Annotated in this window: 102 protein-coding genes and 1 pseudogene (1 of these 103 running past the window's edge); 38 read left to right on the forward strand and 65 right to left on the reverse strand. The window is 63.7% G+C overall.

The features are described 5' to 3' along the window. Positions 1-151 precede the first annotated feature (151 nt). The 8 genes from fabF to AC1DSJ_RS13650 all read right to left on the reverse strand — a co-directional run bounded on the left by fabF (position 152) and on the right by AC1DSJ_RS13650 (position 6,748). Positions 152-1,381, reverse strand: coding sequence for a beta-ketoacyl-ACP synthase II (gene fabF / locus AC1DSJ_RS13615; RefSeq protein ID WP_175169606.1), 1,230 nt, complete (start codon positions 1,379-1,381; stop codon positions 152-154). 185 nt (positions 1,382-1,566) lie between these two features. Then, on the reverse strand, positions 1,567-1,806 hold the full coding sequence (gene acpP, locus AC1DSJ_RS13620; protein ID WP_003813816.1) for an acyl carrier protein: 240 nt from the start codon (positions 1,804-1,806) through the stop codon (positions 1,567-1,569). A gap of 214 nt (positions 1,807-2,020) precedes the next feature. Next, positions 2,021-2,770 (reverse strand): 3-oxoacyl-ACP reductase FabG, encoded by a 750-nt coding sequence (fabG, locus tag AC1DSJ_RS13625; RefSeq protein ID WP_054424028.1) that lies wholly within the window; start codon positions 2,768-2,770, stop codon positions 2,021-2,023. A 4-nt stretch (positions 2,771-2,774) separates the two neighbouring features. Beyond that, positions 2,775-3,710 carry an ACP S-malonyltransferase gene (gene fabD, locus AC1DSJ_RS13630; RefSeq protein WP_054424031.1) on the reverse strand — a complete coding sequence of 312 codons (936 nt, stop codon included), beginning with the start codon at positions 3,708-3,710 and terminating at the stop codon, positions 2,775-2,777. A 93-nt stretch (positions 3,711-3,803) separates the two neighbouring features. After that, the gene (locus AC1DSJ_RS13635; RefSeq protein ID WP_054424033.1) at positions 3,804-4,790 is read right to left on the reverse strand and encodes a beta-ketoacyl-ACP synthase III; all 987 of its coding nucleotides are present in this window, start codon (positions 4,788-4,790) and stop codon (positions 3,804-3,806) included. Then, complete coding sequence (plsX, locus tag AC1DSJ_RS13640) at positions 4,790-5,857, reverse strand: phosphate acyltransferase PlsX (RefSeq protein ID WP_054424035.1); 1,068 nt, start codon at positions 5,855-5,857, stop codon at positions 4,790-4,792. Before plsX ends, AC1DSJ_RS13635 begins: the two co-directional genes overlap by 1 nt. 59 nt (positions 5,858-5,916) lie before the next feature. Next, complete coding sequence (gene rpmF, locus AC1DSJ_RS13645; RefSeq protein ID WP_006218037.1) at positions 5,917-6,099, reverse strand: 50S ribosomal protein L32; 183 nt, start codon at positions 6,097-6,099, stop codon at positions 5,917-5,919. 52 nt (positions 6,100-6,151) lie between these two features. Then, a complete protein-coding gene (locus AC1DSJ_RS13650) occupies positions 6,152-6,748 on the reverse strand; it encodes a YceD family protein (RefSeq protein ID WP_054424694.1) in 597 nt (198 codons plus the stop codon). 119 nt (positions 6,749-6,867) lie between these two features. Between AC1DSJ_RS13650 and AC1DSJ_RS13655 the strand changes: the two genes are divergently transcribed. Genes AC1DSJ_RS13655 through AC1DSJ_RS13665 form a run of 3 tightly spaced genes read left to right on the forward strand, consistent with a single transcriptional unit; the run spans position 6,868 to position 8,965 of the window. After that, entirely contained in the window at positions 6,868-7,470 is a 603-nt protein-coding gene (locus AC1DSJ_RS13655) for a Maf family nucleotide pyrophosphatase (RefSeq protein WP_427949052.1), read from the forward strand. After that, positions 7,467-8,177 (forward strand): SAM-dependent methyltransferase, encoded by a 711-nt coding sequence (locus AC1DSJ_RS13660; protein WP_346552279.1) that lies wholly within the window; start codon positions 7,467-7,469, stop codon positions 8,175-8,177. Before AC1DSJ_RS13655 ends, AC1DSJ_RS13660 begins: the two co-directional genes overlap by 4 nt. A gap of 2 nt (positions 8,178-8,179) precedes the next feature. Then, positions 8,180-8,965: a peptidoglycan recognition protein family protein gene (locus tag AC1DSJ_RS13665; protein ID WP_476760326.1), complete on the forward strand. Its 786-nt coding sequence runs from the start codon at positions 8,180-8,182 to the stop codon at positions 8,963-8,965. 26 nt (positions 8,966-8,991) lie between these two features. Here AC1DSJ_RS13665 and msrQ read toward each other — a convergent pair whose 3' ends face one another. The 4 genes from msrQ to AC1DSJ_RS13685 all read right to left on the reverse strand — a co-directional run bounded on the left by msrQ (position 8,992) and on the right by AC1DSJ_RS13685 (position 12,412). Further along, the gene (gene msrQ, locus AC1DSJ_RS13670; protein ID WP_342067120.1) at positions 8,992-9,639 is read right to left on the reverse strand and encodes a protein-methionine-sulfoxide reductase heme-binding subunit MsrQ; all 648 of its coding nucleotides are present in this window, start codon (positions 9,637-9,639) and stop codon (positions 8,992-8,994) included. A gap of 8 nt (positions 9,640-9,647) precedes the next feature. After that, positions 9,648-10,610, reverse strand: a complete 963-nt coding sequence (gene msrP / locus AC1DSJ_RS13675; RefSeq protein ID WP_054424696.1) for a protein-methionine-sulfoxide reductase catalytic subunit MsrP — start codon at positions 10,608-10,610, stop codon at positions 9,648-9,650. A gap of 171 nt (positions 10,611-10,781) precedes the next feature. Next, positions 10,782-11,447, reverse strand: coding sequence for an HAD family hydrolase (locus AC1DSJ_RS13680; protein ID WP_054424046.1), 666 nt, complete (start codon positions 11,445-11,447; stop codon positions 10,782-10,784). 2 nt (positions 11,448-11,449) lie between these two features. After that, on the reverse strand, positions 11,450-12,412 hold the full coding sequence (locus AC1DSJ_RS13685; RefSeq protein ID WP_175169603.1) for an RluA family pseudouridine synthase: 963 nt from the start codon (positions 12,410-12,412) through the stop codon (positions 11,450-11,452). Positions 12,413-12,936: 524 nt separating this feature from the next. On the opposite strand from AC1DSJ_RS13685, the gene AC1DSJ_RS13690 reads away from it, so the two are divergent. After that, a complete protein-coding gene (locus AC1DSJ_RS13690) occupies positions 12,937-16,062 on the forward strand; it encodes an Rne/Rng family ribonuclease (RefSeq protein WP_476760327.1) in 3,126 nt (1,041 codons plus the stop codon). 131 nt (positions 16,063-16,193) lie between these two features. Here AC1DSJ_RS13690 and AC1DSJ_RS13695 read toward each other — a convergent pair whose 3' ends face one another. The 5 genes and pseudogenes from AC1DSJ_RS13695 to argE all read right to left on the reverse strand — a co-directional run. Next, positions 16,194-16,742 carry an acyloxyacyl hydrolase gene (locus tag AC1DSJ_RS13695; RefSeq protein WP_054424052.1) on the reverse strand — a complete coding sequence of 183 codons (549 nt, stop codon included), beginning with the start codon at positions 16,740-16,742 and terminating at the stop codon, positions 16,194-16,196. Positions 16,743-16,981: 239 nt separating this feature from the next. Then, positions 16,982-17,857, reverse strand: a complete 876-nt coding sequence (gene accD, locus AC1DSJ_RS13700) for an acetyl-CoA carboxylase, carboxyltransferase subunit beta (RefSeq protein ID WP_054424054.1) — start codon at positions 17,855-17,857, stop codon at positions 16,982-16,984. Positions 17,858-17,893: 36 nt separating this feature from the next. Next, entirely contained in the window at positions 17,894-18,757 is an 864-nt protein-coding gene (trpA, locus tag AC1DSJ_RS13705; RefSeq protein ID WP_441370634.1) for a tryptophan synthase subunit alpha, read from the reverse strand. Between the two features lie 4 nt (positions 18,758-18,761). Beyond that, a complete protein-coding gene (gene trpB, locus AC1DSJ_RS13710) occupies positions 18,762-19,961 on the reverse strand; it encodes a tryptophan synthase subunit beta (protein WP_054424698.1) in 1,200 nt (399 codons plus the stop codon). Between the two features lie 114 nt (positions 19,962-20,075). Further along, positions 20,076-21,110, reverse strand: a pseudogene (gene argE, locus AC1DSJ_RS13715) (acetylornithine deacetylase); the annotation flags it as partial. A 94-nt stretch (positions 21,111-21,204) separates the two neighbouring features. Between argE and AC1DSJ_RS13720 the strand changes: the two are divergent. Continuing rightward, positions 21,205-22,518: an MFS transporter gene (locus tag AC1DSJ_RS13720; protein ID WP_054424057.1), complete on the forward strand. Its 1,314-nt coding sequence runs from the start codon at positions 21,205-21,207 to the stop codon at positions 22,516-22,518. Positions 22,519-22,560: 42 nt separating this feature from the next. Here the strand turns inward: AC1DSJ_RS13720 and AC1DSJ_RS13725 are convergent, their stop codons facing one another. Then, positions 22,561-24,903 carry a RelA/SpoT family protein gene (locus tag AC1DSJ_RS13725; RefSeq protein WP_441370633.1) on the reverse strand — a complete coding sequence of 781 codons (2,343 nt, stop codon included), beginning with the start codon at positions 24,901-24,903 and terminating at the stop codon, positions 22,561-22,563. Between the two features lie 105 nt (positions 24,904-25,008). On the opposite strand from AC1DSJ_RS13725, the gene AC1DSJ_RS13730 reads away from it, so the two are divergent. Beyond that, entirely contained in the window at positions 25,009-25,842 is an 834-nt protein-coding gene (locus AC1DSJ_RS13730; RefSeq protein WP_346552971.1) for a M90 family metallopeptidase, read from the forward strand. Then, positions 25,839-26,348, forward strand: coding sequence for an NAD(P)H-dependent oxidoreductase (locus AC1DSJ_RS13735; protein WP_054424063.1), 510 nt, complete (start codon positions 25,839-25,841; stop codon positions 26,346-26,348). Before AC1DSJ_RS13730 ends, AC1DSJ_RS13735 begins: the two co-directional genes overlap by 4 nt. A 91-nt stretch (positions 26,349-26,439) precedes the next feature. On the opposite strand, the gene AC1DSJ_RS13740 is transcribed toward AC1DSJ_RS13735, so the two are convergent. Next, positions 26,440-26,790: a RidA family protein gene (locus tag AC1DSJ_RS13740; protein ID WP_006218017.1), complete on the reverse strand. Its 351-nt coding sequence runs from the start codon at positions 26,788-26,790 to the stop codon at positions 26,440-26,442. Between the two features lie 66 nt (positions 26,791-26,856). Then, positions 26,857-28,032 (reverse strand): nicotinate phosphoribosyltransferase, encoded by a 1,176-nt coding sequence (pncB, locus tag AC1DSJ_RS13745; protein ID WP_054424065.1) that lies wholly within the window; start codon positions 28,030-28,032, stop codon positions 26,857-26,859. 157 nt (positions 28,033-28,189) lie between these two features. Between pncB and fdxA the strand changes: the two genes are divergently transcribed. The 14 genes from fdxA (at position 28,190) to AC1DSJ_RS13815 (ending at position 42,084) form a co-directional block, all read left to right on the forward strand. Then, complete coding sequence (gene fdxA / locus AC1DSJ_RS13750; RefSeq protein WP_054424067.1) at positions 28,190-28,513, forward strand: ferredoxin FdxA; 324 nt, start codon at positions 28,190-28,192, stop codon at positions 28,511-28,513. A gap of 49 nt (positions 28,514-28,562) precedes the next feature. Beyond that, positions 28,563-29,363: a ferredoxin--NADP reductase gene (locus AC1DSJ_RS13755; RefSeq protein ID WP_441370632.1), complete on the forward strand. Its 801-nt coding sequence runs from the start codon at positions 28,563-28,565 to the stop codon at positions 29,361-29,363. A gap of 212 nt (positions 29,364-29,575) precedes the next feature. Beyond that, positions 29,576-30,802, forward strand: a complete 1,227-nt coding sequence (locus AC1DSJ_RS13760; protein WP_054424072.1) for a polyhydroxyalkanoate depolymerase — start codon at positions 29,576-29,578, stop codon at positions 30,800-30,802. A gap of 111 nt (positions 30,803-30,913) precedes the next feature. Then, a complete protein-coding gene (gene rsxB / locus AC1DSJ_RS13765; RefSeq protein ID WP_175169597.1) occupies positions 30,914-31,558 on the forward strand; it encodes an electron transport complex subunit RsxB in 645 nt (214 codons plus the stop codon). Further along, on the forward strand, positions 31,555-32,190 hold the full coding sequence (nth, locus tag AC1DSJ_RS13770) for an endonuclease III (RefSeq protein WP_054424076.1): 636 nt from the start codon (positions 31,555-31,557) through the stop codon (positions 32,188-32,190). The genes rsxB and nth overlap by 4 nt, the downstream gene beginning before the upstream one ends. Positions 32,191-32,543: 353 nt before the next feature. Next, positions 32,544-33,317, forward strand: a complete 774-nt coding sequence (locus tag AC1DSJ_RS13775) for an ABC transporter ATP-binding protein (RefSeq protein ID WP_054424078.1) — start codon at positions 32,544-32,546, stop codon at positions 33,315-33,317. Next, positions 33,314-34,024, forward strand: coding sequence for an ABC transporter ATP-binding protein (locus tag AC1DSJ_RS13780; protein ID WP_054424080.1), 711 nt, complete (start codon positions 33,314-33,316; stop codon positions 34,022-34,024). The genes AC1DSJ_RS13775 and AC1DSJ_RS13780 overlap by 4 nt, the downstream gene beginning before the upstream one ends. A gap of 61 nt (positions 34,025-34,085) precedes the next feature. Continuing rightward, positions 34,086-35,300: an ABC transporter substrate-binding protein gene (locus AC1DSJ_RS13785; protein WP_054424082.1), complete on the forward strand. Its 1,215-nt coding sequence runs from the start codon at positions 34,086-34,088 to the stop codon at positions 35,298-35,300. A gap of 97 nt (positions 35,301-35,397) precedes the next feature. Continuing rightward, on the forward strand, positions 35,398-36,285 hold the full coding sequence (locus AC1DSJ_RS13790; RefSeq protein ID WP_476760328.1) for a branched-chain amino acid ABC transporter permease: 888 nt from the start codon (positions 35,398-35,400) through the stop codon (positions 36,283-36,285). After that, a complete protein-coding gene (locus AC1DSJ_RS13795) occupies positions 36,282-37,265 on the forward strand; it encodes a branched-chain amino acid ABC transporter permease (RefSeq protein WP_342066169.1) in 984 nt (327 codons plus the stop codon). The genes AC1DSJ_RS13790 and AC1DSJ_RS13795 overlap by 4 nt, the downstream gene beginning before the upstream one ends. Before the next feature lie 121 nt (positions 37,266-37,386). Continuing rightward, on the forward strand, positions 37,387-38,430 hold the full coding sequence (locus tag AC1DSJ_RS13800) for an ABC transporter substrate-binding protein (protein ID WP_175169595.1): 1,044 nt from the start codon (positions 37,387-37,389) through the stop codon (positions 38,428-38,430). 142 nt (positions 38,431-38,572) lie between these two features. Beyond that, positions 38,573-39,418: a branched-chain amino acid aminotransferase gene (locus tag AC1DSJ_RS13805; protein ID WP_427216248.1), complete on the forward strand. Its 846-nt coding sequence runs from the start codon at positions 38,573-38,575 to the stop codon at positions 39,416-39,418. 75 nt (positions 39,419-39,493) lie between these two features. Further along, entirely contained in the window at positions 39,494-41,689 is a 2,196-nt protein-coding gene (locus tag AC1DSJ_RS13810; protein ID WP_441370631.1) for a phosphocholine-specific phospholipase C, read from the forward strand. Continuing rightward, positions 41,686-42,084: an ASCH domain-containing protein gene (locus tag AC1DSJ_RS13815; protein ID WP_054424702.1), complete on the forward strand. Its 399-nt coding sequence runs from the start codon at positions 41,686-41,688 to the stop codon at positions 42,082-42,084. Before AC1DSJ_RS13810 ends, AC1DSJ_RS13815 begins: the two co-directional genes overlap by 4 nt. A 95-nt stretch (positions 42,085-42,179) precedes the next feature. Here AC1DSJ_RS13815 and AC1DSJ_RS13820 read toward each other — a convergent pair whose 3' ends face one another. The 7 genes from AC1DSJ_RS13820 to AC1DSJ_RS13850 all read right to left on the reverse strand — a co-directional run bounded on the left by AC1DSJ_RS13820 (position 42,180) and on the right by AC1DSJ_RS13850 (position 49,414). Next, entirely contained in the window at positions 42,180-42,941 is a 762-nt protein-coding gene (locus tag AC1DSJ_RS13820) for an ABC transporter ATP-binding protein (protein WP_054424094.1), read from the reverse strand. Then, on the reverse strand, positions 42,938-44,776 hold the full coding sequence (locus tag AC1DSJ_RS13825; RefSeq protein WP_054424096.1) for a branched-chain amino acid ABC transporter ATP-binding protein/permease: 1,839 nt from the start codon (positions 44,774-44,776) through the stop codon (positions 42,938-42,940). The genes AC1DSJ_RS13820 and AC1DSJ_RS13825 overlap by 4 nt, the downstream gene beginning before the upstream one ends. Before the next feature lie 5 nt (positions 44,777-44,781). After that, entirely contained in the window at positions 44,782-45,819 is a 1,038-nt protein-coding gene (locus tag AC1DSJ_RS13830; protein WP_054424099.1) for a branched-chain amino acid ABC transporter permease, read from the reverse strand. A 165-nt stretch (positions 45,820-45,984) separates the two neighbouring features. After that, a complete protein-coding gene (locus AC1DSJ_RS13835) occupies positions 45,985-47,148 on the reverse strand; it encodes an ABC transporter substrate-binding protein (protein WP_054424101.1) in 1,164 nt (387 codons plus the stop codon). A 398-nt stretch (positions 47,149-47,546) separates the two neighbouring features. Next, positions 47,547-48,104 carry a biotin transporter BioY gene (locus AC1DSJ_RS13840; RefSeq protein WP_054424102.1) on the reverse strand — a complete coding sequence of 186 codons (558 nt, stop codon included), beginning with the start codon at positions 48,102-48,104 and terminating at the stop codon, positions 47,547-47,549. A gap of 39 nt (positions 48,105-48,143) precedes the next feature. Continuing rightward, on the reverse strand, positions 48,144-48,740 hold the full coding sequence (locus tag AC1DSJ_RS13845; protein ID WP_054424104.1) for an energy-coupling factor transporter transmembrane component T family protein: 597 nt from the start codon (positions 48,738-48,740) through the stop codon (positions 48,144-48,146). Then, on the reverse strand, positions 48,737-49,414 hold the full coding sequence (locus tag AC1DSJ_RS13850; protein WP_054424106.1) for an energy-coupling factor ABC transporter ATP-binding protein: 678 nt from the start codon (positions 49,412-49,414) through the stop codon (positions 48,737-48,739). The genes AC1DSJ_RS13845 and AC1DSJ_RS13850 overlap by 4 nt, the downstream gene beginning before the upstream one ends. Positions 49,415-49,466: 52 nt before the next feature. On the opposite strand from AC1DSJ_RS13850, the gene msrB reads away from it, so the two are divergent. The 4 genes from msrB (at position 49,467) to AC1DSJ_RS13870 (ending at position 51,581) form a co-directional block, all read left to right on the forward strand. Then, the gene (msrB, locus tag AC1DSJ_RS13855) at positions 49,467-49,865 is read left to right on the forward strand and encodes a peptide-methionine (R)-S-oxide reductase MsrB (RefSeq protein ID WP_054424108.1); all 399 of its coding nucleotides are present in this window, start codon (positions 49,467-49,469) and stop codon (positions 49,863-49,865) included. Further along, the gene (locus AC1DSJ_RS13860) at positions 49,866-50,441 is read left to right on the forward strand and encodes a septation protein A (protein WP_054424109.1); all 576 of its coding nucleotides are present in this window, start codon (positions 49,866-49,868) and stop codon (positions 50,439-50,441) included. Positions 50,442-50,517: 76 nt separating this feature from the next. Beyond that, the gene (locus AC1DSJ_RS13865; protein WP_054424111.1) at positions 50,518-50,787 is read left to right on the forward strand and encodes a BolA family protein; all 270 of its coding nucleotides are present in this window, start codon (positions 50,518-50,520) and stop codon (positions 50,785-50,787) included. Between the two features lie 17 nt (positions 50,788-50,804). Continuing rightward, the gene (locus AC1DSJ_RS13870; protein WP_054424114.1) at positions 50,805-51,581 is read left to right on the forward strand and encodes a peptidylprolyl isomerase; all 777 of its coding nucleotides are present in this window, start codon (positions 50,805-50,807) and stop codon (positions 51,579-51,581) included. Positions 51,582-51,825: 244 nt separating this feature from the next. Here AC1DSJ_RS13870 and ligA read toward each other — a convergent pair whose 3' ends face one another. Genes ligA through smc form a run of 3 tightly spaced genes read right to left on the reverse strand, consistent with a single transcriptional unit; the run spans position 51,826 to position 58,590 of the window. Next, on the reverse strand, positions 51,826-53,928 hold the full coding sequence (gene ligA, locus AC1DSJ_RS13875) for an NAD-dependent DNA ligase LigA (RefSeq protein ID WP_441370630.1): 2,103 nt from the start codon (positions 53,926-53,928) through the stop codon (positions 51,826-51,828). After that, positions 53,928-55,010 (reverse strand): cell division protein ZipA C-terminal FtsZ-binding domain-containing protein, encoded by a 1,083-nt coding sequence (locus tag AC1DSJ_RS13880; protein WP_054424117.1) that lies wholly within the window; start codon positions 55,008-55,010, stop codon positions 53,928-53,930. The genes ligA and AC1DSJ_RS13880 overlap by 1 nt, the downstream gene beginning before the upstream one ends. 46 nt (positions 55,011-55,056) lie before the next feature. Beyond that, positions 55,057-58,590, reverse strand: a complete 3,534-nt coding sequence (gene smc / locus AC1DSJ_RS13885) for a chromosome segregation protein SMC (protein WP_054424118.1) — start codon at positions 58,588-58,590, stop codon at positions 55,057-55,059. 264 nt (positions 58,591-58,854) lie between these two features. Between smc and lplT the strand changes: the two genes are divergently transcribed. Further along, complete coding sequence (gene lplT / locus AC1DSJ_RS13890) at positions 58,855-60,168, forward strand: lysophospholipid transporter LplT (RefSeq protein WP_054424120.1); 1,314 nt, start codon at positions 58,855-58,857, stop codon at positions 60,166-60,168. 109 nt (positions 60,169-60,277) lie between these two features. Here the strand turns inward: lplT and AC1DSJ_RS13895 are convergent, their stop codons facing one another. Continuing rightward, positions 60,278-61,084, reverse strand: coding sequence for a uracil-DNA glycosylase (locus AC1DSJ_RS13895; RefSeq protein WP_441370725.1), 807 nt, complete (start codon positions 61,082-61,084; stop codon positions 60,278-60,280). A gap of 302 nt (positions 61,085-61,386) precedes the next feature. After that, positions 61,387-62,655: a tRNA (adenosine(37)-N6)-threonylcarbamoyltransferase complex dimerization subunit type 1 TsaB gene (gene tsaB, locus AC1DSJ_RS13900; RefSeq protein ID WP_441370629.1), complete on the reverse strand. Its 1,269-nt coding sequence runs from the start codon at positions 62,653-62,655 to the stop codon at positions 61,387-61,389. Positions 62,656-62,786: 131 nt separating this feature from the next. On the opposite strand from tsaB, the gene risA reads away from it, so the two are divergent. The 4 genes from risA (at position 62,787) to AC1DSJ_RS13920 (ending at position 66,151) form a co-directional block, all read left to right on the forward strand. Further along, entirely contained in the window at positions 62,787-63,521 is a 735-nt protein-coding gene (gene risA, locus AC1DSJ_RS13905) for a response regulator transcription factor RisA (protein ID WP_003813882.1), read from the forward strand. Between the two features lie 34 nt (positions 63,522-63,555). Further along, positions 63,556-64,950 carry a sensor histidine kinase RisS gene (risS, locus tag AC1DSJ_RS13910; protein ID WP_054424126.1) on the forward strand — a complete coding sequence of 465 codons (1,395 nt, stop codon included), beginning with the start codon at positions 63,556-63,558 and terminating at the stop codon, positions 64,948-64,950. Positions 64,951-65,009: 59 nt separating this feature from the next. Then, positions 65,010-65,558, forward strand: coding sequence for a peroxiredoxin (locus tag AC1DSJ_RS13915; RefSeq protein ID WP_006217982.1), 549 nt, complete (start codon positions 65,010-65,012; stop codon positions 65,556-65,558). Positions 65,559-65,632: 74 nt separating this feature from the next. Continuing rightward, positions 65,633-66,151 carry a carboxymuconolactone decarboxylase family protein gene (locus AC1DSJ_RS13920; RefSeq protein ID WP_441370628.1) on the forward strand — a complete coding sequence of 173 codons (519 nt, stop codon included), beginning with the start codon at positions 65,633-65,635 and terminating at the stop codon, positions 66,149-66,151. Positions 66,152-66,257: 106 nt separating this feature from the next. Here the strand turns inward: AC1DSJ_RS13920 and AC1DSJ_RS13925 are convergent, their stop codons facing one another. The 3 genes from AC1DSJ_RS13925 to ispD form a co-directional block, all read right to left on the reverse strand. Next, positions 66,258-68,414, reverse strand: a complete 2,157-nt coding sequence (locus tag AC1DSJ_RS13925; RefSeq protein ID WP_054424132.1) for a DUF4344 domain-containing metallopeptidase — start codon at positions 68,412-68,414, stop codon at positions 66,258-66,260. Positions 68,415-68,552: 138 nt separating this feature from the next. After that, positions 68,553-69,038, reverse strand: coding sequence for a 2-C-methyl-D-erythritol 2,4-cyclodiphosphate synthase (gene ispF, locus AC1DSJ_RS13930; protein WP_342066161.1), 486 nt, complete (start codon positions 69,036-69,038; stop codon positions 68,553-68,555). Then, complete coding sequence (gene ispD / locus AC1DSJ_RS13935; protein ID WP_054424136.1) at positions 69,035-69,718, reverse strand: 2-C-methyl-D-erythritol 4-phosphate cytidylyltransferase; 684 nt, start codon at positions 69,716-69,718, stop codon at positions 69,035-69,037. The genes ispF and ispD overlap by 4 nt, the downstream gene beginning before the upstream one ends. Before the next feature lie 29 nt (positions 69,719-69,747). Here ispD and mfd point away from each other — a divergent pair, with 29 nt between their 5' ends. After that, entirely contained in the window at positions 69,748-73,230 is a 3,483-nt protein-coding gene (gene mfd, locus AC1DSJ_RS13940) for a transcription-repair coupling factor (protein ID WP_441370627.1), read from the forward strand. Between the two features lie 23 nt (positions 73,231-73,253). Further along, positions 73,254-74,111: a phosphoserine phosphatase SerB gene (serB, locus tag AC1DSJ_RS13945; RefSeq protein ID WP_441370626.1), complete on the forward strand. Its 858-nt coding sequence runs from the start codon at positions 73,254-73,256 to the stop codon at positions 74,109-74,111. A 72-nt stretch (positions 74,112-74,183) separates the two neighbouring features. On the opposite strand, the gene AC1DSJ_RS13950 is transcribed toward serB, so the two are convergent. The 18 genes from AC1DSJ_RS13950 to AC1DSJ_RS14035 form a co-directional block, all read right to left on the reverse strand. Next, a complete protein-coding gene (locus AC1DSJ_RS13950) occupies positions 74,184-76,460 on the reverse strand; it encodes a TonB-dependent receptor (protein WP_175169588.1) in 2,277 nt (758 codons plus the stop codon). A 42-nt stretch (positions 76,461-76,502) separates the two neighbouring features. Beyond that, a complete protein-coding gene (locus AC1DSJ_RS13955; protein ID WP_441370625.1) occupies positions 76,503-76,796 on the reverse strand; it encodes a hypothetical protein in 294 nt (97 codons plus the stop codon). Between the two features lie 10 nt (positions 76,797-76,806). Continuing rightward, positions 76,807-77,136, reverse strand: a complete 330-nt coding sequence (locus AC1DSJ_RS13960; protein ID WP_054424143.1) for a DUF2818 family protein — start codon at positions 77,134-77,136, stop codon at positions 76,807-76,809. A 13-nt stretch (positions 77,137-77,149) separates the two neighbouring features. Beyond that, a complete protein-coding gene (gene nuoN / locus AC1DSJ_RS13965) occupies positions 77,150-78,634 on the reverse strand; it encodes an NADH-quinone oxidoreductase subunit NuoN (RefSeq protein WP_476760329.1) in 1,485 nt (494 codons plus the stop codon). Between the two features lie 9 nt (positions 78,635-78,643). Beyond that, positions 78,644-80,146: an NADH-quinone oxidoreductase subunit M gene (locus tag AC1DSJ_RS13970; RefSeq protein ID WP_476760330.1), complete on the reverse strand. Its 1,503-nt coding sequence runs from the start codon at positions 80,144-80,146 to the stop codon at positions 78,644-78,646. Further along, on the reverse strand, positions 80,143-82,179 hold the full coding sequence (nuoL, locus tag AC1DSJ_RS13975; RefSeq protein WP_054424149.1) for an NADH-quinone oxidoreductase subunit L: 2,037 nt from the start codon (positions 82,177-82,179) through the stop codon (positions 80,143-80,145). Before nuoL ends, AC1DSJ_RS13970 begins: the two co-directional genes overlap by 4 nt. Before the next feature lie 17 nt (positions 82,180-82,196). Continuing rightward, entirely contained in the window at positions 82,197-82,505 is a 309-nt protein-coding gene (gene nuoK, locus AC1DSJ_RS13980) for an NADH-quinone oxidoreductase subunit NuoK (RefSeq protein ID WP_006217969.1), read from the reverse strand. Further along, the gene (locus AC1DSJ_RS13985; RefSeq protein WP_100857380.1) at positions 82,502-83,158 is read right to left on the reverse strand and encodes an NADH-quinone oxidoreductase subunit J; all 657 of its coding nucleotides are present in this window, start codon (positions 83,156-83,158) and stop codon (positions 82,502-82,504) included. The genes nuoK and AC1DSJ_RS13985 overlap by 4 nt, the downstream gene beginning before the upstream one ends. Positions 83,159-83,175: 17 nt before the next feature. Beyond that, the gene (gene nuoI / locus AC1DSJ_RS13990; protein ID WP_006217967.1) at positions 83,176-83,664 is read right to left on the reverse strand and encodes an NADH-quinone oxidoreductase subunit NuoI; all 489 of its coding nucleotides are present in this window, start codon (positions 83,662-83,664) and stop codon (positions 83,176-83,178) included. Positions 83,665-83,685: 21 nt separating this feature from the next. Next, positions 83,686-84,759 carry an NADH-quinone oxidoreductase subunit NuoH gene (gene nuoH, locus AC1DSJ_RS13995; RefSeq protein ID WP_054424153.1) on the reverse strand — a complete coding sequence of 358 codons (1,074 nt, stop codon included), beginning with the start codon at positions 84,757-84,759 and terminating at the stop codon, positions 83,686-83,688. Then, positions 84,759-87,086 carry an NADH-quinone oxidoreductase subunit NuoG gene (gene nuoG / locus AC1DSJ_RS14000; protein WP_054424155.1) on the reverse strand — a complete coding sequence of 776 codons (2,328 nt, stop codon included), beginning with the start codon at positions 87,084-87,086 and terminating at the stop codon, positions 84,759-84,761. The genes nuoH and nuoG overlap by 1 nt, the downstream gene beginning before the upstream one ends. A 15-nt stretch (positions 87,087-87,101) precedes the next feature. After that, complete coding sequence (gene nuoF / locus AC1DSJ_RS14005; RefSeq protein WP_054424156.1) at positions 87,102-88,469, reverse strand: NADH-quinone oxidoreductase subunit NuoF; 1,368 nt, start codon at positions 88,467-88,469, stop codon at positions 87,102-87,104. Continuing rightward, entirely contained in the window at positions 88,466-88,960 is a 495-nt protein-coding gene (nuoE, locus tag AC1DSJ_RS14010; RefSeq protein WP_006217963.1) for an NADH-quinone oxidoreductase subunit NuoE, read from the reverse strand. Before nuoE ends, nuoF begins: the two co-directional genes overlap by 4 nt. A 47-nt stretch (positions 88,961-89,007) precedes the next feature. Beyond that, a complete protein-coding gene (locus tag AC1DSJ_RS14015) occupies positions 89,008-90,264 on the reverse strand; it encodes an NADH-quinone oxidoreductase subunit D (protein ID WP_006217962.1) in 1,257 nt (418 codons plus the stop codon). Between the two features lie 3 nt (positions 90,265-90,267). Next, positions 90,268-90,894 carry an NADH-quinone oxidoreductase subunit C gene (locus tag AC1DSJ_RS14020; protein WP_054424158.1) on the reverse strand — a complete coding sequence of 209 codons (627 nt, stop codon included), beginning with the start codon at positions 90,892-90,894 and terminating at the stop codon, positions 90,268-90,270. 75 nt (positions 90,895-90,969) lie between these two features. Beyond that, entirely contained in the window at positions 90,970-91,446 is a 477-nt protein-coding gene (locus AC1DSJ_RS14025) for a NuoB/complex I 20 kDa subunit family protein (protein WP_006217960.1), read from the reverse strand. A 42-nt stretch (positions 91,447-91,488) separates the two neighbouring features. Further along, positions 91,489-91,848, reverse strand: a complete 360-nt coding sequence (locus AC1DSJ_RS14030; protein ID WP_006217959.1) for an NADH-quinone oxidoreductase subunit A — start codon at positions 91,846-91,848, stop codon at positions 91,489-91,491. A gap of 298 nt (positions 91,849-92,146) precedes the next feature. After that, positions 92,147-93,262 carry a porin gene (locus AC1DSJ_RS14035; protein ID WP_054424160.1) on the reverse strand — a complete coding sequence of 372 codons (1,116 nt, stop codon included), beginning with the start codon at positions 93,260-93,262 and terminating at the stop codon, positions 92,147-92,149. 459 nt (positions 93,263-93,721) lie between these two features. Between AC1DSJ_RS14035 and AC1DSJ_RS14040 the strand changes: the two genes are divergently transcribed. From AC1DSJ_RS14040 to AC1DSJ_RS14050, 3 genes are read left to right on the forward strand one after another with little or no spacing between them, the layout of a single operon-like run. Then, a complete protein-coding gene (locus AC1DSJ_RS14040; RefSeq protein ID WP_342066156.1) occupies positions 93,722-94,339 on the forward strand; it encodes a TetR/AcrR family transcriptional regulator in 618 nt (205 codons plus the stop codon). Further along, on the forward strand, positions 94,336-94,779 hold the full coding sequence (locus tag AC1DSJ_RS14045; protein WP_054424163.1) for a PaaI family thioesterase: 444 nt from the start codon (positions 94,336-94,338) through the stop codon (positions 94,777-94,779). Before AC1DSJ_RS14040 ends, AC1DSJ_RS14045 begins: the two co-directional genes overlap by 4 nt. Then, complete coding sequence (locus AC1DSJ_RS14050) at positions 94,776-95,213, forward strand: NAD(P)-binding domain-containing protein (protein WP_054424165.1); 438 nt, start codon at positions 94,776-94,778, stop codon at positions 95,211-95,213. Before AC1DSJ_RS14045 ends, AC1DSJ_RS14050 begins: the two co-directional genes overlap by 4 nt. On the opposite strand, the gene AC1DSJ_RS14055 is transcribed toward AC1DSJ_RS14050, so the two are convergent. The 11 genes from AC1DSJ_RS14055 to AC1DSJ_RS14105 all read right to left on the reverse strand — a co-directional run bounded on the left by AC1DSJ_RS14055 (position 95,184) and on the right by AC1DSJ_RS14105 (position 111,130). Further along, the gene (locus tag AC1DSJ_RS14055) at positions 95,184-95,951 is read right to left on the reverse strand and encodes a phosphatase PAP2 family protein (RefSeq protein WP_175169586.1); all 768 of its coding nucleotides are present in this window, start codon (positions 95,949-95,951) and stop codon (positions 95,184-95,186) included. The two genes, AC1DSJ_RS14050 and AC1DSJ_RS14055, sit on opposite strands and share 30 nt — an antisense overlap. Beyond that, positions 95,948-96,742, reverse strand: coding sequence for a metallophosphoesterase family protein (locus AC1DSJ_RS14060; protein ID WP_441370624.1), 795 nt, complete (start codon positions 96,740-96,742; stop codon positions 95,948-95,950). Before AC1DSJ_RS14060 ends, AC1DSJ_RS14055 begins: the two co-directional genes overlap by 4 nt. Next, complete coding sequence (locus AC1DSJ_RS14065; RefSeq protein ID WP_441370623.1) at positions 96,739-97,731, reverse strand: diacylglycerol/lipid kinase family protein; 993 nt, start codon at positions 97,729-97,731, stop codon at positions 96,739-96,741. Before AC1DSJ_RS14065 ends, AC1DSJ_RS14060 begins: the two co-directional genes overlap by 4 nt. A gap of 93 nt (positions 97,732-97,824) precedes the next feature. Then, the gene (locus AC1DSJ_RS14070) at positions 97,825-99,624 is read right to left on the reverse strand and encodes a gamma-glutamyltransferase family protein (protein ID WP_054424171.1); all 1,800 of its coding nucleotides are present in this window, start codon (positions 99,622-99,624) and stop codon (positions 97,825-97,827) included. Between the two features lie 162 nt (positions 99,625-99,786). Continuing rightward, positions 99,787-101,289, reverse strand: coding sequence for an ABC transporter substrate-binding protein (locus tag AC1DSJ_RS14075; protein ID WP_346552924.1), 1,503 nt, complete (start codon positions 101,287-101,289; stop codon positions 99,787-99,789). A gap of 205 nt (positions 101,290-101,494) precedes the next feature. Further along, a complete protein-coding gene (locus AC1DSJ_RS14080; protein ID WP_441370622.1) occupies positions 101,495-102,391 on the reverse strand; it encodes a LysR family transcriptional regulator in 897 nt (298 codons plus the stop codon). Beyond that, the gene (locus AC1DSJ_RS14085) at positions 102,388-103,053 is read right to left on the reverse strand and encodes a helix-turn-helix transcriptional regulator (RefSeq protein ID WP_054424177.1); all 666 of its coding nucleotides are present in this window, start codon (positions 103,051-103,053) and stop codon (positions 102,388-102,390) included. The genes AC1DSJ_RS14080 and AC1DSJ_RS14085 overlap by 4 nt, the downstream gene beginning before the upstream one ends. 58 nt (positions 103,054-103,111) lie before the next feature. Further along, positions 103,112-104,743 carry an efflux transporter outer membrane subunit gene (locus AC1DSJ_RS14090; protein WP_441370621.1) on the reverse strand — a complete coding sequence of 544 codons (1,632 nt, stop codon included), beginning with the start codon at positions 104,741-104,743 and terminating at the stop codon, positions 103,112-103,114. Between the two features lie 10 nt (positions 104,744-104,753). Next, positions 104,754-107,855, reverse strand: coding sequence for a MexW/MexI family multidrug efflux RND transporter permease subunit (locus tag AC1DSJ_RS14095; RefSeq protein WP_441370620.1), 3,102 nt, complete (start codon positions 107,853-107,855; stop codon positions 104,754-104,756). Between the two features lie 16 nt (positions 107,856-107,871). After that, entirely contained in the window at positions 107,872-109,002 is a 1,131-nt protein-coding gene (locus AC1DSJ_RS14100; protein ID WP_441370619.1) for an efflux RND transporter periplasmic adaptor subunit, read from the reverse strand. Between the two features lie 157 nt (positions 109,003-109,159). Then, positions 109,160-111,130, reverse strand: a complete 1,971-nt coding sequence (locus tag AC1DSJ_RS14105; RefSeq protein WP_476760331.1) for a BCCT family transporter — start codon at positions 111,128-111,130, stop codon at positions 109,160-109,162. A 125-nt stretch (positions 111,131-111,255) separates the two neighbouring features. Here AC1DSJ_RS14105 and AC1DSJ_RS14110 point away from each other — a divergent pair, with 125 nt between their 5' ends. After that, a complete protein-coding gene (locus tag AC1DSJ_RS14110) occupies positions 111,256-111,636 on the forward strand; it encodes a VOC family protein (protein WP_054424185.1) in 381 nt (126 codons plus the stop codon). A gap of 95 nt (positions 111,637-111,731) precedes the next feature. On the opposite strand, the gene AC1DSJ_RS14115 is transcribed toward AC1DSJ_RS14110, so the two are convergent. Then, positions 111,732-112,397, reverse strand: a complete 666-nt coding sequence (locus AC1DSJ_RS14115; protein ID WP_054424187.1) for a TetR/AcrR family transcriptional regulator — start codon at positions 112,395-112,397, stop codon at positions 111,732-111,734. Positions 112,398-112,535: 138 nt separating this feature from the next. On the opposite strand from AC1DSJ_RS14115, the gene AC1DSJ_RS14120 reads away from it, so the two are divergent. Beyond that, on the forward strand, positions 112,536-113,666 hold the full coding sequence (locus AC1DSJ_RS14120) for an efflux RND transporter periplasmic adaptor subunit (RefSeq protein WP_254600520.1): 1,131 nt from the start codon (positions 112,536-112,538) through the stop codon (positions 113,664-113,666). Beyond that, on the forward strand, positions 113,663-115,343 hold the 5' portion of the coding sequence (locus AC1DSJ_RS14125) for an efflux RND transporter permease subunit (RefSeq protein ID WP_441370618.1). Its footprint extends 1,484 nt past the window's final position; the window shows 1,681 of its 3,165 coding nt (coding positions 1-1,681); its start codon is at positions 113,663-113,665; the stop codon falls past the right edge of the window. Before AC1DSJ_RS14120 ends, AC1DSJ_RS14125 begins: the two co-directional genes overlap by 4 nt.

Raw genomic sequence — 115,343 nt, forward strand, 5'->3', positions numbered from 1 at the left:
GCCCGCTGCCCATGCCATGCCGTACCAGGACGCCACGGTCAGCACGGATGCTGCGGTGGCCGCGAGCGCCAGCGCGCAAAGCGTGCTGACGCGGCGCGGGCGCTCCACAGGCACCTGAAACGACCAGCGCCCTGCGTCGGAGCCTGCCAAATCAGACCCGGCGCACGGCCATGGAGCCGTTGGTGCCGCCGAAGCCGAACGAGTTGGACAGGCCGACCTCGATCTTCATCTGCCGCGCTTCATTCGCGCAGTAATCCAGATCGCATTCCGGATCTTGATTGAAGATGTTGATCGTGGGAGGCGAAACCTGGTTGTACACCGCCAACGTGGTGAACACGGCCTCGATGCCGCCGGCCGCGCCGAGCAAGTGCCCGGTCATGGACTTGGTCGAATTGACCACCAGCTTCTTGGCGTGATCGCCGAACGCCAGCTTCAGCGCTTCGGTTTCGTTCTTGTCACCCAGAGGCGTGGACGTGCCGTGTGCGTTGACATACTGAATGTCGTCGGCATTCAGGCCACCGTTGCGCAGCGCGTTGATGACGCCGCGGCGCGGGCCGTCCTTGTCCGGAGCCGTGATGTGGTGCGCGTCGGAGCTCATGCCATAACCGGCGAGCTCACCATAAATGCGCGCGCCACGCTTCTTGGCGTGTTCGTACTCTTCCAGCACCAGTACGCCTGCGCCTTCGCCCAGGACGAAACCGTCGCGGTCGCGATCCCAGGGACGCGAAGCCGTCTGAGGATCATCGTTACGGGTCGACAAGGCGCGCATGGCAGCGAAACCGCCAATGCCCAGCGGCGACACGGTCGACTCAGCGCCGCCTGCCACCATGACGTCCGCATCACCGTACTCAATGAGGCGAGCAGCGTCGCCGATGCAGTGCAGGCCGGTCGTGCAAGCCGACACAACAGCGTAGCTGGGGCCCTTCATGCCGTAGGCAATGGACAAATGACCGGAGATCAGGTTGATCAGCGAACCCGGCACGAAGAACGGAGAGATCCGTCGCGGACCCTTGGCCATATATTCGACCTGGGTTTCTTCGATGCGCGGCAAACCGCCGATACCGGAACCCACGATCACGCCAATGCGCTCGGCATTGGCTTCAGTGACTTCCAGGCCGCAATCGCGCCATGCCTGCATCCCGGCGGCCAGGCCGTAATGGATGAAGGTATCCATCTGGCGGGCTTCTTTGGACGAGATATAGGTGCTGATGTCGAAGTCTTTGACTTCGCCAGCAATATGCGTGGTGATGGCCGAGGGATCGAAACGGGTGATGCGGCTGATGCCAGAACGTCCGTTGACGATATTGTCCCAAGCGGTGGTCAGGTCGCTTCCTACGGGCGAAACGATACCAAGGCCAGTGATGACGACACGTCGCTTCACGGATGACTCCTCAAACAGACAAAAGAAAGGCGGCTTTCGGGATGCGCTGCTCGTGTGATCCACGCGAAAGCGGGTCGGGCTTTACAACGCCCTTCCCGCACGCGGACCACACGGCAAATTCCTGAAACCGCCCCGTTTCCTGATTGGCCCCGAAATTCGGGCAACCAGAAGGATATAGGCTGAGCTTACTGCTTACCGTGCGAATTGATGTAGTCAATCGCTTGTTGCACGGTCGTGATCTTTTCGGCCTCTTCGTCGGGGATCTCGGTCTCGAATTCGTCTTCGAGCGCCATGACCAGTTCGACCATGTCGAGCGAATCGGCACCGAGGTCGTCAAGGAAGGAGGATTCGTTCTTGATCTCGGCTTCGTTCACGCCAAGTTGTTCAGCGACGATCTTCTTGACGCGCTGTTCGATGCTTTCCATGCAGATCTCCAATTGGGAAAAATCCCGCGAATTATAGCCAAGCGTAGAGGAAAGCAACGCCTGGCCGTGACAAAAATAACACCGCGCACTGGATCTGTTGCCCGAGAGGGATCAGAAATACCGGTATGCGGCGCTTCCGGTGAATCACGCACAGCCCCGCCCGGAACCCGGTGGAGGCACGGCAGCCTGGGCCGCCTTGCGCGCAATTCGTGATTTATTGCATGTACATCCCGCCGTTGACGTGCAGGGTGGTGCCGGTAATGTAACCCGCTTGAGGCCCGGACAAAAAGGCCACCGCATGGGCGATGTCTTCGGGCGAACCCAAACGGCCCAGCGGAATCTGCTGCAGCAAGGCGGTGGTCTGGCTCTCAGCCAGCGCACGCGTCATGTCGGTGTCGATGAAACCCGGTGCGACGCAGTTCACGGTGATGTTGCGGCTACCCAACTCACGAGCCAGCGCGCGCGACATTCCTGACACGCCCGCCTTCGCGGCGGCGTAGTTGGCCTGGCCGGCGTTGCCGCTCGAGCCCACCACGGAAGTCACGTTGATGATGCGTCCCCAGCGGGCCTTCATCATGCTGCGCAACACGGCGCGCGACAGGCGGAACACCGACGTCAGGTTGGTATCCAGCACGGCCGACCAATCGTCGTCCTTCATGCGCATGGCGAGCGTGTCGCGAGTGATGCCGGCGTTGTTGACGAGGATGTGCGGACCACCGCCTTCCTTGCCCAGCGCGTCGATCAGGGCGTCGCAGGCTTCGGCGTCGGTCACGTTCAGCACCACGCCCCGGCCGCCAAACGGCGCCAGCGCTTCGGTGATGGCGGCCGCGCCCGATTCGGACGTGGCGGTGCCCACAACGGTTGCGCCGCGCGCAGCCAATTCCTGGGCGATGGCGCGGCCGATGCCGCGCGTGGCGCCGGTCACCAGCGCGATCTTGCCTTGCAGTTCGATCGAGTTATCCATGTCTTTAATTTCCGTTAACGACGGCCAACGCGGCTTCAAGCGAAGCGGGGTCGGTGATGGCCAGGCCGGTAAGTTCGGGGTCGATACGCTTGGTCAAACCGGCCAGCACCTTGCCGGGACCGCATTCGATGACGTGCGTGACGCCTTGCGCCTTCATGGCGCGCAGGGTTTCAACCCAGCGCACAGGATGCCACGCCTGGCGAACCAGCGCATCACGGATGGCGGCGGGGTCGGTGGGGGACGCCACGTCGACGTTATTGATGACTTGAATCTGGGGCGCCGACACCGTCACGCCGGCCAGCGCACCAGCCAGCACATCGGCGGCGGGCTTGAGCAGGCTGGAGTGGAACGGGGCGGACACGGGCAACAGCAGCGCGCGCTTGGCGCCCGCAGCCTTGGCCAGCTCGCAAGCGCGTTCGACGGCGGCCTTGTGGCCCGCGATCACAACCTGGGCGGGCGCATTGAAGTTCACGGCTTCGACCACTTCACCTTGCGCGGCGGCGGCGCACGCGGCACGCACAGCATCGTCGTCCAGACCCAGAATGGCGGCCATGGCGCCCGTGCCGACCGGCACTGCGGCTTGCATGGCGTCAGCGCGCACGCGCACGAGGCGCACGGCGTCTTCCAGCGCAAGCGCGCCGGCGGCCGTCAGCGCGGCGTATTCGCCCAGGCTGTGGCCGGCGACGACATCAGGCTTGCGGCCGCCCGCTGCGGACCAGGCGGCGTAGAACGCAGCACCTGCGGTCAGCATGGCGGGCTGAGTGTTCGTGGTCAGGTTGAGCTGTTCCACCGGCCCTTGGGCGATCAGCGCGCCCAAATCCTGCCCCAGCGCTTGCGAGGCACGGGCGACGGTATCGGTAACGGCGGAAACGTCCGACCAGGCATCCAGCATGCCGACAGCTTGCGAACCTTGGCCGGGAAAGACAAAAGCGATTTTCATGAGTGACCGGTTTGATTGATTCAGTATCTGTGAGGAATGTCAGGCGCGCTCTCCAGGCGGCGGCGCATTGCGCCGCGCAGCCCGGACGCGCCCTTACATGCGGGCGAGCACCGAGCCCCAGGTGAATCCGCCGCCCACGCCTTGCATCAGAATGAGCTGACCGGGTTTGACGCGGCCATCCCGGCGCGCGGCATCCAGGGCCAGCGGCACGCTGGCCGCAGAGGTGTTGGCGTGGCTATCAACGGTAATGACGACTTTTTCAACGGGCACGGCAAGCTTGCGCGCCAGGAAATTGAGGATGCGAACGTTGGCCTGATGCGGGATCAGCCAATCGACCTCGGCAAGCTCGACACCGGCTTCGGCGCAGGTATCGCGCGCCGAGCGGTCCAGCACCGTGACCGCCTGCTTGAACACCGCCTGGCCGTCCATGCGCAGGAACGGGTCGCCCGTGACGTCGCCATAGGCCACGTTGCCCGCGGCGCTCAGAATCTTCATCTGGCTGCCGTCGGCGTGCAATTGCGCGGCCATGATGCCGGGCGTGTCGGAGGCTTTCAGCACCACCGCGCCCGCACCGTCACCGAACAGCACGCAGGTGCTGCGATCGTTCCAGTCCAGGATGCGCGAAAACACTTCCGCGCCGATCACCAGCGCACAACGGGCACGGCCCGCGCGGATGAAGCTGTCAGCGGTAGTCAGCGCATAGACGAAGCCGCTGCACACGGCTTGCACGTCGAACGCGGCGGAACCCTTGGCGCCCAGGTTGGCCTGCACCAGGCAAGCCGTGCTGGGAAAGACGAAATCGGGGGTAGACGTGGCGACGATGATCAGGTCGATGTCGGACGCTTCAACGCCCGCATCGGCCAGCGCGCGGCGCGAGGCTTCGGTGGCGAGCTGGCTGGTCGTGACGCCACGCTCGGCAAGGTGGCGCTGACGGATGCCCGTGCGCTCGACGATCCATTCATCGGACGTGGCGATATCGCGCGTCGCCAGTTCCGCTGCCAGTTCGTCATTCGAAACCACGCGTTCCGGCAGGAAGCTGCCGGTGCCCGCGATCACGGAATATTTCATTGCGGTATCCATCAAGCGGTGTCCCCAGCCACGTTCTGCGAGGGCGTTGCGACGCCCTCTTCTGATTGAACGCGCTTGGTAATCTGAGCGACCGTCTGAGCGGTGCGCTCCAGCAGTTTACTCACTACAGCTTCGCGAGCTCGTTGCAACGCAAAACCGTAGGCGTAGACATCCGCGGAACCGTGGCTCTTGATGACCACGCCGCGCAAACCCAACAACGCGGCGCCATTGTAGCGACGGTTGTCGACGCGATTGCGCAGACGGTTGAGCACCGGCTTGGCGATGGCGCCGGCCAGCAGGGTAAAGATGTTGCGTTTGAACTCTTCGCGAATGATGCTGGACAGCATCTTCGCCAGCCCTTCAACGGACTTGAGCACAACGTTGCCGACGAAACCGTCGCAAACGACGACGTCGACCGTGCCCTTGAAGATGTCATTGCCTTCCACGTTGCCGTAGAAATTCAAGGGGCTGCCGCGCAGAAGCTCTGCCGCTTCTTTGACGACTTCATTGCCCTTGATGACTTCTTCGCCGATGTTGAGCAAGCCCACAGTGGGGTTCTCACGATGGTCCACCGCCTGCGAGAGTGCGGCGCCCATGATGGCGAATTGCAGTAGGTGCTCGGCCGAACAGTCCACATTCGCGCCCAGGTCCAGCACCGTGGTGGCGCGGCCCGTCTGGTTCGGAATGGACGTGGCGATCGCGGGGCGGTCAATGCCGTCCAGCGTCTTGAGCACGTAGCGTGAAATGGCCATCCACGCACCGGTATTGCCCGCGGAAACGCAGGCGTCGGCGCGCCCGTCCTTGACGGACTGGGCGGCCAGGCGCATGGAGGAGTCTTTTTTGCGGCGCAGGGCGACCTCAACCGGGTCGTCCATGGTGACGACTTCAGAAGCCGCCACGATTTCCATACGATCGCGCGCCACGTCGCGGTGCTCAGAGAGCGCCGCTTCGATAGCGTCGGGAAGCCCGACCAGCAACAGCCGGGTATCCGGAAATTGCCGGGCGAACTCGATCGCAGCCGGAATCGTGACGGGCAGACCGAAGTCTCCGCCCATACAGTCTATGGCGATGCGTATCACGGGTGCCAGGTATCAGCGCGTAGCCGAATTGGTCCGAGTACGAGTTCGGCCCGGGGGCCTTATTCGTCGGCCTTGGTCTTCAGGACCTTGCGGCCACGGTAAAAGCCATTGGGGCTGATGTGGTGACGCAGGTGCGTTTCACCGGTGTTCGGCTCGATGGCGGTCGACGGAGCAACCAGAAAATCGTGCGAACGGTGCATACCGCGCTTGGAGGGGGACTTCTTGTTTTGTTGAACGGCCATGATGACTCCTAGAAACGGGGCGCATTGTACGCGATGCGGCCCGATGTTGATCTCAATCTTTGTGCTTCAGTTGTTCCAGCACCGCAAACGGCGACGGACGCTTGACAGCGGGCTCTTCAGGAGCTTCGCTGACTTTGGCCTGCGCGCCCGGGCATACATCATGCTTGGGCACATACGGAACGCTCAGAATGAGCTCATCTTCAATCTGGGCCAGCAGATCAAAATGATGTGAACCCACCACCTTTTCAGGTTGGCTGGACACAAAACCATTTCCTTCTTCGTCTTCATCGTCCTCGCGGGAATAACCATCGGTTTGATCACCGTTGGTGAAACCATCATCGAGATCAGCTTCAGACTTAACCAGCTGCAACAGGACATCGCTATCGACCGGATACACGAACGGCACATTGCACCGCTGGCACACCAGCACCGGGTTCGCTTGCACGTGAACGTGCAGCAAGGGCCGGCCAAGCATCAAACCAGATTTGCCCACCTCACCCCGCACGGACCAAGTCACAAGCCCGGCGTCGCCCAGCGGTTGTTCGGGTAACCCTTCAACCGCGCGCGAAAACCGCACAAGAGGTATGGTGCCATGCGCTTCCTTGCCACTATGGGCAAATGCGAATGCATCGATGCGCTTAATGATCAGTCCTTTGCAGATGTCCTCTGCATTCACGGGTTGCGCCACGTGCCCAGAGGCTCTTTGGTGCAAAAATCCCGCAAAACGTTAGATAATACTGCGACTTACGCTTAACCGTCAAATACCGCATGCCTTCCAAGCCTAGCCTGATCCTCGCGTCCAGCTCGCGTTACCGCAAAGAATTGCTGTCGCGCCTGCGACTGCCCTTTTCGACCATTTCACCCGATGTAGACGAAACGCCACACCCGGGGGAAACGCCCGCGGCGCTGGCATTGCGCCTGTCGGTTGCGAAGGCCATGGCGGTTGCCGCCAAGCACCCGGGCAGCCTTGTGATCGGGTCGGATCAGGTCGCCACCGTGGACGGCGCACCGATCGGCAAACCGGGGGATTTCCTTCGCGCCCACGCGCAATTGCGCGCCCTGTCGGGTCAAACCGTGGAATTTCACAGCGCACTGGCCGTGACGGATGGCCAGCGCGTTGAAAAAGCAGACATCATCACGCGCTGCCGCTTCCGCCAACTGTCGGATCACGCTATCGACGCCTACCTGCGGGCCGAAGAACCTTACGATACTGCAGGCAGCGCCAAGGCGGAAAGCCTAGGCATCGCGCTGATGGAGAGCATCCAGAGCGACGATCCGACCGCCATTATCGGCCTGCCGCTGATCGAACTCACCCGCATGCTGGGCTTGTTCGGGCTGGACCCGCTGGACGCACCGGGCGCGCCGGCATGAGCGGCACGCTGCACCTGATTCCCGTCAGCCTGGGTGACGCGCCGGCCGAACGCTGGCTGCCCGCTGAAGTTCGCGCATTGGCCGGACGGCTGGACACCTACATCGCCGAAAACGCCAAGACGGCTCGCGCCTTCCTGAAGCTGATCGGCACCACCCGGCCGCTGCAGGAAATCACCATCCACACGCTGACCGACAAGGTGGACGCCGCCCAGATCAAGACCTGGCTTACCCCCATCAAGCAAGGCGCGGAAATCGGACTGGTTTCCGAAGCCGGCTGCCCGGCCGTGGCGGACCCCGGCGCCAAGGTCGTGGACGCTGCCCATCGGCTGGGCATCACCGTCAAGCCCTGGGTTGGCCCCTCTTCCATTCTGTTGGGCCTGATGGCCAGCGGCCTGGACGGCCAGCGCTTCGCCTTCCACGGCTACGCGCCCGTCGATCCGGGCGAGCGCGCCAAGCAGCTGAAAGCCTGGGAACAGCACTCTGCCAAGCACAACCAGACCCAACTGCTGATCGAAACGCCGTATCGCAACGCCGCCATGTTCGCGACGCTCCTGGCCAGCCTGAAGGGCGACACCAAGCTGTGCGTGGCGCGCTCGGTTACGACAGCCGATGAATGGGTCGTGACGCACACGGTGGCCGACTGGAAGAAGCTGCCCGCCCCGCAACTGGACAAGCTGCCCACGCTGTTCCTCTACCTGGCCCGCTGACCATGTTCCGCCTTATCACCACCCTGCTGGCGACAGCAGTGCTGGCCGGCTGCGCCACACGCGGCCCGGCCGGACTGGACCTGGACACCTCGGTCACCGCCGTCAGCCAGGCCAGCCGCGTGCGCAGCGTCGTTGTGCACTACACCACGGTCGACGACGCGACCTCGATGAAACTGCTGTCGCGCGGCAAGGTCAGCGCGCACTATCTCATCAACGATGCCGGGCGCGCCTATCGGCTGGTCGATGAAAACCGGGCTGCCTGGCATGCCGGCGCCAGCTCCTGGTACGGCAACATTGCGATGAACAGCACGTCCATCGGCATCGAAATCGTGAACCCCGGCTGGACGGAAGGCCCGGACGGCAAACCCGTCTGGCACGCCTACAACGACCGTCAGGTGYGGGCGCTGACGATACTGCTGCGCGACATCATCCAACGCCACGGCATCGCCCCCGAGAACGTTGTGGGCCATAGCGATATCGCGCCGCAGCGCAAGGTTGATCCTGGCCCGCTGTTCCCGTGGAAAACGCTGGCCGCAGCCGGCATTGGACGCTGGTACGACGAAACCGGCGCAGCCGAGCATCTGACGCGCCTGCAAGCGCAAGGCGTGCCGGAAGTGGCCTGGTTCCAAGCGCAATTGCAGCGCCTGGGTTACACCAGCCCGCAAAATGGCGTGCTGGACCCGGCCACCATCAACACGCTGGCGGCATTCCAGATGCACTACCGCCCGGCGCGATACGATGGCCAGCCCGACGCGGAAACCGCTGCGATCATGTTGGCGATTCCGTAGGGAACGGCGAAGCAGGCTGGCGAACGTCAGCTCCTGCGCCGCCACCACGCCACGATCCGCCAGCCCAGCAGCAAGGCCAGCACCGCCGCATACAGGGCGGGCTGCGCCAGATCGTTCTTGCCTGCCTTGTGCCACCAGTAATGCAGCACCGCCAACAGGCCGATGGCGTAAATGGCACGGTGCAGCTGCTGCCAGCGTTTGCCCAGCTTGCGCATGGCCCACTGCGTGGAGGTCGCGGCCAGGGCAGTCATCAACACGAACGCCGCAAATCCCACCGTGATGAAGGGGCGTTCGCCGATGTCTTGCAGCATGGCGGCCGGGTCCAACCCGCGATCCCACCAGACCCAGGCCGTGAAATGCATGGCGCCGTAGAAGAACGCAAACAAGCCGCACATGCGGCGCAGGCGCACCAAGGCGGGCTGTCCGGTCAGGCGGCGCAACGGGGTGATCGCCAGGGTGACCAGCAGGCAGACTAGCGTCCACGTGCCGGACGACCGGGTCAGAAACTCAACCGGGTTCGCAGTCAGGCCGTTATTCACGCCCAACCAGATCCAGCGCGCGAACGGCGCCAGGCCCAAGAGAAACAAGACAGGCTTGAACCGCCCCACCGTCTTGGCGGACAACTGTGTCTTGCGCGGCGGCGCCACCGAAGACTGCGTTGAAACGTCAGGCATGAGCGCGCTCAGTAGTTCGCTTTCAGGTCCATGCCCTGATAGAGCGACGCCACTTGCTCGCCATAGCCGTTGAACATCAAGGTCTTGCGCTTGGGGCTGAACAAGCCGTCTTCGCCGATGCGGCGTTCCGTGGCCTGGCTCCAGCGCGGGTGCGGGACGTTGGGGTTCACGTTGGCGTAGAAACCATATTCCTGCGGCGCGGCCTTGATCCAGGACGACACCGGGAGCTTTTCCACCAGGCGGATCTTCACCAAGGACTTGGCCGACTTGAAGCCGTATTTCCACGGCACGGCCAAGCGCAGCGGCGCCCCGTTCTGATTGGGCAGCACCTTGCCATAAAGGCCGAACACCAGCATGGCCAGCGGATTCATGGCTTCGTCGATGCGCAGGCCTTCCACGTAGGGCCATTCCAGGATGGCGGCGCGCACGCCCGGCATGTTCTCGCGCTGCACGGCCGTGACGAATTCAACATACTTGGCGTTGCCGGTGGGTTCGACCTGTTTGAGCAGTTCCGATACCGAATAGCCCACCCACGGAATCACCATGGACCAGCCTTCCACGCAGCGCAGGCGATAGACCCGCTCTTCCATGGGCGCCAGTTTCAGCAGTTCTTCGATGGTAAAGGTGCGCGGCTTGGCGACCTCGCCCTCGACGGTGACCGTCCAAGGGCGCGTCTGCAACTTGCCGGCATTGGCGGCAGGGTCGCCCTTGTCGACGCCAAATTCGTAGTAGTTGTTGTAGGACGTGACGTCGGCAAGCGACGTCTGTTTGTCCATGACGCTGAGCGAGCCGTTCGGCTTGGCTGGCAGCGCACCGGCCTCTTGTGCGAACGCACTCCGGGTTGCCCAACCCGGCAAACCGACGGCGGCGGCGGTCAGCCCGGCGCGCAGCATCAGGTCGCGGCGCGAGCGCCAGACGGCCTCGTCAGTAATTTCGGACGGAAGAATATCGTCGGGCTTGCGTATCAACATCATGGTCTCCGGTTCGGCGCCAGCCAGCCATGGCCGCACCCAGCGCATGTCATAGACGTTGCGCGGTCCCATGATATTCCGCGGCGGCACGCCTGCGGATAGGAACTTTCAGATTGACCTTTGGCGTTGCCGGACGTTCCCGTCCGGCAACGCAACGATCAGTATGGCCGGTCAGACGCTGGCGGTTACGCGCGGCAGCAACCAATCGCGCACGAGCGGCACGCTATCCAGCACCGCCTGCGGCGCACAACCTTGAAGTTCCTTCAGGGTGTGAGCACCGTACGTCACGCCCAACCCATGCACCCCCGCATTGACCGCCATCTGCAAGTCATGCGAGGTATCGCCCACCATCACGACGCGATCGGGGTCCACATCCAATTCCTGCATCAGTTCATGCAGCATCGCGGGGTGCGGCTTGCTGAAGGTTTCATCAGCGGTACGGGTCGCATCAAACAAGGGGCCCAGGCCGGTCGCTGCCAGCGCACGCGTCAAGCCAACGCGGCTCTTGCCCGTGGCAACAGCCAGCCGGACGTTCTGGCCGGCCAATTCGGCCAGCAATTCGGGAATGCCGTCAAACAGCCGCAGTTCCGGATCGCGCAGCAGGTAGTGAGTGCGATAGCGCTCCAGGAAGCGCGGCATCATGGCCTGCGTCAATTCCGGCACGGCACGGCGCAAGGCGCTTTCCAGGGACAGACCAATGACCCAACTGGCCTCGGACGCCGACGGCACCGCCAACTCCAGATCGCGGCACGCGCCCTGAATGGCGGCCACGATGCTGTGCGTGGAATCCATCAAGGTGCCATCCCAGTCAAAAACGACCAGCGAATACGACGACATAATCAGACCGACTCCAGTTTTTTCAGTATTTGCCGGCACGCGGGGGGCAATTCGGCGGTAAGGGTCAGGGGCTCGCCCGTCACCGGGTGGGCCAGCGTCAATTGATGGGCGTGCAGGAACATCCGGCCGAATCCCATGCGGGAGAACTCCGCGCGCACGTCATCATGACCGTACTTGTCATCGCCCACGATGGGAAAGCCGCTGGCCGCCAGGTGAACGCGGATCTGGTGGGTACGGCCCGTACGCAGCTCGGCGTCAACCAGGCTGTAACCGCCGAAGCGCTGCTTCAGCGTGATGATGGTGTGCGCCGTCTGGCCGTCCGGGTCCACCTTGACGCGGCGCTCGCCGGATTGGGTGGTCCACTTGGACAGGCTTAGCTTGATGTGCTGGCGGTCATTGACCCAGTCGCCCTCAACCAGGGCCAGATAGTGCTTGTCGCCCTTGCCTTCGCGCAGCATGGCGTGCAGGGCCAGCAGCGCGCTGCGCTTCTTGGCCACCATGAGCAGACCCGAGGTCTCGCGATCCAGCCGGTGCACCAGTTCCAGGAACTTGGCGTCGGGCCGGGCCGCGCGCAATTGCTCGATGACGCCGAAGGACACGCCGCTGCCGCCGTGCACCGCCACGCCCGCCGGCTTATCCACAACCAGCAGCGCATCGTCTTCAAATACCACCGGGAATTCCGCGCCAGGCACGGGCCGGGGCTTGCCGGGGTCGGGCAGCCGCAAGGGCGGAATACGCACGATATCGCCCGCGGCGATGCGGTAGTCGACCGAGATGCGTCCCTTGTTTACACGCACTTCGCCGCCACGGATGGCTTTGTAGATATGTGTTTTGGGGACGCCCTTGCACAGGCGCATCAGGAAGTTATCCAGACGCTGGCCAGCTTGCTCGGCATCGACCTCCACCATGCGGACGGCGGGGGGGGCTTTAGAGGGGGATATGGGGGAGGAAGTTTCTTTGCGCATTGCGGAAAGCGACATATAATCGGGACAGCCTTAAGGGGCTGAACTAGCCGCCTGGCGTAGAGATGCAAACAAGTACGCAACTCCGTCGAGCGCGCGGGCCGCTATTGTACTGCCTGCTGATTCAACCCCTGGGTCTCTTGGTCGCCGGCGCAACCGCGCCCTGCCGGATAGTGGTGTGGCATTCACTTTGCCCGCTGTCCCAGCAGGTCCGTTGCATGCCGCAAGCGGCTCTGAAGCACTGCAAGAATCGTCGCATATTTAAAGCACCAGCTGCGTGTAGGCAACCAATCCGACCGCAACTGCCGTTCACAGCAATTTTTCCGTCAAACCACATTCAGTGAAGCTGACCCTCCTGCTGACAGAACCCCGTGCCCCACGGCACGACGTGCCCGCCTGACCCGCGGCGGATACGCCTGGGCGCCGCCCAGGTACGGTCCGCATTTCTTGCCCGCTTCAGCCGCAGCCCGAGTGACCCGAGGTCACGCGCCGATATCGGCGCGTCATGACAACGGAGAAACCCTCTCATGAAGCRCATGCTGTTCAATGCGACGCATCAGGAAGAATTACGCGTCGCTATCGTTGATGGGCAAAAACTCATCGACCTCGACATCGAGACTGCCGGCCGCGAACAACGCAAAGGCAACATCTACAAAGGTGTCATTACCCGGATCGAACCCGGCCTCGAGGCTTGCTTCGTCAACTACGGTGAAGACCGTCACGGCTTTCTGCCCTTCAAGGAAGTTGCCCGCAGCTTCTTCAAGGAAGGCGTGGACGTTCGTAGCGCCCGCATCCAGGATGCGCTGCGCGAAGGCCAGGAACTGATCGTTCAGGTCGAAAAGGAAGAGCGCGGCAACAAGGGCGCAGCCCTGACCACGTTCATCTCGCTGGCTGGCCGCTACTTGGTCCTGATGCCCAACAACCCCCGTGGCGGTGGCGTTTCGCGCCGTGTCGAGGGTGAAGACCGCCAGGAACTGCGCGACACCATGGAGCAGCTTGAGCTGCCCCAGGGCATGAGCATCATTGCTCGCACCGCAGGCATTGGCCGCAACGTCGAAGAGCTCCAGTGGGACTTGTCCTACCTGTTGCAGCTGTGGACCGCCATTGACGGCGCCGCCCGCGACAACTCCGCGCCCATCCTGATCTATCTGGAATCCAGCCTGGTCATCCGGGCCATCCGCGATTACTTCTCGCCCGAAATCGGCGAGATCCTGATCGATACCGACGAGATCGCCGACCAGGCCACCGCGTTCATGAGCGTGGTGATGCCGGACAACGTCCAGCGCGTCAAACGCTACCGCGACGATATCCCGCTGTTCTCGCGTTTCCAGATCGAACACCAGATTGAAACGGCGTACTCGCGCACGGTGCAACTGCCCTCCGGCGGCGCCATCGTGATCGACCACACCGAAGCGCTGGTTTCCGTCGACGTGAACTCGGCCCGCTCCACGCGCGGTGCCGACATCGAAGAAACCGCGTTGCGCACCAACTCGGAAGCCGCCGACGAAGTGGCCCGCCAGTTGCGCCTGCGCGACTTGGGCGGCCTGATCGTCATCGACTTCATCGACATGGAAGACAGCAAGAACCAGCGCGCTGTGGAACAGCGCCTGCGTGATGCGCTCCATTTCGACCGTGCCCGCGTGCAAATGGGCAAGATTTCGCGCTTCGGCCTGATGGAACTGTCGCGTCAGCGCCTGCGTCCGGCCCTGAACGAAGGCTCGCACATCACCTGCCCGCGTTGCAACGGCACCGGCGTGATCCGCGATGCCGAGTCCAGCGCCCTGCACGTGCTGCGCCTGCTGCAAGAAGAAGCGATGAAGGAAAACACCGCGGCGGTCCACGCCCAGGTGCCGGTCGATGTGGCCACTTACCTTCTGAACGAAAAGCGCGCCGACATCACCAAGATGGAAGCCCGCCTGAAGGTCAACCTGATGCTGATTCCGAACAAGCATCTGGAAACGCCGCATCACCACATCGAACGCCTGCGCCATGATGACCCGCGCCTGGAAGAGCTGAAGACCAGTTTCGAGCTGGTTGAAGCCCCGGCCACGAACGCGCCCTGGCAGCCCCGCGAAAGCGAAATCAAGGCTCGTCCGGAAGCGCTGGTCAAGGGCATCACGCCCTCGCAGCCGGCTCCCGTGTCGACGCCGGCAGCTCCTGTTGCCGCACCGGCAGCGCCGGCCGCCGCCGGTGGCTTTGGTGGGTTGTTCAAGCGCCTGGTTGGCTGGCTGACCGGCAATGCCGATACCGCCAAGCCCGCAACGCCCGCCGCTCAGGAAGACAGCGCCAAGCGCGCCGCTTCCGGCCGTGGCAAGGGCCGTGCCGGCCATGACGGCCAGGAACGCCGTGGCGAACGCCATGGTTCGGACCGCAACCGTGGCAACCGCCGTGGCGAAGCGCGCGGTGAAGGCGCCGAGGGCAGCGAAGGAGGCCGTCATCACGTCCGTGGCAACCGCCGTCCCGAAGGCGAGCGCCAGGAACGCGGCGACCGCAACAACCGCAACGAGGCTCGTGGCGACCGCGACAACCAGACCGCCCAAACGGCTCTGGCGTCGAACCGCCCCGACCAGGCTGATCTGGCCAATGGCGAGGACACCGGCGCTGGCCGTAACCGCCGTCGTGGCCGTGGCCGCAACCGCCGTGAAGAAGGCCAGTCCGATGCGCCGATGAGCGAACAGGAAAGCATGGTCGCCGCGCTGGCGCAGTCCGTTGCGACCGCCCTGCCCGACACCAAGCCCGCCACTGAAGCCGCAGCCGACGCCGATGCCGCCGACCAAACCGATGGCTTCCCGACCGCTGAAGGCGCAGAAGGTGCTGCCGATCCCGAACGCAAGCGCCGCCGCCGCCGCAGCCGTCGTGGCCGCCGCAGCCAGGATGAAGCAGGTCTGGCAGGCAGCGACGAGCAACTGGAAGACGGTTCGGATGACGACGCTGGCGAACAGGCTGAAGGCGTAGCCGCCGAAGCCGCGCCCGCCGAAGCTGCCGCTCCCGCTCCGGTGCAAGCCGCCCAGATCGACGCCGCTCCGGCACAGGCTGAAGCCGCCCCGGCCGCTCCGGTCCAGGTTGTTGAAACCAAGGTAACGGAAGCGCAGGTCATTGAAGCCCAACCGGCCGCCGAACAAGYCGCCGTCGAAGCGCCCAAGGCCGAGCCCGTGCAAGTTGCCGCTGAAGCCCCCAAGGCCGAACCCGTGCAAACCGCCGCTCGCGACGTCACGCAACCTGTGGCCGTTGAACCCGCCAGCCAGGTGTCCGTGCCTGCCGCGCCGGTTGAAGCACCGGCTAACGCCGCTGCGGAACCCGTCGTGACGGCGCCGGCCGCTCCGGTCGCTGAAGCTCCGGCTCCGGCTCCGGCTCCTGCTCCGGCTGCCGCAGCATCGGCTGCCGTAGCTCCTGCTGCCCCGGCCCCTGCCGCACCGACGCAAGCGCAACAGCCGATCGTGGTGCCGGCCGCTACGCCGTCCGCCAAGGCTCAGGCGCTGCATGACGTCGTCAACGCTGCCGGCCTGAAGTGGGTTGAAACCGACCCCGACCGTCACGCTCAGACGCAACTGCGCATCGCCGCCGCGCACTCGCCGACCCGCCTGGGCCGCGAGCGCAAGCCGGTCGCGCAAGTGTCGAACGAACCGCTGGTTCAAGTCGAAACGCGCCACTAAGCCGCTCGGCACGAAAAAGCCCCCGTCCACACGACGGGGGCTTTTTTTTGGACGCGACGGGCGATGCTGTCAGCGCGCAATAAAAAAAGCCCTCGCAGTTGCGAGGGCTTTCAGCATTGAACCGCCTGCGATCAGAACTGGTACGTATAAGTCAGCTGCACCAGATCCAAACCCGGGTTCGGACGCTTGATGCTGGCGTTGGAGAAGTGCGAATAGCGCACGCCAATGCGGTTGTTCGGGGTCAGCAGAAAGCCCAAGCCAACGTGGTCACCAAACTGGAAGGCGGTGCTGATGTTTTCGTCAGCAAAACGCGTGCTGGAGAACAACGTGGCGCCGATACCGGCCTCGAGGTAGAAACGTTCACCCGTCCACCAACGGAACATCGGAATGGCGTTGAGCTGCCAGACATGGCCCGGCGAACGCGAGCCATCGGCCTGCCAGTAGGACGCACCCAGTTCGGGCGTGAGGTCCAGGCGGCCCCAGTTGCCACCGAATTGATACGTCCACACGGACGGGGTCTCGTAGTTCAGCGTCAGGCGCTTGTAGTGGTCGCCAATGCCGTAGTGCAGACTGACGCCGCCTTGCGTGCCGGTTGAGGATTGGGCGCTTGCAAGCGTTGCAGCGCCGGCCAAAGCCAAACCGACAAGGCGCGTGAGCATTTTCTTTTTGGTCGACAGCATCAGGTAACTCCGTGGATTTCTGGACTAGTTGGCAACATATCAAAATCCGGGTCGGATAGCTCGACGATTGTCGCAATATGGCAACAAATATCTGTGGAAAACACTGTTCCGAAAAGCATGGTCACACTCGAAACACCCTCTGGCCGTCCCGGGTAACACGCACTAGCAGCGCCAAAGCAAATGCCGCCGTCAGACAATGGCCTGACGGCGGCATATTTTTACAGCAGACGCGAAAGGCCTCAGGCCGTCACGACATCCGCCGGCTGGTTGGTCAGCAACGCGAGCAGACGCGCGATTTCCTCGCGCAGCTGGCGACGGTCAATAACCATGTCGATCGCGCCCTTCTGCAGCAGGAATTCAGCGCGCTGGAAGCCTTCAGGCAGCTTCTCGCGCACGGTCTGTTCGATCACGCGCGGGCCGGCGAAGCCGATCAGCGCTTTAGGTTCAGCGATGACCACGTCGCCCATGAAGGCGAAGCTGGCCGACACGCCGCCCATGGTGGGGTCGGTCAGCACGCTGATGAACGGCAGGCCGGCCGCCGACAAGCGGGTCAGCATGGCGTTCGTCTTGGCCATCTGCATCAGCGACAGCAGGCTTTCCTGCATGCGCGCGCCACCCGAGGCAGCCACGCAGATGAACGGCGTCTTGTTGTCCAGGGCAGCCTGGGCGCCGCGCGCAAAGCGCTCACCCACCACCGAGCCCATGGAACCGCCCATGAATTCGAATTCGAAGCAGGCCAAGGTGGCCGGCACGCCGCGAATGGAACCGCTCATGACCACCAGCGCATCGGTTTCACCGGTTTGCTTGACGGCCTCTTGCAGGCGTTCGGGATACTTGCGGGTGTCCTTGAACTTCAGCGTGTCGACCGAGCGCGTGGTCTGGCCGATTTCAACGCGGCCTTCCATGTCGAGCAGCGAATCAATGCGGGCGCGCGCGCCGATGCGCATGTGATGGTCGCACTTGGGGCACACGTGCAGATTGGCCGCCAAGTCTTCGCTGTACAGCACCGATTCGCACGACGGGCATTTCACCCAAAGGCCTTCGGGAACGCGGCGGGCGCCGCTGTCGCTGGTTTTATTGATGCGAGGAGGCAGGAGTTTTTCGATCCAGCTCATTGTTATTTCATCCCGTTAGAGGTCGCGCCGGGCCGCTCAGGCCGACGCGTCGTCTCGTTTGACTTGATCCAGCGCTTGCCGGATGGTGCGCAGCCAGCCGCCGGCGGCGGTGACTGCTGCGTCGGTTTTCTGGTCAGCCGGGGCATTCGCCGCCGCCTGCTCCATGGTTTCAATCAATTTGCTGCCGATGACGACCGCGTCCGCCACGCGCGCCACGCGTTGGGCGCTTTCGGCGTCGCGGATGCCAAAGCCCACGCCAACCGGGATGTCGCGGATATGGCGGCGGATGACGGCAACGCGTTCAGCCACATCGTCGGTGTTCAGCGAGCCCGCGCCCGTGACGCCCTTGAGCGACACGTAATACACATAGCCGCGCGCCACGTCCGCCACGGCCTTGATGCGGTCTTCGGTGGAGGTGGGAGCCAGCAGGAAAATCGGGGCAATGCCGTGTTCGCCCAGCGTGCCGGCGAACTCGATGACTTCTTCGGGCGGGTAATCGACGACCAGCACGCCATCCACCCCGGCACGTTCGGCGTTGACGGCGAATGCCGTCTGGCCCATGCGTTCGATCGGGTTGGCGTAGCCCATCAACACCACCGGCGTGGCGGTGTCCTGCTGGCGGAATTCTGCCACCAGCTCCAGCACCCGGGCCAGGCCCACGCCCTGCGCGATGGCGCGATCGGCGGCGCGTTGGATCACAGGGCCGTCGGCCATGGGATCGGAAAACGGCACGCCAAGCTCGATGACATCGGCGCCGGCGTCGACCAGCGCGTGCATCAGGGGTACGGTGGCCGCGGGCGAAGGATCGCCCGCCGCGATATAGGGAATCAGCGCTGCGGCGCGACCGGATTCGGCGGCGCGCGCGAAAGCGGCAGCAATACGATCAATGCGAGTTGTCATGGTGTTAGAGCTCGATACCGGCACGTTCGGCGACGGTATGCATGTCTTTGTCGCCACGGCCCGACAAGTTGACCAGGATGATCGCGTCGCGCGGCAGCGTGGCGGCCATCTTCACCGCTTGCGCGATGGCGTGCGAGGACTCAAGCGCCGGCATGATGCCTTCGATGCGGCAGCAGTCGTGAAACGCCTTCAGGGCCTCATCGTCGGTGATCCCCACGTATTCCGCGCGGCCCGAGTCTTTCAGCCAGGCATGTTCGGGACCCACGCCGGGGTAATCCAGGCCAGCGGAAACGGAATGCGTTTCCTGGACCTGGCCGTCCGCGTCCTGCATGACATAGGTACGGTTGCCGTGCAGCACGCCCACCTGGCCCGCGGCCAGCGATGCGGCGTGCTTGCCGCTGTCCATGCCCTCGCCCGCCGCTTCGACGCCAATCAGGCGCACGTCTTCGTAGGGGATGTAGGGATGGAAGATGCCCATGGCGTTGGAGCCGCCGCCCACTGCCGCCACGACGTAGTCGGGCTGGCGGCCGATGGCTTCCGGCATCTGCGTCAGGCATTCATTGCCGATGACGGTCTGGAAATCTCGCACCATGCGGGGATAGGGGTCGGGACCCGCCACCGTGCCAATGATGTAGAACGTGTTTTCGATGTTGGTGACCCAGTCGCGCATGGCTTCGTTCAGCGCATCTTTCAGGGTGCGCGAACCGGAAGTGACCGGCACCACCGTGGCGCCCAGCAGCTTCATGCGGTAAACGTTCGACGCTTGGCGGCGGATATCTTCGCTGCCCATGTAGACGACGCATTCCATGCCGTAGCGGGCCGCCACCGTGGCCGTAGCCACGCCGTGCTGGCCAGCGCCGGTTTCCGCGATGACGCGCGGCTTGCCCATGCGCTTGGCGAGCAGCGCTTGGCCAATGCAGTTGTTGACCTTGTGCGCGCCGGTGTGGTTCAGGTCTTCGCGCTTGAACCAGATCTGGGCGCCGCCCAGCATCTCGGACCATCGGCGGGCATGGTAGACCGGGCTGGGCCGGCCGACGAAATGCTTGAGTTCGTAGTTGAACTCTTCCAGGAAGGCGGGATCGACACGGTAATGGTCATAGGCTGCGCGCAGCTCGTCGAGCGCGTGCATCAGCGTTTCCGCCACGAAAACACCGCCATAGGGACCAAAATGGCCCTTGGCATCCGGAAAGTCGTAAGGTTTCACCAAGCATCTCCCCCGGTATCGCGACAGACCACTGCCGGCCGCAAATCCGGTTTGCAACCCGACATTTTACCTGACCCGGGCGCGGCCGGGGCGGGAAGCCCCCAGCCCCGGCTAGGCCACCTTGCGGGTGGTGCGGTCTTCGGTCAGCGCGCGCACCAGCTGGGTGATGGCGGCTTCTTCCGACGCTTCCAGCGCGGGGGCCGCGGCGCCCGTTTCGATTTCGATGGACGCGCCGTCGAACTCGGACTTCATGCGCGGCAAGAGCTCATCGCGCACGTATTTTTCAACTTCTGCCTGGATCTCATCGGGCTGCATGCCCGGCAGGTTGCGGAATTCGTAGGTGAATTCGCACAGCTCAGGGATGGTGTTGACCGCGATGCCGCCACGGATCTGGTTGGTGGTCATCGTGGAGAACGGCACGTCGTAGAACTGGTCGTACGGGCCGTTGGCCTTGAAGCTGTCGGCCAGGTCGCGAATGCGGCAGATCAGGCGGGCGGCGTACTCGATGGCGTTGCAGCCGCGCGGGGTCAAGGACGAATGCGCCGCCTTGCCATGCACCTTGCAGCGGAACAGGTTGATGCCCTTGTGGGCCACCACCACCTGCATGCCCGTGGGTTCACCCACGACGCAGCCTTCGGGGCGGATGCCGCGTTCCAGCAGATCGGCCAGCATGTAGGGCGCGCCCGCGCAGCCCACTTCTTCGTCATACGAGAAGGCCAGGTGGATTGGCTTCTTGCGCGGCATGGCCAGAAATTCCGGCACCAACGCCAGCGAGCCGGCGATGAAACCCTTCATGTCGCACGCGCCGCGGCCATACAGCAGGCCATCTTTTTCGATGAGCTTGAACGGGTCCGAGGCCCAATCCTGGCCATCCACGGGCACCACGTCAGTGTGGCCCGACAGGACGATACCGCCCTGCTGGTTGCCGTCTTGCGCCGGCAACGTGGCGAACAGGTTGGCCTTGGTGCGCTCGGGATTGTGCGCCAGCCACGCATCGACGCCCTGGCCCTTGAGCCAATCGCGGACGGTTTCGATCAGGGCAAGATTGGAATTGCGGCTGGTGGTGTCGAAACCCACCAGCGTTTCCAGCCAGGTGCGCGCGTTCATGTGACTTCTCTGCTTTTGGGAAAAACAGAAGTGTAAAGCCAGGAAGCGCCCACGTCTCGGACGGCGCCCGGCACTGTTCACGGGTTAAGCGCCTAGAATGTCGCCCGGATTGGAATAACACCCCCAAGGAGAAACCGTGCAGCACAAAGCAGTTCCCACACGCAACATCGTGGCCGCAGTGATAGGCAACGCCCTCGAATGGTATGACTTCCTGGTGTTCGCGTTCATGACGCCGATCATCGCGAAGCTCTTCTTTCCCACCGACCCCAACCTGCCGGGCAGCGAACTCAACGCCATCCTGATGACGACCGCCATCTTCGGCGTCGGTTTCTTCATGCGCCCCGTGGGCGGCATCATCCTGGGCATGTACGGCGACAAAAAAGGCCGCAAGGCCGCGATGGTGATGGTGACCTCGCTGATGGCGGTGTCCATCGCGCTGATCACGGTTGCCCCGACGTACCACGCCGCCGGCATCCTGGCCCCGATCTTCATCCTGATCGCGCGCCTGTTGCAGGGTTTCTCGGCGGGCGGTGAATTCGGCACGTCGACGGCGCTGCTAATTGAAATGGCCCCCAACGGCAAACGCGGCTTCTACGGCTCGTGGCAGATGGCCGGCCAGATGCTGGCGCTGCTGATCGGCGCGGCTTGCGGCACGCTGATCACCGAGTTCTTCACGCAAGAACAGATCGCCGCCTGGGCCTGGCGCATTCCGTTCGCCTTCGGCCTGGTCATTGTTCCCATCGCCATCTATATCCGCAAGAACGTCGACGAAACCGACGTCTTCAAGAAGATGCAGGAAGAAGACCGCCAAGCCGCCGCGCGCGGTGAAGTGCAGCGCCTGAGCCTGGTTCAGATGGTCAAGACCCACACGCGTGAAACGATGATCGGCGTGGGCCTGGTCGTGACCGCCACGGTGTCCATCTACATCACCTTCACGTATCTGGTGACGTACTCCACGCAAATCCTGAAGCTGCCGATGAAGGAAACCTTCATGGTGCAGATGGCGGGCGCGGCGCTGATGGTGCTGATGACGCCGTTCATGGGCGCATGGTCCGACCGCATCGGCCGCCGTCCGCTGGTGATCAGTTCGCTGATCGGCTACCTGATCGTGCTGTATCCGCTGTACTACTGGCTGTCGGACGCCCCGTCGATCGGCCGCCTGCTGACGGTGCAGATCGTCGTGTGCTTCTTCGTGTCGGCCTTCTTCGGCGTGTTCAGCACGGTGATGGCGGAATTGTTCCCGGCGCGCGTGCGTTCCGTGGGCTTGTCGCTTGCCTATAACGTGGCCGTGATGATCTTCGGCGGTTTCGCGCAGTTCATCGTGACGTGGCTGATCAAGACCACCGGTTCGCCGATGGCGCCGGCCTACTACGTGATGTTCGGCGTGGCGCTGGGCCTGATTGCCGCGTTCTTCATGCGCGAACGCGCGCACGAGCAACTGGACCACTAAAGCTTGAACCCCCACGGCCGCCTGGCCCTGGGGGTTTTCGTCCTACCGGCGCGTTGCCGAGGACACGCCCGCCACTTCGGCCAAGGCGTCCAGCGCACGGGCGAGCGATTCGCCCCCGCGCACCTCCACCGTGAACACCATATGAGCCAGCGACTGCTTGCTCTGCGTATTCACCCCCACCACGTTCAGGCGCAGCCGCGCAAAAACTTCGGACAGGTCGCGCAACAGACCGGGACGGTCGTGCGCGCGCACGCTGACGTCCACCGGATAGAACGTGTCTGAGGTTTCGCCCCAGGCCACTTCAATGACGCGCTCGGGTTCGCGCGCGGCTAAGGCCAGATAGCTGTGGCAGTCGCTGCGATGAATCGACACGCCGCGCCCCCGCGTGACGAAGCCCGCAATGGCGTCGGGTGGCGCGGGGCGGCAGCAGCGCGCCAACTGCGTCAGCAGCGAACCCACSCCCACCACCAGCACGCCGCTCTTGCCGCTTTTCTCGGCGCTGCCCGCGCTGGCGTTGCGCAACGCGGCAGGCTGGGGTTCCACCGCGGGACCGGGCTGCTGGAAAACACTGTCGATCTGGCGCAGGCTGAACTCTTCCTTGGCCGCCGCAACGTACAGGTCGTCGGCGCGCGCAAAGCCCAGGTTTTGCGCCAGCTGTTCCAGATTGACGGCCGTCTTGCCCAGCCGCTGCAATTCTTTTTCAACCAAGGCCTGGCCTTGGGTGATGCGTTGCTGCAATTCAATGGCGTTGAACCACATGCGCACCTTGGCGCGCGCCCGCGGGCTAGCCAGGAACCCCAACTGGGGATTGAGCCAGTCGCGCGAAGGCCCGCCCGACTTGGCGGAGATGATCTCCACGGTCTGCCCGGTCGACAAGTGCGTTTGCAGCGGCACCATCTGCCCGTCGACACGCGCGCCGCGGCAGCGGTGGCCCAGGTCCGTGTGCAGGTGATAGGCGAAGTCCACCGGCGTGGCGCCTGCGGGCAGCTCGATCACGCGCGCTTGCGGCGTCAGCACGTAGATGCGTTCGTCCGTGTGCGCGGGCGCCTTCACCGCATTGCGATTCTTGCTGGACCCCGGCTTGCCCGAGGCGCTTTTGCCGGATTCCGCTTTGCCCCCGGGCTTGCCAGCCTCTTGGCCCGACGCGTTTCCGGACTCGAGTCCCGACGCCTGCCCCGGCTCTGCGCCGCCTTCGACGTCGCTGTTCCAGGCCAGCAGCTGGCGCATCCACGCCAGTTGGCGGTCGTATTCACTAGAGGCCGCAACCTGGCCGCCCTTCGCGCCGGCTTCCTTGTAGCGCCAGTGCGCGGCCATACCGTATTCGGCGAACTGATGCATCTCGCGCGTGCGAATCTGCACTTCGAATGGGCGGCCGTCATCGTCAGTCACCACGGTATGCAGAGAGCGATAGCCGTTGGGCTTGGGCCGCGAGATGTAGTCATCGAACTCGTCGGACAGCGGCGTCCACATTTCGTGCACCAGCCCCAACGCCGTATAACAGGCACGCACGTCTTCGACGATGACGCGCAGCGCGCGCAGGTCATACATCTGCGAGAAGTCCAGGCGCTTGACACGCATCTTGTTCCAGATGCTGTAGATGTGCTTGGGCCGGCCGCTGACTTCGGCGTCGATGCCGCTCTTGGCCAACGCCGTTTGCATGCGCTCGATGGCGCCCGCAATGAAGGCTTCGCGCTCAACCCGCTTTTCTTCCAGCAAACGGGCAATTTGCTTGTAGCGGTCGGGCTCCAGGAAGCGAAACGCCAGGTCTTCCATTTCCCATTTGATCTGCCAGATGCCCAGCCGGTTTGCCAGCGGCGCATACAGATCCAGGGTTTCCTGCGCGAACCCGGTCGAGCACGGCGCCTTGCTTTCCGCATGCCAGCGCAAGGTGCGCAGCCGCGAGGCCAGCCGCATCAGCACGATGCGCAAATCGGCCGCCATGGCCAGCAGCATCTTGCGCTGCATTTCCTTTTGCGAACCGCTTTCGGCTTCGGCGTCGCTGGCTTGGCGGGCCACCACGCCCAGGCGCAACAGGGCGCGCGTGCCTTGCACCAGCCGCGCCACTTCGGCGCCGAAGGCGGTGGCGACGGGGTCGTTGCGCAAGGCGGGCGCGGGCGCCATCAAGTCGGTGGGCAAGGCGGCCAGCAGCGCGGCGGCGCGCGTGGCGGCGTCGGTATGCAGGGCCGCCAGGATGCGGACGACGCCTGCGCCGTGGCTGGCCAACGGCTCGCCAGTCAGCGCGTGCTGGCCTTCAAAGCGCGGGATGGCCCAGGCGACGGCCCGGTCAATCAGCGCCAGGCCATCGGCGTCCAGGCCCGCCCCGACCTCCTGCCGCCAGGAAGCGTCAAAAGGCGAAGGCGCATCGATAACAGGCGGGGCGGACATGAAGGGCGTCGTGCTGGGGTTGGTTGATATCCCGACACTCTACACTAGGGTTTGATCACTCAGAATCCCCTGCCATATCCCGATATATAGAAGGAACCCAAGCTTATGTTGCGCTGGCTCAAGGGCCGGGGCGCCCGCGCGTCCGAAGTGGCCGAGATGCAAGCCCGCATCTCGCCCGAACTGTGGCGGCAGGTGCTGGATGCCCACCCTTTCCTGGCGGCGTTGAACGCCGATGAAACCGCTCAGCTGCTCGCGCGGTCGGCCTGGCTGCTGGCCAGCAAGACCATCAACGGCGCGCAGGGCCTGGACGTCTCGGACTTCATGCGGCTGTCGATTGCCGCGCAGGCCAGCCTGCCCATCCTGAATCTTGCGCCTGAGCTCTATGAGGGCTGGGACGAAATCATCGTGTATCCGGCCAGCTTCCGTATTCCGCGTTCGCGCCAGGACGATGACGGCGTGGTTCACGAGTACATCGAAGATGCGGCGGGCGAAGCATGGGAAGGCGGCCCGCTGGTGCTCTCCTGGGAGGACACGCAGTTGTCTGACGGTGGCTTCAATGTCGTCATCCATGAGTTCGCCCACAAGCTGGACCTGCGTTCCGGTTTTGCAGATGGCATGCCGTCGCTGGCCGCGCATCCGGATCTGAAACCGCAGGTATGGCGCCGCGTGTTGGACGACAGCCTTGACCGCTTCATCGCCGCGCTCGATGCCGTGGAAGCCGCCATTCCGCGCGACGTGGACCCCGAAAGCGAAGAAGCTGACGCCTGGTACGGCCAATTGCCGATGGACCCGTACGCAGCCACGGACGAGGCGGAATTCTTCGCGGTCAGCTCCGAACACTTCTTCGTGGACCCGTTCCCGATGCAGCAGGCGCTGCCCGAATGGTATGACCTGCTGCGGGCCTATTACCGGCAGGACACCTTGGCGCGCTACGCATGAAGCAGCTGCTGATCGTCTGGCATTCGCGCACCGGCGCGGCAAGGCAAATGGCCGAGGCCGCAGCGCGTGGCGCGCAAGCCGCCGCGGCCGAACTCGACCTGGCGGACGCCTTGTGCGTGAAGTTGCTGCGGGCCTCCGACGTTGAAGCCGACGCCTTGCTGGCAAGCCACGGCTATCTGTTCTGCGCGCCCGAAAACCTGGCAAGCCTGAGCGGCGAGATGAAGGAGTTTTTTGATCGCAACTACTACGCCGTGCTCGACCGCATTCAGGGCTTGCCCTACGCCTGCGCGATCAGCGCCGGCAGCGATGGCACGGGCGCCGCGCGGCAAGTGGAACGGATTTGCACCGGATGGCGACTGAGCGCGGTGGCGCCTGCATTGATCGTGAATCTGGGTGCGCAGACGCCCGAACAGATCGTGGCGGAAAAGACGGTGCCGGCGGCGGAACTCTCGCGCTGCGACGCCTTGGGCGGCCTGCTGGCGGCAACGTTGTTGATGGGGGAATAACGCCCCTTCGCGTTGGCACAGGCGCGTGCAAGGCCCAAAGAAAAAGCCCTTCGGCATGCCGAAGGGCTTTTCACTTGCGGGCGGCAGTCGCTTAGATAGCGGCCGTCACAATGATCTCGACCTTGAAATCCGGGTTGGCCAGGCGGGCTTCAACCGTGGCGCGCGGAGGCGAATTGCCGTCAGCGACCCAGGCGTCCCATGCCTTGTTCATGCCGTCGAATTCCTTGATGTTGGCCACGTAGATCTGGGCCATCAGGATCTTGGTCTTGTCGGTGCCGGCTTCGGCCAGCAGGCGATCGATCGTCGCCAGCACTTGCTCGGTCTGGCCGGTGATGTCCAGCTTGGCGTCGTCCGGCACCTGGCCTGCCAGGTACGCGACACCGTTGTACACGGCCATGTCCGACAGGCGCTTGGCGACGTGGAAGCGCTTGATGCTGCTCATGAATATTCCCCTAGAGTCGAGTTGGGTTGATGAAACTGGAAACCAGCAATTTACCCCGAGCCGCCCTCAGGCGGGAGGCAACTGAAACACCTGGCGCAGATACGCCAGATAGGCGGGGTCGTCGCACATGGTTTTTTCTGGCGCATCAGACACCTTGGCCACGGGCTGGCCATTGCAGCGGACCATCTTCATAACGATCTGCAATGGTTCGTGGCCCAGGTCGTTGGTCAGGTTCGTGCCGATGCCGAAAGACACCTTGCAGCGGCCCGAGAACTGGCGGGCCAGCTCGATTGCGCGCGGGAAGGTCAGCGAATCCGAGAACACCAGCGTCTTCGCGCGCGGGTCCACGCGGTTCTTGCGGTAGTGCTCAAGCAAGCGTTCGCCCCAGACGAAGGGGTCGCCGGAATCGTGGCGGGCGCCGTCAAAGAGCTTGCAGAAATACATGTCGAAGTCGCGCAGGAACGCGTCCATGCCGTAGACGTCCGACAGCGCAATGCCGAGGTCGCCCCGGTATTCCTTGGCCCAGACTTCCAGCGCAAACACCTGCGAGTCGCGCAGCCGCGGCCCCAGCGCCTGGCACGCCTGCAAGTATTCGTGGCCCATCGTGCCCAGCGGCAGCACTTCATGCTGCTTGGCCAGCAACACGTTGCTGGTGCCTGCAAAATGCTCGCCCATCTGGGCCTTCATGGTGGACACCACTTCCTGGTGCCAGACCTTGGAGAAGCGGCGGCGCGTGCCGTATTCAGCCACGCGGAAATCGGCCAGCGCCGGGTCGTCCAGCACCAGGTGCATCTTGGATTGCAGACGCTGGCGGCCTTCTTCCCAATCGGGGTTCTTGCGTGTGTTGCGGAAGTAGACCTCGTTGACGATGGCCAGCACCGGGATCTCGAAGAGAATTGTGTGCAGCCACGGGCCTTTCACTTCAATGGCGATCTCGCCCGGCGCATCGCCTTCAGTGATGTGGATGCAGCGCTCGGGCAGATGGAACAGGCCAAGAAAGTCGACGAAGTCGCTCTTGATGAAGCGCAAGCCGCCCAGATAATCCAGCTCATCCTGGGTGAAGCGCAGCTGGCACAGCTGGTGCACTTCTTCGCGGATTTCATCCAAGTAGGGGCGCAGATCGGCCCCAACGGTGCGGCACTTGTAACGGTACTCGACCTGTGCAGCGGGGAACTGATGCAGTACCACCTGCATCATGCTGAATTTATACAGATCGGTGTCGAGCAGCGAAGTGATTATCATGATTGCGCGTATCGGTTTCGCGACACCATAGCATAGAGAACCGGGGGTTCAGGGCCATGGGCCACGAAGTCAATACGGGTATTACCGGCACATCGGGCGCGCATTGGGTAAAATCCGCCCAACAAGACACAAATGCCGCCGATCCCGGAGTTCCTGAATGACCCACGTTGTCACCGAAAACTGTATTAAGTGCAAGTACACCGATTGCGTTGATGTGTGCCCGGTGGACTGTTTTCGTGAGGGTCCGAACTTCCTCGTGATCGATCCCGACGAATGCATCGACTGCGCCGTCTGCATCCCGGAATGCCCGGCCAATGCGATCTACGCCGAAGAAGACGTGCCGCAAGACCAACTGAATTTCATCGCGCTGAACGCTGAGCTCTCGCCCGAGTTCGCCAGCATCAGCCGCGCCAAGAAGCCCCTGCCGGACGCCGACGACTGGAACGGCAAGCAGGACAAGCTGCAATTCCTGGAAAAATAATCCGCGATAGCCGGCTGCCGCCTGGCAGCCGGTTTCGTGCGATGCCCCGATGACCGACGACTCCAAATACACGCGCCAAACCGTCACTCAGATCCACACCTGGGTGCCCGACAAGCTGTTCTCATTGCGCGTAACGCGCGACGACGCGTATACGTTCCTGCCGGGCCAGTTCGCCCGGGTCGGTTTACCCGGGGCTGATGATCCCAACGGCCCGCCCACACTGTGGCGCGCCTACTCGATGGTGTCCGCCCCGCACGAGTCCGGGCTGGAGTTCTATTCCATCGTGGTTCCCGACGGCCTGTTCAGCCCGCGCATGGCGCAATTGCGCCCGGGCGATGCCTTGTACGTCGAAAAAACGCCCTATGGTTTCCTGACGCTGGAACGCTTCGCGCCAGGCGGCGACCTGTGGCTTTTGGCTTCCGGCACCGGCCTGTCGGCCTACCTGTCGCTACTGCGCGACCCCGCTACATGGCGCGCCTATCGCCGCATCATTCTGGTGCACGGCGTGCGCACCGTGGCGGAGCTGGCCTATCGCGAAGAAATCGAATCCTGGGGCGCGCGGCCGGAACTGGCCGAGGTGTTTGCGGCAGATCCGCAAAAGCTCATCTACCTGCCCATCGCCACCCGCGAAGCGCTGCCCGGCATGCCGCAAGAGCGCCTGACCACGCTGATCGCCGATGGCCGGCTAGAGCAGCTGGCCGGGCTGCCGCTGGACCCGGAGCAGGCGAAGATCATGCTTTGCGGCAACCCCGACATGCTGGCAGACGCTCGCAAGCTGCTGGGCGAACGCGGTTTCAAGCCGGGCCGCCGGGGCATTCCCGGCAACCTGGCAGTAGAAAATTACTGGTGATCCCGCACTGGCCGGCCTAGTGCATAAATCCTCCCTTTGGTCTCTATGCTGGGCAAAAAAACGCCCTAAACTGGTGCCTAAGGGGATGACGGGTCTCTTTTTAGCAACAGAATCCCGGTGTTTGCCGCAGTTTCTTTAGGCTGATTGGATATATCTTTAGTCCTCGGCGCAATAATCGGGGCACACGCTCGACCCAGAAGGACATCCTCCAAATGCTGTACCAATTGCACGAAATGCAGCGCGCCTTCCTGACTCCGTTCGCTGCATTCACGGATGCCGGTTCTCAGCTGTTCTCCAGTCCCTACAGTCCCCTCGCTTACACCCCGATTTCCCGCCAGATGGCCGCGGGGTACGAGCTGATGACGCGTATCGGCAAGGAATACCAGAAACCCGCCTGGAATCTTCCCACCACCGAGATCAACGGCAAGTCCGTTCGCGTGACCGAAGCGCTGGCTTTGGACAAGCCCTTCTGCCGCCTGGTGCACTTTCACCGCGACGTGCGCCTCGCCGGCCGCGATGACCCCAAGGTGCTGCTGGTTGCCCCGCTGTCGGGCCACCATGCGACCTTGCTGCGCGACACCGTGCGCGCCCTGCTGCCCAACCATGACGTTTATGTCACTGATTGGGTCGACGCCCGCATGGTGCCGCTAGCCGCCGGCCCGTTCCATCTGAACGACTACGTGCGCTACGTGCAGGATTTCATCCGCCACCTGGGCCCGGACGTGCACGTGATTTCGGTCTGCCAGCCCACCGTGCCGGTGCTGGCCGCCGTGTCGCTGATGGCCACCGCCAATGACCCCTGCCAGCCGCGCAGCATGGTCATGATGGGCGGCCCCATCGACCCGCGCCAGTCGCCCACCCAGGTGAACCGCCTGGCCACCACCAAGCCCTATTCGTGGTTTGAAAGCCAGGTGATCCACCCGGTGCCGCCGCGCTATCCGGGCGCGGGCCGCAAGGTCTACCCCGGCTTCCTGCAGCACGCCGGGTTCATGGCCATGAACCCCGACCGCCACATGAAGTCGCACTACGAGTTCTACCTGGACTTGCTGCGCGGCGACGACAGCGACGCCGAAGCGCACCGCCGCTTCTACGACGAATACAACGCAGTGCTGGACATGCCGGCCGAGTTCTATCTGGACACGATCCGCATGGTGTTCCAGGACTTCGCGCTGCCCAGCGGCACGTGGGAAGTCGACGGCCAGACCGTGCGCCCCGCCGACATCAAGAAGGTTGCGCTCTTCACCATTGAAGGCGAGCTGGACGATATCTCGGGCCAGGGCCAGACGCGTGCGGCCATCAAGCTGTGCAAGAACATTCCGGCCGAGCGCAAGTCGCACTACACGGCGCCGAACTGCGGCCACTACGGCATTTTCTCGGGCCGCCGCTGGCGCGAAATGATCTGTCCTAAAATTGCCGAATTCATCCGGCAATCGGCTTGACGACGGCACAGCGCCGTCCGGCAGGTGACGCGCGGGCCTGGCCCGCGCCTCCTCAAGCCTGATCCGTATTTCACGGGGCCCGCGTGGCCCCTTTTCTTTTATTGGCCTTACATGTCCTGTCGCTCACTTGCCGACCGCATCGACGCCTTGCTGCCCCAGACGCAATGCACCAAGTGCGGCTATGACGGCTGCCGGCCTTATGCCGACGCCATCGCGGACGGCTCAGCGCCGATCAACCGCTGCCCGCCCGGTGGCGACGACGGCATCGCCGCGCTGTCCGCCCTGCTGCAAACCCCCGCCCTGCCGCTGGACCTTGAGCGCGGCGAACCCGGCCCGCTGCTGGTTGCCCGCATCGATGAATCGCACTGCATCGGCTGTACGCTGTGCATCCAGGCCTGTCCGGTCGACGCGATCGTGGGCGCCAACAAACACATGCATACCGTGCTGGCCGATTGGTGCACGGGCTGTGATCTGTGCGTGGCGCCCTGTCCGGTGGACTGTATTCAAATGGTGCCTGCCGGCCGCGCATGGACCGCAGAAGACGCCACCATCAGCCGCCAGCGGCATCGCAGCCACCAGGCGCGAGCCGAACGCCTGGCCGCCGACAACGCCCGCCTGATGGCGCCAGAGACACCCGCCGCCGCAAGTGCGCCCCCGCCCGCCGCCGACGACGCGCAAAGCGAAGACCGCAAGCGCTCCGCCATTGAATCCGCGCTGGCCCGCGCCCGGGCCCGCCGTAATCCGACGCAGTCATGAACGCAGCCAAACGCCGTGAGATCTTCGCCCGCCTGCAAGCGGCCAACCCGAACCCCACGACCGAACTGGAATACGACACGCCGTTCCAGCTGCTGATCGCGGTGCTGTTGTCGGCGCAGGCCACCGACAAGTCAGTCAACATCGCCACGCGTAAATTCTTCCCGCAATACGGCACGCCCGAAGCGTTGCTGGCGCTGGGCGAAGAAGGCTTGTCCGATTACATCAAGACCATCGGGCTGTACCGCACCAAAGCCAAGAACACGATCGCCACCTGTCGGATATTGCTTGAGCATCACGGCGGCGAAGTGCCGCAAACGCGCGAGGCATTGGAATCGCTGCCGGGCGTGGGCCGCAAGACGGCCAACGTCGTGCTCAACACCGCATTCGGCCAGCCCACGATGGCGGTGGATACGCATATCTTTCGCGTGTCGAACCGCACCGGTATCGCGCCGGGCAAGAACGTGCTTGAAGTGGAAGACAAGCTCGTGAAATTCATCCCGCGCGAATATATCCAGGACGCTCATCACTGGCTGATCCTGCATGGCCGCTACATCTGCGTGGCGCGCAAACCGAAGTGCCCCCAATGCGGCATTTCCGATCTGTGTGAATTCAAACAAAAAACACCCGCGTAAACCCTGCGGTCCAAATATGGCATTTTGATTTCAGCGAGCGGAAAACCGGGGTTTTCCCTCGCTGAATTTGTTTGATCAATTGATAAGAATCAACGCGTATTTGCTGCAATGCATTGCGCATGGAAAAGGGTTTTCCCGCCTTGCGCGGCGTGTATTGTCGGCCTGCCGACAATTGACCTTTCCGCACTGCAAAACCTATGTAAAACCCTCATGGAATTTTGATAAAGAGGTCCGCATACTCGCCGGCAACTCATCAGAAAACTACGAGACATCTCTGGTTTTCCGACCCCGCGGGGGTCTGTCGCAACGACGGCAGGCAGAGACCATATAAATACAACGCTGGTGCAGCGGACATGGATGACACAATCCTGGAGACAAAAGGCCTCACCAAGGAGTTCCGCGGATTCGTCGCGGTCAATGGGGTCGATTTGCGTATCAAGCGAGGCGAGATTCATGCCTTGATCGGGCCTAACGGCGCGGGCAAGACCACATGCTTCAACCTGCTTACCAAGTTCTTATCTCCCACGTCGGGAACCATCAAGTTCAACGGTATCGACATTACCGGCGAGCGCCCCGCGCAGATTGCGCGGCGTGGCGTGATTCGCTCGTTCCAGATTTCGGCGGTGTTCCCACACCTGACCGTGCTTGAGAACGTGCGCATCGGCTTGCAGCGCAAGACGGGGCTGTCGTTTCACTTCTGGCAAAGCGACAAGCGGCTGGCGTCCTTGAACGAGCCGGCACGCGCGCTGCTTGAACAGGTGGACCTGGGCGCCTTTGCGAACGAGACCACGGTGAATCTGCCGTATGGCCGCAAGCGCGCGCTGGAAATCGCCACCACGCTGGCGATGGAACCCGAACTGATGCTGCTGGACGAGCCCACGCAGGGCATGGGCCACGAAGACGTGGACCGCGTCACGCAGCTGATCAAGCGCGTCAGCGCCGGGCGCACGATCCTGATGGTGGAACACAACATGAACGTCGTGTCCTCCATCGCCAACACCATCACCGTGCTCGCGCGCGGCTCGGTGCTGGCCGAAGGCACGTACGCCGAAGTCTCCCGCCATCCGGCCGTGATGCAGGCGTACATGGGCACCACCGACGGCGAACTTCAAGGAGCGCACGCATGAGCACCCCGGCACTGGAAATTTCAGGCTTGCAAGCCTGGTACGGGGAATCGCACATCCTGCACGGCGTGGATATGCGCGTGGGGCAAGGTGAAGTCGTCACGCTGCTGGGCCGCAATGGCGCCGGCCGCACCACGACGTTGCGCGCGATTCTCGGGCTGACGGGTTCCCGCAAGGGCTCGGTGCGCATTCACGGCACCGAAGCCATCGACCTGCCCACCTACAAAATCGCCCACCTGGGCGTGGGCTATTGCCCCGAAGAACGCGGCATCTTCGCCAGCCTGTCTTGCGAAGAAAACCTGCTGCTGCCGCCGGTCGTGGGTTCGCTGGGCGGCGGCATGTCGCTGGCCGAAATCTACGACATGTTCCCCAACCTGCAAGAGCGCCGGAATTCGCCGGGCACGCGCTTGTCGGGCGGCGAACAACAGATGCTGGCCGTGGCGCGCATTCTGCGCACCGGCGCCAATTTGCTGCTGCTGGACGAAATCTCCGAAGGCCTGGCGCCCGTCATCGTGCAGGCGCTTGCCCGCATGATCAAGACGCTGAAGCAGCGCGGCTACACGATCGTCATGGTCGAGCAGAACTTCCGCTTCGCGGCTCCGCTGGCTGACCGCTTCTATGTCATGGAGCACGGTCAGATCGTCGAGCATTTCGAAGCCGCAGAACTTTCAGAAAAACAGGACACGCTCAACGAATTGTTGGGCGTCTAAAACAACCTGTCATCCGCCGGACCCCCGGCAACACTACACCGTAGGGAAGAGGAGTCATCCCATGAAGCTGCACACCATCACTGCTGCACTGGCCATGGCGGGCCTGGGATTTGCAGGGGCAACCGCCCACGCGCAAGGTATCTCCGACGATGTCATCCGCATCGGCTTCATCACCGACATGTCGGGCGTGTATTCCGACATCGACGGCAAGGCTGGTCTGGACGCGATCCGCATGGCGATCGAAGACGCCGGCGGCACCATCAACGGCAAGAAGATCGAAGTTGTCTCGGCCGACCACCAGAACAAGGCCGACGTGGCGTCGGCGCGCGCACGCGAATGGTTCGACCAGCAGAAGGTCGACGTCATTGTTGCGGGCACGAACTCGGCCACCAGCCTGGCCATGGCGGCCGTGGCGGCTGAAAAGAAAAAGCCGTTCATCGCCGTGGGCGCGGGCGCATCCGACCTGACCAACGCGCAATGTTCGCCCTACACCGTCCACTACGCCTACGACACCGTGGCGCTGGCGCGCGGCACCGGTTCGGCGGTGGTGAAGGACGGCGGCAAGAGCTGGTTCTTCCTGACGGCCGACTACGCCTTCGGCCACGCGCTGGAACGCGACACCGTGGCGGTTGTGAAGGCTGCCGGCGGCGAGATCAAGGGCCAGGTGCGCGCACCGCTGGGCGCATCGGACTTCTCGTCCTTCCTGTTGCAAGCGCAAGCGTCCAAGGCGCAGATTCTGGGCATGGCCAACGCGGGTGGCGACACCATCAACACCATCAAGGCCGCCAATGAATTCGGCGTGACCAAGACGATGAAGATGGCCGGCCTGCTCGTGTTCATCAACGACGTGCACTCGCTGGGCCTGCAAGCCACGCAAGGCATGTACCTGACCGACGGCTGGTACTGGGATCAATCCGACGCCTCGCGCGCCTGGGCCAAGAAGTTTGAAGCCAAGGTCGGCCGCAAGCCGTCGATGCTGCAAGCGGGCGACTACTCGTCGACGATGTTCTACCTGAACGCCGTGAAGGCAACGGGCACGGACGACGCCGACACCGTCATCAAGTGGATGAAGTCGAACAAGATCAACGACTTCTTCACCCAAGGCGGCTATGTGCGCGAAGACGGCCGCATGGTCCATGACATGTACCTGATGCAAGTGAAGACCCCGGCCGAATCCAAGGGCCCGTGGGACTACTACAAGGTCGTGGCCACGCTGCCTGGCGACGAGGTCTACACCAAGCTGTCCGAGTCCACCTGCAAGCTGGTCAAGAAATAATTCCCGGCTCATGTGACCCCAAGGTGCGGCCCGGCGCGGGCCGCGGCCGCACCTTGAATTTGCTCGCTTCCATCCGTACGCGCAGGATTTTCACAAGATGACTGACCTTTTCGGCATCCCTATACAGGCCTTGTTCGGCCAGCTATTACTGGGCCTGGTCAACGGTTCCTTCTATGCCATGTTGTCGCTCGGGCTTGCCGTGATCTTCGGGCTGCTGAACGTCATCAACTTCGCGCACGGCGCGCTCTACATGCTGGGCGCGTTCATCGCCTGGATGGGGCTGTCGTACCTGGGGTTGAACTACTGGATCATGCTGATCCTGGCGCCGCTGGTCGTGGGGCTGTTCGGCATACTGATCGAAAAACTATTGCTCAAGCATCTGTACAAGCTTGATCACCTTTATGGGCTGCTGCTGACCTTCGGCCTGACCTTGCTGATCGAAGGCCTGTTCCGCAGCTTCTACGGCGTATCGGGGCAACCTTACCCGACCCCCGAAGCGCTGCGTGGCGCGACCAACCTGGGCTTCATGATTCTGCCGAACTATCGCGGCTGGGTCGTGGCGGCGTCGGTGGTGGTCTGCCTGGCGACCTGGTTCGTCATTGAACGCACTCGCCTGGGCGCCCTGCTGCGCGCCGGCACCGAGAACCCGCGCCTGGTTGAAGCCTTTGGCGTGAACGTGCCGCGCATGATCACGCTGACCTACGGTTTCGGCGTGGCGCTGGCCGGCTTTGCGGGTGTGCTGGCTGCGCCCGTCTTGCAGATTTCGCCGCTGATGGGGTCCAACCTCATCATCGTCGTGTTCGCCGTGGTCGTGATCGGGGGCATGGGGTCCATCMTKGGCGCSATCGTSRCCGGGYTGGGSCTGGGCGTGRTYGAAGGACTGACCAAGGTGTTCTGGCCCGAAGCGTCCAGCACCGTGGTGTTCATCATCATGGCCATCGTTCTGTTGATCCGCCCGGCCGGGCTGTTCGGAAAAGAAAAATGAATCGTCAATTCCTGGGCTATGCGGTACTGGCCGTCGTGGTGGCCGCTCTCCCCTTCCTGGGGGTGTACCCGATCTTCGCCATGAAGATCATGTGCTACGCGCTCTTTGCCTGCGCATTCAACCTGCTCTTGGGCTTTACCGGGCTCTTGTCGTTCGGGCACGCCGCCTTCCTGGGCAGCGCGGCCTACGCGGCCGGGCACGCGATGAAGGTGTGGGGCTTTCCCACCGAGATCGGCCTGCTGTTCGGCGTGGGCGTGGCGGCGTTGCTGGGGCTGGCGATGGGCGCCATCGCCATTCGCCGCAGCGGCATCTACTTCGCGATGATCACGCTGGCGCTGGCGCAGATGGTGTTCTTCTTCTTCCTGCAAGCCAAGTTCACCGGCGGCGAAGACGGCCTGCAAAGCGTGCCGCGCGGCACCTTGCTGGGCATGCTGGATTTGTCCAAGGACATCAACCTGTACTACGTGGTGATGGGCATTTTCGTGCTGGGCTACTTCATCATCTGGCGCACGGTGAATTCGCCGTTCGGACAAGTGCTGCAAGCGCTGCGCGAGAACGAGCCGCGTGCGATCTCGCTGGGTTATGACGTCGACCGCTTCAAGCTGCTGGCCTTCGTGCTGTCAGCCGCGCTGGCCGGGCTTGCCGGCGCCACCAAGACGCTGGTGTTCGTGTCGGCCACCTTGTCGGACGCCACCTGGCAGATGTCCGGGCTAGTCATCCTGATGACGCTGATTGGCGGGCTGGGCACCTTGACCGGCCCCATCCTCGGCGCCTTCATCGTGGTGCTGCTTGAGAACAAGGTGGGCGACTTCGGCCAGATGATGGCCAACCTGACCGGCGTGGAATGGTTCCTGCGCCTGGGCGAATCGGTCACCATCGTGATCGGCCTGATCTTCGTCATCTGCGTGCTGGCCTTCCGGCGCGGCATCGTGGGCGAAGTCGGCGCCTTCATCGACCGCCGGCGCGCCGCCCGCGCCTGACCACATTCCGCCTGACCCTGCTTGTCACCCGGACGGGGCCGCATCATGCGGCCCCGTTTGCATTAGGGCCGCCACAAGCGCCCGTACAATAAAACGCACCCAACCCAACAGGTGCCTGACCATGCGCAACCCGCATCCGCTCGCCCCCGTCTCTGCCGCTTTGGCCTTGGCCGCGGCGCTGCTTGCTGCTCCCGCCGCGAATGCCGCCAGCCCGGCAGCAAGCCCTTCGGCAACCCCCACTTGTGAAGTCAACCGCCCCGTCCGCTTCAGCGGGCTGAACTGGGAGTCCAACCTGGTGTTGGCGGGCATCGAACGCTATGTGCTGGAACACGGCTACGGCTGCAAGACCACCGTCGAAATCGGCGAAACGCTGCCGATGCTGGCCGCGCTGCAACGCGGCGATGTGGATGTCACGCCCGAAGTCTGGCCGGGCCAGATCGAAGGCGCCTGGAAAAAGGCCCTGGCCAGCGGCAAGGTGCTGGGCGTGGGCCATGTGTATGACGCGGGCGAAGGCTGGTACGTGCCGCGCTATACCGTCGAACGCCATCCTGAATTGAAGTCTGCCGCCGATCTGGCGCGCATGAAAGACGTGTTCGCCGACCCCGAGGAACCAGGGCGCGGCCGCATCTACGGCTGCCCTGCGGGCTGGGCCTGCGGCACCTTGAACGACAACCTGCTGCGTGCGTTGAAGCTGGACAAGGACTATTCGCTTTTCGCCCCCGGTTCCGGCGCGGCGCAAAAGGCGGCCATCGTGTCGGCGTACAAGCGCAAGCGCGACATCGTTTTCTATTACTGGACGCCCACGTCGCTGGTGGGTGCGCTGGACCTGGTGAAACTGGAACTGCCCGCCTTCGACCAGACGGCCTACACCTGCATGACCGATCCCAAATGCGCCAACCCCGTCGCCACGGAGTTCAAGCCCAATCCGGTCGTGACCGGCGTGAACGCGGCGTTTGCGAAGGACGCGCCCAAGATCGCGGAATTCCTCAGCAAGCTGACCGTGCCGGATGACGCTATCAACGCCACCTTGGGCTGGCTGGAAACAGAAGGCAAAGAACCCGAAGACGCCGCACGCTACTTCCTGAAGCAGTACGGCCCCGTCTGGCGGCAATGGATGCCAGCAGATGCCGCTGATCGTGTGCAGGCCGCATTGGCCCGTGAATGACGCACGAATGACGTGCGAATGACGTGCGATGGCGCGCCAACCTTGCCCGCCGCCTCATGTATCCTGACGTTTCGGCGCCGCCCCGGTAATGCCTCGGTATTGCCCCGGCTGCGTCACCCTACACAAGTGAAGGAAGATAAGCATGGACGCCCTGTATTGGCACAACGGTCACTGGACCACCGAAAACCCCAAACTGCTCGGCCCCGCCGACCACGCCTTCTGGATGGCCAGCATGGTCTTCGACGGCGCGCGCGCTTTCCGCGGCCTGACGCCTGACCTGGACCTGCACTGCCAGCGCGTTGTGCGCTCGGCCGAAAAGATGCTGATGAAGCCGCAGATCGATTGGGAAACGATCCAGAAGCTGTGCCTGGAAGCCGTGGCCAAATTCCCTGAAGGCACCGAGCTCTACATCAAGCCGATGTTCTATTGCGCCGACGGCTTCCTGTTGCCGGATGCCGATAAGACGCAGTTCGTGCTGCACGTGTTCAAGGTGCCGATGCCGGGCGAACAAGGTTTCTCGGCCTGCTTCTCGAGCTTTGCGCGGTCGTGGCCGAACATGGCGCCCACCGACGCCAAGGCCTCCTGCCTGTACCCCAATGGCCAGCGCGCCATCCGCGAAGCCGCCGAAAAGGGTTTCGACAACGCCATCATGCTGGACGGCGCGGGCAACATCGCGGAATTCGCCACCAGCAATTTGTGGCTCGCCAAGAACGGCGTGGTGTCCACGCCGGTTGATAACGGCACGTTCCTGAACGGCATCACGCGCCGCCGCGTGCTGGCGCTGCTGAAGGCCGATGGCGTTGAAGTGCAAGAGCGCAGCCTGACCCGCGCCGATGTCGAAGAAGCCGACGAAGTGTTCTCGTCCGGCAACTACGGCAAGGTGGTCCATGTGAACCGCGTGGAAGACCGCGTGCTGGAATACGGCCCGATGGCGCGCCGCGCTCACAAGCTGTACATGGACTACGCGGAAAGCACGGGCCGCAAGTAAAACCAGCCCGGCGCTGTCAGCGAAAAAAAAGGGAAACCCGCGTACGCTATCGGCTTCGCACCGCAAGGTAGAGCCATGCACAGCAGACGCGATTTCCTGCGCACGAGCGCATCCCTGGCAGGCGCCGGCAGCGCGCTGGCGTTCTTGCCCGCCTCGATTCGGCGGGCGCTTGCCATCCCCGCCAACCACCGCACCGGCACGATCCGCGATGTTGAACACATCGTGATCTTCATGCAGGAAAACCGGTCGTTCGATCATTACTTCGGCGGGCTCGCCGGGGTACGAGGCTTCGGCGACCGCTTTCCGATTCCGGTGCCGGACAGCCCCGACTATCGGCATCGCACCGTCTGGGCGCAATACAACGACAAGCCTGACGAAGGCGCTCCGCGCAGCGTGCTGCCCTATCACCTGGACACGCGCGAAGCCTTCGAGACCTTGCGCATCGCCAGCACGCCGCATACCTGGTCCAACGCGCAAGACGCCTGGGACGCAGGCCGCATGGGCCAGTGGCCTGCCGCCAAGAAAAATCATTCGATGGCGTACTACACCGACGCCGACATGCCCTTCCAGTACGCAATGGCACGCGCCTTCACGGTGTGTGACGCCTATCACTGTTCGTTCACTGGCGGCACCAACACGAACCGGCTGTTCGTGTGGAGCGGCACCAACGATGGCGAGGGGCGAGGCAACGGCCCGGCGCTGGGCAACGTCTACAACAAGCTCAAGGGCGGTGACCCCGCCCGCGCCTACACGTGGACGACCTATCCCGAACGGCTGGAAGCCGCTGGCGTCAGCTGGCGCATCTACCAAAACATGGCGGACAACTATTCGCTGAATCCCACGGCCGGGTTCAAAGCGTATCGCGATGCTTACCAAGGCGCACCGGGGTCGCTCGCGGCGCTGAAAGACAAGGCGCTGACGACGCGCGATCTGGACATGCTGCGGCAAGACGTGCTGGATGGCACGCTGCCGCAAGTGACATGGATCTGCGCCACCAAGGCGGGCTCGGAACATCCCAGCCCGTCCAGCCCAGCGCAAGGCGCCGACTACACCGCGCGCGTGCTGGATGCATTGACGGCCAACCCCGAGGTCTGGAGCAAGACCGTCCTGCTGCTGATGTTCGACGAGAACGACGGCTTCTTCGACCACATACCGCCGCCTGCGCCGCCATCGCGCGACGCCTCGGGTGCAATGGCGGGCGCGTCCACCGTGGACTCGCGGGGCGAATATCACGAGATCATCACCGGCGTGGAAAAAGACGACACGCCGGCGCATCTGCATGGGGTTTATGGGCTGGGGCCACGCGTGCCGATGTACGTGCTGTCGCCGTGGACCAAAGGCGGCTGGGTCAACTCGCAGGTGTTCGATCACACCTCGGTGTTGCGCTTTGTTGAGCAGCGCTTTGGCGTGGCGGAGACGAACATTTCGCCGTGGCGGCGCGCGGTATGTGGTGACCTGACGTCGATCTTCGATTTCGCGAACCCCGACGGCGCCGATTTGCTGCGCGCGTTTCCCGCCACGTCCGAACGTGCGGCGCAAGCGTCGGCGTTACCCGGCACCGTCATTCCGCCCGCGCCCGCCGAGCCTGGCCTTGCGCGCCAAGCGCCCGGCACCCGGCCATCGCGCGCGCTGCCGTATGCGCTGCACGTGCATGCGCGCGTTGACGGTGAACAAGTCACGCTGCAATGTGAGAATGCTGGCGCGGCAGGCGCGGTGCTGCACGTCTATGACCGCCTGCATCTGGAACGCGGCCCGCGCCGTTATACGGTCGAGGCCGGAAAACAGCTAGAAGGCCAATGGCTGACCTCGGAGGACGACGGCCGCTACGACCTTTGGGTGCTGGGGCCGAATGGCTTTCACCGGCATTACACGGGTGCTGCGGTTACCACCCCTGTCAGCCACGCTACGGATGCCACGGCCATCAGCCCCCCCGCCGCCTCGCAGCTTGAGGTCATTGCGGCCTATGACAAACCGGGTGCATCCTTGCGGCTGTCGGTACACAACCCGGGAACGCAATCGCGCACATTCCGCGTGGCCGCCAATGCGTATGAGCACCCGCAGCAAGCCGACACGGCGTTGGCGCCCGGCGCGTCCGTTGACCTGTCCTGGGACATGACACGCACCGGCGGCTGGTACGACGTTACGGTGCGCGATAATGACGCTCCCGCGTGGTCGCGCCGGTTCGCCGGGCGCATCGAAACCGGCGCCCCATCCACCTCCGACCCCGCGATGGGTCAGGAACTGATCTTGCAATGGACACCGTTGGCATGAAACCGCCCGCCCCCTATGAAGATGCCGTGACCTTCCAGTTTGGCGACTCACCCGCGCTGGCCGACGAATTGCTGGCGCTGGTACTGGCCGGCACCAAAACGGCCACCTGCGGCGCGCTCGCCCATTTCGACGACAACGAACCCGTGCCCCAGGCCGGCCGGCGCGATGTGGTGCTGGACGGCCAGGGCCGCCCGGCCTGCGTCATCGAAACCACCAGCGTGTTGATCCAGCGCTTTGACCAGGTGGACGAGGCGTTTGCGCTGGCAGAAGGCGAAGGCCCTTTTGATGTCTGGCGCGATGCGCACATTGCCTACTTCGACCGCAACGGCGGCTATGCGCCAGACATGATGCTGGTGTGTGAACGCTTTCGCGTGGTGGAAGTCTTCAAGCGATAGTCTTCAAGCGATGGTCTTCAAGCGATGGTCTTCAAGCGATAAAAAAAACCGGGCGGCGCCCGGTTTTTATTTGGAAAGGACGGATGCGCGTCGCGTCAGTCCTTGTCCGCGCCCTTGCCCAGGCCGAGATAGCTTTCGATGACTTTCGGGTCACCCGCCAGCTCACGTGCCGGGCCATGGAGAATGACCTCGCCGGTTTCCAGCACGTAGCCGTAGTCGGCCACTTGCAATGCCGCGCGGGCGTTTTGTTCGACCAGCAGAATCGCCACACCCGTCTCGCGCAGGCGCGCGATGATGTGGAAGATCTCGCGCACGATACGCGGCGCCAAGCCAAGGCTGGGTTCATCCAGCATCAGCAAGGTGGGCTTGGCCATCAGCGCGCGGCCCACCGCCAGCATCTGGCGTTCACCGCCCGACAACGTGCCGGCCTGTTGCGCACGGCGTTCGCGCAAGCGCGGGAACAGGTCGAACACTTCGTTCAACGTGTCGCGCCAGCCGGCCTCGCGGGCACGGTAGCGGCGAAAGCCGCCCAGCAGCAGGTTGTCTTCCACGGACATGGTGCCGAACAGTTCGCGGCGTTCCGGCACCAGCGACATGCCGGCCGCCACACGGCGCTCGACCTGCCAGCTGGACACATCCGTGCCCGCGTACTGCACAGTGCCAGCCGCATGGCCGGTCTGGGGCAAGGACCCCATCATGGCGTTCAGCATGGTGGATTTGCCGGCGCCGTTGGCGCCGATCACCGTCACGATGCTGCCGGCAGGCACGGTCAGCGTGGCGCCGACCAGCGCGCCAACCTTGCCGTAGCGGGCCGACAGATTGCTGACTTCAAGAACGGGCGTTTGCGTCGCGCTCATTGCACACCTCCTGCCGACACGGGCTTGGCCTGATCCGCTTCGGGCAGGTCGTCGTCGATGCCGCCCAGATAGGCTTCCAGCACCGCCGGGTTCTTTTGCACGTCGGCTGGCACGCCTTCGGCCAGCTTGGTGCCGAAATCCATCACCACAAGGTGGTTGGTCAGGCGCATCACAAAATCCATATCGTGTTCGACCAGCAGAATGCTCATGCCTTCCGCGCGCAGCTGCTCCAGCACCCGCGCCAGGTCTTGCTTTTCTTTGTAGCGCAGGCCGGCGGCAGGTTCGTCCAGCAACAGCAGCACCGGGTCGGACGCCAAAGCGCGCGCGATTTCCAGAATGCGTTGCTGGCCCAGCGCCAGGTTGCCCGCCTGTTCGTACAGGTATTCACCCAGGCCCACGCGCTTGATCTGCTCGGCGGCTTCGTGCAGCAATTGTGCTTCGCGGGCGCGGTCCGAGTGCAAGGCGCCAGCCAGCACGCCGACGTCCGAGCGCAAGTGCGCGCCCAACGCCACGTTCTCCAGCACGGTCATGCCCGGCAGCAGCTGCACGTGTTGGAACGTGCGGCCCACGCCTAGCTTGGCGATCTCGCGCGCCGAACGGTTGTCGATGCGCTGGCCCATGAACGTGACTTGGCCGCGCGTCACCGGCAACACGCCGCTGATCAGGTTGAAGGTCGTGCTCTTGCCGGCGCCGTTGGGGCCGATCAAGCCCATGATTTCGCCGGAGCTGACCTTGAAGGTGATGTCGTTGACGGCAACCAGACCGCCGAACTCCTTGCGGATGGCGTCCACTTCCAGCACCACCTGACCCGCTTGCGGACGTGCGCGCGTCGGCAACGCCGGTGCGGGCGCGGGCGGCGCCAGATTACGGCGCGAACCATCAGCGCCCGTGATGCTGCCCCACCAGCCCGCCAGAATCGGCCACAGGCCGTTGCGGGCGTATTGCAGCATCAGGATCAGCAGCACGCCGAAGACGATCATCTCGAAGTTGGCGTTGGTGTCCAGCAGCTTGGGCAGCCAGTTCTGCAACTGGTCTTTCAGCACCAGGATGACGCTGGAACCGAGCAACGCGCCCCAGACATAGCCCGCACCGCCCACTACCGCCATGAACAGGTATTCAATACCGTAGTTCACGCCGAAGGGGCTGGGGCTGACGGCGCGCTGCATGTGCGCGTAGAGCCAGCCCGAAATGCACGCCAGCAACGCCGCCCACACGAAGATCACGACCTTGTACGCCGCCGTGTTCACGCCCATCGATTCGGCCATGCCCGCGCCGCTTTTCAGCGCACGGATGGCGCGCCCCGGACGCGAGTTCAGCAGATTGCGGGTTGCCCACAGCGCCAGCAGCACAAACACCCAGATCAGGTAATAAATGTGGCGGCCGTTGGCCAGCGACATCCCGAAGATGCTGATGGGTTCAATGCCGGCGATGCCGTCGTGCTTGCCCAGCCAGTCGATATTGCCAAACAGGAAGTACAGCGACAGGCCCCAGGCGATGGTGCCCAGCGGCAGGTAGTGGCCCGACAGGCGCAAGGTGATCGCGCCCAGCAGATAGGCCACGACGGCGGTCAGGATCAGGCCGGCCGGCAAGGCCAGCCACGGCGACACGTCGTACTGCGTGGTCAGGAATGCGGTGGTGTAGGCGCCCAGACCCACAAACGCGGCCTGGCCGAACGACGTCAGGCCACCCACGCCGGTCAGCAGCACCAGACCCAGCACAACCAGGCTGGCCAGACCGATGTAATTCAGTTGCGTCACCCAGAACTCGGGCGTGACCGGCACCAATGGCAGGCCCGCCAGGACGACAAGAAATACGACAAGCAGAATGCGGTTCATGACGTTTATTCCTCTTCGTCCACGTGATGGGTGCTGAACGAACGCCAGACCAGAACCGGGATAATCAAGGTAAAGACGATCACTTCCTTATAGGCGCTGGCCCAGAAGGACGAGAAGGATTCCAGCACGCCCACCAGCAGCGAGCCGGCGGCCGCCACGGGGTAGCTGGCCAGGCCGCCGATGATGGCGCCCACAAAGCCCTTCAGGCCAATCAGGAAGCCGGTGTCGTAATACACGGTGGTGATCGGTGCGATCAGCATGCCGGACATGGCGCCGATGGCGGTGGCCAGCGTGAACGTCAGGCTGCCCGACATCGTGGTGCTGATGCCCACCAGACGCGCACCGCGGCGGTTGACGGCGGTGGCGCGCAGCGCGCGGCCATACAGCGTCTTGCCGAAGAACAGCCACAGCGCAATGATGAGCAGCGCGCAGGTTGCCACCACGAACAGGCTTTGCGCGGACCAGACCATGAAGCCCAGATCCACCTGCCCGCTGACGAATGCCGGCGTGCGCCAGCCTTCCGCGCCAAAGAACACCAGCGCCAGACCCGTCAGCGCGAAGTGCACGGCAACCGAGACGATCAGCAGCACCAGCACGGTGGCTTCGGCCAAAGGCTGATAGACGATGCGATAGACCATCGGGCCCATCGGGATCACGAGCAACAGCGTCAGCAGCATGTTCAGCCACAGCGAGTTGTCGGGACCGGTGTAGCTCTTCGTCAGCCACAGCAGGGCCAGCGGCAGAACGATACAGGTGATCAGTGATTTGGGTACGCCCGCAAAGCTGCGGGTGCGCACGGCGCGCAGCAGCTCAAGCGCGAGGCAGACCACGCCCAGCAGCGGCAGCAGATAGGCGGTGCCGGGCACCTTGCCATCCACGAGCATGGCGAGCGTCAGGGCGCCAAACGCCACGAACTCGCCCTGGGGAATGAAAATGACGCGCGTAACGGCGAAAACCAGCACCAGAGCCATGCCCAGGAGGGCATAGATGGCGCCGTTGACGACACCGTCTTGCAGCAGGATCAGCGCAATAGAGGAATCCATCTAACAACCTTATTGATTCTTGGTGTTCCGACCCCACCCGGAACACTGATACGACACACCGGCCGGATAGGCCGGTGCGAAGCATTGCTCAGGTGCCGCAAGACAGGCGCTATGGAATGGCGCCGCCTTGCGTTCTGCACCCGTGGATCGGGCAATCCTGGGGAATTACAGGCCGGGCTGGTAGACCCACTTGCCGCCTTCAACCTTGACGATGACGCGCGAACGCTCGTCAAAGCCAGCGTGGTCGGTGGGCGACATGTTGAACACGCCTTGCGAGGCGGCCAGATCTTTCACGCCTTCCAGCGCGTCGCGCATGGCGGCGCGGAATTCCGGCGTGCCCGGCTTGGCGCCGGTCTTCAGCGCAACCGGCAATGCTGCCACAACCAGTTGACCGGCGTCCCACATGTGGCCGCCGAACGTGTTGGTGGAGCCGGCGCCGTTGGCCTTCTCGTAGGTTTCAACGTAGGCCAGGGCCGACTTCTTCACCGGGTTGCTATCCGGCAATTGGGCGGCGACCAGCAGCGGACCGGCCGGCAGGTACATGCCGTCGCAATCCTTGCCGCACACGCGCAGCACGTCGTTGTTGGCGGCGCCGTGGGTTTGATAGATGGTGCCGCCGAAGTTGCGAGCCTTCAGTTCCTTTTGCGGCAAGGCGGACGGGGTGCCCGCGCCGGCGATCAGGATGGCGTCCGGCTTTGCGCCGACCAGCTTGAGCACCTGGCCCGTCACGCTGGTGTCGGTGCGGCTGTATTTTTCGATGGCGACGATTTCAATGCCCTTGGCCTTGGCGGCCTTTTGCATCACGTCGAGCCAGCCGTCGCCGTAAGCGTCGGCAAAGCCGATGAAGCCCAGCGTCTTGACCTTGGACTTGGCCATGGCGTCAGCCAGGGCGCCGGCCATCAGGGCGTCGTTCTGCGGGGTCTTGAAGACCCAGCGGCGCTTGTCATCAACGGGTTCGACGATCTTGGCGCTGGCGGCCACGCTGATCATCGGCACTTTGGCTTCGGCGGCCACGTCGACCATGGCCAGCGAGCCCGGCGTGACGGACGTGCCGATCAGCACATCGACCTTGTCGTCGGAGGCCAGCTTGCGCGAGTTCTTGACGGCTTGCGTGGTGTCGGTGGCGTCGTCCAGGACGATCCATTCGATCTTCTGGCCGGCCACTTCCTTGGGCAGCAGCGCCACGGTATTGCGCTCGGGAATACCCAGCGATGCAGCGGGGCCGGTGCTGGACACCGTCACGCCGACTTTGACCTGAGCGCTCGCCAGGAGCGGCAGAGCCAGGGCGAAGGCGGCAGCCGCCGCGGACAAGCCGAAGTGCTTGCGCATATTTTTTGTCTCCTGTGGTGGCTCTTATGTGCCTCGATTGAGGCGAAGCGAGCCTAGTTAAAGTTATACAGAAAAAAATATTATAGGGTTAAAACAGTATCAAATGACGACGCGCAACTCCGGTAAATCCCTGATGTGCTACAGAAACCTTGTCTCAGCAAACGCATTCGTTAATGGCGAACTTGTACTAGAAAAACTTTTGGCGCGTCAGTTGGGGGATTCCCTTGGACGTGCGCAGCATGCCCTAAACAGGTTGGGCCGCCGGTTACGGTCCTGTCACCGCACGAATGACACCGGCGGTTAGCCGTTAGCCGTTAGCCGTTAGCCGTTAGCCGTTAGCCGTTAGCCGTTAGCCGTTAGCCGTTAGCCGTTAGGCGTCAGCGGCTAGGCGCCAAGTCCTAGCGGCCCAGCATCGGCCAGACGCGCTCCACCCGGGACGCCACCCACGCGGCCACCACGGCTTTCACCAGATCGCCCGGCAAGAACACCGCCACCGCCGTGGCCGCCTTGGGCAAGCCCATCTTGGTGACCGAGGCCAGCCACGGCACGCCAAAGGCGTAGACCACGACGATGCCGCCCACGATGCAGGCCACCACGTAGCCCACGAGCTTTGCCCACGTGCCCGTTGCGCGGCCCGCCAGCACACGCGCCAGCCAGCCCGTGACAAAAGCGCCCACCACCATGCCAATCAAAAAGCCGCCCGTCGGTCCGAGAAACGCGCCCAAGCCGCCGCGGCCGCCAGGCAATACCGGCAGGCCGATAGCCGCCAGCACCAGATAAAGCAGGCAAGCCAGCGCGCCGCGCACAGGCCCCAGCATCGCGCCAGCTAGCATGGCGCCCAGCGTCTGCAGCGTGATCGGCACCGGGATGCCGGGCAGCGGAATCGGTGGCATCAGGCTCAAGACGACGATCAACGCCGCGAACAGCGCGATCAGCACGGTGTTATTGGATTTCATGGTCTTACCTTCCAGAGGGTCAAAACGAGCACGCCGCCGTCAGGGGCTGCGCGCATCGATGGCTTCGGCCACTTCCTGAGCGCGCTTCAGGGTCAGCACGATCAGGGGCACGATCAGGGCGACGGGGTGCGCGCCCAGGCCGCGAGCGGCTTGGGCTTCGCGGATTTCCTGAAAATTTCGCCAGATTTCTGGCACGAAGCGCAAGGCCAGGGCTAGCGCCAGCGCTACCTTGCCGGCATCCACTAGGCCAATGCGTTCCAACGGTTTCAGCACACGTTCGCAGACGTCGATCAGGTCGGACGTCCGAGTCGCCAGCGTGACGGCCAGCGCCAGGCCCACCATAGCGCCCACGCGCAACAGGACGGCCAGCGCGTCAATCCAGCCCTGAAACCATCCCGTAAACAGACCCACCGCCAGCAGCACCCAGAGCAGCCCGCGCACCTGGCGCCAGACGGCACGCGCCGTGACGCCCGTGGACCAGACGAGGATCGCCGCCAGCGCAAACGCCAGGGCCAGCCAGCGCGGGTCGCGCAGCACGAACAGGCCCGCCCCGGCCGCGACCAGCGCGGCCAGCTTCAGCCACGCCGGCAGCCGGTGCAGCGGCGACCGGCCGGCGACGTATAGCGGCTCCATCATGCGCAGTGCTCCCGGTACCAGCGCAGGGCGGCAGCCGGCGCATCGTCAGCGGCGATGCCGCCGTCACGCACGACCAGCACACGGTCGAAATCTTCCAGCAGTTCCAGATCATGGCTGACGACGATGGCATCGTGCGGCAGCTCGGCAATGGCGCGGCGCACGCGATTTCGGTTGCGCAAGTCCAGTTGCGTGGTGGGCTCGTCAAAGACAATCAACGCCGGTTCCATGACCAACACGGCCGCCAGCGCCACCAGTTGGCGTTCACCGCCCGACAGCGTGTGGCTGGTGCGATCGGCCAGATGCCCCACGCCCAACGCGCCCAGTTGGGCATCGATGCGCGTTTCTCGCAGCGCCTTGTCCCGTTCCAGATTTTTCAGGCCAAACGCCAGGTCTTCCCGCACGATGGGAAAGACAATCTGATTTTCGGGATTTTGAAAAACGAATCCAACCTGGCGGCGCACGGCTTTCAAATCGTGCCGGGTATCCAGCCCATTTACCCGGACGCTTCCCGCTGAGGGCAGCACCAGACCATTGATCAGCCGCGCCAGCGTGCTCTTTCCAGCACCATTGGGGCCGACGATGCCGATGCGGCGTTCGGCCAGGGTTACGCTCACCCCGCGCAACACTTCCGCCTGGGGCGTAGCCACTACCGCCTGGTCAAACTCGATTAACATGGGGCGGAATTATGCCCGAACCATTTCGGGCATCGGGACTCCAAGAGCTGATATGGAAAAAGTACGCAAAACCGACGCCGAATGGCGTGCACAACTTTCCCCCGAAGAATACGTGGTCACCCGCCAAAAGGGTACCGAACGCGCGTTCACCGGGCGTTACTGGAATACGACCACGCCGGGCATCTACCGGTGCGTAGGCTGTGGCACGGCGCTCTTCGCATCCGACACCAAATTCGACGCCGGCTGTGGCTGGCCCAGCTACTTCCAGGCGCTGGACCCGGAACTGGTTCGCGAAGAACGCGACGTCAGCCACGGCATGGTGCGCACCGAAGTGCTGTGCAACGTCTGCGACTCGCATCTGGGACACGTCTTCCCCGACGGCCCGGAGCCCACCGGGCTGCGCTATTGCATCAATTCCCTGTCGATGACGTTTGAACCCATAGAAGACTGAATGAAGAAGTTTCTGTTCGACCTGTTCCCGCTGTTCCTGTTCTTCATTGCCTATCGGTACACGGACATCTTCATCGCCACGGGCGTCGCCATGGCGGCGGCCGTGCTGCAGATTATCTGGCTGAAGGCAACAGGCCGCGCCACCGAAGCCATGCACTGGATCAACCTCACGGTGATCCTGGTCTTTGGCGGCGCCACGATCTGGCTGCACAGCGACGTCTTCATCAAGTGGAAGCCCACCGTGCTGTATTGGATGTTTGGCGGCGCGCTGCTGTTTGCCCGCCTGCTGTTTGGCCGCAACCTGATCCGCCGCCTGATGGAAAAGCAGATCCAGTTGCCTGATGCCGCCTGGGACAAGCTGAACCTGGTGTGGGCAGCCTTCTTCCTCGTCGCCGGCGCGCTGAATCTGTATGTGGCGTTTTCCGGCCACTTCACCGAATCGCAATGGGTGAGCTTCAAGGCATTTGGCCTGATGGGCCTGATGGTCGTCTTCGTGATTGGCCAGTCAGTGTGGCTGGGCAAGCACATCCAGACGGACGAAAACGCCGGCTCCGGCACCCCGCCGACCAAGCCCTGATCCGCCAGACGGCCTAATAAACCCTCGGCGCGCGCGCTAAACCGGCTGCGCGCGCCGGAACTTTCATATTGCCGCCATGTCAGACACCACCGATCGCATCGCCCTGATCCGGGAGCGCCTAGCCGCCCTGGAACCCCTCACTTTGGACATTCTGGACGACTCGCATTTGCATGCCGGCCACGAAGGCAGTAAAAACGGCGCCGGCCATTATCGCGTGCACATCGTGGCGCCTTGCTTTGCAGGGCTCTCCGCCGTGGCGCGCCATAGGCTGGTGTATCATCATTTGCAAGATTTGATCCCCTATCCGATTCATGCGCTTGCGCTAGATGCCCAGGCTCCCAAATAGAAAGTAAAAGGATATTCATGAAACGCATCGTCATGCTGGCTGCGGCCTGCGTCATCGCCGTGCCTGCTTTCGCGCAGAACGTGGCCACCGTTAACGGCAAGGCCATTCCGCAAAAGAATTTGGATCAATTCGTCAAGCTGCTGGTCAGCCAAGGCGCGACCGATTCGCCGCAACTGCGCGAACAGGTCAAGCAGGAAATGATCAACCGCCAAATCTTCGTGCAAGCTGCTGAATCCAGCGGCATCGCCAAGCAGGCCGACGTTCAGACCGAGATCGAACTGGCCCGCCAAGGCATCCTGGTCCGCGCCCTGATGGCCGACTACCTGGCCAAGAACCCGGTGTCGGACGCCAAGGTCACGGCGGAATACGAGAAGATCAAGAAGGAACAAGCCGGCAAGATGGAATACAAGGTCCGTCATATCCTCGTCGAAGACGAGAAGACGGCCAATGACCTGCTGGCTCAGATCAAGAGCAACAAGAACAAGTTCGACGATCTGGCCAAGAAGAACTCGAAGGACCCCGGCAGCGCCGAAAAGGGTGGCGATCTGGGTTGGGCTCCCCCGACCAACTACGTCCAGCCGTTCGCGCAAGCCGTGACTCAGCTGAAGAAGGGCGAACTGGTCGACAAGCCGGTCCAAACCCAATTCGGCTGGCACATCATCAAGGTTGAGGACACCCGCCCGGTGGAATTCCCGCCGCTGGATCAAGTCCGTCCGCAACTGGAAGAAATGCTGCGCCAGCAAACCCTGGCCGACTACCAGAAGCAACTGCGCGACAAGGCCAAGATTCAGTAAGCCTGCGCCAGACCCAAAACTGCCCGCCGATGCGGGCAGTTTTTTTTCGCCCGTGCAGATCGTACGTTCAGGGACAAAAAAAAGCTGCGCGCCCTGGGGCGTGCAGCTTTTTGTTTTGCGGGCTGATCAACTGGCGGGTTGATCTACTGGCGGGTTGATCTACTGGCGGGCGAATCTACTGGCGGGCAGATCTACCGGCGGGTGATCTTTTGCCGGGCGATCAACTTCCGTTGACCCACCCCGGCTACGACATGCCCAGCAGTTCTTTCAATGCATCTTCGTCCAACACGGTCACGCCCAGTTCCTGCGCCTTGGTAAGCTTGCTGCCCGCCTCAGCGCCTGCCACCAGATAGGCTGTCTTCTTGGACACCGAACCGCTGACTTTGCCGCCCGCCGCCTGGATGTGCATGGACGCTTCTTCGCGCGTCCAGTTGGGCAGCGTGCCAGTCAGCACAAAGGTCTTGCCCGCCAGCGTCGTGTCTTGCGGCGCAGCGTCGGCAACCGGATTCACGCCTTGCGCCTTCAACTGCTCGATCACGTCGCGGTTGTGCTGTTCGGCAAAGAAGCGGCGGATGGATGCGGCCACAACCGGCCCCACGTCTGGCACCGACGACAAGGCCTCTTCGTCGGCATCCATGATGGCGTCAATGCTGCCGAAATGCCGCGCCACGTCGCGCGCTGTGGTTTCGCCCACATGACGAATGCCCAGCGCGAACAGCAGGCGGTTCAGACCGGGTTCGCGCGCCTTGTCGATGGCGGCCACCAGGTTGTCGGCAGATTTCTGGCCCATGCGGTCCAGCCCCACCAGCTCCAGCGGACGCAGGCTGTACAGGTCAGCCAGCGTCTTGACGCGGCCGCTATCGACCAGTTGGTCCACCAGCTTTTCGCCCAGCCCTTCGATGTCCAGCGCCTTGCGGCTGGCGGCGTGCCACAGCGTCTGCTTGCGCTGCGCGCCGCAGAACAGGCCGCCGGTGCAACGGGCGATGGTTTCGTCTTCCAGCCGTTCGATGGCCGAGCCGCAGACCGGGCAGGCCGTGGGCATGACGAATTCCTGCGCGTCGTCGGGCCGCTTTTCCAGCACCGGCCCCAGCACTTCGGGAATCACGTCGCCCGCACGCCGCACGATGACCGTATCGCCCTTGCGTACATCCTTGCGGCGGATCTCGTCTTCGTTGTGTAGCGTAGCGTTGGTGACGGTGACGCCGCCCACGAACACGGGCTTCAGCCGCGCGACCGGGGTGATGGCGCCCGTGCGGCCCACCTGCACTTCAATATCCAACAGGGTCGTGGTGGCTTCTTCGGCGGCGAACTTGTGCGCCAGCGCGAAGCGCGGAGCGCGCGCCACAAAGCCCAACACCTTCTGGGCGGGCAGTGAATCCACTTTGTAGACCACGCCGTCGATGTCGTAGGGCAAGGAGGCACGCAGCGCGCCGACCTTGGCGTAGAAGGCCATCAGGCCTTCAGCGCCCGTCGCGCGATGGTTATGCATCAGGTTGACCGGCAAGCCCAGCTCATGCAGCCAGGCCAGCATCGCGCCGTGCGACTTCTCGGGCAACTGCGACGCCTGCCCCGCGCCTGCCGAGGCTTCGTCGAAGAGACCGTTCTGCGTGCCAGGCAGGCTCTGCACCTCGCCCCAACCGTAGGCGAAGAATCGCAACGGCCGCTTGGCGGTGATGCGGGGATCAAGCTGGCGCAAGCTGCCGGCCGCGGCGTTGCGCGGATTGACGAAGACTTTCTCGTCGCGCTTGGCCTGGGCCACGTTCAGCTTTTCGAAGTCGGCGCGGTTCATCAGCACTTCGCCGCGCACTTCCAGCACCTTGGGGGCTGCGCCCTTCAGCTGCAGCGGAATCGCCTTGATCGTGCGGATGTTGGACGTAACGTCTTCGCCCGTCTGGCCGTCGCCGCGGGTGGCGGCCTGCACCAGACGGCCATCCTCATAGCGCAGGCTGATCGCCAGCCCGTCCAGCTTCAGCTCACAGAAGTAATCGGCTTGCTGCGCCGGACCCAACATGCCTGCGCCGCGCAGCGTATCCGTCACGCGGCGGTCGAAGGCCGCAACTTCTTCTTCGTCGAACGCGTTATTCAGCGACAGCATCGGCACGGCGTGACGCACGCTGCCGAAGGCGGACACAGGCGCCGCGCCCACGCGTTGCGTGGGCGATTCGGGCGTAACCAGTTCAGGGTGCTCGGCCTCAAGGGCTTCAAGCTGGCGCATCAGGCCGTCGTACTCGGCATCCGAGACCGACGGCTCGTCGTAGACGTAATAGCGAACGTTGTGCTGCTCAAGTTCGGCCCGCAGGCGCGCTGCGGTTTGGGCCGGACTTTCCGCTTCGGACTTGCTGCTCATTAAGCAAACACCCGTTGAGCACGCTCGCTTCCGGCGGGCAGGCCCGCTTGCTCGAGCTGTTCGAACAGCACTTGCAGCCGTTCGTCGATAACCGTTTCCGACCCATCGGCCAGCGGCTTGCCCTGGTCATCGACCAGTTCAGCGCGCAAGCGCGAGGCCAGGTCGCGGCCCACATCGACCATGCGGCCAAAGGCGCGGGTGTCGGCGGGTGCGCACGGCACATCCAGCAGCAGGTACAGGCGCTCAACGCCGCCCATGCCCGCGTCGAACGCGGCGCCGTCGGCGCGCGACAAGGTGAAGCGGGTGACGCCGTTTTCAGCAGGCCAGGCCAGGCGGTTGCCATCCGACACGAAGCCGGAATCGCGGGCAACGGCCAGCACTTCGGCGGCGGGTTGGGCCGCGCCCAGCATCAAGGTCAGGCCAACCTGGGTGTCCAGCGCGGCGCAGGTGTCGTCCAGGCGGGCGCCCTGCTCCAGCACAGCTTGCTGGTCCGGGCCTTCGATGGTGGCGTCGAAGCGTTCGGCCATGTCCTGGGCGCGCGCCCAGGCCTGCGACCATTCGATGGCGGTCAGCGGGCCGCTGCGGTTGGCCAGCAACACGGCCAATTGCATGGACGCATACGACTCGCCGGCATGCACGCGCGCACGATGGCGGCGCTGGTCCGTTTCGGCGAAGACGCGCATGGGCTTGCGGCCCACGTGGCGCAGGCTTTGCATGTAGGGCAGCAGATCCGCGCCCCGCACGGGTTCCGCGAAATTGATTTCGATGACCACTTCGCAAGCGGGATCGGGTTCTTCGGCGTCGTCGGCGTCGCTGCCCGGATCAACCGGGGCGGGCTGGCCGGGCGCGCGCGGCGCGTCGCCACCCATGCCGGGTTCGCGACGGGTCGTGGCCGTGGCGGCCGCTGCTGCCGTACCGGCCGCAGCGCCTGCGCCAGCACCCAGCAACGGATCTTGTTCAGAGGTGGGGAAATGGCTCTGCATCTTGCGCCGGACGCGCCGATCCTGCCACCAGTTGAATCCCAGCACCAGCAGTATCAGCAAGACGCCCAGGGCGATCAGCCCAATCTGCAAATCACTCATGTGTAAATCCCGCGCCGGGGGGCGGCGCCATTCTAAATATTGGGGGTTATGCCGCTTCGGAGGCCATCATTTGCACGGCCGAATCTATGTCTACCGCAACGATACGCGAAACCCCTTGCTCTTGCATGGTTACACCAATCAGTTGCTTGGCCATCTGCATGGCGATCTTGTTATGCGAAATGAACAAGAATTGGGTTTGCTCGCTCATGTTGGCGACCAGGTTGGCGTAGCGTTCGGTGTTGGCGTCGTCCAGCGGCGCGTCCACTTCGTCCAGCAAGCAGAACGGCGCCGGATTCAGTTTGAACAGCGCGAACACCAGCGCAGTCGCGGTCAGCGCTTTTTCGCCGCCGGACAAAAGGTGAATCGTGCTGTTGCGCTTGCCGGGTGGCTGGGCCATCACCTGCACGCCCGCGTCGAGAATTTCTTCGCCGGTCATGCTGAGCTTGGCCTCGCCCCCGCCAAAGAGCTTGGGGAAGAGTTCGCCGAAGTGACCGTTCACGACGTTGAACGTCTCTTGCAGCAGCTCGCGGGTTTCGCGGTCGATCTTGCGGATGGCGTCTTCCAGGGTCTCGATGGCGGTCATCAAGTCTTGGTTTTGCGAATCCAGGAAGCCCTTGCGTTCGCGCGACGTGTTCAATTCGTCCAGCGCCGCCAGGTTGACCGAACCCAGCGATTCGATCTGGCGTGAGATACGCCCCACTTCCTGCTGCAACCAGCTGGCGCGGCGCCATTCGTCGGGCTGATTGGCCAAGTATTGAGCCAGCGCTTCGCGGTCGACTTCACGCGCGTTCAGCTGTTCGGTGAACTGCTCTTCGGCCAGCCGGGCCGCCTGTTCCTGCAACTGCAATTCCATGATGCGCGCACGGCGTGGTTCCAGCGTCTGCTCTTGCTGCTGCCGGTCTTCGTCGGCGCCGCGCAGCAAGGCGGCCAGATTTTCCATTTCCTGGCGCGCGCGCGACAACGCTTCCTCGCGCTCGGCGCGCGCTTCCAGCGCATCTTGCAGGCCGGCCTGGGAAGCGGACGCATCCAGTTCAACCAGGTCGCCCATCAGTTGTTCGAGTTCGACCGAGCCGCGCTGGCTCTGGTCGGCGGCCAATTGCTGATTACGCTGCAAGTCGGTGATGCGGACCTGGATGCCGCGCTCGGCAAATTCTGCTTCCTGCGCGGCGCGCTCCAGTTCACGCAGACGCGTGCGGGCGGCTTCGGCCTGGGCGGCCAGCGTTTCGCCGTCGATTTCGGCGTCGGCAAAACGGGATTGATGTTCGGCCAGTTCTTCGTCCAGCGTCTCGAAGCGGGCTTCGGCCTCTTCGCGTGTGGCGCGCAGGTCTTCTTCCTGAACCTTGATTTCTTCCAAGTCCTGGCGCAAGCGCGACGCGCGTTCGCCGGATTGCTCGGCTTGCTGTTGCAGCCGCGAGTGCTCCAGCTGGATGTCGTGCACCCGGCGCGTGACTTCGGCCACGCGCGTGCGCGCCGGGGCGATGGCCTGGGACACTTGCTGCCAGGCGGCTTCGGCACGGGCAACGGCGGCGCGCGCCTGATCGGCGATCAGTTGCTGCGCCTTGATCTCGCGTTGCAGGTTTTCGATTTCCTGCTGGCGCGCCAGCAGGCCGGCTTGTTCGGAATCAGGCGCGTAGAAACGCACGCTGTGCGCGTCGATCAGGTGGCCGGCCTTGACCACGCAGGCGCTGCCGGCGGGCAAGGTTGCGCGCATGGCCAGGGCCTGCGTCACATCGGTGGCGGTGTAAATACCCGCCAGCCAGTCGTTCAGCAACGTGCGCAGGTCAGGGTCGGTGATGCGCAGCAAGCTGGCCAGCGGCGTCAGGCCGGCCGGCGCGGGCGGCGTCGGGGCCGCCACGGGCAATTGGTAGAACGCCAGCCGGGCGGGCGGCGCGTCTTCAGCGAAGGCGCGGGCCCAGTCCAGGTTGCGCACTTCCATCGACGCCATGCGTTCGCGCAGCGCGGATTCCAGGGCGGTTTCCCAGCCCGGCTCAACATGCAGCTTCTGCCACAGGCGCGACAGCCCGGCGAGCTCGTGCTTGGCCAGCCAGGGTTCCAGCGCCCCCTGCTTCTGCACGTCTTCCTGCAACTTCACCAGCGCGGACAGACGGGCTTCCAGACGCGCCAGATTCTGGGCGTCGGTCTGGGCGGCGGCCTGGGCGCGGCTGCGCTCGGCATCCGCTTCCGGCACACGGCCTTCCAGCGTGGCCAGTTCTTCCTGGGCTTCTTCCAACTGGTCTTCGCCGGCCAGGCGGTCGCCGGCCAGTTGCTCCAGGCGGACGGGGTCCGGGGCGTGCAATTCGCGCAGTTCCTGCTGCAAGCGCTCGCGGCGCTGCTCCAGGACCTGCATTTGGCGATCGGCGTCGCGCTGGGTCTGTGCAACCAGCGCCAGGTTCTGTTCGACGCGGGCCAGGGCGGCGCGCATCTCGTCGCGGCCTGACGCGGCTTCGCGCACGCGCTGCTCGACCGAGGGCAAGCCCGCCTGCGCGTCTTCCGCCGTGGCGCGCGCTTCTTCCGTGCGGGCGGCGGCGGCGGCCAGGTCGTCTTCGGCCTGGGCGATCTGTTCGGTGCAGTGCTCGCGCTGGCTGGTCCACTCCGCGATCTGCTGCTGAAGCTGGTCGCGGCGGGACTGCAAGCGGTTGCGCGAATCCACCACATGGCGGATTTCGGCTTCCAGGCGGCTGACCTGGGCGTTGGCTTCGTACAGCGCGCCTTGCGCAGTGTGGACGGCGTCGCTGGCCGCATAGTGAGCCTGGCGCCGGGATTCCAGCGCGGCCTCGCCTGCCCGCAGGCCGGCAATGGCGGATTCGAGCTCGTTTTGGGCCTGGGCCATTTCCTGGGCTTTCTTGGCGCGCTCTTCGCGCGCCCCGGTTTCCTTCAGGAACCACAGGGAATGCTGCTTCTTTTCGCCGTCGGCTTGCAATTCGCGATAGCGCGTGGCCACTTCGGCCTGCGCCTCAAGCTTTTCCAGCTGGCTGTTCAGCTCGCGCAGAATGTCTTCCACGCGGGTCAGGTTTTCGCGCGTGTCGGACAGGCGGTTTTCGGTCTCGCGGCGGCGTTCTTTGTAGCGCGACACCCCAGCCGCTTCTTCCAAAAACACCCGCAGTTCTTCAGGGCGCGCCTCGATCAGGCGGTTGATCATGCCCTGCCCGATGATGGCGTACCCGCGTGCGCCCAGGCCAGTGCCCAGGAAGATGTCGTGGATGTCGCGGCGGCGGACTTGCTGGTTGTTGACGAAGTAGCTGCTGGTGCCGTCGCGGGTCAACACGCGGCGCACGGCGATTTCGGCGTAGGTGCTCCATTGGCCGGCAGCGCGCCCTTCGCTGTTGTCGAACACCATTTCCACCGAGGCCCGCGCCGCAGGCTTGCGGTTGCCGGAGCCGTTGAAAATGACGTCCTGCATGGACTCGCCGCGCAGTTCCGAGGCCTTGGCCTCGCCAAGCACCCAGCGCACGGCGTCAATGATGTTCGATTTCCCGCAGCCATTGGGACCCACCACGCCCACCAATTGGCTGGGCACGGGGATCACGGTGGGATCAACGAAGGACTTGAAGCCGGCGAGTTTTAGCTGAGTGAGACGCACAGTACGATGACGACGGGGTGGGTTGAACGAAAGGCGTTAACGGACCTGCCGCATAGATTGCAAACCGGCCCATCAAGGGCCGGCTCACATATGGGTCGTATGATACCGCAGGCAGTCTGTCCCTAAACGTCAGCAACGGTCAACCTGCGGGCAAACGCGCAATGGTGCCGTTCCAGCCACCGGCTATACTCCCTGACACTTTTTGGCACGACACATAATTTTCACGCGGACTGGCCGGGCTCAGGCCAAAGAACGGGGACATTCTTGAAACGTGGTTTCTATCTGGTCATGGCCGCGCAGGCCTTCTCGTCATTGGCGGACAATGCGCTGTTCATCGCAGCCATCGCCTTGATACAGGAGCTGCACGGCCCTGACTGGCTGGCGCCCATGATGAAATGGTCGTTCGCACTGGCCTACGTGGTCCTGGCGGCCTTTGTTGGCGCCCTGGCCGACTCCTTCCCCAAGGGCCGCGTGATGTTCTCCACCAACGCCCTGAAAGTCGCCGGCTGCCTGCTGATGTTCTCGTACGCCAGCATCGGCGTCGCCCCCGAATATCAAACCTACCTGGTGTGCGCGGCCTACGCGGTCGTCGGCATCGGCGCGGCCGCCTATTCGCCCGCCAAGTACGGCATCGTCACCGAGATGCTGCCCCCGCACATGCTGGTCAAGGGCAATAGCTGGATCGAAGGCCTGACGGTTTTCTCCATCATTCTGGGCACGGTGCTGGGCGGGCTGCTTATTTCGTCGTCGGTGTCCACCGCGCTGCTCAGCCATTCGTTCATCGGCAACCTGGTGCACACGCCCGCCGAAGCGGCCATTCTGGTGATCGCCTTCGTCTACCTGCTGGCGGCCCTGTGCAATCTGATGATTCCGCGCACGCACGTGCGCTATCCGCCGCAGCAAAAGAACCCGGTGCGCCTGATCCGCACGTTCTGGGGCTACGTTCGCGTGCTGTGGAAAGACAAGCTGGGCCAGATATCGCTGGCCGTCACCACGCTCTTCTGGGGCGCGGGCGCCACGCTGCAACTGATCGTGATCGAATGGGGCCGCAGCCACCTGGGCTATCAGCTGGACAAGGCGTCGATGCTGATGGGCGTGGCGGCCTTGGGCACGGTCGTGGGGTCGATCCTGGCGGGCCGGATTCCGCTGCGCCGCGCCCTGGCCGTGCTGCCGGTGGGCGCCGCCATGGGGCTGGTCGTACTGCTGATGCCCTTGGTGTACTCGCCGTGGAGCGTCTACCTGCTGCTGCTGCTCACCGGCGGTCTGGCGGGCTTCTTCGTGGTGCCCATGAACGCGCTGCTGCAGCATCGCGGCCACGTGCTGCTGTCGGCGGGCCATTCGATTGCCGTCCAGAACTTCAACGAACAGTTGAACATCCTGCTGATGGTGGCGATGTACACGCTACTGCTCTGGCTGCAACTGCCCATCAACATCATCATCGTGATCTTCGGCACCGTTGTCGCCGTGCTGATGGTGGTGTTCATGCGCTGGAGCAAGCGCAACTTGGAGGCCAACCCCGACCTGCACGACCAGATCGGCCAGGAAGGCCACGGCCGAGCGCTCGATTCATCACACTAAGCGCTTGATCTGCCAATAAAAAACCGGGCTCAGGGCCCGGTTTTTTATTGGCAGCTTTTTGGCGGTTCATGGGCGCCCACAGCGCCGCCCATGACGGCCGCGACGGCGGTCAGACCATGCGCGAGGCCAGCTTCAGGTCTTGCCAGGCCCGCGCCTTCTCGGACGGGCTGCGCAGCAGATACGCGGGGTGGTAGCTGACGATGACCGGGATTTCCCCGCCCTCGTCCGTCTTCAACGCGTGCACGCGGCCGCGCAGGCTGCCGATTGTGGCGTCCGTGCCCAGCAGCGTCTGCGCGGCGAACCGCCCCAGCACCAGGATGCGTTCAGGCTTGAGCAGCGCAATCTGCCGCATCAGGTACGGGCTGCATGAGGCGATTTCCTCGGGCTTGGGATTGCGGTTGCCCGGCGGACGGCATTTGATGACGTTGGTGATGAAAACGTCCGTATCGCGGCTCATCCCAACAGCAGCCAGCATCGCGTCCAGCAATTGACCGGAACGGCCCACGAACGGATGCCCCTGACGGTCTTCTTGCTCGCCAGGCGCTTCGCCCACGACCAGCCAACGGGTAGGGGTCGCCCCATGACCAAACACCGCGTGGCGGCGCCCCTGGCACAGCCCACAGGCCGTGCAGGCCACCACCTGCTCACGCAGTTCGTCCAGATTGGCGTTCTTGACCGCTTCGGCAACCGGAATACGCGGCGCTTCGACGGCTTCTTCTTCGGCCGTCTTGGGCACGGGACGCGGCGGCGGCCCAGTGCGGTTCAGGATGGACGCGGGAATACCCGGCCGCCCATTGGCGCGTTCGCTGGTTCGTTCGCTGGTTCGTTCGGCGGGACGGACAGCGGGGGGGTGTGCCTGGGCCGCCTGGGCCACGATGGGCTCGGCTGCAACGCTATGGGAGGGCACAGCCTCCATTTCCGGCGCTGCGGAAGCGGGGGCAAAACCGGGGGTGGAACCGGACGTGGAACCGTGCGTAGAAGTGGGAATAGAACCCGGAGTAGAACCGGGAGCCGAACCGGGAGTAGAACCCGGCGTAAAACCCGGCGTGGAACCCAGCCCTGTAGCCGGCAAAACCGGTTTGGAAACAAGCGCTTGCGGCGTACCGGCAGGCCGCGGCGCGGCTGGCGCCGGGCGCAGCCACAGGCGTTCCATGCCGATCTCGCGCAGCCAGATGCGCTGCAGGGGATTGACGCGGGGCGCTGCGGCGTTCGGCAACGTCATGCCGCCACCTCTGTCACGGCGGCGAACCGCTTCTGCATCACCAACGCGTCTTCACGCGTGCCCTTCTCCGCCGGGTAATAGCCCCGGCGCACGCCAATCTGCAAATAGCCGTGCCGCTTGTAGAAGGCGACGGCCGATGTATTCGACGGCCGCACTTCCAGCAGCACGCCCTCAAGACCACGCTCACGCGCCAGCTGCTCGCACCAGTCAAGCAGCACGCCGCCCAAGCCCTGGCGATGCAGCTCCTTGGCAACCGCGATCACCAACAGATGCGCGACGTCCGGGGCAAACATCAGGATGCAGAACCCCGCGACCTTGCCTTCGCGGCGCAGCACCCACGCCCCATAGCCGGTGGCCAGCGCATCCGCGAAATTGCCGCGTGTCCAGGGAAAGGCCTGCACATGAGCTTCCAGCGCCACGACCTCGTCCAGGTCCGACTCGGTGAGCACTTGCGGCACCAGATTCAAGCCCGGCGCCAGCGACGGCTGGGCCTTCGGATTGCCCCCTTCTCCACGCATGCGTTCGGCGGTGGTGAAGGCGACTTTGTCTCGCACGTAGAGCGGCGCGGCCTGCTCCGGCGGCAGGGCTTCGCCTCGCAGCCAACCTTGGCGCGCCAGACGGGCCACGCTTGCGGCTTCGGGGCGCAGCACATCCGAGGCGCGCCGCCACAAATCGGGAAATTCCATCTCGGCAGCGTAGGCGTCCCAGGCGTCTCCCGCCAGCACCGGCTGCAATGGCCGGCCGGTTTGCGCCGACCAGTTCGCCAGGTGATGCGCGGTCCAGGGCACGACTTCTGCTGCGGCAATCAGCAAGGGCGGCTGCAAGACCTCCCAGGCGGGCTCGCCTTCGGTGGCGGCCGTTTGCCGATAAACGGCCAGATAGACCTCGTTCATGCGGGCGTCCAACGCCACGACAATCGCCTCATCGGGGCTGGCCTCGGCCACCTGCGCGGCCACTGCCTGATGCGACACCACGGGCAAAACGGGTATACCTAAACCTAGCCCCATGCCCTGGGCAACGCCGCAGGCCACGCGCAGGCCCGTAAAGCCGCCCGGCCCCTGGCCAAACGCCACGGCATGCAGGGCGGCCGGAGCCAATCCAGACTCCGCCAACAACTCATTTGCCATCGGCAAGAGGCGTTCCGCATGCTCCTGAGACCCCTCGTGTTCGCGGGTACTGACCACCAGACGGCCATCGACCGCCCGCAAAAGGGCCACCCCACAACGGGACGAAGACGTTTCCAAAGCCAGCAGGTTTAGTTCCATAGATGCAGATTGTACGAAATACGGCGGCTCTGCCCCCGGTTGTAAGGGGGATTTCAACCATGGTTCGCAATGTGTAATATCTTGTGAACGCCCACTAGCCGCTGGTTCTTGTCACTGTTACATTTCCGGCCATGAATACGCAAAACACCACCCCCACCCGAAAAATCCTCGTCGTCGACGATGATCCGCGCTTGCGCGATTTGCTGCGCCGGTATTTGTCCGAGCAGGGATTCAACGTTTTCGTTGCCGAAGACGCCAAAGAGATGGGCAAACTCTGGCAACGCGAGCATTTTGATCTGCTTGTGCTGGATCTGATGCTGCCCGGCGAAGATGGCTTGTCCATCTGCCGCCGGCTGCGCGGTGGCCACGACAATACCCCCATCATCATGCTCACGGCCAAGGCGGAAGAAATCGACCGCATCGTGGGCCTGGAGATGGGCGCGGACGATTACCTGTCCAAACCCTTCAACCCCCGGGAACTGCTGGCACGGATCAACGCGATCCTGCGCCGCCGCGGTACCGAGGAACATCCCGGCGCTCCCAGCCAGGAAAACGAGTCCATCGCCTTCGGCCCGTACGTGCTGAACTTGTCCACCCGCACGCTCACGCGCAACGGTGAACAAGTGCCGATCACGACCGGTGAATTCTCGGTGCTCAAGGTATTTGCGCGCCATCCGAAGATTCCCCTGTCCCGCGACAAGCTCATGGAGCTGGCGCGTGGCCGCGAATACGAAGCTTTCGATCGCAGCCTCGACGTTCAGATCTCGCGCCTGCGCAAATTGATCGAACCCAATCCGTCCAAGCCCGTGTTCATCCAGACCGTTTGGGGTCTCGGATACGTGTTTGTGCCGGACGGTGGTAGCTGATCGGCTCGCCCGCCCCGGGCAGGAGCGCAGCCTCGTGCCCCGCTTGCGCAGAACCTTCAGGAACTTGACTTCACGTTTGCGGCTCGGCTTGTTCGGCCGCACGTTCCTGTTGCTCGCCGCGCTGATGCTGGTGAGCCTGGGGGCGTGGCTACAAGTCTTCTTCAGCATGGAGCTGGGGCCGCGCGCCAATCAAATGGCGCAGCGGGTGATCACGGCCGTCAATATCACACGCACGGCGCTGATCTACTCGCATAACGGCGAACGCAGCAAGCTCCTGCTGGACCTGGCCACCAACGAAGGCATCCAGGTCTACCCGCGCGAAGTCACCGACTTTGCCGAAGCCCTCCCCGACGACGACTACTGGCAACGCGTTGCCCAGCACATCCGCACGCGCTTCGGCCCGGAAACGCAGATTGCCTGGGGCGTGAATCAGGTGCCTGGGTTCTGGGTCAGCTTCCAGATTGAAAAAGATCTGTATTGGCTGGTGTTCGAGCGCGAGCAGATCGGGTTGACGGGCGGGATCGAATGGCTGGGATGGGGCGCGACCGCGTTGCTGCTTTCCCTTGTCGGTGCGGCGGTCAGCGTGGGCTTCGTGAACCGGCCCTTGTCGCGGCTGGCGCGAGCGGCGCAAGTGCTTTCGCGCGGCGAAACGCCGGCGGCGCTGCCCGAACAAGGCCCGCTTGAAATCCGCGACCTGAACGCCTCCTTCAACCGGATGGCCAAAGATCTGCGGCAAGCCGAGGCCGACCGGGAGCTCATGCTGGCGGGGATCTCACACGACTTGCGAACTCCGCTTGCACGGATGCGGCTGGAAATCGAACTCAGCGGCGTGTCGGAAGACGCACGCCAGGCCATCGACGAAGACCTTGGCCAGATCGACCACAGCATCGGGCAACTGATGGAGTACGCGCGCCCGGCGGGCACGTTGCCGCAGTTGGCAACCGATATTTCCGCCGTTCTGGCCGAGCTCTACGAACGCGAACGCAGCCACACGGCGTCGCTGGGCGGCGAGCTCGACGCGTCTCTGGAACCGGGCCTGCGCGCGCGCATCACGGCGTTGGACTTGAAGCGCGTGGTCAGCAACCTGATCGAGAACGCCCGCCGTTATGGCCGTTCCAGCGATGGCATGGCGCATTTGGTCATGACACTGCAAGCTGAAGGCGCGATGATCGTGATCGAGGTTTCCGACCGCGGCCCCGGCATCGCCCCCGAAGACGTGGATCGCCTGCTGCGGCCCTTCTCGCGTGGCGAGGCGGCTCGCACTGGCGTCAGCGGCGCGGGCCTGGGTCTGGCCATCGTGGAACGCCTGCTCAAGCACGTGGGCGGCGCGCTGCGGATGCTGCCTCGGGAAGGCGGCGGACTGACCGCGCGGATAGAGTTACCCAAAGCCAAGTTTAGGAATTATCAATTAGACAACGATAATCCATAGCGTAGAATTTATGGTTTAAGGCACTGCCTTATCTCCACCAACAACTACTGGGAGTAAACATGAAAACTGTTGGCGACAAACTCGAGCCTTTCAAGGTCACCGGCGTAAAGCCCGGCTTCAACCAGCACGAAGAAAATGGCGTGTCGGCGTTTGAAGACATCACCGAAAGCTCGTTCCCCGGCAAGTGGAAGGTGATCTACTTCTACCCGAAAGACTTCACGTTTGTGTGCCCGACCGAAATCGTCGGCTTCAACAAGCTGGCCAAGGATTTCGAAGACCGCGACGCTGTCCTGCTGGGCGGCTCCACCGACAACGAATTCGTCAAGCTGGCATGGCGCCGTGAGCACCCGGACCTGAACAAGCTGGGTCACTACCAATTCGGCGACACCACCGGTGCCCTGATCGACCAACTGGGCGTCCGTGAAAAGGGTGCTGGCGTTGCGCTGCGCGCCACGTTCATCGTTGATCCGGACAACACGATCCAGCACGTTTCGGTGAACAACCTGAACGTCGGCCGTAACCCGGAAGAAGTTCTGCGTCTGCTCGACGGTCTGCAAACCGATGAGCTGTGCCCGTGCAACCGTACGGTTGGCGGCGCTACGCTGTAATTTCCAGCCCGGCCAAGGGTCTGCTTGCAGGCCCGGCGCTGGGCTTTAATTGCTCTAGATTATAGGTAAAAACTATGGAATTTCTTACGACCATTAAGGAACAGCTACCGGATTGGGCCAAGGACATCCGCCTGAATCTGGACGCCGTCATTGCCCGTTCGACGCTTGCGCCTGAAGACGCCGTCGGCGCCGCCCTGTCCGCCGCTTACGCCGCGCGCAGCCCGGTGCTGGTTGAAGCCTTCAAGAGTGGCCTGTCGGAAGACGACGCGAATGCCGCGCTGACCGCCTCGGCGCTGATGGGCATGAACAACACCTGGTATCCCTACGTCGAAATGACGGGCGACGCCAACCTGAAAAGCCTGCCGGCCCAGCTGCGCATGAACGCCTACGCCACGCATGGCGGCGTAGAGAAAAAGCGCTTCGAACTGTTTGCGCTGGTGGCGTCCATCATCGGCAAGTGCCATTTCTGCGTGGCCTCGCACTATGAAAACCTGAAGAACGACGGCCTGTCGACCGAACAGCTGCGCGACGCCGGCCGTATCGCCGCCGTGGTCAACGCCGCCGCGCTGGCGCTGGCTGCCCAAGGCAAGTAAGCCGCCCAAGCTGCCTGCGAATAAAAAACCCGCCTGTGCAAACAGGCGGGTTTTTGTTTGGAAAGCGTTGGAACAAGCGTTTGGCAAAACCGCCTGGAACCCGAGCTTAGTTCTTCTTCGCCATATCCGAGGTGGTCGGCAATCCGTTCGAGACCCAGGCTTGAACACCGCCGCGATACCAATAGGCGGACCAGCCGAGCGAACCGGCGCGCAATGCCGCGTTGTAGGACGAACGGTCGTTCATGCCGGCGCCCACGAACACCACTGACGCACCGCGATTGTTGTTCGCTTTTTTCAACAGCCAGGAATCCAGCGCACTTTGCAGCTGATCCGTGACGCTGCCATCCGAGCCCGCATCCGGCAGCGGATAGGAAATAGGCAGCGTGTCAGCGAGTCCGCTGGTGTCCACGATCACCAGATTCTTGTCATTCTTGATCATGCCAACCAGGTCGCCCGTGGTAACCAGCTTGGCGCGGAAAATCTGGTTCGGCGTCGGGCCCTTATACGGCGCGGCGAACAGCAGCGACGTAGGCGGCACGCCCATGTCTGCCAGCTCATCAATGGGGCTAGGCGGCATGCCCTGACCCGGCGACGACTGCCGGGGCTGCTGCTGGGGTTGCTGCTGGGGTTGCTGCTGCGGCGCGCGCCCGCCATCCTTGGCCGCCACTTCACCGCCCACCGTGCCCATTTCGATGTCGGAAATCATCACCGCAATGTTTTCGATCAGCTCATAGCACATGGTGATCGAGCCTTCGCGCGGGTTGTACCAGGCATTGAGCTTGCCGCAGTCCTTGAACACCACGTTCACCGGCCGGGGCAGCACATAGGTTTGCCCAAGCAACTTGATGTTGTTGCTGATGGCTTCGGAAAGATTGTTCGCAAACAGATTGCCGATCTTGCGCGACGACCGCTCGAAGGTGACGTTGACCGGCGCACCGGGCGCATTGGCCGGCTGCTGCCCGTCGGGCGACCAGGTGCCGACACGGGTGTGCGGCGCCAGGATTCTGCGCCACGCACGGTTCTGCTTGTTGAATTCATCAGCGCAACGCGCCTTGGTGCGGTCTTCCAGCCCCACGTGCTTGGCCACCGATTCGAACACCGACGGGTTGCCGCCGTACATGATGCACAGCATGTTGCGAAAGCGCTTCAGGTCGCCCGTGTGCTCGTCCTGCCAGGCCGACGTTTCGGACGCACCCCGGCTTTCCGCCACCTTGCCGCTGTAATACCACTGCAAGGCGGCGTAGGTCGCGGCGTCACGCGCCATGGTGTTCACGTCTTTGTCGTTCGACGGGTACATCGTCGGCTCAACAATTTGAAGCGCCGCGTAGATATCGACCGCATCTTCTTCGGCGCCGGTCGACGGCAGTTCCAGTTCGCCGATCAGCGCATGGCCGAATTCGTGCATGAAAATGCTGCGCATGATGCCGATGTACACCGACACGATACGCAGCGTATCGCCGCCAAACCGGGGGTATGGACCTGCACCCGGCAAGCCCGAGTTGTCGGAGCTGGCGGGTGCAGGCGCCGGCTTGGTCTGCGGCGCGCTGGCGCCACCACCACTGCCTCCACCGCTGCCTCCACGTGGAGGCAAGCCGGCAGGCGCCGGCGCCGTGGCGCCACTGCGTGGGGGCAAGCCGCTGCCTTGTTGCGCGGGCGCGCCTTGGCGGGGAGCCAGGTCGGTATTGATCGAAAAATCCGCAATGCCGAACGTGCCGACGTCGTAGGCCATGATGCCGATGTCGCCGCCCACCGCGGACGAATCCGTGACGTCGCCAATGATCTTGCCGTTCACGATGAAGCGGGCCGCGCCCGGCAATTCGACCACCTTGATGCGGTCCGAGCCATCCAGCTTCGCCAGATTGGGAACCGTTGCGATATCGCGACGGTTCTGGCCTTCAAGACAGAACAGGATCGTGCTCTTGTCCGCCGTAATTTCGATCAGGCACAGGCTTTTCTTCGCGCGATTATTCAGCGCCACGCCAATCGACGCCTTCGGGTTCTGCGAATTGACGACCACATTCACGTCGGTCACGCGGCCCTGTTCAGGCGCGGGTCCCACGGAAAGATAAAGCGTTTGTTCACTCCCGGCAGTGGCCGGATTGCGCAACGTGAACCAGCCATCCTGCACGGCGGCGGTCCAGCCTTGCAGCATCTGCTGTCTGACGGCGCCTGCCAGGGGTCCCAGCTGTTGTTCAAACTCAGCGTGCGCGGGCGACGCCGCAGCAACAAGGACCGAAAACAGGGCGACGCCACGTAAACGCATCTGAATTTCTCTATGTAGGCAGATTGAGGTGCGCAGAATATTCCAGATCAATCCGACCCGCTTATTTATTTGTTAAAGATGTATAGCAAAGTAAATGCAATGGAATTTCATTGCATTAGCGTCGGAACGTGGTCAAGTTTACGTGCGAGCCAGTAGCGCTACGACCGTGGCCGCAATGCCTTCCTTGCGGCCCAGATACCCCAAGCCTTCGTTCGTCTTGGCCTTGATGTTGATCTCGGTCTCTGCCAAGCCGAGGTCAGCGGCGATGTTCGCCACCATGGCCGGCGCATGCGGGCCGATCTTGGGCGCTTGCGCGTGAATCGTGGCGTCGATGTTCACCGGCGTCCAACCTGCCTTGCGCACGCGCGCCATGGCTTCGCGCAGCAGCACGCGGCTGTCAGCGCCCTTGAAGGCCGGGTCCGTATCCGGGAAATGGCGGCCGATATCGCCCAGGCCTGCCGCGCCCAACAGGGCGTCGGTGATCGCATGCAGCAGCACGTCCGCGTCGGAATGCCCCAGCAAGCCATGCGTGTGGGGAATCGTGACGCCGCCGATGATCAGCGGGCGGCCTTCGACCAAGGCGTGTACGTCAAAGCCCTGCCCGACGCGAAAAGGAATGCTCATAACCATTTTTCCATCAGTTCGAAATCATCCGGCCACGTCACCTTGAAATTGCGCAAGGCGCCGGGAACCAGCAATGGCGCATACCCGGCCGCTTCCAGGGCCGAGGCCTCGTCGGTGACGGTCACGCCATTTACGGAGGCCGCCGTCAGCGCATCGCGCAGCACGCCGGCCCGAAACATCTGCGGCGTTTGCGCCAGCCACAAGCCATTGCGATCCAGCGTGCGCTCGACCCGGTCGTGGCCGCCTTTGACGGTGTCGGCAACCGGCAGCGCCAGCAAGCCGCCCACGGGGTCCGCCAGGCAGGCGTCGATCAGGCGGCGCAGCGCGGCCGCGGGCAAACCGGGGCGCGCGGCATCATGGACCAGCACCCAAACGTCATCCGCCACGCCGCTGTCGGCCAAGGCGCCTTCGACGGTATCCGCGCGAGTCGCCCCGCCGCAGGCCCGCCACACCGTGCGCGGCAGGCCGGCCAGCGCCGCATCCACCCAGCCGTCGCCCGGCGTCACGGCCACGCGCACCTGGGAAACACGGTCGTCGGCCAGCAACGCCTGTACCGCGTGGCGCAACATGGGCTGTCCGGCCAATGGACGATATTGTTTCGGCACGGGCTCCGCGCCGGGGTGGCTGGCGCGGGCGCCGACGCCCGCCGCGGGAACGATTGCAATGATTGAGTCAGACATGGTGCGGTGATTTTATAATCTTCCGCTTGATGCCTGCTTCCACCCTGATGCCCACCCCCACTTCTCCTATCACCGCCGCGCCGCCGGTCCCCGCGACCGCCCCGACTCTGTCCGCGCTGAAACCCGGCGCGCGCTATGCGCAACCCCGTCCGCCGGGCTCGGGAGACGCTTGGCTGCTGGCGGATCTGGCCAGGCAGGCGTCCGCGCCGCTGGTCATCCTCACGGCCGAACCGCTCGAGGCCCAGCGCCTGGCAGAAGAAATTCAGCTATTCGCCCCGGACCTGCGTGTGCGCCAGCTGCCTGACTGGGAAACGCTGCCCTACGACGCGTTCTCGCCGCACCAGGACTTGATCTCGGAGCGTCTGCACACGCTGCATTCGCTGATGATGAAGACGGTGGACGTGCTGACGGTGCCGATCACCACCGCGCTCTACCGGCTGGCGCCGCCCTCGTTCCTGGCGGCCTACACGTTTTCGTTCAAGCAGAAGGACAAGCTGAATGAAGCCGCCCTGCGCGCGCAGCTGACGCTGGCCAACTACAACCACGTCACGCAGGTGACCGCGCCCGGCGAATTCTGCCTGCGCGGCGGGCTGATCGACCTGTTCCCGATGGGCTCGGTCGTGCCCTACCGGCTGGACCTGTTCGACGACGAGATCGAAACCATCCGCAGCTTTGACGTGGACACGCAGCGCAGCCTGTACCCGGTGCGCGAAGTCCAGTTGCTGCCGGGCCGCGAATTCCCGATGGACGAGGACTCGCGCACGCGCTTTCGCGCGCGTTTCCGTGAAATCTTCGAAGGCGACCCCTCGCGCGCCCTGCCCTATAAAGACATCGGCAACGGCATCCCGTTTGCTGGCGTCGAGTACTACCTGCCGCTCTTCTTTGAAGAGACGGCAACCTTGTTTGACTATCTGACGGCAGGCACGGTCACCGTCACGGTCGGCGACATCGACGACGCCATCCAGCGCTTCAATCAGGACACGACCAGCCGCTACAGCTTCCTGAAGAGCGACCGCGAACGCCCCGTGCTGCCCCCGTCCGCCCTGTTCCTGGACAGCGAAACGCTCTACACCCGGCTCAAGGAATTCCGCCGCCTGTCGCTGTCGGCAGGCGAGCCGCATCCTGATTTCCGCGCCGTGCCGGACGTCAGCATCGCGCGCCGTTCCGACGACCCGATCGCCAAGCTGCGCGCGCTGGTGCAAACGCGCCAGACCCGCGTGCTGCTTTGCGCGGACTCCGCCGGCCGCCGCGAAACCCTGGTGCAGATGCTGAATGAATATGGCGTCACGCCGGATGCGCAGCCGGACACCATCGAAGCGTTCCTCGCGTCGGATGCCAATTTCGGCATCGTCGCCGCGCCGCTGACGACCGGCTTCGGGCTGCCCCAGGCCAACCTGGCCTTCCTGACCGAAAACGACTTGTACCCGGGCCTGGCCACCACCGGCCGGCGCGGCAAGCGCGACCAGGAACGCGCGAGCAACGTCGAAGCCATGGTGCGCGACCTGTCCGAACTGCGCGCGGGCGACCCCGTCGTCCATGCGCAGCACGGCATCGGCCGCTATCACGGCCTGGTCAACATGGACATGGGCGAAGGCGAGATGGAGTTCCTTCATCTTGAATACGCCAACGGCAGCACGCTGTATGTGCCGGTGTCGCAGTTGCACGTGATCGCCCGCTACAGCGGCGCCGATCCGGAAGCCGCGCCGCTGCACCAGCTGGGGTCCGGCCAATGGGACAAGGCCCGCCGCAAGGCCGCCAAACAGGTGCGTGACACGGCCGCCGAACTGCTGGCCTTGTATGCGCAACGCGCCGCGCGCGAAGGCTTTGCCTTCAATCTGCCGCTGAACGACTACCAGGCGTTTGCCGAAGGCTTCGGCTTTGAAGAAACGGCCGACCAGGCCGCCGCCATTGAAGCCGTGCTTGCTGACATGACCTCCGGCCGTCCGATGGACCGCCTGGTCTGCGGCGACGTGGGTTTCGGCAAAACCGAAGTCGCGCTGCGCGCCGCCTTCCTGGCGGTGGCCAACGGCAAACAGGTCGCCCTGCTCTGCCCCACTACGCTGCTGGCCGAACAACACGCCCAGACCTTCTCCGACCGCTTCGCCGACTGGCCCGTGCGCGTCGTGGAGCTGTCGCGCTTCCGTTCGGCCAAGGAAGTCGCCGCCGCCATCGAAGGCATCAACGACGGCCGCGTGGATATCGTCATCGGCACGCACAAGATTCTGTCCAAAGATGTGAAATTCAAACGTCTGGGACTGGTCATCATCGACGAAGAACACCGCTTCGGCGTGCGCCAGAAGGAAGCGCTGAAGTCGCTGCGCGCCGAGGTCGACGTGCTGACGCTGACCGCCACACCTATTCCACGCACGCTGGGCATGTCGCTGGAAGGCATACGCGACTTCTCCGTGATCGCCACCGCGCCGCAGAAGCGCCTGGCCATCAAAACCTTCGTGCGCCGCGAAGACGGCAGCACGCTACGCGAAGCCCTGCTGCGCGAACTCAAGCGCGGCGGGCAGTGCTACTTCCTGCACAACGAAGTCGAGACCATCCATAACCGGCGCGCGCGGCTGGAAGAGCTGGTGCCCGAAGCCCGCATCGCGGTCGCTCACGGCCAGATGCCCGAGCGCGAGCTGGAACAGGTGATGAAGGGCTTTTATCAACAGCGCTATAACGTGCTGCTGTGCACCACCATCATCGAGACGGGCATTGACGTGCCCAGCGCCAACACGATCGTGATCCACCGCGCCGACCGCTTCGGGCTGGCGCAGCTGCACCAGCTGCGCGGCCGCGTCGGGCGTTCGCACCACCAGGCCTACGCCTACCTGCTGACGCCGGGCGAAGACGCCATCACCACCAACGCGAAGAAGCGCCTGGAAGCGATTCAGGCCATGGAGGAACTGGGTTCCGGTTTCTACCTGGCCATGCACGACCTGGAAATTCGCGGCACGGGTGAAGTGCTGGGCGATTCGCAGTCGGGCAACATCCAGGAAGTGGGCTTCTCGATGTACAACGAGATGCTCAACGAAGCGGTGCGCGCGCTGCGCGCCGGCGAAGAACCCGACCTGGACGCGCCTTTCAACCTGGCCTGCGAAGTCAATCTGCACGCGCCCGCGCTGCTGCCGTCGGACTATTGCGCCGACGTGCATGCGCGCCTGGGTATCTACAAACGCCTGGCCCACGCCGCCGACGAAGATGATCTGATCCACATCCAGGAAGAACTGATCGACCGCTTCGGCAAGCTGCCCGAAGCCGCGCAGACACTGCTGACCACGCACCGCCTGCGCCTGGCCGCCCAGCCGCTGGGCATCGTGAAGATCGACGCCAGCGAAACGCAGGCCTTGATGCAGTTCGGGGCAAAGACCTCGGTCGACCCGGCCAAGATCATCGAACTCGTGCAGCGCCAGCGCAACATCAAACTGGCCGGACAGGATAAATTGCGGGTTGAGATCAAGGCGGCGCAAATTCCCGCCCGCGCTGACGCCGTGCGCGCCGTGCTGCGCGCTCTGAAGTAATCCAAGCCACTCTTCTACTGCTTATGAATACCCATCACCTTGTCGTTCAATCTCCCGGCCTGCGCATCGAACAGGCCGAGCAGCTGGCCGCGCTGGCTCAGGCCCAGGGCGTGGCGCGCATCAGCAACACCGCCGCGCGCCTGCTCGACGTGCAGCACGACGCCTTGACGCAAGCCGAAGTCGTGGCCTGGGCCAACAACAATGGCGTCGACGTGGCCTTCGTGCCCGCCGGCCTGAAGCTGTCTGACTGCAAGGTCCTGGCGATGGACATGGATTCCACGCTGATCAACATCGAGTGCATCGATGAAATCGCGGGCGTGGTGGGCGTCAAAGACAAAGTGTCCGAGATCACCGAAGCCGCCATGCGCGGCGAAATCAAAGACTTCGCCGAAAGCCTGCGCCGCCGCGTGGCCCTGCTCAAGGGCGTGCCGGCCGAAGCGCTGGAACAGGTCTACGTGGAAAAACTGCGTCTGAACCCCGGCGCAGAACGTTTGATCAGCACGGCCCAGGCCGCCGGCATCAAGGTGCTGCTGGTCTCCGGCGGCTTCACCTTCTTCACGGACCGTCTGCGCGAACGCCTGAATCTGGACAGCGCGCACGCCAACACGCTGGAAATCGACAACGGCCTGTTGACCGGCAACGTCGTCGGCGACATTCTCGACGCGCAAGCCAAGGCGGTCTACCTGCGCGAATTCGCCCGCACGCACGGCGCCACGAAGGAACAGATCATCGCCATGGGCGACGGCGCAAACGACTTGCTGATGCTGGGCGCCGCGGGCTTCCCGGTGGCGTATCACGCCAAGCCGCTGGTCCGCGAACAGACACGTTTCGCGCTGAACGTGACGGGCTTGGACGGCGTGCTGAACTGGTTCGAAAGCTGATCTGCCGATCGCGTTTCCCGCGAGCAAAAAAAAGCCACCTTGCTCAGGTGGCTTTTTCATTCCCGCTTCAGATCAATACCGGACCTTCAGCGACAGCAATGCCGCGCGTCCGGTGCCAAGCGCCGCGTAGTGCGCGGCGTAGGCCTTCGTGTAGTACGTTTCGTCGAACAGGTTCAGCACGTTCAACTGTGCCGAGAAGTGGTCGTTGAATTCGTAGGCCGCCATGGCGTCAAAGCGCCAGTACGACGGCACCCAGCGCGCCTTGGGCGTACCGTCGGCGTTTTTCGTAGCGTCTGAATTGCCGTACACCTTGTCGACGTAGTAAGCGCCGCCGCCCACCGTCAGCTTGGGCAGCACCTTGTAGGTAGTCCACAGGCTGAAGGCGTTACGCGGGGTGTTGGGCAGGTCCTGGCCGACGGCGCCGCTGTTGTAGGCGCCCTTGGTCATTTCGCTGTCCATGAAGGTGTAGCCGCCGAACACGTTCCACTTGGGCGTGATGCTGCCCGAGAAGCCCAGTTCGATGCCGCGCACCTTGGCCTCGCCCACTTGCGCCACTTCGGTGGCGGACACGGCCACGCTGGTGTTCTTGCGCGTGTCGTGGAACGCTGCGGCGGACAGCGTCAGCCGGTCTTCGAAGACCTGCCACTTGGTGCCCACTTCCACCGTGCGGCTCTTTTCAGGCGCAAGCGACGAGGTGGACAGCGATGTCGCGTCGCTGATCGCGCCTGCGGCGATGGCCGACGGCGTGGACGACGTGCCGTAGGTAGCGTAGATCGTGCCATTGGGCAGCGGCTTGTAGGCCAGGCCCAACTGGTAGTTGAACAGGCTGTCTTCGCGGCTGGTGCTGTAGAACGAGGGCGTGCCTGCCGGATCGCTGCGGCCAGCGGCGATGTTACTGCCGCTGGTGCGATAGTTGTCCCAACGGGCGCCAACGCTGGCTTGCCATTGTTCGTTGAACTTGATGGTGTCAAAGCCGTAGACCGCCACCGTGTCGGTGTTGTAGCGCGCCGGGTTGTTATTGCGTTGCAGGGTGCCGGGGTAGTCGGTGCCGGGGTCCGGGTTCCACAACGAGGCGCACAACGCCGGGTTGGCGTAGGTGTTGCGGCCATTCGTCGTGGCGGTCACGCAATTGCTGCCGCCCGAGGGCACGCCGGTTTCGGTGTAGCCGTCTTTGTTCTGCTTGATGTTGCTGTATTCGAAGCCCAGATCGAACGTGTGCTTCAGGCTGCCGGTGTCGAACTCGCCCGTCAGATCGGTCTGATTCGCGAAGCTCTTGGTCACGTAGTAGCCCGACTTCAACGCGCGGTACACCAGGCCGTTGGCCACGTTGCCCTTGCTATCGTCCGGGTTGGTCGCGGCGAAGTCCGTCGTGCCACGGCCGTAGCGGGTCACGTTGCGCAGTTGCAGCTTGTCGGAGAAGTCGTGCTGGAAGTCGACGGTGGCAACATCATCACGCGTCTTCATGAAGTCACGGCCCGTCAGGCCATAGAACGTCTTGCGGCTGACGCCCATCGTTTCCGTCACCGGCTGGCCCGTCTTCGGGTCATACGGGATGGAGTAATCCGGCATGCTGTCGTCTTGGTAGTGGTAGTAGCTGAGCGTGATGCGGGTCGGCGTACCCACGCCCAGCATCAACGACGGCGCCACGCCCCAACGTTCAAAATCCACCGCATTGTCGCGGCCAGCCACATCACCCTTGTTGCCCATGACGTTCAAGCGGAATGCCGCCTTTTCGTCCAGGCGCCAGTTGCTGTCGATCGTGGCACGGTAGTTGTTGTCCGTACCGATCTGCGCGGTGGCTTCGGTGAAGTCCGTCGCCTTGGGCGTCTTGCTGATCATGTTGATGCTGCCGCCCGCGCCGCCGCGGCCGGCATAGACCGAATCCGGCCCCTTGATCACTTCCACCTGCTCAAGGTTGAAGGTGTCGCGCACTTGCGTGCTGGAGTCGCGAATGCCGTCCAGGAACAAGCTGCCCGCCGAGTTCTGGCCACGGATGATCGGCAAGTCGCCGCCCGGTCGGCCGCCTTCGCCCGCACCGAACGTAATGCCCGGCGAGTTACGCAGCACGTCCTGCAAAGTCGATGCCGCCTGATCCTGGATCACCTGCTTGGGCACCACCTGCACGGTGCGGGGCGTATCCAACAGCGGCGCCGTCATCTTCGGCGACGGAACGGTCGTGGTCTGGTACGCCGAGCCTTCGCCTTCCACGCGAACCGGCGACAGTTGCGTCACGCCGGCGTCAGCGGTTTGGGCGGCAGCGTAGGGGCTGATGAACAGAGCGGGCGCGGCGATGGCAGCGGCCAGCGAGGTAGTGAGCGTATTCAGGGAATACGAATCTTGGGGCTTCAAACCAGCTTCTCCAGAACGTAAATAGCAACGATTCTTGTTTTTTTACCGGTTGCGATTTTGATCCTGGCCGCTGAATGAAACCTGAATGAAAGCAATCAACGCGTTGAAAAGATGAAAAAACAACACTTGATCGGCGACGATCGTTATATATAGCGGCTTATATCGAAATTTAATGGTGCCGGATACATTGCCACCCGGGGTCGAGCCTTCGTTAATGCAGCCAATCAGGGACACCTCGGAAAGCCACTTGAATCCCCCGCTACGCAGGGCGAGGTCCGGCGCATCACTTTCCACGGCCCAAAAAGAAAAACGCCCCAGACGGGGCGTTTGACGCATTGGCGGGCCTTCAGGCGCGCAAGCGTGGGTGGCGTTTGAACAGATAGCGGTACACAAAGCCGGGATACGCCAACACCAGGAACAAGCTCAAGGTGATGGCGTAGAACTCCCAGGTCTGAGAAAAGCGATTTCCCAGCGTGGATTCAAACGCAAAGCCCAGCGCGCCAACGATGGCGTAGAACACCAGCACTTCAACCAGACGCATCCAGAACGGTTTGACCGCTTCCGCCCCGCCCTGCTTCCAGGGCAATACGGCGAACACCCGCTCCGTCAGGAACGGGAGGTTTGCGCTGACCAAAGCCAGCGCAATCAACAGCCATACCGCCAGCGTCTGGTTCATGGCTGTGTTCCGCTTACAGGCTCAGCGACGAACGAATCGCCTGTACGCACAGCGCCATCAAGCCACCTGGCAACAGGCCCAGCACCAGCATCATGGCGCCGTTGATCGACAGCAGGCCGCGTTGACCGCAGGTGGCGACGATCGGGGCGGCATTGGCAGCCGGCTCGTCAAAGTACACGACCTTGACGACACGCAGGTAGTAGAACGCGCCGATCAGCGAGAACAGCACTGCCACCACGGCCAGCGTCACGTGGCCCGCGCTGATCAGCGCTTGCAACACGGCCAGCTTGGCGTAGAAGCCCACCAGCGGCGGAATGCCGGCCAGCGAGAACATCAGCAGCAGCACGATGGCGGCATGCCACGGGCTGCGGCGGTTCAGGCCCTTCAGGTCGTCGATGTGCTCGCACTCGAAACCTTGGCGCGACAGCAGCAGGATGATGCCGAAGCTTGCCAGCGTGGTCAGCACGTAGGTCAGCATGTAGAACAGCGACGCCCCATAGGCGGCAGACGACAGTTCCGGCTTGCCCGCGACCGAACCCGACATCAGGCCCAAGAGCACGAAGCCCATGTGCGAGATGGTSGAGTAAGCCAGCATSCGCTTSARGTTGGTYTGCRCGATGGCRGTCAGGTTACCGATGGCCAGCGAGAGCACGGCCAGGATCATCAGCATCGGCTGCCAGTCGGCGGCCAGACCATGCAGGCCGTCCACCAGCAGACGCAGCGTGATGGCGAAGGCCGCCAGCTTGGGCGCACCGCCCAGGATCAGCGTGACCGCAGTCGGCGAACCCTGGTAGACGTCCGGCACCCACATGTGGAACGGCACGGCGCCCAGCTTGAACGCCAGGCCCGACACCAGGAACACGATGCCGAACACCAGCGCCATCTTCTCGGCCTTGCCAGCGGCGATGACCTTGGACACTTCAGCCAGGTCCAGGTGACCCGTAGCGCCGTAAACCATCGACATGCCGTACAGCAGGAAGCCCGACGCCAACGCGCCCAGCACGAAGTACTTCATGGCGGCTTCGGTGGCGACGACGTCATCACGGCGCAATGCGATCAGCGCGTACAGCGCCAGCGACATCAGTTCCAGGCCCAGGTAGATGGAGATCAGGTTCCCGGAGGAAATCATGACCATCTGGCCCAGCAGCGCGAACAGCGTCAGGACGTAGAGTTCGCCGCCCTTGAGCATGTCACGGACTTGCGCATAAACGCGGCCGTAAACGAGCGTGGCGCCCACCGCGATGTAGGAGGCGATCTTCAGCAGGTGCGACAGTTCGTCGGTGACGTACAGGCCGTTGAAGGTCGCGCCCGCAACGCCGTTCTTCCATTGCACGGCCGACACGACGGTCAGCACGCCCAACACCAGCATGGTCAGCAGGAACGTCGGCTTGCGCTCGGGGTGATTGCTGACCGCGTCGACGAGCAGGATAGCCAGGCCGGAAACCAGCAGAAGGATTTCCGGTGTCGCCAGGGCGAAATCGATTTGGGATTGCATCATTGTCTTGTCTTACAGTTTCGAGACGGCAACGTGTTGCAGCAGGGCCTCTACCGACACGTGCATCACGTCGGTGAAGGGCTTGGGATAGATCCCCATGTACAACACGGCGATCGCCATCACGCCAAGAATCACAAATTCGCGGCGGTTGATATCGGTCAGCTCGCGGACGTGGTCATTGGCGATGTCGCCCAGGACCACACGCTTGACCATCCACAGCGAATACGAAGCACCCAGGATCAGGGCGGTAGCCGCCAACAGGCCGATCCAGAAGTTGTGCTCGACGGCGCCCATGATCACCATGAACTCGCCGACGAAACCGCTGGTGGCCGGCAGGCCGCTGTTGGCCATCGAGAACAGGATGAAGAAGGTCGCAAAGCGCGGCATCACGTTGACCACACCACCGTAATCGGCGATGCGGCGCGAGTGCATGCGGTCATAGAGCACGCCGATACACATGAACATGGCGCCCGASACRAAGCCGTGGGAGATCATCTGCACGATGGCGCCTTCGACGCCGGCCGTGTTGAAGATGAAGAAGCCCAGCGTCACGAAACCCATGTGGGCCAYGGACGAATAAGCCACCAGCTTCTTCATGTCTTCCTGGATGATCGCCACCAGGCCGATGTAGATCACCGCGATGAGCGACAGCGTGATCATCAGGCCAGCCAGGCTGTGCGAAGCGTCCGGCGTGATCGGCAGCGAGAAGCGCAGGAAACCATAGGCGCCCAGCTTCAGCATGATCGCAGCCAGCACGATGGAGCCGCCCGTGGGCGCTTCAACGTGAACGTCCGGCAACCACGTGTGAACCGGCCACATCGGCACCTTCACCGCAAAAGCCGCCAGCAGCGCCACAAAGATCAGGATCTGCTCGGTCTGGCCCAGCTTGACCTTGTGCCAGGTCAGGATGTCGAACGAACCACCCGATGCGTGCCACAGGTAGATGAACGCGACCAGGGTCAGCAAAGAACCCATCAGCGTGTACAGGAAGAACTTGAATGCCGCGTAGATACGGTTATCGCCGCCCCACGCCCCGATGATGATGTACATCGGGATCAGCGTGGCTTCGAAGAACACGTAGAACAGCATGCCGTCCAGCGCGGCGAACACGCCCACCATCAGACCCGACAGGATCAGGAAGGCGGCCATGTATTGCGCCACGCGGCTGGTGATGACTTCCCAGCCGGCCAGCACCACGATGATCGTGATGAACGCGGTCAGGAGGACGAACCACAGCGAAATGCCGTCGATGCCCAGGTGGTAATTGACGTTGAAGGCTTCAATCCAGGAAGTCTTCTCCACGAACTGCATGGCGGCCGTGGTGTTGTCAAAACCGGTGTACAGCGGGATCGTGACGAGGAAACCGGCGACGGCGCCGACGAGCGACAGGCCGCGCGTCAGGCCGCGACGATCGTCACGGCCCACCGCCAGCACCAGCAGGCCGAATACGATCGGGACAAAGATCGCAAGCGTGAGCCAGGGGAAAGTGTTGGATGCCATCTCGCTTGCCATCATTGGGGAATCAGCACAAAGAAAGTCACCAGCGCCATGATGCCGATGATCATCGCGAACGCGTAGTGATAGATGAAGCCGGACTGCAGGTGGCGGCTGACCGCAGCCACCCAGCCCACCACGCGGGCGCTACCGTTGACCAGCAGGCCATCGATGATGCCGCGGTCGCCGGTATTCCACAGGCCACGGCCCAGGGCGCGCAGGCCGCGAGCGATGATCTGCTCGTTGACCCAATCCACGTAGTACTTGTTCTCAAGCACCTTGTTCACGCCAGACAGGCTGGACTTGATCGCGGCCGGAACCTTGGGATTGATCAGGTAGCAGTACCAGGCGATGACGAAACCCGCCACAACCAGCCAGAACGGCAGGGTCTGGAAGGCATGCAGGCCATAGGCGACCCAGCCGTGCCACTCTTCTTGCAGCTCGTGCATGGCCGGATGCTGCGGCAGCACCGTGATCACGCCGTTGAAGAACTTGCCGAACAGCATCGGGTCAACCGCCCAGGCGCCAACCAGCACCGACGGAATCGCCAGCAGGATCAGCGGCAGCGTCACCACCCAGGGCGACTCATGCGGCTTGCCGCCATGATGGCCGTGGCCGTGGTCATCGTGACCGTGACCGTGGTCGTCATGGGCATGATCGTCGTGACCATGGTCGCTGGTGTCAAAGCGTTCCTTGCCGTGGAAGACCAGGAAGTACACGCGGAACGAGTACAGCGACGTCACGAACACACCGATCAGCACGGCGTAGTACGCGAAGCTTGCGCCCCAGACGTTAGCGTGGCCGGCGGCTTCGATGATGTTTTCCTTCGAGTAGAAACCCGAGAAGAACGGCGTGCCAACCAGCGCCAGCGTGCCCAACAGGAAGGTGATCCAGGTGATGGGCATGTACTTGCGCAGGCCGCCCATGTTGCGGATGTCCTGGTCGTGGTGCATGCCGATGATGACCGAACCCGCGCCCAGGAACAGCAGCGCCTTGAAGAACGCGTGGGTCATCAGGTGGAAAATGGCCACCGAGTAGGCGGAAGCGCCCAGCGCGACGGTCATGTAGCCCAGCTGCGACAGCGTGGAGTACGCGACAACGCGCTTGATGTCCGTCTGGATGATGCCCAGGATGCCCAGGAACAGCGCGCCGATGGCACCGATCACGATGATGAACGACAGCGCCACGTCCGACAGTTCGAACAGCGGCGAGAAGCGGGCAACCATGAAGATACCGGCCGTCACCATGGTGGCGGCGTGGATCAGCGCAGAGATCGGGGTCGGGCCTTCCATCGAGTCAGGCAGCCAGGCGTGCAGCGGAACCTGGGCCGATTTGCCCATGGCGCCGATGAACAGGCAGATACACGCCACCGTCAGCAGCATCCAGTCAGAGCCCGGCAGGGTCATCGCGGCCAGCTTGTCGGCTTGGGCGAAGACTTCGCCGTAGTGCATCGTGCCGGCGTACGCGAACAACAGGCCGATACCCAGCACGAAGCCGAAGTCACCGACGCGGTTGATCAGGAATGCCTTCATGTTGGCGAAGATCGCCGTCGGGCGGGTGTACCAGAAACCGATCAGCAGGTACGACACCAGACCCACCGCTTCCCAGCCGAAGAACAGCTGCACCATGTTGTTCGACATCACCAGCATCAGCATGGAGAACGTGAACAGCGAGATGTACGAGAAGAACCGCTGGTAGCCGGGGTCATCCGCCATGTAGCCGATGGTGTAGATGTGCACCATCAGCGACACGGACGTCACCACGACCATCATCATGGCCGACAGCGGATCGATCAGGAAGCCGATTTCCAGCTTGGTCTGGCCGATGAGGCTCCAGGTGTAGACCGCGCCGTCAAAGCGCAGGCCGTTCAGCACGTCGCCCAGCACCACCACCGAACCGATGGCGGAGATGAGCACGCCCAGGATCGTGATGACGTGGGACGCGCGGCGGCCGATAGGACGGCCCAGGAACCCGGTGCCGAAAAGGCCCGCGAGAATTGCTCCGGCCAGCGGTGCCAGCGCGATGAGCAAGTAGAGATTGGGTGAGCTAGACATTTTCTTCCAATACCCCGTCAGCCCTTCAGGCGATCGAGTTCGTCAACGTTGATCGTGTTCAGGTTGCGGAACAGCAGCACCAGGATGGCCAGGCCGATCGCCGCTTCAGCGGCGGCCACGGTCAGGATGAAGAACACGAACACCTGGCCGGCGGTATCGCCGAACCAGCTGGAGAACGCCACGAAGTTCATGTTGACGGCCAGGAGCACGAGCTCGATGGACATCAAGAGAATGATCAGGTTGCGGCGGTTCAGGAAGATGCCGAAGATCCCGATGGCGAACAGGATCGCTCCCAGGATCAGATAGTGAGCCAGCGTCAGCGTCATTGTTTTTCTCCTTGGGGCGCGGCGGCGGCGCCGGACGAAGCGTCACGCTTGGCTTGGGCGCGCTCGCTCTGGGCGGGCATGTTCACCATGCGGAAGCGGTCCTTCGAACGGACGCGAACGGCGGCAACCGGGTCGTTGTACTTCACGTCGCGGCGGCGGCGCAGCGTCAGCGCAATCGCGGCGACCATGCCCACCAGCAGCAGCGCAGCGCCCACTTCAATGGCGTAGACGTACTGCGTGTACATGACTTCGCCGAGTGCGCGGGCGTTGTTGTAGTCGCCAGCAACCGGGGCTTGCGGACCCGAGCCGTACCAGGTGGAACCCAGCACGAACGACATTTCCAGCACCAGCACCAGACCGATCACCAGGCCGAGCGGCAGGTAGGTCTTCATGCCCTGGCGCATGGTGTCCATGCGGATGTCCAGCATCATCACGACGAAAAGGAAGAGCACCATCACGGCGCCCACGTACACCAGCACCAGCAGCAACGCCAGGAACTCAGCGCCGAGCAGCATCCACAGCATGGCTGCGTTGGAGAATGCCAGGATCAAGTGCAGAACAGCGGTGACCGGACTGCGCGCGGTGATCACGCGGAACGCCGCGATCACCAGCACGGCGGCCAGTATGTAGAAAAGGACAGTGGTAAAAGTCATGGATCAGACCCTGGGCTTCAACGGTAAGGAGCGTCGTCGGCCCGGCGGCGGGCGATGTCGGCTTCGTAGCGGTCGCCCACGGCGAGCAGCATGTCTTTGGTGAAATACAGGTCGCCGCGCTTTTCACCGTGGTATTCGTGGATATGGGTTTCCACGATCGAGTCCACGGGGCAGCTTTCCTCACAGAAGCCGCAGAAAATGCACTTGGTCAGATCGATGTCGTAACGCGTGGTGCGGCGGGTGCCGTCCTCACGCTGGTCCGATTCGATGGTGATCGCCAAGGCCGGGCACACGGCTTCACACAGCTTGCACGCGATGCAGCGCTCTTCCCCGTTGGGGTAGCGGCGCAATGCGTGCAGGCCACGGAATCGCGCCGACGTGGGCGTCTTTTCCTGCGGATAGCGCAAGGTAACCTTGCGCTTGAAAAAGTACTTGCCCGTCAGGCGCATGCCCTTGAGCAACTCGGTCAGCATCAGGCTGCCGAAGAAATCTTTGATCGCTTCCATATCCTGCCTCTGCCTGGCGGCTTAGCGCCAAATGTTCCAGGGCGTCTGCATCCAGATCGCCACCACGACCAGCCAAACGCCGGTCAGCGGGATGAAGATTTTCCAACCCAAACGCATGATCTGGTCATAGCGGTAGCGCGGGAACGATGCGCGGAACCACACAAACAACGAGACCACAACGAACGTCTTCAGACCGAGCCAGATCCAACCCGGAATCCAGGTCAGCGGCGCGATGTCGATCGGGGAAGCCCAGCCGCCCAGGAACATGATCGACGCCATGCAGGACAGCAAGATCATGTTGGCGTATTCACCCAGGAAGAACAGGGCGAAAGCCATACCCGAGTACTCGACCATGTGGCCGGCCACGATTTCCGATTCGCCTTCGACGACGTCGAACGGGTGGCGGTTGGTTTCCGCCACGATCGCCACGACGTAGATCACGAACAGCGGCAACAGCGGCAGCCAGTTCCAGGACATGAACGTCAGGCCCTTGTCGGCAAACCAGCCGCGGTTCTGGACGTTGACGATCTCGGACATGTTCAGGCTGCCCGACACCAGCAGCACCGTGACGAGCACGAAGCCGATGGCCAGTTCGTAGGACAGCATCTGTGCCGAAGCGCGCAGCGCGCCCAGGAACGCGTACTTGGAGTTCGACGCCCAGCCCGCCACGATCACGCCATACACGCCGATCGACGTGATGGCCATGATGTACAGCAGGCCGGCGTTGACGTTGGCCAGCACGACATCAGGACCGAAGGGAACCACGGCCCAGGCGGCCAGCGCGGGCATCAGCGTGACCACGGGGGCCACGACGAACAGCACCTTGTTGGCTTCGCTGGGAACGATGACTTCCTTCGTCAGCAGCTTGAACACGTCGGCAAACGGCTGCAACAGCCCCTTGAAACCGACACGGTTCGGACCCACGCGCACGTGCATGGCGCCAATCATCTTGCGTTCCCAGTACGTCAGGTACGCAACGCACAGAATGATCGGCACGGCGATGATCACAATCTTGATGAGGGTCCAGAGGACCATCCAGACCGTCGGGCCCAGCAATGCCTGCCCGTGGCTCTCAAGAACATTAAGCCATTCCATCAGGCACGCTCCACGCTGAGTTGACCGAATGCGCCACCCAGGGCTGCGGTGTTTTCAAAGGCTGCGGAAATGCGCACGGCGCGATCGGCCACGGCATCATCCTGCACGGTTTCGAGCTCGACGGCGCCTTCAGCACCCGTCACGCGCACCTTGACGCCGGCCGTCAGGCCAAGGCTGGTGAGCGTACGGCCGTTCATGGCGGCGGCGGGCTTCTTCGAGGCCGGGGAGGCTTGCAGCGGCTCGGAACGGCGGACCATGGCGTCGGTGCGGTAGATCGGCACGTCAGCCACGCGTTCCAGGCCCGTTGCGGCTTGACCCAGACCCAACGGCGCCTTGACGTCGTTGGACAGGCGGCCTTCGATGCCACCCGCCAGCGCGGCGTCGCGGACGGATTCCGACGTTTCATCGTCAAAGCCGGCCAAATGCAGGACGTTGCCCAGCACGCGCAGGACCTTCCAGCCCGGACGCGTCTGACCCAACGGCGTGACCGTACCCTTGAAGCTCTGGGCCAGGCCTTGCGCGTTGACGAAGGTGCCCGAGGTTTCAGTGAACGGCGACACCGGCAGCATGACGTCGGCCCATTCGGCGGCGGCCGAACGGTAAGGCGTCAGGGCGACGGCGAATTGCGCGCCACGCAGCGCGGCGATGGCTTGCTGGCCGTTGTCGGCATCCAGCAGCGGCTCGGCGTGCAGCACGATGTAGGCCTTCAGCGGCTCGGCCAGCATGGCCGCGGCGGTCTTGCCGCCCTTGCCCGGAACGGCGCCAGCCAGATAACCGCCGACCGTGTTGCCGCCGGAAGTCAGGAAGCCGAACTTGCCACCGGCCAGGTTCGCCACGGCGCGGCCGTTGGCGGCCAGCGTCGAGGCTTGGGCGCTGGCCACGGCCAGGTTACCCAGCAGCACGGCGGTGTTGGCGCCGGAAGCCAGGCTGGCTGCGATGATCTTGGCGTTTTCGCCCGGGGTGACCGAGGCGAATTCGGCCGGCACGGCCTGTTCCTTGGCTTGCGCCAGGGCGACGGCCACTTCGGCCAGCGCGCGCGGCAGCTCAGACGGCGCCACGGTGATGCGGGCGGCGATGGGCATCAGAGGATCGTCAGCGGCGCTGTCGACCATCAGGATCTGCGTGCCGCGCTTGGCGGCTTGACGCAGACGTTGCGCCATCAGCGGGTGATCCTTGCGCAGGAACGAGCCGACGACCAGGACGCGGTCCAGGTTGTCGAGTTCAGCGATGGGCATGCCCAGCCACGGCGCACCGGTCAACGCGGCATCGAAAGCCGGGTCGGTCTGGCGCAGGCGGAAGTCGATGTTCTCGGAACCCAGTGCACGGACCAGGCGGCCCAGCAGCGCATATTCTTCGGTGGTGGCGTATTCCGACGCCAGCGCGCCGATCTGGCCAGCGCCGAAGCTGTCGCGAACGCGCGACAGGCCTTGGGCCACGGCTTGCAGCGCGTCAGCCCACGAGGCTTCCTGCCACTTGCCGTCGGTGCCCTTGATCATCGGGGCGGTCAGGCGGTCGTCGCTGTTCAGGCCTTCGTACGAGAAGCGGTCGCGGTCGCTGATCCAGCATTCGTTGACGGCTTCGTCTTCGAACGGCACCACGCGCATGACGCGGTCGCCCTTGACCTGGACCACCAGGTTGGCGCCCAGGCTGTCGTGCGGGCTGACCGAACGGCGGCGGGCCAGTTCCCAGGTGCGGGCGCTGTAGCGGAAGGGCTTGGAGGTCAGCGCGCCCACCGGACAGATGTCGATCATGTTGCCCGACAGTTCGGACTCGATCGAGCGGCCGACAAACGTCGTGATCTCGGAGTGTTCGCCACGGCCCAGCATGCCGAGCTCCATGACGCCGGCAATTTCCTGGCCGAAGCGCACGCAGCGGGTGCAGTGGATGCAGCGGCTCATTTCCTCGGCGGAAACCAGCGGGCCCAGATCCTTGTGGAAGACGACGCGCTTTTCCTCTTGGTAACGCGAGGAAGAGCCACCGTAACCCACGGCCAGATCCTGCAGCTGGCATTCGCCGCCCTGATCGCAGATCGGGCAGTCGAGGGGGTGATTGATGAGCAAGAATTCCATCACCGACTTCTGAGCGGCGCGAGCCTTCTCAGAGCAGGTGTGGACGACCATGCCGTTGGTCACGGGCGTGGCGCAGGCGGGCAGCGCCTTGGGCGCTTTTTCCACTTCAACCAGGCACATCCGGCAGTTGGCCGCGATGGACAGTTTCTTGTGGTAGCAGAAATGCGGCACGTAAAGCCCGACTTTCTGAGCGGCATGCATGACCATGCTGCCTTCGGGCACTTCGACCTGATTGCCGTCGACGGTTAGTTCAACCATTGCTGTTCCTGAGACCTACAGATATTGCGGGACCACACAAGACTTATGCTCGATGTGGTGCGCGAATTCGTCGCGAAAATGCTTGAGGAAGCCACGGACGGGCATGGCGGCGGCGTCACCCAGGGCGCAAATGGTGCGGCCCATGATGTTGCCTGCCACGTTGTCCAGCAAGTCCAGATCTTCCGGACGGCCGTGACCGTTTTCGATGCGATGCACCATGCGGTAGAGCCAGCCGGTGCCTTCGCGGCACGGCGTGCACTGGCCGCAGCTTTCCTCGAAATAGAAGTACGACAGGCGCAAGAGCGACTTCACCATGCAGCGCGTTTCGTCCATGACGATCACAGCGCCAGAACCGAGCATCGAGCCGGCCTTGGCGATGGAGTCATAGTCCATCGTGCATTCCATGATGATGTCGGCCGGCAGCACCGGAGCGCTGGACCCGCCAGGGATCACGGCCTTCAGTTTCTTGCCGCCGCGCATGCCGCCCGCCAGTTCCAGCAGGGTCGAGAACGGGGTGCCCAGCGGGATCTCGTAATTGCCGGGGCGTTCGACGTCGCCGGTGATCGAGAACAGCTTGGTGCCGCCGTTGTTCGGCTTGCCGACTTCCAGGTAAGCCTGGCCGCCGTTGCGGATGATCCACGGCACGGCCGCGAACGTTTCCGTGTTGTTGATCGTGGTGGGCTTGCCGTACAGGCCAAAGCTGGCGGGGAACGGCGGCTTGAAGCGCGGTTGGCCCTTCTTGCCTTCCAGCGATTCCAGCAGCGCAGTTTCTTCGCCACAGATGTAGGCGCCGTAGCCGTGGAAGGCGTGCAGCTGGAAGCTGTAGTCCGAACCCAGGATCTTGTCGCCCAGGAAGCCGGCGGCGCGCGCTTCTTCCAACGCTTCTTCGAAGCGTTCATACACTTCGAAGATTTCGCCGTGGATGTAGTTGTAGCCGACGCTGATGCCCATGGCGTAGGCCGCGATCGCCATGCCTTCAATCACGATGTGCGGATTGAAGCGCAGGATGTCGCGGTCTTTGAACGTGCCGGGCTCGCCTTCGTCCGAGTTGCAGACCAGGTACTTCTGGCCCGGGAACGCGCGCGGCATGAAGCTCCACTTCAGGCCGGTCGGGAAGCCCGCGCCGCCACGGCCGCGCAGACCCGACGCCTTGACTTCGGCGATCACGTCTTCCGGCTTCATGCCGGTGGTCAGGATCTTCTTCAGGGCTTCGTAGCCGCCGCGCTTGACGTACTCTTCGAGGCGCCAGTTGGCGCCGTCGACATCAGCCATGATCTGCGGCGTGATGTGGCGGCCGTGCAGGCACATCGAATTGGACACGTCGTTCAGCGGGTTGGGGTCGAGCCCCTGCGCGAACTGCTTGTACAGGTCGGGCGCGTTCATGCCGACTCTCCTTGCACCTTGAGGGCCGCGACCAGCGCGTCCAGCTTCTCGTCGGTCATGCGCACGCACATATGCTTGTTGTTCACGATCAGCACGGGGGAATCGCCGCAAGCGCCCATGCATTCGCCTTCCACCAGCGTGAACTGGCCGTCGGCGGTGGTTTGACGATAGTCGACACCCAGCTTGCGCTTGAGGTATTCGCCGGCACGATCGCCATCGCGCAAGGCACAGGGCAAGTTCGTGCAGACGGCGATTTTGTTCTTGCCGACGGGCTTGACGTCGAACATGTTGTAGAACGTGGCGACTTCCTGCACCGCAATGGGCGGGACGCCAATGTAATTGGCCACATCTTCAATGGTTTCGGTAGCCAACCAGCCCTTCTCTTCTTGCGCGATGGCAAGCGAGGCCATGATGGCGGACTGCCGCTGGTCGGCCGGGAACTTCGCGAGTTCTCGGTCGATTTTCTGGTAGGCCTGTTCGGAAAGCAGCATAGTTTGAATCCGGGTTATGCGGGCGTGCTCGTGACTGTCTGGGCGGATCAGCGATCGATCTCGCCGAAAACGATGTCCTGCGTACCAATGATGGTGACGGCGTCGGCGATCATGTGACCGCGCGACATTTCATCCAGCGATTGCAGGTGGACAAAGCCGGGGGCCCGAATCTTCAGGCGGTAAGGCTTGTTGGCGCCGTCCGACACCAGATAGATGCCGAACTCGCCCTTGGGGTGCTCCACCGAGGCATACGCCTCGCCCGGGGGCACGTGGAAACCTTCGGTGAAGAGCTTGAAGTGATGAATCAGCTCTTCCATGTTGGTCTTCATGGCGGTGCGCTTGGGCGGGGCGATCTTGTGATTCTCGATCATGACCGGACCCGGGTTGTTGCGCAGCCATTCCACGCACTGGCGGATGATGCGATTACTTTCACGCATTTCGGCGATGCGGACCAGGTAGCGGTCGTAGCAGTCGCCGTTGACACCCACGGGGATGTCGAAATCGAGCAGGTCGTAGACTTCGTAGGGCTGCGTCTTGCGCAAGTCCCAGGCCACGCCCGAGCCACGCAGCATCGGGCCGGTGAAACCCAGCGCCTTGGCGCGGTCAGGATCAACCACGCCGATGCCCACCAGACGCTGCTTCCAGATGCGGTTGTCGGTGAGCAGCGTTTCGTACTCGTCGACGCAGGCCGGGAAGCGGTTGGTGAAGTCTTCGATGAAATCCAGCAGCGAGCCCGAACGCGCGTCATTCATGATGCGCATTTCTTTGTCGCCGCGGTACTTGCTGGTGTCGCCGTACTGCGGCATYGTGTCCGGCAGGTCRCGRTASACGCCGCCCGGACGGTAGTAGGCCGCGTGCATGCGCGCGCCCGAKACCGCYTCGTAGCAGTCCATCAGGTCTTCGCGTTCACGGAAGGCGTACAGGAACACCGCCATGGCGCCCACGTCGAGTGCGTGCGAACCCAGCGACATCAGGTGGTTCAGCAAGCGCGTGATCTCGTCGAACATCACGCGGATGTACTGAGCGCGCAGCGGGGCTTCAACGCCCAGCAGCTTTTCGATGGCCATGACGTAGGCGTGCTCGTTGCACATCATGGACACGTAGTCCAGGCGGTCCATGTAGGGCAGCGCCTGGATGTAGGTCTTGTGCTCGGCCAGCTTTTCGGTGGCGCGGTGCAACAGGCCGATGTGCGGGTCGGCGCGTTGGATGACTTCGCCGTCCAGCTCCAGCACCAGGCGCAACACACCGTGCGCGGCCGGATGCTGAGGACCGAAGTTAAGCGTGTAGTTCTTGATTTCTGCCATGATTTAACGCCCCAAGCCGTAGGAGTCTTCGCGGACCACGCGCGGAGTGATCTCGCGCGGATCGATCGTGACCGGCTGGTAAATGACGCGCCGTTGTTCGGGGTCGTAACGCATTTCGACGGTGCCCGACAGCGGGAAGTCCTTGCGGAACGGATGGCCGATGAAACCGTAGTCGGTCAGGATGCGGCGCAGGTCGGGGTGGCCTTCAAAGACGATGCCGTACAGGTCGAACGCTTCGCGCTCGAACCAGCCCACAGCCGGCCAGCATTCCATCAGCGACGCAACGATCGGGAATTCGTCGTCGGCGGCCCAGGTGCGGACACGCAGGCGCCAGTTGTTCTCGATCGACAGCAGGTGGATCACGACGGCGAAGCGCGCGCGGTGCACCTTGACGTTGGACTCTTCGGGCAGTTGGCGCGTGCCGTTGCCCCAGGTCAGGTAGTCGACGCCACAGAGGTCGATACAGGTTTCAAAGCGCAGACCGGCTTCGGTGCGCAGCTTGTTGCAGACGGAGAACCACTGCTGCGCGGGCACTTCGAGCGTCAGCTCGCCCAACGCCTCGGTCAGCGCGATATCCGCGCCGAGGGTGGTCTGCAAATTGTTTTTCAGGGTTTCGAGCCTGGTCATCATCTTGTACGCTTAGGTGAACCGATACGCTGGTTTCGAGAGCGCCGGCGGCAAGGACTGCCGCAGACGGGCGAACGCTCAGCGCGCAATCGTGTTGGTCAGACGGATCTTGTTCTGCATTTGCAGCAAGCCGTAGACCAGCGCCTCGGCCGTGGGCGGGCAGCCCGGCACGTAGACGTCTACCGGTACGATGCGGTCGCAGCCACGAACCACCGAATACGAGTAGTGGTAGTAGCCGCCGCCATTGGCACAGGAGCCCATGGAAACGACCCAACGCGGCTCGGGCATCTGGTCATAGACCTTGCGCAGCGCCGGCGCCATCTTGTTGCACAGCGTGCCAGCGACGATCATCAGATCGGACTGACGCGGACTGGGTCGGAAGATGATGCCGAACTGGTCCAGGTCATAACGGGCCGCGCCCGCGTGCATCATCTCAACCGCGCAACAGGCCAGACCGAAGGTCATGGGCCACATGGAGCCGGTCTTCGCCCAATTAAGGAACTTGTCGGCGCTGGTTGTGATGAACCCTTGCTTGAGAATGCCGTCTATAGCCATATTCGTCTCTGATAGCGAGCTGTGAAAAAAACCCGATGGGGCTTATTCCCAGTCCAGCGCGCCCTTTTTCCATTCGTAGATGAAGCCGACGGTCAACACGGCTAGGAAAACCATGACCGTCCAGAAACCGACGAGCCCGACTGTGCCTTGGGCGATGGCCCACGGGAACAGGAACGCGATTTCCAGGTCGAAAAGAATGAACAGAATCGCCACCAGGTAGTAGCGCACGTCAAACTTCATGCGAGCGTCTTCAAACGCTTCGAAGCCGCACTCATAGGGCGACAGCTTCTCAGCGTAGGGACGCCGCGGGCCAAGGAGGGAGCCGGCCGTTAGAAGCGCGAACCCGATAAGGGTGGCCACTACGATAAACAGCAGGACGGGAAAATACTGTTGCAGGTTCATTCAGGCGTCCGTCAAATGCGCAAACCTTAGGATTGTAGCATTCGCGCGGTTACTTCCGGCTGAACTCTGTAGCTTGAATAGCGGGTGAAAGACTGCATTCCTCAAATGGAACAATCGCAGTTTTCGGAGACAGAACCCGAAGCATACAGGACTTGGCCAACAAGCCGCAGCGCGACGATAAAAAACACAGAAAAGCACGAAAAAAAGCCACCCCGAAGGGTGGCTTTATACGAACGAGCCGCAGCCCGTTCGTTCGCTTGCGCTTTGAATCCAGACAGGGCTTGCGCCCTGCGTTGGATTAGAAGCGGTGGCGGATACCGACGCCGACGGCGGTCGACTTCAGGTCGTCCACGAAGGCGTAGTTCTTGGCGTACGAACCGTAGGCGTACAGGTTGGTGCGCTTGGACAGGTCGTAGGTGTAGCCCAGCGAGTAGACTTGGGTCGACTCATCGCCGCCGGTCAACTTGTTGTTGCTGGGGTCAACCATTTGCCACGAACCGAACAGGCTGCTTGCGCCGCCGATCGGGGCGGACAGGCCGACCATGTACGAGTTGGCCTTGAAGCCATCAGCAAAGGCGTTGGCGCCGAAGTTGATGCTGCCCAGGTTGGTGTCGACGCCTTGGCCAGCGAACCAGCCGTCGGTCGTGCGAGCGTAGGCCAAAGCCAGCTTCACGACTTCGAAGTCGTACGAACCGCCGATGGCGTACTGACGCGGGGTGGCGTCAACCGAAGCCGACGACAGCTTGTTCGAGGCGTTCAGTTGGTCGTACGTCAGGGCGACGTTCAGGGGGCCGTTGACGTAGCGCAGACCGGTCGTGATGGCGCGGGTGTTGTCGGCGGTCTTGAAGCCGGTTTGAGCAGCGTTGGTGTCGTTCACGTTGAACGAGTAGCCGACGCCGAACTGGAAGCCGCTGAACGACGGGGTCTGATACATGACCATGTTGTCGTAGCGGTTCGTGTTGGCGGCGCTCAGAGCCACGCCGATGTTAGCTTGACCGAAGCCAGCGCCGAACGGATCGATCGAGCCGAAGTACTTCGACGCGATGTTGGTTTGGCGACCGAAGTCCAGTTGGCCCCAGCTGTCGCTGGCCAGACCGACGGTGGCTTGACGACCGAACAGGCGGCCGCCTTGAGCGGAGTTGCCGTTACCGGAGTTGAAACCCGATTCCAGTTGGAAAACAGCGCGCAGGCCGTCACCCAGGTCTTCCGAGCCACGCAGACCCCAGCGCGAACCGTTCTGGACGCCGTTGATCATGCCGAAACGGCTGCCGTTCACGGCATCGTTCGCAGCACCGCTGATCTTGTTGTAGCCGAGGCCCGTGTCGATGATGCCGTACAGGGTGACAGACGTTTCTGCCTGGGCGACACCGGCAAAACCGGCGAGCAGGGCGGCAGCGAGCAGAGTCTTTTTCATTTAAGAAATCTCCGTTGATTTGAGTGACAAGAGCAGCAATCCAGCAAACCAGCCTGCCGCCCCCCTAACTCCGCGAAGGGAAGTTGACGCTATTGCATCAAAAATCGCGGGGACTGGCTATGGTCGGCATCAGAAAAGTGCTGGTTTAAGGCACCCCTGTTGGGATCTTGCAACATCGCAGGGATGCGGCGCCAAAGCTGCTAGGGCTAACCCTAAGCAAAACAGGCAAGCACGTATCCATGCGACTTTCAGCCCTGCCCCCAATTATCGACGGGGGTTTGGACGCGATCTTTCAGGTGCCTTTCGTGCCGGCTTCGCCCCGTCTTTCACCCTGAAACCCGTGGGACTTACGTTGTTGGCAGACTGCAAACGACCCGGCTTCGCGGGCAGTCAATAACATTGTTATTTAGAAAAATCGTCGATATGATCTGACTCAATTCAGACGACTTCGTCCCATCCATGCCCTCCTCCCCCGCCGACCGCAACGCGCGCAACGAAAGACTGAATGCCTTGCGCCGCCAGATGGTGTTGGACGCCGCGGTTCGGGTTTTCGAACGCGATGGGCTGGAAAAGACCACGATCCGGGCCATCGCCAAGGAAGCCGGCTGCACCACAGGCGCAATCTACCCTTGGTTTGCGGGCAAGGAAACGATTTACGGCGCGCTGCTGGACGAATCACTGCAACGGCTGCACGCCCATTTGGGCGAAGCGGCCACTGCGGGCGATGCGCCCACCGCCGCGCGCCGCGCCATCCACGCCTTCTTTGGTTACTACGCCCAGCGCCGGACCGACTTCTCGCTGGGTATGTATCTGTTCCAGGGCCTGGGCCCGCGAGGCCTGGGCCGGGACATGGACGAAAAGCTCAATGCCCGCCTGCAGCAATGCGTTGACCTGATGGGCGTGGCGCTGGCRCGCACCAAGGGCTGGGACGCCGCCACCGCGGCCGTCGAGCAGATGAACCTGTTCACCTACCTGATGGGCTTGCTGCTGCTGTTGCATACCCATCGGCTGAAGTCGCTCGGCCAGCAGGCCGACACCTTGCTCGACCACTACTGCCTTGCCCTGGAGCAACGATGACTGCCACCGCTTTAGCCACCGACGCTGATGCACCGCTGATCAGCCTGGCCGACTTCCACATCCTGCTGGCTGACCAACACCCCTTCTCGCTGCTGCTGGGCATCGACGTCGTGCGCATCGGCCGCGGCACGGCACGCGCCGTGTTGCCCGCCCGAGATGCGCATCAACGCCTGGGAGGCATCGTCGCGGGGCCCATGCTGATGGGCCTGGCGGACCTGACGATGTATGCCGCCGTGGTGGGCGCTACGGGCCAGGCCCATGCCGTCACGGCCAGCCTGACCATCAACTTTCTGCGCAAGAGCCCGGCCGGCGCCATCTACGCCGACGCCCGGCTGCTGAAGGTAGGCCGCTTGTCCGCCGGTGAAGTCATCCTGACTGGCGAAGGCTCCGACGAGCCGCTGGCCCATATCGTGAGCACGTGGTCCGTGCCAAAGCTATGAGCCCGCGCATCAGCATCGTGGGAATGGGTGAGACCGGCACGCTGGCCGCCCGCCGTCTGCTTGAGGCCGAGCCGGACATCGCGTTGACCCTGTACGACATCGACCCCGAACGCTGCGAAGATTTTCGCGGCTCGGCCACCTTGGCCACATCAGCGCGTGAAGCCCTGGCGGAATCGGACACCATCGTGCTGGCCTTGCCGCGTGAACGCGAGATCGACCGCACACTTGAGCGCTTCAGCGACGGCGAGGTAACGGCGCCCGTGTCCGGCAAGCTGATCGTGGACCTGGCCCCGCCGCCGCCCGAGCGGGCGCACCGGCTGGATCAGGCGATTACCGGCGCGGGCGGGCGCTACACCAGCATCCCTGGCTTGACCGATGAAGACGCCAGCGGCGGCCAACGGCGGCTATTGCGGCTCTTGCTCTGCCCGGCCTGACGGCCACCAGCGCTCGGCCACCGCCACGCAGATCGCCAGCCAGGCAAGGCTGACGGCGAAGCCCGCAACCACATCGCTGGCGAAATGCACTTGCAGCAGGATGCGGCTCAGGCCCACCGCCATGATCAACGCGGCGAAGACCGCCACACATGGCGTGCGCCACGGCGCCGGCGCCAGCCGCCACACCAGATAGCAGGCCGTGCCGTACACGGCCATCGCAGCCGAGGCGTGACCGCTGGGAAAGCTCCAGCCCGCCACGGCGGCATAACCGTGATCATGCTCTGGCCGAACGCGCTCGAAGGTGTGCTTGAGCACCCAGTTCAGCGCGCCCCCAACACCCGTGGCAATGGCGCAGAACGCCGCCAGCCGCCACCATCCCGTCCACAGCAGGTACAGCGTCATCCCTACGCTCAGCACCGTCAGAAAATTGCGGTCGCCCAGATAGGTGAACCAGGACAGCGCCCACAGCAACGATGAACTCATCGACATGCTCAGCGCGTCGGCCAGCGCGCCATCAAACGCCACGATGCCGCCCTGGCTGCGCACAGCGGCAGCCAATGCCAGAAACACCAGCAACAACACACCCACCCCGGCGATGCTGATCAACGCGCGCCCTCGCCGCGAGCTGCCGACATACGCGCGCATGACAAACACGGCCGCCGCGCCCGTGACCAGGGGCAGTCCGATGAACAATTCCAAGGCATGGGCCGACGCCCACGCCGCATACACATCGTTCATGAACCCGCCACCAGCGTCTTGTCGACCGGCGCAAACGCGTGCGTGCCCTCGGCGTAATCCCACCGCTCGACGTGGCATACCTGCTGGCCGCCCTCTTCTTCGCAGCGGATCACGTTGACCGAATTGGGCACACTGCCCCGCACACGGCGCGAGCAGGTCGTGCCCGCCTGCACGATCCAGCCCGCAGGCTTGCCCGCCGCGCTCAGCGGCAGCACATACGGCAGATGAATATGGCCACCCAGAATCAAGTCGACACCTGCCTGCGCCCAAGCCGCCAGCGCGCGCTCGCGGCCGATCAGCAGATTGGACAGGTCGGATTCGACTTTGGCGCGCACGGGGTGATGCGCGACCACGATGCGCAACTGGCCCGGCCGCGCCTGACGCAAACGCTGCGCGACGCGAGCGATCTGCGTATCGGAAATCTCGCCGTCCTTGCGGCGGCGGGGCCGCGTGGTGTTCACGCCGATCGCCAGCAGGCCCGGGGTTTCAAACACCGGCTCCAGCACCGCACCCAACGCCCGCTTGTAATTGCCATAGGGGTTGAGCGCGCGCGCAAACACATTGAACAGCGGGATGTCGTGGTTGCCGGGCACGGCCAGCACCGGCAGCGACAGGCGTTCGATGAACTTGCGGGCCGCGGCAAATTGCGCGCGCCGCGCGCGCTGCGTGATGTCGCCGCTAAGGACGACCAGATCAGGGTTCAATGAGCGCGCCAAGTCCAGCGCGGCTTCGACGACAGGTTTGCGTTCCGTGCCGAAATGCGTGTCGGAAAATTGCAGGATGCGCGTCATGAGCGGTCCAGGTATTGCGAGTCCGCCGGCACCACCAGCGGCAACGGCTCGGGAGACACCTTGAATTCCAGCGGGGTGTTCATCCACGAAATTTCGCCGTCCATCGCGACCTTGACGCGCTTTCGCCCGCGTATACCCACCGTCAGGCGATCAAACCCAAAGCTGATGACGTGTTCGGCTTCACCCAGCCGGCTGAACAGGCCGCGCACCAGCAGGCCATACAGCGCCAGCGTGCCTACCGGTTTGACGGTCATGGCGACCAGGCGGTTGCGGTCCAGCTCATCGGATTCGATGCCCACATGCTCAAGCTGAAGCTTGTTGTTGCCCACCACCAGCGTGGGTGTGCGCAGCTCGCGCGAACGCCCCTCGGTTTCCAGTTGCAGCCGCAGTTGGCGCGGCGCGCGCAGCAAGGTCACCACACCCGACCACAGCGCCACCAAACGGCTGCGGCCGAAGCGCTGCTTGTAGGCCTCGCGGTCTTCAAGCAGCGTGGGATACAGGCCTAGGCTGGCGTTGACCAGGAACAGCCGTCCGTTGAGTTGGCCCACCTGCACCGGCCGCAAATGGCCTTGAAGGAAACCCCGCAACGCCACCTCGGTATCTTGCGAGATGCCGTAGCTGCGTCCGAAATAATTGAATGTGCCTTGGGGCAGGATGCCGAACGGCACGCCCTTGCCCAGCACGGCGCCCGCCACTGCATTGAGCGTGCCGTCACCGCCTGCGGCAATCACCACGCCCTGCTCGTCCTGCGCGCGCTTGACCGCAGCCTGCGCGGTTTCGGTGAGTTTGGACGGGTCGTCCACCGGCATCAGCGTGTATCGCCGGCCCGCCTCGTCGAGGATACGGCGGATGGTGTCCTGCAGGACCTGCGCGTCGCCGCGCCCCGATCCGGTGTTGAGGACGATGAAAAGTGGCTCTTGTCCCGTGAGGGATTGCGCTCCGTTTGCCGGGCGCTGCTGGGATGACGTCATGGAAGAAAGATAGCCCATGCCGGCAAAACGCCGCAAGGCGGCATCGTCCGCCCGGGCGCCGCCGATGCCTGCAGCCCCACGGCCGCGCACACCGGCGAGTCCCGCCAAGCCTTAGCGGCCGATCGCGTACGCCTGCATCAGACGCGGCGTGGCCGCGGCATGCAACAGCCCGTCTTCATCCCGCGAGGCGGCCGTCAGACGGCCCACCGACCATTCCGGCACCTCTTCGATTTGATGGCCGCGCTGGCGCAAGCCCTCGATCACATCGGCGCCAAAGCTGGCCTCTACCGCCAGATGACCCGGCTTGCGGTCACGCGGATAGAACGACGTGGGGAAATGCATGGTGTGCGACATCGGCAGGTCGATGGCTTCCTGCAAGTTCAAGCCATGGTGCACATGGCGCAGGAAGAACAGCAATTGCCATTGCTCTTGCTGGTCGCCGCCCGGCGTGCCGAACGCCAGGTAGGGCTTGCCATCGCGCAGCGCCAGCGACGGCGTGAGCGTGGTGCGCGGACGCTTGCCGGGGGCCAGCGTGCCGGGCAGCCCCTCTTCCAGCCAGAACATCTGGGCGCGGGTATTCAAGCCAAAACCCAATTCCGGAATCACCGGCGACGACTGGAACCAGCCGCCCGACGGCGTCGCTGAAATCATGTTGCCCCAGCGGTCGATAACGTCCACGTGCGTGGTGTCGCCGCGCTTGGCAGACGCGCGCATGTCCGCCAGCGTGGGCTCGTTCGTCGCGCTGCCCGGCGCCGACACCTTGGACAAGCGCTCCAGCGTGTCCATCACACGCGCCACCTGCGCCTCGAAGCCCGGCACCTGGCCCGGCAACAAATCGTGCGACGCGGTCTCGCCAATCAGGGCGCGGCGTTCCGCGTTGTACGCGTCAGACAGCAGATGCGCCAGCGGCACGTCGATGAACGCCGGATCGCCGTAATACGCCTCGCGGTCGGCAAACGCCAGCTTCATGGCCTCGGTGACACGGTGGATGAACTCCACGCTGTTCGGGCCGACGCCCGCCAGGTCCATGCCCTTGAGCAACGCCAGCGTTTGCAAAAAGACCGGCCCCTGGCTCCAGGCGCCCGCCTTGGCCACGGTGTAGCCGTGATAGTCGTAGGTCAGCGGCGTGTCGTAGCTGGCCGACCAGCCCGCCAGATCGTCCGCCGTGATGACGCCACGATGGGTGGTGCCGCTTTCGTCCATGACGTCGGTGTTGCGCGCGAACTTGTCGATCTCGTCGGCGATGAAGCCCCGGTAGAACGCGTCGCGCGCCGCTTCAATCTGGCGTTCGCGGTCAGCGCCCACGCTCTCGGCTTCCTTCAACACGCGGGTCCAGGTGCGGGCCAGCGCCGGGTTGCGGAACAGCTTGCGCGCTTCTGGCACCTTGCCGCCCGGCACGTAGACCTGCGCCGTTGTCGGCCAATGCGTTTCGAAAAAGTCCTTCAACCCGGCGATGGTGTTGGAGATGCGCGGCATCAGCGCGTGGCCATGCTCGGCGTAATAGATGGCCGGTTCCAGAACATCGCGCACGCGCATCGTGCCGTGGTCGCGCAGCAGCAGCATCCATGCATCAAATGCGCCCGGAATCACCGTGGCCAACAACCCGTTGCCAGGGATCAGCTTCAGCCCTTCGGCGCGATAGCGCTCCAGCGTGGCGGCGGCCGGGGTCGTGCCCTGGCCGCACAGCACTTCCACCTTGCCCGTACGCGCCGAATAGAACACGGCCGGCACTTCGCCAGCCGGGCCGACCAGGTGCGGTTCCACCACTTGCAGCACGAAGGCCGACGCCGCGCACGCGTCAAACGCATTGCCGCCGCGTTCGAGCAGCGACATGCCGGCCGCGCTGGCCAGCCAATGGGTGGAGGTCACGACACCAAAGGTGCCAAGGATTTCCGGGCGAGTCGTAAACATGAATCATCCAATAGGGTTGTCTAAGCGAAGCCCCCAGAATCCGCCCATCCCGTGCGAGCGCCCCTCCCTAAGTGGGGGCACCGCGGAGCCGGCTCCGCCGGTCCGGGTGTGCCGCCCCCCCTCAAGGGGGCCCGCGTAAGCGGGTAGGGGGTGGTCCTTCCTCTATTTCTTGGCGACCGTCACGCCCTTCAGGCGGATCAGGCCGTCGGGGTACGGCACGAAGCCTTCCACCTTCTTCTGCACGCCAAAGGTCCACGGCAGATAGAACAGGTAGACGATCGGGCGCTGGTCCTGCATTGCCGTCAGCACCTGGTCATACATGGCGCGCCGCTTGGCGTTATCGGCTTCGGCGCGGGCGTCGTTCAACAGCTTGTCGACACCGGCGTCGCAGAACTTGCCATCGTTCAGGTTGCCCTTGCAGCTGACGTACTGGTGGATGTTGCCACTGGGGTCGACACGGCCCGACCAGCCGCTCTGGCCCACTTCGAAGTCACCGCGCGCCAGCGACGATTGCAGCGACGCGAACTCGACCGGACGCAGGGTGATATCGAATCCGGCTTCGGCGCCCATGGCCTGCACCAGCTCAAACACTTGCTGCATGGTGGTGTTGTTGCCGAACGTGATCTCGAACTTCACGCGGTCGTAACCGGCTTCCTTCAACAGCGCCTGCGCCTTCTTCGGGTCACGGCCCTTGTGCTCGAAAGCGGTGTTGTAGGCGAAGCTGGCGGGCGGGAACGGTTGGTAGGCCGGCTGGAACATGCCTTCGCCGATCACTTGGTTCAGCACGTCGCGGTCAATCGCCAGATCCAGCGCCTGACGCACGCGCTTGTCTTTGGCCAGCGGGTTGTTGGCGCGTGCGCCATTGCCCAGATTGACCGAGATCGATTGGAAGCCCAGGCCCGTCACCGGCGCCAGACGCAGGTTGCGATCGTCCTTCACCGCCTTGGCGTCGCTGGGGGCCACGCGTTCGATGATGTCCAGGTCGCCCGCGCGCAGGTTGTTCAGGCGCACGGTGTTGTCGGGAATCGGCGTGAAGACCAGGCGGTCAAAGTGATAGTTGCCGGCGTCCCAGTATTTAGGAAACTTCTCGAGCACGATGCGATCGTTCTGCACGCGCTCCTTGAATTGGTACGGGCCCGAGCACACGGGTTTGCCGCCCGGGTCCTTGTCGAAGGCAGCGGGCGACATCATCATGCCGGCGCGGTCCGACAGCTGCGACAGCAGCGAGGCGTCTGGCTCGGCCAAGTTCAGCACAACGGTGTGCTCGTCCGGCGCGTCCACGCTGGCGACGGTGGCCAGTTCACTCTTGCGGTTGCTGTCCGGCAGCGTGCGGGCGCGGTCCAGGTTGGCTTTGACGGCGGCGGCGTTGACCGGCGTGCCGTCATGGAAGACGGCATCGGTGCGCAGCTTGAACGTCAGCGATTTGTTGTCCGGGCTGATCGTCCAGGACTGCGCCAGCTGCGGCACGATCTTCAGGTCAGGCGTAATGTCGACCAGCTTGTCGCACAAGGAAGCGAAGACGATGCGGCCCACGAAGGTGCGCGCACGCACGGGGTCCAGCACGTCCGGGTCGTCCTGCAAACCGATTTTCAGGGTCGACTGGGCTTGCGCCAGGCCGCTAGCCAGCATTCCCGCCATAGCCATGGCGAGGCAAAGTTTACGCATGAATGATCTCCGTCTATGCATCTTGTTGGATTCTGCGCCAGGCGCGCGGCGATTGTATAGAGCGCAAGCTGTCGCGGCGCTAAATTCCGGCGAGCATTGGCCGCCTTGCGGACGCGGGCGGGCCTGAAGCTGGGGTTGGGGTTCCCGGGGCCGGGGACGGGCCGGGCCGAGGCGGGGTTCGGGTTCGGGCCTGAGGTCGAGAACCTTAGGGCAGCCGGCAAGGCGCCGAGAAGTCCACCGCCGAGGCCACCGCGTCACGCAACAAGGCGACAAGCGCGCGGTGGTCGTCGCGGCGGTACTGGAAGGAATACGGCAAGGCGGCCAGTTCGGGTTCGCCCTGCAATACCCGCAAACTGCCCTCGGCCGCCAGCGCGTCGGCCCAATGGCTGGGCAGCAGCCCAACGCCCGTGCCTTCAATCAGCATGCCAACGATGGCGCCCCAGTTGTTGCAGCACAAGCGCTCGCCAGCAGCGTCGCGCCCGGCCAGCCAGTCGTCGATGATGCGCGTCGTGCCTGCGCCGGCCGGCAGCGTCACCAGCGGCAGGCGGGCCAGCAACGACGGTGTCATGCGGGTTTCCCCGTCCAGCACGGACGGCGACGCCGCCCAGGCAAAGCGGGCTTCGCCGATCGGCGTCGAGGCAATGTTCGCGCGCGACGAACGCCCCGCGATCACCGCAAAATCCAGTTCGCCGTCCGCCACGCGCTGCTCCAGCACCTGGCCGATATCCACATACGGCTCCAGCACCAGGTCGGGATACGCCGCGCGCACGGCGCCGATCAGGCGCGGCAGCCACGTCAGCGCAGTGAGTTCGCCCACACCAAAGCGGCAGCGGCCGCGCAAGCCCGGCGTTTGGGTCATGGACGCGCGCACCTGATCGGCCGCGGCCAGCAGTTCACGCGCCTGCGGCACCAGCCGCTGGCCGGCGTCCGTCAGCGCAGCCTTGTGGCCGCTGCGGTCAAACAGCGGCTGGCCCAACGCGTCTTCAAGCTCGGTGATGCGCTTGGACAAGGACGACACCGACAGGTGCAGCCGCTCGGCCGCCACGGCAAAGCTGGCGCAGGTGGCGGCCCAGTAGAAGGCTTCGAGTTGCTTGAGCGTCATGCGCGCGGCTGCTCACGCACGCGATACGCGCAGCGCCGCGCGCCCGCCAGAATGTGTTCTTCGCGAGCCACTTGCACGTCTTCGCCCAGCACCTGGCGAAACAGTTCCAGCTCACTGCGGCAAAAGCCCATACAGGCCTTGGCCGCCGAACAGATCGGGCAGTGGTTTTCAATGAAGACGAATTCATCGCCGTCCTGGCGCAGTTCGGCCATATAGCCTTCGGACGAACGCACCTGCACCAGACGTTCCAGGCGCGCCTTCAGATCGCTCGCGCCCAGCATCGCCTGGTGGTAGCTATTCAGCATGGCGGTTTCGCGCACCTGGATCAGCTTTTCCACGCCCTCGTCGCCAAACACCTGACGCACCGCACCGATCATCTGCACGGTCATTTCGGCGTGGGTGTCCGGAAAACGGCCGTGGCCCGCTTCCGTCAGAAACCAGATCTGAGTGGGCCGGCCACGGCCCGCGCTGTGGCTTTCGGAGTCGACCAGCCCATCCGCATGCAGCCGCGTCATCTGCTGGCGGACGGCCTCGGCCGTCACGTCCATGGCCTTGGCGATGACGGCGATGGACTGCGGGCCGCGAGTCTTCAAGGTCATGAGCACGCGGTCGGCCGGCTGATGCGGCATCCAGGTGACGGGTTGGGACAGGCTGTCGGACATGGCGATAACGAAACTCCTGGGCAATGTTGGCTATGGTGCCACGAACCGGGGCCGGCGGTCAGCCTGCGGCGGCGGGCTCCGGGTTGGCACCTGGATTGGCATCTGGGTTGACGCTGGGGTTGGTATTGGGATCGGCTTCCCATCCGCCGCCCAGCGCCTTATAGAGCGCTATCAGACGCGTATAGGAATCCGTTTCCGCCACCGCCACGGCGTCCTGGGCGCGCAAAAGCGTACGCTGCGCGTCCAGCACCGTCAAATACGGGGCGCTGCCTTCGCGATAGCGCAACTGCGCCAGTTCCGCCGCGCGCCCGCTGTACGCGGCGGCCTGCGCCAGGTTGCCCAAGCGCAGCTGCGTCTGGCCGAACTCGGTCAGCGCCGACTCCAGTTCTTCCACCGCGCGCAGCACGGTCTGCTCGTAGCGCGCCACTTCGCCGTCGGAACGCGCAACCGCCCCCCGCTTTCTGGCCAGCGCCGTCGGCAAATGAAACGCCGGCCAGTTCACGCCAGAGGCAACGCTGAAGGCCCGGCTCGAACTTGAACCGAAATCCGCCCCACGCAGCGCAACGAAGCCCAAGAAACCGCCCAGATCGATACGCGGATAAAGCTCGGCCGTGGCCACGCCCACGTCCGCATTGGCTGCGGCCATCGACCGTTCGGCGGCCAGGATGTCCGGGCGGCGAGACAGCAGCGCGCCCACATCGCCGATAGGTAACTTGGCGGTCAACGGCGCCAGCGGCTTGCCGGCGTCCAGCTCGCCAAGCTCCACCGGCCGCATCCCGGCCAGCACCGCGATGCGGTACAGCGCCAGCCGCCTGGCCGCGACTTGCACCGGCACGCTGGCCTGCACGGTTTCCAGTTCGGCCCGCGCGCTGGCCAGGTCGCCTTCGTCGCCCCGGCCCGCCGTCACCATGGCCTGCGTGACGCGCAGGCTGTCGCGCTGACTGTCCAGATTGGCGCGCGCGACGGCCAGGCGCTGTTCAGCGCCGCGCAGTTCGAAGTAATTGCGGGCGACTTCGGCCGCCACCACGATGCGGGCCTGAGCCAAGTCCGCCGCTTGCGCTTCACTGCGCGCCGCGGCGCCTTCGGCTGCCCGGCGCAGACGGCCGAACAGGTCCAGTTCCCAGGTAGCGTCAAAACCCGCCCGATAACTCTGCGCCAGATTGCGCTGCCCTGCCGTACCGGCATTGGCCTGCGACAAGCTGCGCTCGTAGCGGCCATCCAGCGTCACGGCCGGCAACTGGTCGAGTTCTTTTTCGTCCAGCACCGCGCGCGACTCGGCTAAGCGAGCTTGCGCGATGCGGATGTCGTGGTTGCGGGACAGCGCCAGATCAATCAGCCGGTCCAGCTGCGGGTCTTGCAACTGCCGCCACCAGTCGCGCTGCAACTGGTCGGCAGAGAACAGGGCCTGTTCGGGGCTGGCCAGCGCAACGGGCGCAGACTGTGGCGGCTGATAGTCAGGGCCGACGGCGCACCCAGCCAGGGCCAGCGCGGCCAGCAGCACGGTGGCCCCGCGGAACCACGAGTGTTGACCCGAGAATTGACGGCCCAAGACGTGGCGGCCCAAGACATGGTGACCCAAGAAGTGGCGACCCAAGAAGTAGTGACCCGAGACGTGGTGACCCGAGACGTGATGACCCAAGAAGTGGCGACCCAAGACGTGTTGGTCCAAGACGTATTGACGTTGATTCATGATCGGTTCCTTAATGCGACGCGGCCGCGCGGGCGTCTTCGGCCTGCGCCGCCGCCAGCTCGCGAGCACGCGGCGTGTCGTTGGCCGCGCGGTGGTCGCGCGCGAAAACGGTATAGACGGTGGGCAGCACGAACAGCGTGAACAAGGTGCCCACCAGCAGGCCCACCACGATGACCAAGCCCAAGCTATAGCGGCTATGCGCGCCCGCGCCGGTGGCGAACAGCAAGGGGATCAGCCCCATCACCATGGCCGCCGTCGTCATCAGAATGGGGCGCAGGCGGATGCGGGCGGCCTGCTCCATGGCGGCGCGGCGGTCCAGCCCGTGGCTGACCTGCATCTCGTTGGCGAACTCCACCATCAAAATGCCGTGCTTGCTGATCAGGCCAATCAAGGTCACCAGACCGATCTGCGTGTAGATGTTGACGGTGGCCATGCCCAGCGCCAGCGGAATCAGCGCGCCGCAGATCGACATGGGCACGCTGACCAGGATGATGAACGGGTCGCGCAGGCTTTCGTACTGCGCGGCCAGCACCAGATAGATCACGATGATGGCGAAGATGAAGGTGATCATCAGCGCCGAGCCTTCCTGGCTGAACTGGCGCGCATCCGATTGCCAGTCGTAGCTGAAGCCGGCGGGCAACTGCTGGGCCTGACGCGTCAGGAACTGCACCGCGTCGCCCATGGTGACGCCGGGCATCGGAATAGCCTGGAAGGTGGCCGCATTCAGCTGATTGAACTGCGTCAGAGAATTAGGCTCCACGCCCATCGACACCGTCACCAGGTTGGACAGCGGCACCTGCGCCCCCGTCGCGCTCTTGACGTGGAACTGCGCCAGCGATGCCGGCGAGATGCGCTGCTCGCGCAGGCTTTGTGGAATCACGTCGTACGAACGGCCATCGATGCCGAAGCGGTTGATGTAGTTCTCGCCCACCAGCACGGCCAGTGTGTCGCCAATGTCTTTCATGGTGACGCCCAGGCTGTTGGCCTTGGCGCGGTCCACCTTCAGCTGCACGACCGGGTTGTTGTAGTCCAGATCGCTGTCCACCACCATGAACAGGCCGCTTTCACGCGCCGCCTTCTTCAGGTTTTCCATGGCCTCGTAGACGACGGGGTAATCCGCCGCGCTCATCAGCACCATCTGCACGGGCAGGCCGCCCGTGGAACCCGGCAACGACGGCAATTGGAAGGCGAAGATGTTGCTGCCTTCGACCTGGTTGGCCATGGCCTGCATGTCGGCCTGGATCTCGTCGGCGTTGCGTTTGCGCTCGTGCCAGTCCACGAAGTCCACCCCGCCGATGCTGTTGGACACGCCATCTGATCCGTTGATCAGCCAGCGCCCCTTTTGCTCGGGCAAGGTCTTCATCACGTCGTCCCACTTCTTGCCGAACTTCTCGACATAGTCGATGTTGGCGTGCTGCGGCGACTTGATCGCGGTGAGCACCGTGGACTGGTCTTCAACCGGCGCCAACTCGCGCTGCGCCGCGTTGTACAGGAACGGCAGGCTCACCAGCACCGCCACCGCAATCAGCCCGGTCACCCAACGATGATGCAGGGACACGTCCAGCACCCGGCCATAGGCCTCGCCCAGACGCCCGAAGAAGTGTTCAGCGCGACGCGCCATCCAGCCGTCTGACACGCGATGGTTCAGCAGGAACGAGCTCATCACGGGCGACAGGGTCAAGGCGATCACGCCCGACACCACCACGGCGCCTGCCAGCGTGAACGCGAATTCCTTGAACAGCGACCCGGTCAACCCACCCATCAGCCCGATGGGCGCATAGACGGCGGCCAGCGTGATCGTCATGGCGATCACCGGCCCTGCCACTTCGCGCGCACCGATCAGCGCGGCGCGCACCGGCGACTTGCCCTCTTCAATATGCCGGTGCACGTTTTCCACCACCACGATGGCGTCATCCACCACCAAGCCAATGGCCAGCACCATCGCCAGCAAGGTCAACAGATTCACGCTGAAGCCAAACAGCGCCATGATGGCCGCCCCGCCCAGCATCGACAGCGGAATGGTGACCACCGGAATCAGCACGGCGCGCAACGACCCCAGGCACAGGAAGATCACCACCACCACGATGGCAATGGCTTCCAGCAGGGTTTGCATCACGCCGTCGATGGACGCGCTGATGAAGCGGGCCAGCTCGAACGGCACTTGCACGCTGGTGCCGGGCGGCAGGTTCTGCTTGATGTTGGGCACCAGCTCTTGCAGGCGTTTGACGATGACCAGCGGGTTGCCCACAGGCGTCGCGTTCAGGCCGAAATAAACGGCGGGGTCGCCATCCATCAGGCCGCTGGAATCGGTGGATGCCGCGCCCAGTTCAACAGTGGCCACATCGCCCAGCCGCACGATGGCGTCGCCATCACGCTTGACCACCAGGTCGCGGAATTCCGCCACGTTCACCAGGTCGGTGTTGACCTGGATGTTGGACACCACGTACAGGCCCTTGGCCTGGCCCGGTGCGGCTTGCACGTTGTTGTCGCGCAGCGCCTGGGCCAGTTCGCCCGCGGAGATACCGCGCGCGGCCATGCGGTTGGGGTCCAGCCATACGCGCATGGCCAGCTTCTGGCCGCCATAGAGTTCCACGCTGGCCACGCCATCAATGGACGACAACTGCGGCTGCACCACGCGCGACAGGTAATCGGTCAGCGCCGCCAGCGACAACGTCGTGCTGGAAAAGCCCACATAGGCCACGGCGGTTGCTTCGCCGGCGGACTTGACCAGCACCGGGTCGTACACATCCTGCGGCAAGCGGTACTTGACCTCGTTGACCTTGGCCATGACCTCGGTCATGGCCTTGTTGGAATCGGCGTTCAGCTTCATGCGCACCGTGATCACGCTGCGCCCCTGCGTGGACGACGACGACAGGTAGTCGATGCCCTCCACCGTGGCCACCGATTGCGCGATGGGTTGCGTGACGAAGCCTTGCATCAGGTCAGGCGATGCGCCCGGGTATTGGGTGGTGATGGTGATGGTGGTGCTTTCGGTCAGCGGGTACTGCCGCACGGGCAGACCGCTCAGCGCCTTGATGCCCAGCAGCAGAATCAGCGTGCTAACCACCAGCGCCAGCACCGGACGGCGTACGAAAAGATCGGTGAATCTCATGCTTGTCTCCGCCTTATTACTGGGCTTGCGCCACGGCTTGTTGCGGGGCGCCCAGCGCAACCGTGTCAGCGGCAATGACCTCGACGGCGGCGCCGTTATGCAGGCGCAGCTGGCCGGACGTCACGACCTGGTCGTCCGCGTTCAGCCCTTCGGCCACAACGACCCGGCCGCGCACGCGCTCGGCGGTCTTCACATAGGCCTGGCGCACGGTGGACGCGGCCTTGTCCTCGCCCGGCTTGGGCGGCGTCAGCACGTAGACGGAATCGCCATAGGCGCTATAACTGACGGCGGTTTCCGGCACGGTGATCACGTTGGGGCGGTCGGGCAAGCCGATGCGGCCCTGGGCGTACATGCCGGCGGCGAGCGCCCCGTCGGCGTTCGGCAAGGTGGCCTGCACGCGCACCGTGCGCGAACCCGGGTCCACCTGCGGCTCGACCGTGGATACCGTGCCGGTGAATTCGCGTCCGGCATGGGCGTCCACCGTCACCGTGACGGGCTGGCCGGCGCGCAGCGCGCCCAGCGCCTGCTCGGGTAGCGTGATGTTGGCGTACAAGGTCGACGCGTCGGTCAAGGACACCAACGCGTCGCCCGCCTTGGCGAACTGGCCCAGATTGACCCGGCGCACACCCAGCACACCATCGAACGGGGCCTTCACCCGCTTTTGCTCGATAAGCGCCTGCACCCGCTTGATGTCGGCGGCGGCCTGGTCGTAATCGGCCTGCGCCTGGTCCAGCTGTTCACGCGTGGCCGCCTGTTGCGGCAGCAGCCGGCGCGTGCGTTCCAGCAGAGTGCGGGCGTTGCGCGCCTGCGCCTGAAGCCGGGCCAGCTCGCCCTGTTCGGGCGCGTCATTCATCTGCACCAGCAACTGGCCAGCCTGCACCCGCTCTCCTGCGGTGAACAGAATCTGCGTGACGCGGCCATCCACTTCGGCCGGCACCAGCACCTGGCGCGTGGCTTCCAGCGAACCGATACCCGCCAGCGCCATGGGAAAGTCCGCCCGTACGGCCGGCGCCACGGCAACTTTTGCCGGCGGCATCGCCCAGCCGCCCGCTTGTGATGCGCCGCCGAACTTCCAGACCAGCCCGCCCCCCACTGCCAGCACCAGCACGACAGCGCCCGCCGCCCATGCCCCAGATTTCGCCTTCATGATTCGCTCTCTTATTTATCCAAGAATAGTCTTGGATAATCCTTGATTCCGGCAATTCCGTCAAAGCGGCTTAATCAATGCAGGAAATAGAGCGGGGCTATCGGGCAAAAAAAAACCGCCCGGGCAAGCGGGCGGTTTCGGGGGAAGGGATGCGGATTCAGGTGCGGACCATGTGCAGGTAATGGCGATGGCGTTCGTACTGGTCCAGGATGTCGCCAATGACCGCGTCGCGGCTCCAGCCCATGATGTCGTAATCCTGCCCGCCTTCGCGCAGATGGACTTCGGCGCGGAAGTACTTGCGCTCTTCTTCGTCGGCCGCCTCTTCGGGCGTCAGGCTGGGACGCACGAAGGCTTCAGGCTGCACGGCGTACGAAAAGTCCAGATGCTCGCCGTGCGAGACCTCGAGGATGGCGCTGCCGTCGTCTTCATTTTCACGGACCACAACGGCGTAGCCTTGCTTGCGCAATTCGTCAGCCACGTCTTCCAGCGCCGGCCGCACCACATCGCTGATGAAGCGCAGCACATGGGAGCGGCGCGGCATCATGACCATGTTGCGCAGGCGGCGCTCCCAAGACTGGCCGCCGCGCGCCGGGCGCGACAAGGTCAGGGATTGATACCGGATGCCGCGCTTGGTCGCGTCCAGCTTCAACGCCTTGAACAGCCCCCATAAAGACAGCAGCAGGATGATGGAGAACGGCAGCGCACTGGCGATGGTGGCTGTCTGCAAGGCGGTCAAGCCATCGGCCAGCAACAGTGCGATGGCCACCGCCCCCATCAGCACCGACCAGAAAATGCGCTGCCACACGGGCGTGCGGTCCGATCCGCCAGAGGCCAGCAGGTCTACCACCAGCGCGCCTGAGTCGGCCGACGTGACAAAGAACACCGCCACCATCRCAATCGCAACCATCGACAACACGCCGCTCCATGGCAGCTGCTCAAGAAAGGCGAACAGCGCTAGCGATGAGTCGGCTTCGACGACCTCGGCAAACCCTTGCACCTTGTCCACCAGGATCATGTGAATCGCCGTGTCGCCAAACACCGTCATCCAGAACAGGGTGAAGCCGGCCGGCACCAGCAGCACGCCGGTGACGAATTCGCGGATGGTGCGCCCACGCGAAATGCGCGCGATGAACAGGCCCACAAAGGGCGACCACGCAATCCACCAGCCCCAATAAAAGAGCGTCCAGCCGCCGATCCAGTCGGTGGGCTCGTAGGCATACAGGTTGAAGGTCTTGTTGACGATGTCAGACAGGTACGCGCCGGTGTTCTGCACAAAGGTCTGGAACAGGAACACGGTGGGGCCCACGACCAGCACAAACAGCAGCAGCACGGCCGCCAGCACCAGATTGGTTTCGGACAGGATGCGGATGCCCTTGTCCAGGCCGCTGGCGACCGACAGCGTGGCCAGCCCGCAGGTGACGATGACCAGGATGATCTGCGTCGTCACCCCAACCGGAATGCCGAACAGATGATTCAAGCCGCTGTTGATCTGCGCCACGCCCAGGCCCAGCGACGTCGCCACGCCCAGCACGGTGCCGATGATGGCGAAGATGTCGACGGCGTGTCCGATCGGCCCATGGATGCGGTTGCCAATCAGCGGATACAACGCGGAACGCAGCGTCAGCGGCAGCCCGTGGCGATAGCTGAAGAACGCCAGGATCAGCGCGACCACCGCGTAGATCGCCCACGCGTGCAGGCCCCAATGGAAGAACGTGATCTTCATGGCTTCGCGCGCGGCGATGGCGGTGCCGCCCTCGCCTACCGGCGGCGACATGAAGTGCATAACGGGTTCAGCCACGCCGAAGAACATCAGGCCAATGCCCATGCCGGCGGAAAACAGCATCGCGAACCACGTGAAATTGCGATAGTCGGGTTCGCTGTGATCCGGCCCGAGCTTGATGTCGCCGTACCGGCTGACCGCCAGGAACACCACGGCCAACAAGATGATCGCCACGACCAGAATGTAGAACCAGCTGGCGTTGCCTAGAATCCAGCCTTGCATGGATTCGAACAGGCTCTGCGCCGACTTGGGCGCAAGAATTGCAAACCCCACGAGCAGCAGCGTGAAGATGGCGGCCGGAAAAAATACAGGCCGATTGATGGTCGATGGCCGGGTTTCTGAAGACATGCAGCCTCTCCTTTCGCCCAAGGGTTGAGAATTGCGGCGCAGGCCCCCCTTAGTCTGGCTGCACGCCGCAGGTATTACTATCACGGCCACCGCACAGCTGACAATCTGATTACGTGGAGATGCGCATGATCGATCACCTGGACCATCTGGTTTTGACCTGCACCGACCCCGAAGCCACGGTGGATTTCTATACCCGCATCCTGGGCATGCGGCTGGAAACCTTCGGCGCAGGCCGCCAGGCGCTGCGCTTTGGCAATCAGAAGATCAACCTGCACGTGCGCGGGCACGAGTTCGAGCCCAAGGCSCACCTGCCGGTSCCKGGCGCGCTGGACTTGTGCTTTATCGCTGACCGGCCGCTGGATGACGTGATTACGCAGTTGAATCAGGCGGGCGCGACGATCATCGAAGGCCCGGTTGCGCGCACGGGCGCCACGGGGAAGATCCGCTCGGTGTATTTGCGGGACCCGGACCTGAACCTGATTGAGATTTCGGAATTGCTGGGCTAGACGCCTAGGCCGGCATTATTGGCGGCGCGCTGTTGGCGGGCGCTGTCGGCCGGCGTTATTGGCCGGCGCTTTTGGCGGCGCGCTGTCGGCCGGCGTTATTGGCCAGCGCCATTAGCGGGTTTGGGCAATGCCGGCGGCGCGTCAGGCGCCGGGTCGCCGAACACGACGCGGCGGAAGAATCCCGCCAGCACCGCCTCGGTCATTTCCAGGCTGACGCCTTGCGGATCAAAGGCATAGCTGAACTGCATGCCGTCCGATAGCGCCAGCAGACCCACTGCCAATTGCTCAGCGGGCAGCGGCAGCGGCGTGCCCACATGGGCGGAAAACTGACGCACGTACTCGGTGGTGGCGGCGCGAAGTTCGCGCAGGCAGTCGGTAAAGCCCACGCGGAATTCCGGGTCGCGCGCCGCTTGCAGCTTGCCTTCCATCCAGAGCAAAAAACAGTCGTTTTCGCGATGGTGCGTGCTGTAGTACGCCAGCACGCGCGCTTCCATCTCGGGCCGCGATTCGCCGTCTTCGAAGATGGCGCGCATATCGCCCATCACTTTTTCGTGATCGCGCCGGAGCAATTGCAGGAACAGTTCGGACTTGCTGCCGAAGTTGGAATAGAAGGCCCCGCGTGTATAGCCCGCCAGTTCGGCGATGTCTTCGACGCTGGCGGCCACAAAGCCCTTGCTGAGAAAAACCGATTGCGCAGCGTCGAGCAGGCGCTGGCGCGTCTGGTCTCGGCTTTGCTCGCGGGTAAGGCGGATTTTCGACATGGCGCGAGTTTAGCACTGGCTCACATTTCAAATACATGGTTGTATCCGAATACATAACCGCATTAGAATCCAGGCCGTATTGAGTCTGACTTGCGTTGGCTCTTCCTTCTATTGCCTTCCCGCGCCGCGAGGTGTTTCGTGAATTGTTCTACTTCCAAGCCCGGCTGGACGCGCCGTCTGGCGCTGCCCGCCGCGTTGGCTTTGGCATTGGCCGTTTCCGCCTGCGGCCGCAACGAAGCGCCCCCGCCCGCGCCCCGGCCCGTCGTCGCCATGCCCGCCAAAGCCGATGAACGCCTGCCGGCCTGGACCTTGCCCGGCGAAGTGCAGGCGCGCTACAGCACGCCCCTGTCGTTCCGCGTGGGCGGCAAGATCACCGAACGGCTCGTCCGGCTGGGCGACACCGTCACGCCGGGGCAAGTCGTGGCCAAGCTGGACCCGGCCGACGCCACCAAGAACGCCGCCGCCGCGAAGGCGCAATTAAGCGCTGCGCAGCATCAGCTGGAATACGCCCGCCAACAACTGGACCGCGACCGCGCCCAGGCGCGCGAAAACCTGATCGCGGCAAACCAGCTGGAGCAGACCCGCAACGCCTACGCCTCGGCGCTGGCGCAGCGCGACCAGGCGGCGCAAGAGGCCGCGCTATCCGCCGACCAGCTGAAATACACCACGCTGCATGCCGACCACGCCGGCCTGATCACGGCCGAACAAGCCGACACGGGCCAGAACGTGGCCGCCGGCACGCCCGTCTATCAATTGGCCTGGTCGGGTGACATTGACGCTATTTGCGACGTGCCCGAAAGCGTGCTGGCGGGGCTTGCCGTTGGCCAACGCGCCAGCGTCACGCTGGGCCCGCTGCGTGGCAAGACCTTCACCGCCGTGCTGCGGGAAATCGCCCCCGCAGCGGACCCGCAAAGCCGCACCTACCGCGTCAAGCTCACGCTGGAATCGCCGTCGCCGGACGTGCGGCTGGGCATGACGGCCAACATCAGTTTCGACAACCGCAGCGCCGCCGACGTTGAGACCTATACCGTGCCGGCCACCGCCTTGTTCCATGACGCCAAGGACCCGGCCGTCTGGGTCGTCAAGCCCGAGGCCAACACGCTGGAACTGCGCCGCGTAGAAGTCCTGCGCTATGACGCGCGCACCGTCACGCTGTCCGGTGGCGTCAAGGCCGGCGAACGCGTGGTCTGGCAAGGCGTGCACACCGTGTCGGCGGGCGAAAAGGTTCGGCCCGTGGCGCCGCTGCACCCCGAGGACTTCGCGTCATGAGCGCCGCGGATCAAGGTCCGGGCCAGCACCACGACGAAGGCAAGTTCAACCTGTCGGCGTGGGCGCTGCGGCACCAGCCGCTGGTGATCTTCATCATCACGTTGGTGACGCTGTTCGGCGTGCTGTCGTATTCCAAGCTGGCGCAATCGGAAGACCCGCCCTTCACCTTCCGCGTCATGGTGGTGAAGACGCTGTGGCCCGGCGCCACCGCGCAACAGGTGCAAGAGCAGGTCACCGACCGCATCGGCAAGAAGCTGCAGGAAACCGCCAACACGGATTTCCTGCGCAGCTATTCGCGGCCGGGCGAGTCGCTGATCTTCTACACCATGAAAGATTCGGCGCCGGCCAGCACCGTGGCCGAGCAGTGGTATCAAATCCGCAAAAAGGTGGGCGACATCCAGGCCACCTTGCCGCAAGGCGTGCAAGGCCCGTTCTTCAATGACGAATTCGGCGACGTCTACACCAACATCTACACCTTGCACGGCGACGGTTTTTCGCCAGCGCAGCTGCATGACTACGCGGACAAGCTGCGCACCGTGCTGCTGCGCGTGCCGGGCGTGGCCAAGGTTGATTACTTCGCCGATCAGGCCGAGCACCTCTACATTGAAATTTCCAATACGCAGCTGACCGGGCTGGACGTGACGCCGCAGCAGATTGCGCAGGCGATCAACACGCAGAACGCCGTGTCCGCCGCTGGCACGCTGACCACCGCCGACGACCGCATCTTCGTGCGTCCCACCGGGCAATATGAAAACAGCCGCGCGCTGGCGGATACCTTGATCCGCGTGAACGGCAAGTCGATCCGGCTGGGCGATATTGCAACGATCCACCGTGGCTATGAAGACCCGCCCGTGGACCAGATGCGCGTCGGCGGCAAGCCCGTGCTGGGCATCGGCATCACCATGCAGCCGGGCCAGGACGTGGTGCGGCTGGGCAAGTCATTGGGCACGACCTTCGGAAAACTGAAGGCGCAATTGCCGGCAGGGCTCACGCTGACGGAAGTGTCCAGCATGCCGCAGGCGGTATCGCATTCGGTGGATGACTTCCTGCGTTCCGTGGCCGAAGCGGTTGCCATCGTGCTGATCGTGAGCTTGGTGTCGTTGGGCTTGCGCACCGGCATGGTGGTGGTGATTTCCATTCCCGTGGTGCTGGCCGTCACGGCGCTGTTCATGGATATGTTCGGCATCGGCTTGCACAAGGTGTCGCTGGGCACCTTGGTGCTGGCGCTGGGCCTGCTGGTGGACGACGCCATCATCGCCGTGGAAATGATGTCGGTGAAGCTGGAACAAGGATGGAGCCGCGCCCGCGCGGCGGCCTACGCCTACACCAGCACCGCCTTCCCCATGCTGACCGGCACGCTCGTCACCGTGGCGGGTTTCCTGCCGATTGCGCTGGCCAAGTCCAGCACCGGGGAATACACGCGTTCCATTTTCCAGGTGTCGGCCATTGCGCTGATCACGTCCTGGTTTGCCGCCGTGGTGTTGATCCCGCTGCTGGGTTACCGCCTGCTGCCCGAACGCAAGCGCGAAGCGCATCTGCCCGACGACCACGAACACGATATCTACAACACCCGGTTCTATCAGCGCCTGCGCGGCTGGGTGTCGTGGTGCGTGGACCGCCGGTACTGGGTGCTGGCGGGCACGGTGCTGATCTTTGTCGTGTCGATGGCTGGATTCA

Source organism: Achromobacter sp. 01N37, from assembly GCF_056399725.1.

Coding starts and splice junctions, on each gene's coding strand:
- acpP (WP_003813816.1), bottom strand. CDS start 1,806: ATGGAAAGCATCGAACAGCGCGTCAAGAAGATCGTCGCTGAACAACTT.
- fabG (WP_054424028.1), bottom strand. CDS start 2,770: ATGGATAACTCGATCGAACTGCAAGGCAAGATCGCGCTGGTGACCGGC.
- fabD (WP_054424031.1), bottom strand. CDS start 3,710: ATGAAAATCGCTTTTGTCTTTCCCGGCCAAGGTTCGCAAGCTGTCGGC.
- AC1DSJ_RS13635 (WP_054424033.1), bottom strand. CDS start 4,790: ATGGATACCGCAATGAAATATTCCGTGATCGCGGGCACCGGCAGCTTC.
- rpmF (WP_006218037.1), bottom strand. CDS start 6,099: ATGGCCGTTCAACAAAACAAGAAGTCCCCCTCCAAGCGCGGTATGCAC.
- AC1DSJ_RS13655 (WP_427949052.1), top strand. CDS start 6,868: ATGCCTTCCAAGCCTAGCCTGATCCTCGCGTCCAGCTCGCGTTACCGC.
- AC1DSJ_RS13660 (WP_346552279.1), top strand. CDS start 7,467: ATGAGCGGCACGCTGCACCTGATTCCCGTCAGCCTGGGTGACGCGCCG.
- msrQ (WP_342067120.1), bottom strand. CDS start 9,639: ATGCCTGACGTTTCAACGCAGTCTTCGGTGGCGCCGCCGCGCAAGACA.
- msrP (WP_054424696.1), bottom strand. CDS start 10,610: ATGTTGATACGCAAGCCCGACGATATTCTTCCGTCCGAAATTACTGAC.
- AC1DSJ_RS13680 (WP_054424046.1), bottom strand. CDS start 11,447: ATGTCGTCGTATTCGCTGGTCGTTTTTGACTGGGATGGCACCTTGATG.
- AC1DSJ_RS13685 (WP_175169603.1), bottom strand. CDS start 12,412: ATGCGCAAAGAAACTTCCTCCCCCATATCCCCCTCTAAAGCCCCCCCC.
- AC1DSJ_RS13695 (WP_054424052.1), bottom strand. CDS start 16,742: ATGCTGTCGACCAAAAAGAAAATGCTCACGCGCCTTGTCGGTTTGGCT.
- accD (WP_054424054.1), bottom strand. CDS start 17,857: ATGAGCTGGATCGAAAAACTCCTGCCTCCTCGCATCAATAAAACCAGC.
- trpA (WP_441370634.1), bottom strand. CDS start 18,757: ATGACAACTCGCATTGATCGTATTGCTGCCGCTTTCGCGCGCGCCGCC.
- AC1DSJ_RS13730 (WP_346552971.1), top strand. CDS start 25,009: ATGTTGCGCTGGCTCAAGGGCCGGGGCGCCCGCGCGTCCGAAGTGGCC.
- AC1DSJ_RS13735 (WP_054424063.1), top strand. CDS start 25,839: ATGAAGCAGCTGCTGATCGTCTGGCATTCGCGCACCGGCGCGGCAAGG.
- AC1DSJ_RS13740 (WP_006218017.1), bottom strand. CDS start 26,790: ATGAGCAGCATCAAGCGCTTCCACGTCGCCAAGCGCCTGTCGGACATG.
- pncB (WP_054424065.1), bottom strand. CDS start 28,032: ATGATAATCACTTCGCTGCTCGACACCGATCTGTATAAATTCAGCATG.
- fdxA (WP_054424067.1), top strand. CDS start 28,190: ATGACCCACGTTGTCACCGAAAACTGTATTAAGTGCAAGTACACCGAT.
- AC1DSJ_RS13755 (WP_441370632.1), top strand. CDS start 28,563: ATGACCGACGACTCCAAATACACGCGCCAAACCGTCACTCAGATCCAC.
- AC1DSJ_RS13760 (WP_054424072.1), top strand. CDS start 29,576: ATGCTGTACCAATTGCACGAAATGCAGCGCGCCTTCCTGACTCCGTTC.
- rsxB (WP_175169597.1), top strand. CDS start 30,914: ATGTCCTGTCGCTCACTTGCCGACCGCATCGACGCCTTGCTGCCCCAG.
- nth (WP_054424076.1), top strand. CDS start 31,555: ATGAACGCAGCCAAACGCCGTGAGATCTTCGCCCGCCTGCAAGCGGCC.
- AC1DSJ_RS13775 (WP_054424078.1), top strand. CDS start 32,544: ATGGATGACACAATCCTGGAGACAAAAGGCCTCACCAAGGAGTTCCGC.
- AC1DSJ_RS13780 (WP_054424080.1), top strand. CDS start 33,314: ATGAGCACCCCGGCACTGGAAATTTCAGGCTTGCAAGCCTGGTACGGG.
- AC1DSJ_RS13785 (WP_054424082.1), top strand. CDS start 34,086: ATGAAGCTGCACACCATCACTGCTGCACTGGCCATGGCGGGCCTGGGA.
- AC1DSJ_RS13795 (WP_342066169.1), top strand. CDS start 36,282: ATGAATCGTCAATTCCTGGGCTATGCGGTACTGGCCGTCGTGGTGGCC.
- AC1DSJ_RS13800 (WP_175169595.1), top strand. CDS start 37,387: ATGCGCAACCCGCATCCGCTCGCCCCCGTCTCTGCCGCTTTGGCCTTG.
- AC1DSJ_RS13805 (WP_427216248.1), top strand. CDS start 38,573: ATGGACGCCCTGTATTGGCACAACGGTCACTGGACCACCGAAAACCCC.
- AC1DSJ_RS13810 (WP_441370631.1), top strand. CDS start 39,494: ATGCACAGCAGACGCGATTTCCTGCGCACGAGCGCATCCCTGGCAGGC.
- AC1DSJ_RS13815 (WP_054424702.1), top strand. CDS start 41,686: ATGAAACCGCCCGCCCCCTATGAAGATGCCGTGACCTTCCAGTTTGGC.
- AC1DSJ_RS13820 (WP_054424094.1), bottom strand. CDS start 42,941: ATGAGCGCGACGCAAACGCCCGTTCTTGAAGTCAGCAATCTGTCGGCC.
- AC1DSJ_RS13825 (WP_054424096.1), bottom strand. CDS start 44,776: ATGAACCGCATTCTGCTTGTCGTATTTCTTGTCGTCCTGGCGGGCCTG.
- AC1DSJ_RS13830 (WP_054424099.1), bottom strand. CDS start 45,819: ATGGATTCCTCTATTGCGCTGATCCTGCTGCAAGACGGTGTCGTCAAC.
- AC1DSJ_RS13835 (WP_054424101.1), bottom strand. CDS start 47,148: ATGCGCAAGCACTTCGGCTTGTCCGCGGCGGCTGCCGCCTTCGCCCTG.
- AC1DSJ_RS13840 (WP_054424102.1), bottom strand. CDS start 48,104: ATGAAATCCAATAACACCGTGCTGATCGCGCTGTTCGCGGCGTTGATC.
- AC1DSJ_RS13845 (WP_054424104.1), bottom strand. CDS start 48,740: ATGATGGAGCCGCTATACGTCGCCGGCCGGTCGCCGCTGCACCGGCTG.
- AC1DSJ_RS13850 (WP_054424106.1), bottom strand. CDS start 49,414: ATGTTAATCGAGTTTGACCAGGCGGTAGTGGCTACGCCCCAGGCGGAA.
- msrB (WP_054424108.1), top strand. CDS start 49,467: ATGGAAAAAGTACGCAAAACCGACGCCGAATGGCGTGCACAACTTTCC.
- AC1DSJ_RS13860 (WP_054424109.1), top strand. CDS start 49,866: ATGAAGAAGTTTCTGTTCGACCTGTTCCCGCTGTTCCTGTTCTTCATT.
- AC1DSJ_RS13865 (WP_054424111.1), top strand. CDS start 50,518: ATGTCAGACACCACCGATCGCATCGCCCTGATCCGGGAGCGCCTAGCC.
- AC1DSJ_RS13870 (WP_054424114.1), top strand. CDS start 50,805: ATGAAACGCATCGTCATGCTGGCTGCGGCCTGCGTCATCGCCGTGCCT.
- ligA (WP_441370630.1), bottom strand. CDS start 53,928: ATGAGCAGCAAGTCCGAAGCGGAAAGTCCGGCCCAAACCGCAGCGCGC.
- AC1DSJ_RS13880 (WP_054424117.1), bottom strand. CDS start 55,010: ATGAGTGATTTGCAGATTGGGCTGATCGCCCTGGGCGTCTTGCTGATA.
- AC1DSJ_RS13895 (WP_441370725.1), bottom strand. CDS start 61,084: ATGGAGGCTGTGCCCTCCCATAGCGTTGCAGCCGAGCCCATCGTGGCC.
- tsaB (WP_441370629.1), bottom strand. CDS start 62,655: ATGGAACTAAACCTGCTGGCTTTGGAAACGTCTTCGTCCCGTTGTGGG.
- risA (WP_003813882.1), top strand. CDS start 62,787: ATGAATACGCAAAACACCACCCCCACCCGAAAAATCCTCGTCGTCGAC.
- AC1DSJ_RS13915 (WP_006217982.1), top strand. CDS start 65,010: ATGAAAACTGTTGGCGACAAACTCGAGCCTTTCAAGGTCACCGGCGTA.
- AC1DSJ_RS13920 (WP_441370628.1), top strand. CDS start 65,633: ATGGAATTTCTTACGACCATTAAGGAACAGCTACCGGATTGGGCCAAG.
- AC1DSJ_RS13925 (WP_054424132.1), bottom strand. CDS start 68,414: ATGCGTTTACGTGGCGTCGCCCTGTTTTCGGTCCTTGTTGCTGCGGCG.
- ispF (WP_342066161.1), bottom strand. CDS start 69,038: ATGAGCATTCCTTTTCGCGTCGGGCAGGGCTTTGACGTACACGCCTTG.
- ispD (WP_054424136.1), bottom strand. CDS start 69,718: ATGTCTGACTCAATCATTGCAATCGTTCCCGCGGCGGGCGTCGGCGCC.
- mfd (WP_441370627.1), top strand. CDS start 69,748: ATGCCTGCTTCCACCCTGATGCCCACCCCCACTTCTCCTATCACCGCC.
- serB (WP_441370626.1), top strand. CDS start 73,254: ATGAATACCCATCACCTTGTCGTTCAATCTCCCGGCCTGCGCATCGAA.
- AC1DSJ_RS13955 (WP_441370625.1), bottom strand. CDS start 76,796: ATGCGTCAAACGCCCCGTCTGGGGCGTTTTTCTTTTTGGGCCGTGGAA.
- AC1DSJ_RS13960 (WP_054424143.1), bottom strand. CDS start 77,136: ATGAACCAGACGCTGGCGGTATGGCTGTTGATTGCGCTGGCTTTGGTC.
- nuoL (WP_054424149.1), bottom strand. CDS start 82,179: ATGTCTAGCTCACCCAATCTCTACTTGCTCATCGCGCTGGCACCGCTG.
- nuoK (WP_006217969.1), bottom strand. CDS start 82,505: ATGACGCTGACGCTGGCTCACTATCTGATCCTGGGAGCGATCCTGTTC.
- AC1DSJ_RS13985 (WP_100857380.1), bottom strand. CDS start 83,158: ATGACTTTTACCACTGTCCTTTTCTACATACTGGCCGCCGTGCTGGTG.
- nuoI (WP_006217967.1), bottom strand. CDS start 83,664: ATGGAAGCGATCAAAGATTTCTTCGGCAGCCTGATGCTGACCGAGTTG.
- nuoH (WP_054424153.1), bottom strand. CDS start 84,759: ATGGAATGGCTTAATGTTCTTGAGAGCCACGGGCAGGCATTGCTGGGC.
- nuoG (WP_054424155.1), bottom strand. CDS start 87,086: ATGGTTGAACTAACCGTCGACGGCAATCAGGTCGAAGTGCCCGAAGGC.
- nuoF (WP_054424156.1), bottom strand. CDS start 88,469: ATGAACGCGCCCGACCTGTACAAGCAGTTCGCGCAGGGGCTCGACCCC.
- nuoE (WP_006217963.1), bottom strand. CDS start 88,960: ATGCTGCTTTCCGAACAGGCCTACCAGAAAATCGACCGAGAACTCGCG.
- AC1DSJ_RS14020 (WP_054424158.1), bottom strand. CDS start 90,894: ATGATGACCAGGCTCGAAACCCTGAAAAACAATTTGCAGACCACCCTC.
- AC1DSJ_RS14025 (WP_006217960.1), bottom strand. CDS start 91,446: ATGGCTATAGACGGCATTCTCAAGCAAGGGTTCATCACAACCAGCGCC.
- AC1DSJ_RS14030 (WP_006217959.1), bottom strand. CDS start 91,848: ATGAACCTGCAACAGTATTTTCCCGTCCTGCTGTTTATCGTAGTGGCC.
- AC1DSJ_RS14035 (WP_054424160.1), bottom strand. CDS start 93,262: ATGAAAAAGACTCTGCTCGCTGCCGCCCTGCTCGCCGGTTTTGCCGGT.
- AC1DSJ_RS14045 (WP_054424163.1), top strand. CDS start 94,336: ATGACTGCCACCGCTTTAGCCACCGACGCTGATGCACCGCTGATCAGC.
- AC1DSJ_RS14050 (WP_054424165.1), top strand. CDS start 94,776: ATGAGCCCGCGCATCAGCATCGTGGGAATGGGTGAGACCGGCACGCTG.
- AC1DSJ_RS14055 (WP_175169586.1), bottom strand. CDS start 95,951: ATGAACGATGTGTATGCGGCGTGGGCGTCGGCCCATGCCTTGGAATTG.
- AC1DSJ_RS14060 (WP_441370624.1), bottom strand. CDS start 96,742: ATGACGCGCATCCTGCAATTTTCCGACACGCATTTCGGCACGGAACGC.
- AC1DSJ_RS14065 (WP_441370623.1), bottom strand. CDS start 97,731: ATGGGCTATCTTTCTTCCATGACGTCATCCCAGCAGCGCCCGGCAAAC.
- AC1DSJ_RS14070 (WP_054424171.1), bottom strand. CDS start 99,624: ATGTTTACGACTCGCCCGGAAATCCTTGGCACCTTTGGTGTCGTGACC.
- AC1DSJ_RS14075 (WP_346552924.1), bottom strand. CDS start 101,289: ATGCGTAAACTTTGCCTCGCCATGGCTATGGCGGGAATGCTGGCTAGC.
- AC1DSJ_RS14080 (WP_441370622.1), bottom strand. CDS start 102,391: ATGACGCTCAAGCAACTCGAAGCCTTCTACTGGGCCGCCACCTGCGCC.
- AC1DSJ_RS14085 (WP_054424177.1), bottom strand. CDS start 103,053: ATGTCCGACAGCCTGTCCCAACCCGTCACCTGGATGCCGCATCAGCCG.
- AC1DSJ_RS14090 (WP_441370621.1), bottom strand. CDS start 104,743: ATGAATCAACGTCAATACGTCTTGGACCAACACGTCTTGGGTCGCCAC.
- AC1DSJ_RS14095 (WP_441370620.1), bottom strand. CDS start 107,855: ATGAGATTCACCGATCTTTTCGTACGCCGTCCGGTGCTGGCGCTGGTG.
- AC1DSJ_RS14100 (WP_441370619.1), bottom strand. CDS start 109,002: ATGAAGGCGAAATCTGGGGCATGGGCGGCGGGCGCTGTCGTGCTGGTG.
- AC1DSJ_RS14115 (WP_054424187.1), bottom strand. CDS start 112,397: ATGTCGAAAATCCGCCTTACCCGCGAGCAAAGCCGAGACCAGACGCGC.